Consider the following 113261-nt stretch of genomic DNA (forward strand, 5'->3'; position numbering starts at 1 on the left):
ACCGCCAGCAGGTCCAGTGAGTCCGCGCGCGATGACGAGGCCGTCGCCGTACGGTCCACGTCGGCGACGGCCGGCCAGTCGGCGGCCAACCGGGCGGCGACGCCGGTGGCGCCCCACCGGGTCAGGGTCCGCCAGCATTCGGCGCGCAGGTGGAGAGCGAGCAGCGGAGCGCCGTGGGCGGTGTGGAACTCGGCGGCCCGGCCGGCGATGACCGCCCGGTGCCAGGGGCGTTCCACCTGGTTGACCGCTTCCCGGGCCGCGTCGTATCCCGCGATGGCCGCCGCGAGGTCACCGACGGCCCAGGCCCGCTCCGCGTCGAGCAGATGCGCCAGATGAAGGGTGTTCTCCGGGATCTGAGCCGCCCGTGCCGACATCCAGGCCCGCTGACGGTCGAGTTCGGCGAGCAAGCCGGGTGAGGGGGAGTCTGATCTCCGGAGCCGTTCGGCGCAATCGATGCCGAGCAGCAGCCCGGACAGCACTTTGACGTAGTTGACCTCGGCGTAGTCCTCCACTTTCCGGGCCCCGGCGATGGCGTCGGCGACGAGTGCCAGGTCACCGGTGATCAGGCCGAGGACACCGCGGACGATTTGGTGGAAGCCGACCGCGGTGGGGTTGGGTGCCATCTCCGTCAGGTACGTCGTGTGCCGGAAACTGCTGTCGTCCAGGCCGGATTCCGTCTGTCCGCAGAGGGCGCGCACGATCTGCCGGTACGGCAGCAGCATGGTGGCGATGTGGTCGTTACCGGTCCGGGAGGCGAAGCTGATCGCGTCGTCGATCACCGTGCGGAAACCCTCGATGGTGGGGGTGCAGTCCAGCGCGTTCGGCGCGGTGACGTAGAAGGTGAAGGCCGCGTTGAGCTGCTCTCCGGCCCGGATCAGCCCTTCCCGGGCCAGCCTGGCCTGCCGCAGGCTCTGTTCGAGGGGCTGTACCCAATGGCCGCAGGTCAAGGCGAACAGGAATCGGCACTGTGAGGTGTCGGGTTCCCAGCCGCGGTCCTCGCTGACCGCCAGCACCCGCCCGAGCGCCTGGTTGGCGGCCGCGTGGTCGTCGCGCATCGGGATGATGACGAAGCCGATGTGGGCGAGCGGGCCGACCAGTGCCGCGCTCGGCCCGTGCGCGGCCCACATCCCGGCGGCCCGCCCGACCATCCAGGCCATCACCGGAATCTGCCCGGAGAAGAAAGCGGGAGGGATGGTCCGGTTGAAGATCCGGGCCTGGGCTCGCAGCAGCGGATCGGTGGGTTCGGGCCGGCGCATCTCCTCCTCCACGGTGCTGCCGGCGAGCCATCGGTACAGGCCGTCGATGCCGTCGTCGATCTCGGCGTCGAGCCGTTCGGGTGTGGGCAGGCCGAGTCCGAGCCCGCGCAATGCCGTGAGGCCGAGCGTGACGGCGTCGTGCGGGCGCAGCCGGATGGTGAGGCTGGCGATCTGCAGGCACACCGAGTCGGCGTTGGCCAGCGGTTCGGGCCGGTGCCGCGACAACCACGCGAAGGCATCGTCGGCCTCGTCCAGGCGGCCGAGGGTGTAGAGCACGGCGTGGTGTTCGGCGACCAGATCGGCGAGGGTCTCGGTGTCGGTGGCATCCACCAAGGACTGGGCCGCGCGCAGGTACCGTTCTCGCAGCACCTGGTTGCTGGAGAGCCGGGCCCCGCCGGCCGCTTCCCAATACAACAGGGCGACCCGGGCCCGTTCGGCGCCGTCCTCGAATGCGGCGTCCGCGGCCAGGTACTGCTCGGCGGCGAGTCCGGCCAGGCCGGGCTCCGCCAGAAGCCGCCGGGCGACCGGCAGGTGCAGGGCGGCGGCTCCGCGGGCGAAGGCGGCCTGCTGGATCCGGTCGTGCCGGAAGCGCAGGGTCTCGTCCTCCCGGCTCATCACGAGCAGGCCGTCCTCCAGGGCCGGTTGCAGGTCCGCCTCGACGTCGGTGCCGGGCCGGGCCGCGGCGGCCACGAGGACCCGCAGGCCGACCTCGCCGCCGAGACAGGCCATGATCGTCAGGAGTTCGCCGGTCGTTGCGGGCAGCCGGTCGATGCGGGCGGTGAGCACGTCCAGCACGTCGCCGTCGCGGACGTGACCGCGCAGTTCCGCCGGGTCCCAGTGCCAGCCGTGTTCGTCGCAGAGCAGGATGCCGTCGGTGCGCAGAGCGTTGATCAGTTCGACCGTGTCGAACGGGTTGCCGTGCGCCCGCGTGTCGATCTCCACGGCGAGGCGCTGCGCCTGCTGCGGCTCCAGCCGCAGGATGTCGCCGACGAGCACACACTGGTCGACCGGCCGCAAGTTCTCCAGCCGCAGTTGCCGCGGTGCCAGGGTGGAGTTCTCCCAGCGGGAGAACATCGCCGCCAGCGGGTGGGTCTGGTCGACCTCGGCCTGCCGGTAGGCGCCCACCAACAGGACTCCGCGCAGCCCGGCGTCCAGGAGCAGGGCGTCGATCAGATCGATGGTCGGCGCACCGGCCCATTGCAGGTCGTCGACGACGATGACGACCGGCTGGGCCGGGTGCGCGACGACCCGCAACAGTTCCAGGGCGGTCTGGACAAGGCGGGGCTGGGTCTTGGCCGGGTCGGCGAGGGAGTGTTCCGGCTCCACGTCGAGCAGTGCCTGGAACTGCGGCAACTGGGCGGCGAGGATGCCGGCGTTGACGCCGAGGGCGCGCAGCAGGTCCGCGCGGACGGTGCTGAGCGTCTGTTCGGGTTCGGCGAGCAGGAACCGGGCGATCCCGCCGAGGGCCTGCCACATCGCGTCGGCTCCGGTGTCGCGGCGGTACTGGTCGAACTTCCCGCTGACCAGCCAGCCGCCGCCGACGGTCGCCACCGTACGCAGTTCGTCGATCAGGGCGGTCTTGCCGACCCCGGGCGCGCCGCTGACCAGCACACCGCGGGCCCGGCCGACGAGGCATTCGTCGAACGCCGTGTGCAGGGCCGCGATCTCGGTCTCCCGGCCGACCAGCCGGGACGGCGGGGCGATCCGCTGCGGGAAGTCCCGCTCGCCCAAAGGAAAGGCGGAGAGGTCACCGTCGCGGATGCGGCGCAGGTCGTGCAATACACCGTCGGCGCTCTGGTACCGCTGGTCGGGTTCCTTGGCGAGCAGCCGCATGACGACGTCGGCGAGCACCGCAGGGACCGCGGGTTCGACCTGGTCCGGGCGGGCCGGGACGCGGGCCAGGTGGTCGTGCAGGAGTTCGAGCGGGTCCCGGTCCGCCGAGCCGAACGGTGGCCGGCCGGTGAGCAGCTCGTACATCGTGGTGCCGAGGCCGTAGAGGTCGGCGCGCTGGTCGACCAGCCGCCCGGTCCGGCCGGTCTGTTCCGGCGCCAGGTAGGGCAGGGTGCCGGCGATCTCGTTCTCGTGGACGAAGCCCGGCTGTTCCTGGGCGAATGTGCTGGCGATGTCGAAATCGATCAGGACGGGACGGCCGGACCGGTCGATCAGGATGTTGTCCGGGTTGATGTCCTTGTGGACGACTCCGCGCCGGTGCACCTCGGCGACGATCTCGATGAGCTGGGTCATCAGGGTGATCGCCGGTTCGACGGCGAGCGGCATCGGCCGGGCCCGGAGGGTGACGCCGCCGACGTCCACCATCGCGACGGTGTCCACGCCGACCGGTTCGTCGGTCGTCTGGGACACCCCGGCCACGCCGGCGAGGCGTTCCAGTAGTGCCTTCTCCTGGGCCGCCCGGCGGGCCGCGCCCGGACCGGAGAGCACCTTGCGGATCGTGGTGGTCCGGTCGTCGTTCCACCGGCGTTGCACCGAGGTACGTGCCGTCCGGTACAGCTCGTCGGTGGTCGCTGCCTGCACAGCAGGAGCGTAACCAGGCCGGACCGGCCACGCGGGTGTTCCCGGAGGTAACCGTGATCGGCCCGGCCGCTGTCATTCGCGCCCGCCGATCGCGTCGACCGGAGCGGGCCGCATCGCGAACCGGGTGGCCATCGTGATGGCGCCCCAGGACAGCGCGACGGTGAGCGCCACGATCGCGATCAACCCGAGGATCGAGATGCTGGGTACGGCTGACCTGGTCAGTCCGAGGCTGATGCCGACCAGTGGCGGAATCGTCGCCAGCAGCCCGAACAGCAGTGCCGCGAAGACCACCAGCCGGGCCTCGCCGTTCATCATCGCGCGGACCTGGTCCCGGCTGGCACCGATGAGCTGGAGCATCGCGAACTCGCGGACCCGCGCCGCCGTCGACATCACCAGGGTGTTCACCACCGCGATGGCGATGTAGCCCAGCAGCACGGTCTGGAACAGCAGGTTGAGCGCCCAGTCCCCGGAATTGCCGGACCCGGGCGCGGTCAGGAACGCCTCCCGGTCGCCGACCTCGACCGTGGGATAGCCCTTGACCACTTCCCGCAGCGCCCCGGCCAGGTCCTCCGAGTCGGTGCCGGCCGCGGCTCTGATCAGCACCGCGGTGTCGACCCGGGCGGTGGTGTGCGCGACCACGACGTCGTTGGGCAGAGTGACGTCCCCGAAACCCAGCCCGTTCTCGTAGAGTGCCACCACCCGGGGCCGGGTCACCGTCCCGTCGCCGAGCCGGAGTTCGACGGCCTCGCCCAGCCGGGCCCGCACGGTCTCCGCGGCGACCCGGCTGAGCGCTACCGTCTCGCCCTGCAGTTGCGCGGTGTCGCCGTCGAGCACTCCCAGGTCCATGGTCTCGGACAGCCGGTCCGGGGCGACGCCCTGGGCGTCGAAGACCTGGGTCGCGGTGCTGTCCTCGGACGGGAACGTCACCAGCACCCGCATCCGCGCGACCGGCGTCACCACGGTCACTCCGGGCACGCCCCGCACCGCGTCCACGATCTGCGGGGACACTCCGGCTCCGGACGACGCGGTCAGGACGTGGTCGGCCCGCAGTCCGGCGGCCAGCTGATCGTCGGCCGCCGCCAGTCCGGTGGACGCGCCGAAGACCTGGACCGCGGCCAGGGTCACCCCCATCGCCAGCGGTGTGGTGGCCGTGCTGAGCCGTCGCGAGCCGGCTCGTGAGTTGGCCTGGGCCAGGAAGCCGTGGGCCGTGGAACTCCGGTTCAGGAACGGGCCGGCCAGCCGGATGACCACGGTGAGCAGCACCGGGCCGAGGCATCCGACGGCCACGACGAACAGCAGCACCGCGCTGCCGGCGGTGTCGGCGGCCGAGTCGCCGGGCGACGCCACCTCGCCGAGGGTCAGCAGCAGTCCGAGCGGGATGAGCAGGACGCCGATGGCCAGTCGGACCCGGCCGAGCTTCTTCGGTTCGACGGTGGCGTCGCCGAGTGCCTCCACCGGGCTGACCTTCGCCACCCGGCGGGCCACCAGCCAGCCGCCGAGGCGGGCGCTGAGCATGCACAGCACCAGGGAGATGAGCAGCGGCCACAGCCCCACCTCCATCTCGAAGTCGGCGGGCATCGCGCCGGCGAGGATGAAGACACCGCGCATCAGGAACGCGAGGGCGATGCCGGGGATCGCGCCGACCAGCACCCCGGCCAGCGCCACCAGGGTCATCTCGGCGCCGATCATCCCGTGGATCTGTGCGGGTGTGGCACCGATGGCGCGCAGCAGGGCCAGTTCGCGGCGGCGCTGCTGCACCGACAGGGCGAGGGTGCTGGCCACCACGAACACCACGAACAGCACCATGGTGCCGCCGAACGACGCCGCCGTCTCGACGACCAGGCTGCGGGCGTCACCGACGTCCAGGAACTCGACGTCGCCGCGTTCCGCGCCGGTGTGCGGGACCAGGCCGGGTACCGCGGCCTTGATGCGCCCGGCCAGTTCCACCGGGTCGGCACCGGCGGCGGCGAGCACACCGATGGCGTCCACCCGGTCCGGGCGGCCGGACAGCGCGACGGCCTGCTCGTCGCTGAGGAACACCGCGGACTGCCGGTCCAGCCCACCGCCCGGCGCGGTGGCGATGCCGACCACGCGGTACGCCGCGGGCAGGGAACCGGCCACCAGCTGCACGGTCGCGTCGAGCGGCACGCCGGCACGCTCGGCGAGGCCCGCGTCGAGGACGACCTCGCCCGGTCCGGCCGGTGCCCGGCCCTCCCGCAGCGGGAACGGCCCGAGCACCGTGGCGGACCAGCCGTGCCCGAGCAGCGGGAAGCCGTCCGGGCCGGTCACCGTGTCACCGTCCGGGGTCACCATGCTGACCTCGACGTCGACGTCCGGGACGGCGGCCTGGACACCGGGCACGGCGGCGACCGCGGCCACCCGGTCGGCGGGCAGCGTGACCCGCTCGCTGTACCGGACCTCGGCGGACTCGTCCAGCCAGAAGGACTGTTCGGCGCTGAGGACGACGGCCGCGCCGGAGTAGCGCTCCGGCGTGACACCGGTGCCGAGCCCGGACAGCAGCAGGATCCCGCAAGCGGTGATGACCGCCGAACCGGCGGCGATCGCGACGAAGGAACCGGCGAAGCCGCCCCATCGTCCCTTGATCGTGCTCCATGCCAGGGTCAGGTCCTTGATCGACGGGATCACCAGGCGGACCAGCCGCCGCAGACGGCGGATCACCACTCGCCCAGGTGGGTCATCCGCGCCGCGACCTGCTCCGGGGTGGGTTTCGGCAGCTCACCGGCGAGGCGGCCGTCGGCCAGGAAGACCACCGAGTCGGCGAACGACGCGGCGACCGGGTCGTGGGTGACCATCAGCACCGTCTGTCCCATCGTGTCGACGATGTGCCTCAGCAGTTCCAGAACCTGCTTGCTGGACCGGGAGTCCAGCGCACCGGTCGGTTCGTCGGCGACCACCACGTCGGGGTGGGTGATCAGGGCCCGGGCGACGGCGACCCGCTGCTGCTGACCGCCGGACAACTCGCTGGGCCGCCGTTTGAGATGGTCACCGAGCCCGACCGCGGTGAGCACCTCATGCAGGAAGGCCCGGTCGGTCTTACGGTCGGCCAGGCGCAGCGGCAGCGTGACATTCTCCTCGACGGTCAGCGCGCTCAGCAGGTTGTAGGCCTGGAAGATGAAGCCGATCCGCTGGCGCCGGACCTCGGTGAGCTCGACCTCGGTGAGGCCGGAGAGCTCGATGTCGCCGAGTGAGACCGAGCCCGAGGTCGGCCGGTCCAGACCCGCCGCACAGTTGAGGAAGGTGCTCTTGCCGGAGCCGGACGGTCCCATCACCGCGGTGAAGGTGCCCCGCCGCAGTGCGATGCTGACACCGTCCAATGCGCGCACCGCACTGCCGTTCGGATCGTACACTTTGGACACTTCGGTCAACCGGATCGCGTGGGTCACGAACCATTGTCCATCGATGGGTGACTCGGTGTGACCCGCCCCACCACGGAGTGGCGTCTCTGTTCGCTGGCAGTGAACGCCGGAAGATCGGTGGAGGGTCCGTAGTTGAGCGAGGAGTACTCAACTTCCCGGAGGTAACCAGTGACCAGCAAGCGTCTCCCCGTGCTGTTCCTCGATGACATCGTCCTGCTTCCGGGCATGGTCGTTCCCGTCGTTCTCGACGAGGCCGCCCAGGCCGCCGTCGACGCGGCCCAGTCCGCGGCCGGCGGCGAGCTGCTGATCGCCCCGCGCCTGGAGGGCAGGTACGCCTCGTACGGCGTGGTGGCCGCCCTGGAGCAGGTCGGCAAGATCCGTGGCGGCTCCCCCGCGGCCGTCCTGCGCACCGGCACCCGCGCCCGCATCGGCAGCGGCGTGACCGGACCCGGCGCGGCGCTGTGGGTCGAGGCCGAGCCGGTGGAAACCCAGAAGACCACCGATCAGGTACGCGAACTCGCCGCCGAATACAAGCAACTGGTCGTGACGGTACTGCAGCGGCGTGAGGCGTGGCAGGTCATCGACTCGGTCAGCGCCATCGACGACCCCAGCGACCTGGCCGACACCGCCGGCTGGGCGCCCTACCTGTCCAGCGACCGCAAACGGGAGCTGCTGGAGACCCCGGACGTCGAGACCCGGCTGCGGCAGCTGATCGACTGGACCCGGGACTTCCTGGCCGAGTCCGAGGTCAACGAGACGATCGAGAAGGACGTCCGGGAGAACGTCGAGAAGCGCAACCGCGAGTACCTGCTGCGTGAGCAGTTGAAGGCGATCCGCAAGGAACTCGGCGAGGGCGAGGACGGCGGCACCGACGACTACCGCACCCGGGTCGAGGCCGCCGATCTGCCGGAGGCCGTCCGCGAGGCGGCGCTGCGGGAGGTCGGCAAACTGGAGCGGGCCGGTGACCAGAACCCGGAGGCCGGCTGGATCCGCACCTGGCTGGACACCGTCCTGGACCTGCCGTGGGGTGTGCGCACCACCGACAACACCGACCTGGTCGCGGCCCGCGCGGTGCTGGACGCCGACCACCACGGTCTGGACGAGGTGAAGGAACGCATCGTCGAGTACCTGGGTGTCCGGGCCCGCCGCGAGTCGCGGGGACTGGAGACGGTCGGCGGGCGCGGCTCCGGCGCGGTGGTGCTGCTGGCCGGCCCGCCCGGAGTCGGCAAGACCTCGCTCGGTGAGTCGGTCGCTCGTACGCTGGGCCGTGAGTTCGTCCGGGTCGCCCTCGGCGGAGTGCGCGACGAGGCGGAGATCCGGGGCCACCGGCGCACCTATGTGGGAGCGCTGCCCGGACGGATCGTCCGCGCGATCCGCGAGTCCGGTTCGATGAACCCGGTGGTGCTGCTCGACGAGGTGGACAAGGTCGGCAGCGACTACCGCGGCGACCCGGCGGCGGCCCTGCTGGAGGTCCTGGACCCGGCGCAGAACCACACGTTCCGCGACCACTACCTGGACATCGACCTGGACCTGTCGGACGTGCTGTTCATCGCGACCGCGAACGTCCTGGACACGATCCCGCAGGCGCTGTTCGACCGGATGGAACTGATAGCGATCGACGGTTACACCGAGAACGACAAGGTGGCCATCGCCCGGGACTTCCTGATCCCCCGGCAGCTGGAGCGGGCCGCGCTGACCACCGGCGAGGTGACCGTCACCGAAGAGGCGCTGCGGGAGATCGCCGCGAACTACACCCGAGAGGCGGGGGTACGGTCGTTCGAGCGCCTGTTGGCCAAGGCGTTCCGGAAGGTCTCGCTGCGGGAACTGCCGGCCACCGTCGACACCGTCGATCTCAAGGACCTGATCGGGCGGCCGAGGTTCACTCCCGAGTCCGGCGAACGTACCGCGGTCCCCGGCGTGGCGACCGGTCTCGCGGTGACCGGGATGGGTGGTGACGTGCTCTACATCGAGGCGTCGCTGCTGCCCGGCAACTCCGGTGGGCTGTCGGTCACCGGTCAGCTCGGCGACGTGATGAAGGAGTCGGCGCAGATCGCCCTCTCCTACGTGCGGGCCCACGCCGGCGAACTCGGCATCTCGCCGGAGCAGCTGGACCACCCGATCCACCTGCACGTGCCGGCCGGGGCGGTGCCCAAGGACGGCCCGTCGGCGGGCGTCACGATGACGACCGCGCTGGTGTCGCTGCTGCTGGGCCGCAACGTGCGGGCCGAGGTGGGGATGACCGGCGAGGTGTCGCTGACCGGCCGGGTGCTGCCGATCGGCGGGGTGAAGCAGAAGCTGCTGGCCGCTCAGCGGGCCGGCCTGACCGAGGTCTACCTGCCGGAACGCAACGAGCCCGACCTGGACGAGGTGCCCGCCGACGTATTGAAGGCGCTGACCGTGCACATCGTCTCCGACGTCCGGGAGATCCTGGAGACCGCCCTGGATCCGGTGTCCGCGCTGGCCACGGCCTGATCACACCGCCTGATCACGCAGCCGGGACACCCGCCGCCACGGGTGTCCCGGCTCGATCATGACGCCAGAGCGGCTGACACGAACGGCTGCAGCTTTCCGGCCAGGACCCGGTGACCGTAGTCGTTGGGGTGGGTGCCGTCGCCGCTCATGGTCGCGCCGTCCCACCAGCCGGTCGAGTCGACATAGGTGACCTTGGTGTCGCCGGCGGCCTGGCGGTCGAGTACGGACTGCCGGGTCTCGGCGGCCCAGGAACCCTTGAAGATCCGTAGCGCCAGGATGCGGGCGTTCGGGTTCTTCTCGCGGACGATGCGGAGCAGGTTCGTGTACCCCGTACGGAAATCGGCGCTGTTGACTCCATGGCCTGAGTCGTTGGTGCCGATGTTGACGACGACCACCGCCGGTTGGTAGCGGCCGAAGTTCCAGTCGGCGGCCCCGTCCTGGAAGCCGGTCTTGGTGTACCGGTTCTCCAGTCCGTAACAGCGGATGCCGCGGGTGCTCTGGGCGGCGGTCAGTTCGCGCAGGCAGGCGCCGCTGAGCGCGATCTGGGTGTGCGAGACGCCCAGGTTCTCGCCGATGATCCACGGGTAGGCGCTGAGTGCCATGTTGGTCGCGGTGTAACCGGCGGTGATCGAGTCGCCGACGAACTCGACGCCCTTGGCGGGTTTGGGCAGCTTGTAGGTGTTCGCGCCGGCGTCGAGGGTCAGCCCTTGGAACACAGCGTCACCGGTGTAGCTGCCTGCCACGATCCGGTAGGAGACGAGCAGAGAGTGCTGACCTACGGCCAGCCGTACGGGAGTGAGGTTAACCGTTCCGCTGACGTTGGTGGCCTTGGTGTACGCACCGCCGTCGATGCTGTACCAGAAGTCGATCGTGCCACGCTGTTTGAGCGCGACACTGGTCCCGGTGAACCCGACCCGCAGGTAGGCACCGGCCCACTGCGGGACGTAGGCGCCACTCCACCGTCCCTCGTACTCGATGTTGGTGTCGGTGGGTTCGCCCGCGGCCAGCGCGGGCGCCGGAACCGCCAGCACGCCCAGAGTGAGCAGCACCGCGGTCAGCATGGTCCGGAGTCGCATGACTGCTCCTAGAGGAGGTAGGCGGACAGGGCGATCTTCTGGGTGCGCAGCGCCGTGGCGACGAGCCGGGCGATCTGCTGGGCGCCGTACGCCTCGAAGTGGGTGTGGTCGGCGCAGAAGTACTGGCCGACGAGCCCGGCGTTGTAGTCGCCGTTGTTGGGGCAGAGCTTGACCGCGTTGTAGTGGTTGACGCTGAGTGTCTGCAGGTCGATCAGCGCCGAGCCGGTGGCGGAGGCAGCGGCCTGGGTCTGGGTGACGAAGCCCCGGTTCTTGACCGCGACACTGCCCGAGCAGGTGATCGCGGCGACCGCGGTGAGCAGCACCGGAGTCGCGCCCTTGGCCTTGGCGGTGTTCGCCATGTAGGTCATCAGCGACTGGTAGCGGGCGGTGCCGACGTGCCGGGGGCAGGTGGTGGAGCCGTCGTTGATGCCGAACTGGATGAACAGGTAGTCACCGGCCTTGATGCCGTTGAGCACCTGCTGCCACCGCGCCGAGTAGGCCGTCGAGCTGAGGACGCACTCGCCGTCCGCGCCGATGGTGGAGGTGACGTTGCCCTCGTACAGCCAGGTCTGGATGCTGCGGCCACCGATGGCCAGGTTGTTGACCGTGACGTCGCTGTTGAACAGCGGGTCGAACTGGGCGCCCCAGCCGACCGGGCAGGTGGTGCTGGGGTTGGCCATCGTCGAGTCGCCGGCGAGCCAGACGGTGGTGGCCGCCGCGGCCTCGGCGGCAGCCGCGGGTTTGACACCGCAGCCGGGCAGGGCGGCGACGGCCGGGGCGGCGAGCAGTAGGGGCACGGCCAGAGCGGTCGCGAGGAGCAGGCGAAGCATGCGCATGGGCCCTCCAGGGGGATTCACGGCCGCTTCGCTCCGGGCAAAGGGGGATGGAACGTTTCACGGCCGCCTGTTACCGCGAGATTAAGCATCGATGAACATCGAAGTCAAGGAGGCCTTCCGCGCCACCGGACGGCGACGACCGTAAGGTTGCAGGGTTGGCTGCGGTTTTGTAGAGAGTGGGATTCGTGAGTCAGAGCGTGCTGGCCTCGTCCGGAGGAGTCGGCCTCGAGGCGGCCCGGCGGCGGACGTTTGCGGTGATCTCGCACCCCGACGCCGGCAAGTCGACAATGACCGAGGCGCTGGCCCTGCACGCGCGGGTGATCGGCCAGGCCGGCGCGGTGCACGGCAAGGGCGACCGTAAGGGTGTGGTGTCCGACTGGATGGCCATGGAGCAGCAACGTGGCATCTCGGTCACGTCGGCCGCGCTCCAGTTCTCCTTCGGCGACACCGTGGTCAACCTCCTGGACACCCCCGGCCACGCCGACTTCTCCGAGGACACCTACCGGGTGCTGACCGCGGTCGACAGCGCGGTCATGCTGCTGGACGCCGCCAAGGGTCTGGAACCGCAGACGCTGAAGCTGTTCGAGGTGTGCCGCCAGCGCAGCATCCCGGTGATCACCTTCATCAACAAGTGGGACCGCCCCGGCCACGACGCGCTCGCCCTGATGGACGAGATCGAACAGCGGATCGGGTTGAAGCCCACCCCGCTGACCTGGCCGGTCGGCATCGCCGGGCACTTCAAAGGCGTCGTCGACCGCCGCACCGGGCAGTTCACCCGGATGCAGCGCTCCCCCGGCGGCGCCGACCTGGCGATCGAGGAGGAGATGACCGACGCGGAGGCCGCCGAGCGGTTCGGCGACGAGTGGACCACCGCGAACGAAGAGCTCGAACTGCTGACGATGACCGGCGCGGACCACGACCAGGAGGCGTTCCTGGCCGCCACCAGCACCCCGGTGCTGTTCGGCGCGGCGGTCGCCAACCTCGGTGTCCGGCAACTGCTCGACATCCTGGTGGAGCTGGCCCCGCCGGCCGGCGCCCGCCCGACCGCCGCCGGTGGCGAGCAGCCGGTCGACGCCGGGTTCTCCGGGTTCGTCTTCAAGATCCAGGCGAACATGAACCGGGCCCACCGCGACCAGGTCGCCTTCATGCGGATCTGCTCCGGCCGGTTCGAGCGCGGCATGATCGTCACGCACGCCACCACCGGCAAGCCCTTCACCACCAAGTACGCCCAGCAGATCTTCGGACAGGGCCGCGACACCATCGACGAGGCGTTCCCCGGCGACGTGGTCGGCCTGGTCAACGCGACCGCCCTCGGCATCGGCGACACGCTGTACGCCGACAAGAAGGTCCAGTACCCGCCGCTGCCGTCGTTCCCGCCCGAGCACTTCGCGGTGGTGCGCACCGACGACACCGGGGCCTTCAAACGGTTCCGCCGCGGCATCGAACAGCTCGACGGCGAGGGTGTCGTCCAGGTGCTGCGCTCCGACCAGCGCGGCGACGGCACACCCGTCTTCGCAGCGGTCGGCCCGATGCAGTTCGAGGTGGCCACCTACCGCCTGGAAGCCGAGTTCGGGGTGAAGGTGAAGCTGGAGTTCCTGCCGTACGAGATCGCCGCCGTCACCGACGCGGCCGGCAAGGAGATCCTGCGCACCGAGTCGAACGTCGAGGTGATGACCCGGGTCCGCGACGGCGCCCTGCTCGCGGTCTTCCCGCACCGCTGGCGGTTGCGCACCGTCGCCGGACGCCACCCCGACCTACACCTGGACGCCCCGATCGACATCACCGCGGCGTAGGAACCCCAGCGGTGCCCGGGGCTCGCGCTCAGGGCACCGCCGTGGTCAGTGACCAGCGTTACCAAATCGGCGCGGCCGGAAGAACCCCGGCGCGGGACAACTTGTCGAAGTCGTGGCTCACTCTCGTACCGAAACCCCGCCTCTCTCCCCCGGGGAGCTGCTGCCGCTCGGCCGCCGCTTCCGGATCGTGCTCGTTCTCGGGTTGCTGACCGCGCTCGGCCCGCTCACCATCGACATGTACCTGCCGTCGCTCCCGGCGATCACCGGCGACCTGCAGACCACCGCCGCCGCGGTGCAGCTCACCCTGACCGGCACCCTGGTCGGCCTGGCGTTCGGCCAGCTGCTGGTCGGGCCGTTGTCCGACGCGTTCGGCCGCCGGTGGCCACTGCTCGGCGGCATCGCGGTGCACGTACTCGCCTCGGTGTTCTGTGTCATCGCCCCGAACGTCGCGGTCCTCGGCGCGCTCCGGGTGCTGCAGGGCCTGGGTGCCGCGGCGGCGGCCGTCGTCGCGATGGCGATGGTGCGTGACCTGTTCTCCGACAACGCCGCGGCCCGGCTCTTCTCCCGGCTGATGCTGGTCGTCGGGGTGGCCCCGATCCTCGCGCCGACCATCGGCGGCCTGGTGCTGAACTGGACGTCCTGGCGGGGCGTGTTCGTGGTGCTGACCGTCGTCGCGGTCACCATCATGGGTGTGTCCGCGCTGACGCTGCCGGAGACCCTGCCGGTCGAGCGGCGCCGCAGCGGTGGCGTGCTGGGCACCGCCCGGGACTACGGGCGGCTGCTCACCGACCGGGTGTACGTGGGCCTGATCCTGGTGGCCGGCCTGGCGATGGCGGCGCTGTTCGCGTACGTCAGCGGGTCGTCGTACGTGTTCCAGGACGAGTACGGCATGACCGAGCAGCAGTTCGCGCTGATCTTCGCGGGCGGCGCGGTCGGCCTGATCGGTGCCACCCAGTTCAACGTGCGCCTGCTGCGCCGCTGGAAGCCCCAGCAGATCATGACCGGTGCGCTGGTGGCCGGCCTCGGGTTCGGCCTGGTGCTGCTGGTGCTGGCCGCGACCGGCATCGGTGGCCTGGTCGGCGTCCTGATCCCGCTGTGGCTGGTGCTGGCCATGGTCGGTCTGGTCATGCCGAACGCCCCGGCGCTGGCGCTGTCGCGCCACGGTGAGGCCGCCGGTACCGCCGCCGCCCTGCTCGGCGCGGTCCAGAACGGTGTCGGCGCGCTCGCCGCCCCGCTGGTCGGCCTGTTCGGTGTCGGTTCGGTCGCGATGGCCGCCGTCGTCTTCGGCAGCATGGTGTCCGCGCTGCTGGTCTGCTTCCTGGTGGTCCGCCCGCACCGGCTGGTCACCCACGAGTCGGTGAAGGTGGTGGCCGTCGCGCACTAGCCACCTCGCGTTCAGGTGACCGACATCTCAAAGACGAGGTCGCCGGGTGGTATTCGAGCAGTTCACCGGCCACATGAGGCGAAGTGACGGGGAAAACAAAAGCCGCCGTCCGCGTTTCCGGACGGCGGCTTGTTCACTTCGGTGACATAGCGTCGCCAACCGATGCACAGCGACGTTCTGAACCTTCTCGATGCCCATCTCGCCGAACTGCAGGCACTCCGCGACGACCTCGGCTCGGCCCGCCAGGTCCGTCCGGGCGCCCGCCACGACACCGCGACCGCGACCCTGGAGTCCACCCAGACCTTCGCGTCCTTGTTGACCCGGGTCCTCACCGAACAGTATTGACCCGGGTCACTTCAATGACCGGCGGCCGTTCACCACTCCCAGCACGATCGCGGCCACCAGGGCGATCGCCCCGAGGATCAGCAGCCACTTGACGGCTTTCAGGAACAGGCCCAGCAGGACCAGGATCACCGCGAAGACCACCAGAGTGGCCACCAGGGAACGCATGTCTTTCTCCTTCGGCAGGGTGGCCGGTGGATTCCCCGGACCGGGTCCGCTCAACCCCAGGTGACCGGGAGTTCGGCGTAACCACGCAGGACCAGGCGGTCCCGCAGCACCGGCTCGCCGGCCGGCGCCAGGTGCGGCAGCATGGTCAGCAGCAGCGGGAACGCGACCTGCGCCTCCAACCGGGCCAGCGGCGCGCCGAGACAGTAGTGGGCGCCGCCGCCGAACGACACCGGCTGGATGTTCGGGCGGTCCGGGTCGAAGCGGTGCGGGTCGGGGTACCGGTCCGGGTCGCGGTTGGCCGAGCCGAGCAGCAGCATCAGGTCGGTGCCGGTCGGCAGTTCGAGACCGTCGCCCAGGTCGAGCACCTGGCCGGTGGTGCGGGTGGCCATCTGGACCGGGGAGTCGTACCGCAGGGTCTCCTCGACGAAGGCCACCGCCTGCTCAGGGTCGGCGCGCAGACGGTCCGCGTGGGCGGGGTGGTCGAGCAGGAGCTTGGTACCCGTACCCAAGAGGTTGGTCGTGGTCTCGAATCCGGCGACCAGGAGCAGCACCAGGTTGGCCAGCAGCTCGGCCCCGGTGAGACCGGAATCGGCGGACGCAAGGTCGCTGGTCAGATCCTCCCGCGGTGACTTCTGGCGCTCGGCGATCAGGCCGGTGAAGTAGTCCTCCAGCTCACGCCCGGCGAGGTCGGCCCGCTCCATCTCCTCTTCGGTGCTGATCGGTTCCAGCACCACGGTCAGGTCGGCGGCGTGCCTCCGGAACCAAGTCCGGTCGGCGTCCGGGACGCCCAGCAGCGCGCAGATCACCGCGATCGGCAGTGGATAGGCGAAAGTGGTCACGAAGTCGGCGCGCTCCGGCATCTGTTCGATCAGCTCGGTGGCCTGCTCGGTGATCACGTCCCGCAGCCCGGCGACCCGGCGGGCGGTGAAGGTGGCGGCGGCCGCGCGCCGGATCCGGGTGTGGTCGGGCGGGTTGGTCATCAGCATCGACTCGACGATCGAGGCGACCCCACGGTTGTCGCGCCAGTCCGGCCAGAAGGTGTCGTAGTCGGCGGCGTCGGACACCCGCAGCCCCGGATCGCGCAGCAGCCGGCTGGTCAGCGCGTGCGTGGTGACGAACCACCGTCCGTCGAGCGCCGGAAAAGCCGGGGCGGTGGAGCGAAGGACGTCATAGGCGGGGTACGGGTCCCGGCGTCCCTCGGCCGAGAACAGTGACGTCAGCGCGGTCTCGAAATCCATCAACACTCCTCAGTCCCGGGTTCCATCATGCCCGGTACCCGCCACGTCGAATGGTGATCGGACTGCGTACTGTGTGCCGGATGAAAAGCCCCCTTCGCCCTGGTGACCCGCAGTCGCTGGGTGGCTACGAGCTGTTGGCGCGGCTCGGCGAAGGCGGCATGGGGGCGGTGTTCCTCGGCCGTCGCGGCAACGGCCCTCTGGTCGCTATCAAGATCATTAAGCCGGAGTACGCCCACGAGGAGGAGTTCCGGGGCCGCTTCCGCAGTGAGGTCAAACGGGCCCGGCAGGTACCGCCGTTCTGCACCGCCGCGGTGCTCGACGCCGACCCCGAGCACGAGACGCCGTACCTGGTCGTCGAGTACGTCGACGGCCCGAGCCTCGACGAGGTGGTGGCTAAAGAGGGCCCGCTCACCCACGGCCAGTTGCAGAGCGTCGCGGTCGGGGTGGCCACCGCGCTGACCGCCATCCACGGCGCCGGGGTGATCCACCGCGACCTCAAGCCCCGCAACGTGCTGTTCGCGCTCGGCTCGCCGAAGGTGATCGACTTCGGGATCGCCCGGGCCCTCGAGGTGACCAGCCAGCACACTCATCCCGACCAGATGGTGGGGACGGTCGCCTACATGGCGCCGGAACGCTTCGACGGCATCCACCGGGACATCACCCCGGCCGCCGACGTGTTCGCCTGGGGTGCCGTCATCGCGTACGCGGGCACCGGCCGCACCCCGTTCCGGGCCGACTCACCGGTCGCCACCGCGGCCCGCATCCTCACCCAGCCTCCGGAGCTGACCGGCCTGACCGGCACTCTCGCCGACCTGGTGGCGCTCGCGCTGTCCAAGGACCCCGAGGACCGGCCGACCGCGCACGAGCTGCTCAACCTGCTGCTCGCCCAGAACACCGACCCGAACATGATCAGCCAGCCGCCGGCTCTGGACCCGCGGCTGCGGCAGGCGGCGGAGGCGGCGCAGCTCTCCGGCCGGCACGTCTCCGGCAGCGGCCCCCGGCTGGGCCGGCCGGTTCCGGCACCGAAACCGAAGAACCGAGGCCGCCTGCGTACAGTCATCGCGGTCACCGTCGCGACCACACTGCTGGCGACCGCCGCCGGGCTGTACAGCCGCCGGACCGACGGAGCAGCGGCCCCGGACGCGAGGAGCGCCGCCGACCCGGCCACGGTGGCGCAGGCCGTCATGCCGGTGCCCGGCGCGGTGCGGGGCCCGTGGGTGGTGGACGCCCTGGACCGGCGGGGTCAGTGGAACAGCGAACCGTCCGAGTTCTACACCGGCAGCTGCACGTTCAAGAACGGCATGCTGATCAAGACGGACAGTTACGTGATGATCTGCGGCGGCCCGGCCCAGAGTTTCGCCGGTGACCAGTCGATCTCCGCCAGTGTCACCGTCGGCACTGAACTGTCCTGCGCGGAGGTGCAGTTCCGGGCCGTGCGGGACAGCTCGTACTGGCTCGATCTGTGCCCGCAGCTGATCCGGATCCGGCACGAGGGCGCGGTCCGGACCGAGACGCTGAACTCGCTGAATACGAAGGTCTTCGCTCCGGGCCAGCGCCGGAAGATGGTGCTGAGTCTGCGTGGCGACGTCGCGTCGGTCACGGTCGACGGCGCCGCCGTCCTCGACGCGACACTCACCGATCCGAGTCTGCTGGCCGGCACGGTGGCTTTCGGGGTCGGCCCGATCGACCGCTCGAAGAGCCAGCAAGCCGATGTCAGCGCGGTCATGGCCGATGCCGAGATCCGGCCGATCGAGGACGTCGCCCCGTCCCCGTCCGGTTCGGTGCCACCGTTCACCGACGTCCGCACGGGCAACACCACGTCGATCGTCTTGGTGCACGGGTATTACCCGAAGTCCCGTTCGCTCGTGGTGGAGCCGGTGCTGTTCATGAGCGGCGAGGAGTACTGCAAGCTGTTCTCGCTGAAACCGTCGGACGACGCCCCGTGCGAGCGGGAGTGGGTGACCGAGGACAGCAGCATGACGGTGACCCTGCCGGTGTCCACCAAGGTGAAGCTGACCAGCACGTTCGAAGATCCGGAACGCTGCCTGACCCACCCGGCGATCGTCGGCGACTGCAAGATCTCCGCCACCCTGATGGCCGAGCGGCTCAACGAGGGCCGGCTGGTCGAGCTGGCCACCGTCGACGGCGTCGTGACGTCGGTGGCCGAGGTCTTCATTCCCTGATCAGGATCTCCACGTAGCCGTCGGTGCCGTGCACCCGGATTCGGTCGCCGTCGGCGATCCGGCGGGTGGCGCCGTCCACTCCGACGACGGCGGGCAGGCCGTACTCGCGGGCGATCACCGCGCCGTGTGTCATCTGCCCGCCCACTTCGGTGACCAGGCCCGCGACGGTCACCAGGGCGGGTGTCCAGCTGGGGTCGGTGAAGGGCGTCACCAGGATGTCGCCGGGGGCGAAGTCGGCGTCGGCCATGTCCCGGACCACCCGGGCCCGGCCCTCGACGGTGCCCGCCGAGACCGCGAGACCGATCAGGGCTCCGGCCGGTACGTCGTCGCGACGGTACGAGCCGTTGACCGTCTCGCCGTCGGAGGTCAGCACCCGGGGCGTGCTGAGGGTCTGGAACCACCGGAACTCGTCCTTACGGCTGCGGATCAGCTGCTCGTCGACCTTGCCCACCCGTACGGCGTCGTGGAATTCCTGGAACGTCAGGTAGAAGACGTCCTCCCGGTCCGCCAGCGGGAGCCGGGAGGCCTCCGCCAGCAGCGCGTTCTTGTAGTGCCGGTAGCGGCTCACGATCGCGTATTTCGGGTACTCGCGGTAGCCGATGAAAGTGCGCAGCCGGTCGATCATCTGTTTCGTCTCGGCCGCTTTGGACTCGCCGTCGGGCAGGGCACGCAGGCGTACCAGGATCTCCTCCGCTTTCGCCGCCGCGGTCCGTTCGCCGCGTTCGAATCGGCGTCGGGCCTCGCCCGGCGGGAGATTGCGGACGTTGTCCAGAATGACCGGCAACAGGGTGCCGGGGCGTTCGATCCATCGGGGCCGGGTGATGTCGATCTCGGCGACGCAGCGCATGCCGTAACGGTCGAGATAGGTCCCGATCGCGTCGCGAACCTCGGCCGGCAGGTGGTCCAGGAAATCGTCACCGGCCGTTTCCAGGAAGTCCGCCACTCCGGGGTGCCGGCGGATGACGTCGGCGACGTCGAGCAGTTCCAGGCCCATCTCGGAGGTGATGTTGCCGGGAGCCGACAGGGTGAGGGTGTCGGCGGCGTTCTTCTCCCCCAGCCATTCCGCCAGCCGGTCGTTGAGCCACCAGGTGGCTCCCATTCCCGCCATGATCGCCTGGATGCTCAGCGGGTCGGCGAGCATCCGTTTGTGCTCCTGGAACGCTTCCAGCAGGAAGTCGAACAGGGCCGTTCCGGACCGGCCGGCGATGGCCCGGCGCAGGGCTTCGACGGATTGCTCGCTGCGGGCGATCAGTTCCGCGACGATTCCCGGTTCCGGATCGGGGACCGGGGCCGTCGCCGGGCGGGCCGTCGCCGGTGCTGGCGGGCCGAAGTCGCCGCGTTCCAGAACGGTCTCCAGCGCGTCCCGGATCACCGGATCGCCCTTCCCCATCACGTCGAGCAGCCCGGCCCGGATCGCCGGGTCGGCCAGCCGGGCGGCGACGTCGACGAACAGGCGCCCACCGGCCTGGTGCATCGGGGCCATCGCGGTGAGCTGCCACATCGAGTAGCCGAGCGGCTTCATGGCGTCGGTCATCATCTGCTGGTGGCCGACCGAGACGTACACGTGCCGGTTCTGGTCGCCGGCCACCGGAACCGGGAAGAGCGTGGTGATCGGCCGGCTCTGCACAATCGAGAACTCGTCCCCGGCCAGGCACCATTCGATGTCCTGCGGGCTGCCGAAATGCGCTTCGATCCGCCGTCCGAGTGCCGCCAGCCGCAGCACCTGTTCCTCGGTCAGCAGAGAACTCGTGCCGTCGACCCGGCCGTCGCGAATCGTGTAGGAGTCCGGGTCGGCCAGTCCGGAGACCAGCGCCTCACCGAGCCCGGGAACGGCTTCCACCGCGGTGACCGTGCGATTCCCGGTCACCGGATCGGCGGTGAAGAGCACACCACTGACCTCGGGCACGACCATTTCCTGTACGACGACAGCCATCCGAACCGTGCGGTGATCGATGCCGTGATGATCGCGGTAGGCCACCGCCCGGTCGGTGAACAGCGAGTCCCAGCACCTCTCGACGTGCTGCATCACCGCGTCCGCGCCGACGACGTTCAGGTAGGAGTCCTGCTGTCCGGCGAACGAGGCGGTCGGCAGGTCCTCGGCGGTGGCACTGGAGCGGACCGCATAGGCGCCCGTGCCGACCGCTGCGGTGATCGCCACGACGAGTGCGGCGGAAAGCTCGGTCGCCGCGGTGGTCACCACGAATCCGGGCGGCACCCGCACCCCGTCGATACGTGACAGCTCCCCCAGGTTCGCGCCTTTCCCACCGGCGATCGTGCTCTGGTTCCGGTCGAGGTCACGCAGGTTCACCACGAGCTGAGTCATCACGGATCCCGGTTCTTCGGCGGCTGATACGTCGAGCCTCCCATCCTGGCCGCCGGGAATACCCTCCGGCCACCTCAAGGTTGGTCCGGACGTGCACAAGAAGATCGGCTTCCTCTCTTTCGGCCACTGGCGTGACGTGGCCGGTTCCCAGACGCGCAGCGCGTCCGACGCGCTGCTGCAGACGATCGAGTTGGCGGTGGCGGCCGAAGAGCTGGGCATCGACAGCGCCAACGTGCGCGTGCATCACTTCGAACGCCAACTGGCCGCCCCGTTCCCGCTGCTGGCGGCGATCGGGGCCCGGACCAGCCGGATCGAGATGGGTACCGGCGTGGTCGACATGCGGTACGAGAACCCGCTCTACATGGCCGAGGAGGCCGCCGCCACCGACCTGATCAGCGGTGGCCGCCTGCAGTTGGGCGTGAGCCGGGGATCCCCGGAGACCGCGCTGCGCGGCGCCGAGTCGTTCGGCTACGTCCCCGCCGACGGCGAGACCGTCGCCGATCACGCCCGGCAGAAGATCGAGATCTTCCTGGCCGCCATCGACGGCAAGCCGGTGGCTCGCACCGATCCGGCCCGCACCGGCGGCGTCAGCGGCGGCCTGGCGATCCAGCCGCAGGCTCCCGGCCTGCGGCAGCGCATCTGGTGGGGAGCCGGCACCCGGGTGACCGCCGAGTGGGCCGGCCGGATCGGCATGAACCTGCAGAGTTCGACGCTGCTGACCGAGGACACCGGTGTCCCGTTCGACCAGTTGCAGGCCGAACAGATCGCGTTGTACCGGCAGGCCTTCAAGGACGCCGGCCACGCGTGGGAGCCCCGGGTCTCGGTGTCGCGCAGCGTGCTGCCGATCACCGAGGAGATCGACCGGATCTACTTCGGCCGGGAGGGTGACCAGGACCAGGTGGGCCTCCTCGAGGGTGTCCGCTCCCGGTTCGGCCGCACCTACTCCGGTGACCCGGACCGGATCGCCGACGAGCTGGCCGCCGACGAGGCCGTGCTGGCCGCCGACACCGTGCTCCTGACGGTGCCGAACCAGCTGGGGGTGCAGTACAACACCCGCCTGCTGGAGACCATCGCCAAGCACGTGGCCCCGGCGATCGGCTGGTCTCCGGCGGTCACCCCGCGGTGATCGCTCGAGCCTTCTCGGCGAGTTCGGCCCACAGACTCGGAGCGGCGCCGATGGTCAGCTCCGGGGTGTAGTCGGCGGCCCGGCCACCGAGCGTGACACCGGCCTCGCGGGCGATCAGGGCCCCGGCGGCGATGTCCCACAGGTTCGTGTCGAGGGCGAGGCCGCCGTCGAGACGGCCGGACGCCTGGTAGACGAGGTTCAGCGCGGCCGGGACCCGGCGGATGTCACCGCACAGCGGAAGCAGTTCGCGCAGCACCGTGCCGACCCGGGTCTTGGTCCGGACGTTGGGCTGGAAACTGATGCCGATCAGGGCTTCGGCCAGCGGCGGGCCACTGGACGCGGCGATCGGCTGCCCGTTGAGGAAGGCGCCGCCACCGTCGACGGCGGTGAAGGTCTCGCCGGCGGCCGGGTCGTGGACGACCGCCATCCGGGGCTGGTCGCCGTGGTAGAGCGCGATGCACACCGACCAGGGCCCGGTGCGGCTGATGTAGTTGCGGGTGCCGTCGAGCGGGTCGATGATCCAGGACCAGCCGCTCGTACCGCCGCGTCCGTTTCCCTCCTCGGCCTGCATCTCGTCATCCGGCCAGGCCGCGTGGATGCCGTCGACGATGAGGCGTTCGCTGGCGATGTCGACGTCGGAGACGACGTCGTTGGCGTGCGCTTTGGGTGCGCCCATCTTCAGGGTGTCGCGGCGTTCGAGCTGGAGGCAGCCGGCGCGGATCGCGAGTTCGGCGGCGAGGTCCCGGGCGGCGAGAAGGTCACGAGTCACCACCGGCACGCTATCTCACTACAACGTGCCAACCTTCGGGTACGAACAGTGAGGATCTCGCGCGCCGGAACACGGTGACGCCATGAAGACATCGACTGCAGTCATCGCCGCCGCCGCCGCCGCGGGTATCGCCGTCCTGGTGCCGGCCGGCGCCTCCGCGGCCCCGCAACGGTGCGTCTCCGCCAAGCCCACCCCGGACTTCTACGCCGCCGGGCGGATCTCCACCACCCCGGTCACCGACACCAACCGGCGGTGCACCACGATCGCGGTCTCCGGCATCCGCGACGCCGCCGACCCGTCCGACACCTGCCAGACGTTCCTGGTGGCGCTGACCAACCCAGGGGCGGACCCCACGTACACCGAGCCGGTCCCGGCTTGCGCCGGAGGCCGCACCGTACTCGCGACCGGCATACCGGCGGGCACCGAGTTCCGGGTCATCTATCAGGTCGACTACATCGACCCGGCGCCGCAGGTGGTCCGCTTCAACGTCTGGTACTGACCGGCCGGCCCGGCGCCACGGGGGCGCCGGGCCTTGTTCGGTTCAAGCCCAGCAGGGTGTCACCGGCAGCTGGCGCGGGCCGGTGCCGAGCGCGAACAGGTCGACGGTGTCGGCCAGCGCACTCATGCCCGCGTCGGTGAGGTGCAGGCTGTCGCTGTGGGCGTAGTCGGCCCGCAGCCGGGTGCGGTCGGCCGGATCGCAGACCTTCGCGTCGAAGTCGAAGTACCCGTCGAAGGCGTTCCCGGCCCGGATCCAGTCGTTGACCTGCTGCCGGACCGCCTCTCGCGCCGGATTGTGCGCGGCGAACCCGCCGAACGGCAGGATCGTCGCGCCGTAGACCGTCACCCCGCGTTGGTGTGCCAGATCGGCGAGCCGCTGATAGCCCTCCTGCAACTGCGCCGCCGTGGCGTCACCGGTGATGTCGTTGACACCTTCGAACACGATGACCGACCGGACATTCTCGTGACTGAGCGCGTCGTGCTCGAAACGGTTCAGGGCGCTGAGCCCGCCGCCCGTGGACCCGGTGCTGTCCCGGAGCACCCTGTTGCTCGCGATGCCCGCGTTGACCACGGTGCGTTTCGCCCCGCCGCGGACCGCGTCGAGACGGCGGGCCAGGTAGTCCGGGTACCGCCGGTTCGTCAGCGGCGTCGACGAGTAACCGTCGGTGAGCGAGTCACCGAACGCCACGATCGTGCCACCGGCGACCGGGCCGAGCAGGTCCAGGCCGCTGAGGTAGTACCAGGAACCGCGCCGGCCCGGGAAGTCGGCGCTGGAGTCGTCGTCGGCGTGGTCACCGGGCACCGACACGTAGGTGTTCATGAGCGCGTGCCGGTGCGCCGTCACCACGCCCGGGTTCTCCCGCACGTAGACGCTGATCAGCAGGTTCTGTCCGGCCGTCACGGTCATGACGGCCGGGTCGCTGAACCGTTCCGCACCGGCCGGAACGGTGACCGTGTCCGCGCCGCCGAACGTCAGCCGATGATGACTGCCCGTCTTCGCCACCCCGCCGAGGCTCTGCTCGGCGAGATCGACGTGCCCGACGACGAGCGGCGCGGTGCCGTAGAGGTTCGACACCCGGACCCGCGGTGCGGAGCCCCCGGCGGAGGCGTAGACGACGTGACGGATCGTCACGTCCGAGACGACCCCGGCGTCGGCGGGCATGGCTTCCACGGCCGGTGCCCAGACACCGGCCCGGCTGGGGATGCCGACCTCGTCGACGGCGGCCACCGCGGGCAGCGGCAAGGCGGCACCGGCAGCGAGTGTGATGAGTGTGATGAAAGCGATGGGTGCGCGCATGCTCAACTGCTGTGGATCGAGACGAAGCCGAGGCTCTGGCCGGAGGACCCGAAGACCTCCATCTTGCGCACGACCGCGCCCACCGCCGTGGCGGCCACACTGTTGCCGATGCCGAGCCCGCCGACGGCGATCACCTTGCCGGTGGTCTTCAGCGAGGCCTGCGCGCTGATCAGGCCGGCGCCGGAACGCTGGATGACAGTGGTGTCGACCGGGGCGGAGTACGGGATGGCCGCGTCCACGGTGTTCCAGCCGATGGTGACGTCCAGCGCCCGCGCGGCCGGCTCCTTCTCGGTGTTGTCCTTGACGAGGATCGCTTCCCGCGCCGGATTGGCCTGCCGGATCTGGTTGCCGGTGACCGTCACCTTGCTGCTCTTGGTGTTGATCGCGATACCGGTCGCGTTGACGGTGGCCTTGCTGTTGACGACCCGGTTGCCGACGACGGTCGCCTCGGTCGTACCGATCAGGTTGATGTTGGCGTTCACCGAGTCGATCACCACGTTGCCGGTGATCGTGATGCCGGACGCCTGGGCGCCCAGGGACAGGCCGTCGATCTCGATGCCGTGAAGCTGGGCGCCGATGGTGGTGTTGCCGGAGACCACGACGTTGGTGGCCGATTGGACCCAGATCGCGGACTGACCGATCTCGGTCAGCGTGTTGTCGGCGATCACGGTGCGGTCGCCGCCCTGCCAGACGCAGATGCCGTCGAAATAGTCCGAGTCGCTGCCGAAGCCCGGGTGCACGTAGTCGTAGCGGCGGGCCTCGTCGGTCGACAGCCAGTCCATCGCCACGTGGTTGTCGCTGATCCGCACGTCCCGGCCGTTGGTGGAGATGCCGAACCGGGTGTCCTCGGTGGTGCAGTTGGTGATCACGATGTCGTCGGAGAGACCCGGCGACACGTCGTACACGACGATGCCGTTGAAGCGGGTGCTCTGCACCCGGACGCTCTCCACCACGATGCCGGTGGACCGGACGATGCGGACACCGTCGTACTGCTCGGCCCGCACGGTGTCGATGAAGGTCAGCCCGAAGATCTTCACCCGGGCGCAGTCCTGCAGGCGCAGGATCGCGTACTCACCCTTGACCGACACCGGGCCGCCGGCGAGGGCGATGGTCGCGCCCTGCCCCTCGATGACGACGTCCGCCAGGTTCCGGGCGGTGAGCTGGTTGAACACCCGGAAGGTCCGCCCGGCCGGGAAGTAGACACTCTTCCCGGTGGTGGTGGCGTGGTTCAGCGCGGCCTGCACGGCGGCGGTGTCGTCAGTGGTCCCGTCACCGATCGCCCCGTGGTCGAGGACCGAGGTCCAGCCCTCGCCGGTGTCCGTGGTGGTGCCGGCCGGTGCCGCCTGCGCCTCGCTCGCCCCGGCCGCCAGCCCACCGGCCACCGCGGTCGACGCGATCCCGGCCCGGAGCGCGGCCCGCCTACTGAACATCTCCATCGAATTCCTCCCCGTTGATCTTTCGACAGCGGGACGGAGGCTACCTGTCGCGGCCCCGGGGTGTCCGCCCCGCCCGCGGCGGGTTCAGAACTTGCCGGTGGCCAGTAGCGCTCCGGTGCCGGCCAGCGCGGCGGCCATGCCGGTGAGGACCGGGACGCCCATCGCGTCGGTGACCAGGTAGGCGAACACCGCGGTCCCCACCAGGACGGCGACCGTCACCAGCGCCCGCATCGCGGACCCGCTGACCCGTGTCCGCAGCGCCAGCACGACCGGAACCAGCAGCACGATCGCTCCGGCGGCCGCGATCAGCCCGAACAGGCTTCCGTAGAACGCCCCGGCCGCCGCCGCCTCGGCCACCTGCGCGCCGTCGCCGGCCCGGAAGTCGAGGTGCGGAATCGTCTGCACCGCGGTGATCAGCAGAACGCCGAGAGCGGCGACTGCAGCGATCCATCGTCCGGCCGGGGCCGGGCCGGTGGCCAGCAGCCGCCAGCCGATCAGCGCCACCAGCAGGACCGGCACCGCGATCGCGAGCGTGAACGCGGCCGGGACGACATCGGTCCCGCCCATGGTCACGGCCAGCGCGCCGGTCGCGGTCCCGCCGAGGACACCGGTCACCAGAGCGACGCCGGCCAGCCGCCACACCCGCACGCCACGATCCACGCTGATCAGGGCACTCGCCTCAGTCATGACTGCCTCCAGAACCATTTTTGAGCGGTTGCTCAAACAGCACTGTAGCCAAGTTTGAGCGACCGCTCAAGATGTTGGGCAGCGGGTCGGCGACCGGGAGATCCTGACCGCCGGAGCCGGCATCTTCAGCGAGGTGCGGACCTGGGACGCGGCCACCGGTGAGCCGCTGCTGCGGATCTCCTGCGACGGCTTCGACGTGAGCGCGCTCGCCGTCGGCGACCTGTCCGGCCGGCCGATCCTGGCGACCGCGACCACGAGGTACGCCCGGCTCCAGGTGTGGGACGCGATCACCGGCGAGCAGATCGGCAAGGGACTGGACGTCGGCCGGCGCGTCAACCCGATGACGGCCACCTCGCTGCGGATCACCCGGTGGCGGGACAAGACCGTCGTGCTGGCCGCCGCCAAGGGCTGGCCGCCCTTCCTGTGGATCATCGGCTAGGGGTTCTCTCAGCCGCGCGGTGGCGATGCCGATCGGAGGGATGTGACCCCCGTGCTCGCCACCGCGCGCACCGACTCCGAGCAGTCCGCGGCGGCCGCGGGCCAGGGCTCGTCGCTTCGGCGCAGCCGGTCGGTGTCCTGGCGCCTGGTCGCCGCGGCGGTGCTGGTCGCGGCGCTGATGCCGCTGCTTCCGGAACCGTTGCAGGTGCTGCTGTCGGTCGTCGCCGTGCTCGGCGGGGTGGTCACGATCGGGTACGCCGCCCGGACCGGAGTCCCCGCCGGGCACGTGCCGTTGCGCCACCTGTACCTCGCCGGGCTGCTGATCGTGGCAGGGATGGTGCTGCGGATGGTGCTGATCGGCGCGGACCGGGCACCGCGGTCCGGCTTGTCGCTGACACTCGACGCGATCGTCATCGCCGGTTATCTGCTGGCGGCGTACGCGGCAGCCCGGATCCTGCTGCGGCGCCGCGCCGACCCGGAGGACCCGGCGTGGATCGACGCGGTGCTGGTCGGCGCGACGTTCGCCTGCCTGGCCTGGACCTATCTGGTGGCCCCGGCGATCGAGCGCACCGGGGAACCGACGGTCCAGTTCGCCAACGCCTTCTTCCCGATCGTCGACGTGGTCCTGCTCGCCCTGGTGGCCCAGCTCGGCCTGACCGGCGGGCACCGGGCGCCCGCACTGTGGATGGCCGTCGCCGGCACGGTCAGCCTGTCCGCCGGTGACCTGTGCTACCTGATAGGCAACGGTGGACTGGCCGCCTTACCCGCCGGGCTCGTGGTCACCCTGCACACCGTCGCGCTGCTGCTCCTCGGCGCGGCGACCCTGCACCCGTCCCGGCTGACCCTCGTCACCCCGCAGCAGCGGCTGGTGCGCAAGCTGTCCAAACGGCGGATGCTGACCATCGCCCTGGTGCTGCTGGTCCCGGTCGTCATGGCGACCCTGAATCCCGCCGACGGGCCCCTGGACAAGAACGTCCGCGGCGTCCTGGTGCTGGTCCTGGTCCTGGTGGTGCTGTTCCGGGTCGCGTGGTCCAGCAACTCGCGGGCCCGGGCCGAGGACTCCATCCGCAGACGGGCCACCCACGACCAGCTGACCGACCTGCCCAACCGGGAACTGCTCAGCGACACCATCACCGCCTGGGGGGACCGGGCCGCCGCCGGCCGGCAGGAGATCAGTCTGCTCTTCATCGACCTCGACCGGTTCAAGATGATCAACGACCACTGGGGGCACCGGGTCGGCGACGAGCTGTTGTGCGCCGTGGCGCAGCGACTCAGCACCCACGTACGCAGCTGTGATCTGGTCTGCCGGATCGGTGGGGACGAGTTCGTGATCGCCCTGTCCAGCCCGTCGCACAGCATCCTCGCCGAATCGGTCGCCGGGCGGGTCCTGGACCTGTTCACCCGCCCGTTCGCCCTCACCGTCGGAGACGTGGTGGTTTCGGCGTCGATCGGGGTGGCGAAGGCGACCGGTGGGGCCGAGGCCGTCGAGCTGATCCGGGACGCCGACACCGCGATGTACCAGGCGAAGGAGTCGGGGCGCAACACCTGGGCCCTGTTCGACACCTCGCTGCGCGACCAGTTGCACGACCGGATCACCCTGGAGCAGGCCCTGCGCGGGGCCATGCGGCGTGGCGAGCTGTACGCGACGTACCAGCCGATCATCGACCTGGCCAGCGGTGAGCTGGACGGTTTCGAGACCCTGATGCGCTGGGAGCACCCGGAACTCGGTCACGTTCCGCCGCTGCGGTTCATCCCGGTCGCTGAGGAGACCGGGATGATCGTCGAAGCCGGTGCCTGGCTGCTGCGGGAGGCGGCTGGCCGGCTCGCGGTCTGGCGTGCCGAACGCGGCCCGGACGCCCACCCGTTGCACATGTCGGTGAACGTGTCGGTTCGCCAGCTCCGGGACCGCAAACTGGTGGCCGTGGTCCGCGACGTGCTCGCCTCGACCGGGCTGCCGGCGTCCGCGCTGTGGCTGGAGATCACCGAGTCCGGCGTGATGGAGGACATCGACACCGCCCTGAGTACGCTCAACGAACTGCACGACCTCGGTGTGGTGCTGGCCATCGACGACTTCGGCACCGGTTACTCGTCGCTGAGTTACCTGAACCGGCTCCCGGTCGGCATCGTGAAACTGGACCGGTCGTTCGTCTCCGAGGTCGGCCGGCAGGGCGCGAACGAGCAGATCGTCCGGGCGGTCCTCGCCATGACCAGCGCCCTGGACCTGCGGGTGGTCGCCGAGGGCGTGGAGACCGAGGCCCAGCGCGACTGGCTCCGGGAGCAGGGCTGCGACCTGGCCCAGGGGTGGCTCTTCGGCAAGCCCTTGCGCGCCGAGGAACACCAGGGGCGGGTGACGGCGGTCAGTCGACCGGGATAGCCGTGGCCGGGTTGTCGAGGTTGATGACTCCGGCCGCTTCGGCCTGGCCCTCCGGTACCAGCAGCACCTGGGTCATCCGCACCGACCTGCCGATGTCAGCGGCGGCGACCAGCTTCGCGATGGCCGCCTGTGCGTCGGCGGGCACGTCGATCCGGCCGGGCCCGGCGGAGACGGTCACCGGCCCGTGCGGACCGTCAGGGGTGACGCACATCGCCTGGCCGGAGTATTCGACGTACCAGACGCTCCGGTCGCGGCACCCGCCGGCCACCAGATCGACGAACCAGACGTCCTCCCGTCCGGTGGCCTCCGGCCAGTTGCCGGTCTCCGTGAGGAGGTAGACGTCCACCTTGGACTCGCCGGCCGGCAGCCGGGCCGGCTCGGCCGGCCGGCCGAGCCACACCAGCCCGCCGATGATCAGCGCCACGACGGCCACCACCGACAGGACAGCGGTCTTGATCTGCGATTTCCGGGCCTGGCTGACGTGGTCGGTCATGATGGTTCCTTCGTCCGGGCGGTGCGGGGTTCCGCTTACGCCGATGACGCTACGGTCGCCCGCCCGCCCGGCCATCCGACCGCGGTACCCATCAGGAGTGGTACCCCGGTACCACCGCCACCCCGCGGGCCGGTCCGGACGGGAGCGCCGGGACGCGTTTCACGAACGGGGAGAGGCGGGGGCGGCGGCGGGCGGCCACGTCCTCGACCCAGCCCAGCGACAGGACCGCCACGGCCAGCAGGAGCATCGCGATACTGAAGTCGGCCGCGTACTCCAGGCCCTGGGTGGGGATCTTCCAGAGTTGCAGCGGGTCGAACAACGCGACCGCGATGGTGATGGCGACGTTGTGCCACAGGTAGATGGTCACCGCCCGGTTGTTGACCATCGACACGAACCCGTCCAGCGGGCGGGCGCGGGCCAGCCAGCCCATCGACGGTGACCAGCGCAGCAACAGCAGGACGAAGCCGATCGCGTAGATCGAGTACGCCACCGGAATGCTGGTGAGGTCCATACGCTCGTCGACCGGGTGAGTGTAGGCCCAGCTCAGCGCCCCGCCCACACACGCCGCGCCGAGGGTGAGCACCGCGGCCGGATGCAGCTTGGCCAGGTCACCCTCGCGGTGGGCCATGCCGAGGACCCAGCAGGACGCGTACGCCAGCACGTTCTGCAGCACCCAGCCGGCGGTCTCACCGAAGATGTCCGGGTGGAACGACAGCGCCACCAGACCGGCCAGCGGCAGCAGCACGATCACCAGGTGTGCCCGCCGATAAAGAGCGAGGAGCAACGGCGAGAGCAGGACCAGCCACAGGTACGTCACCAGGTACCACAGCACACCCGCGGCGGAGTACCCGAACTCGCTCGACGGCGGGTCCGCGATCGGCACGATCCACAGCAGCAGCCGTGGCCACGAAGGATGGTCGGGCCAACCGTGGTGCAGCATCAACGGCACCAGGATCAGGCCCATCGCCCACAGTGCGGGCAGCAGCCGCCGGATCCGGTTGCGCACCGCCCCGACGGCGCTGCGGTCGAGCGATTTCACCATCAGCGAGCCGCCGAGCGCGAACATCACTCCCATCGACGGGAAGATCAGTTCCAGGGTGGCGAACGGGAAGGCGTGGAACAACACGACCCGGATGATCGCCAGCGCCCGGAGCGCGTCGAAATATCTGTCCCGGTTCGGTTGCACTGTTCCTCCGTCGGCTGGGCCGTTCCACAAGGTAATTCCTGGTGGAGGCGCTGTCCTACGCCGAACGGCCGTAATCGACCACCCGACCCGGCGATCACGCCCCGCAGTCGGAGGAATACAACGGTTGACGTTATACATCGGCGACCGTACTGTCCTCGACGTGCAGGAACCCACTTATCTGATCCTCGCCGTGCTCGCGGCCCAGCCGTTGCACGGTTACGGGATCGTCCAAGCCGTGACCCGACTCTCCGACGGGGAGGTGAACCTTCGCCCCGGCACCCTCTACGGCGCCCTCGACCGCCTGGACCAGCAGGGGCTGATCGCCGTCGACCGGGAGGAGGCCGTCGACGGCCGGTTGCGCCGCTACTACCGGCTCAGTGACACCGGGGCCGCCGCGCTCGCCGAGCAGTCCCAGCGCCTGCGTCGGCGCGCCGACGCCGCCGACCGCCAGCTCGCCCTCCGCCCGAACATCGCCGGAGGTGCCGCATGACCAGCTCGTTCGCTACGGCGTCGCCGACCGCTCGGGGCAACCGGGCGGTGCTGGCCGCCTATCCGGCCCGGATCCGCCGCAAACACGGCGCCGAACTGATCGACACCATGCTGGAGATGGCCGGCCCCGGTGGCGAGCCGACCCGCGAAGCGAAAGGCCTGTTGATGCTCGACGGCCTCCGCGAACGGTTCCGTCCCCCGGTGCGCCGCCCGATCGCCCTGGTCGCGGCGATCGTCGCGCTGCTGATCGGTGGCGCACTTGGCGCGGCGGCCGGTTCCTGGCTGGGCTCCTTCGGTTACGCCGCCATGCCCGACGCCGCCCTGGCCGCGCGGGTGCTGCCGGCCCCGGCCACCGGCAGCACCGGTGACCTCTATCTGCAGGGCAACAGCGGCTTCGGTGACGCGGTGGACGGTCGGGCGGCCGCCGAGTCGGTGCGGCAGCGGCTGGCGGCCGAGGGCTGGCGGACCGGGCCGCTGCAGACCGGCGACGGCACGGACGGCGTGCTGGCCAACGTCCACTTCTCCGCCGAGACCGATCAGACCATTCTGGACGTGTACGCCTACCCGGACGCCAACGGGACGCCGTACCTGGCACTCAACGGCTGGCCACAGCGCCCCGCCGCCTACCTGCCGCTGACCATCGCCGGCCTGCTGCTCGGCCTGGTCGCCGGCTGGCTGACCGGAGTGGCCCTGGCGCACCGCATCCAGGCGGCGGGCCGGCCGATCGTCAGCACGGTGCTCACGGCTGCCGGGGTGTTCCTGGTGGTCCCGTCGGCCGCCGGTTTCGTCGCCTCGCTGACCAGTTATCTGACGGCGGGCACCGGCCAGCCGAACAGCGGTCACCTGCCGCACTTCTACGGATTCGCCTTCGGGCCGACCACGGAATGGATGCACAGCATGGACATCGGCGCGGGCTGGATCCTCGTCCCGAGCGACTTCGCGATGCTGCCGATCTGGGGTTTCGGCCTGATCGCCATCGCGGCGATCGTCGCCCGCCCGGGCCGGACGGACGACAAAGCCATCGCCACCTGATCGACCAGCCGGCAGCCCGGCGCGGCGGGATCACCGCCGACCCGGGCTGTCCGCGCTACTGAGGCGCCTCGACGGCACGCGTGCTGCGCAGGCTGGTGACGATCGAGACGGCGATCGTCACCACGATGACTCCGAGAGTCAGCGGGATGGGCAGTTTGCCGACCGGCGTCTCGGAGAGGATCAGCTTCACGCCGGCGAAGGCGAGCAGCACGGCCAGCCCGTAGTGCAGGTGCACGAACCGGCGCAGCAGCCCGGCCAGGCAGAAGTAGAGGCTGCGCAGGCCGAGGATGGCGAACGCGTTGGCGGTCCAGACGATGAACGTGCTGGTGGTGATGGCCAGGATCGCGGCGACCGAGTCGACGGCGAAGATCAGGTCGGTGGCCTCGACGGCGATCAGCACGACGAACAGCAGGGTGGCGACGCGCTTGCCGTCGACGCGGGTGAAGAACTTGTCGCCGTGATAGCTGGGGTCGGTCGGAACCACGCGGCGGACCAGCCGTACCACCGGGTTGTTCTCCGGCGGGCTCTGCTCACCGTGCTGGAACGCCATCTTGTAACCGGTCCAGATCAGGAACGCGCCGAAGAGGTAGGCGGTCCAGAAGAAGGCCTCCAGCAGCCCGGCGCCGACGAAGATGAACGCGAACCGGAACACCAGCGCGCCGATGACGCCCCAGAACAGGACCTTGTGCTGGTAGGCCTCCGGGACGGCGAAGGCCGTGAAGATCATCGCGAAGATGAAGACGTTGTCGATCGACAGCGCCTTCTCGATCAGGTAACCGGCGTAGTAGGTGCCGGCCACGTCGCCGCCCTGCCAGGCCCAGAGGACCACACCGAACAGCAGGCCGGCGGCGATCCAGATCCCGGACCAGATCGCGGCCTCACGGAACTTGATGACGTGGTTGTCGCGGTGCAGGAACAGGTCGACGGCGAGCATCGCGGCGACGGCCAGCATCACAGCGGCCCAGCCCCACCAGGGAACGGACACGGGGAATCCTTTCGTCCAGTCTGGACGAAGGTCTCCCCGGGCCACCTAATACGGTGACTGCGACACCGGGAACCGGATGGCCGGTTCCGTACTGACGGCGGCGCGTGGTGCGTCGGGTACTCCCCCTCGAAGCACGTACCACTATTCACGAAGTAGAGTTCGCATGTCAAACCGAGAGGGCGGATCGTGACCGGCTGGACCTTCCTGAGCAACCACGCTCACGTACTGCTGGCGATCTTCCGTGATCCGACCGTGCGGCTGCGGGACGTGGCCGATTCCGTCGGCATCACCGAGCGCGCCGCCCAGGCCATCGTCGCCGACCTGGAAGCCGCCGGATATCTGAGCCACGAGCGTGTCGGCCGCCGCAACCACTACACGGTCAACCCGGACGGCGGGTTCCGGCACCCCGCCGAAGCGGGCCGGCGCATCGGCGACCTGCTCGCCCTGTTCGCCGGTGACACACTTCGACAGCCCGCGCCGGGGCCGCCTCAGGGTGCGTAACCGCGCTGGATGAACGCGATCGTCTCGTGCAGCCCCTGTTCCACCTGCTCGGCGGAGAAGCCACCGCTCTGTAGCAGTGCGGTCAGACCTTGCAGAGCGGCAGCCAGCGGTACGACCATCAGCTCCACTTCTCCGGCCCGAACCTCCCCCCGCCGCTGTCCGTCCTCGATCACCCGGTTGACCAGCCCGGTCATCCGCCGCGTGGCGGTCTTCAGCTCTTCGGCGACGTCGGGGTCATGCTTGCGCGCGTACATCAACTCCAGCAGCGCGGCGTTGCCGGCGGAGAAGGCCATGTACGCCCGGGTCAACCGGTCGAGCCGGGACGCGAAGTCGTCTCCGGCACCGTCGAGTGCCCCGGTCAGCACCGTGTCCAGACGGTCGAAGCCCTCCAGGGCCAGCGCGTCGAGCAGCGCCTGTTTGGTCTTGAAGTGGCGACTGGGCGCGGCCGGGCTGACGCCTGCCTCACGGGCCAGTTCGCGCAGGGACAACTCGGCGGCGCCCCGGTCCCGCAGGGTGTCCTCGGCCAGGGTCAGCAGGGCCGTGCGCAGGTCCCCGTGGTGGTAAGGGCGGGTCTTCATGGCACCCACCCTACCGGCATGTATTCGACGAATACATAGTAAGCATTGACTACATTGTGATCACCGCATACATTGGGAGCCATGACGAAGAGGCTTGACATCGCTGCTCAGCTCGGCGGAAAGGCGACCGGGGCACGGCGCACCCGGGTGGAGTCCTCGCCCCAGTTCTCCGGCGGCCGGTTCCGCAACATCGTGCCCACCGCCACCGGCCTCCCCCTGAGTGCCGTCCCCCGGGTCGCCGCCGCCACCCTGACCGGCGGCCGGGCCCGCCGCCCGCATCAGCCGGTGCCGGTGGTCAGCGCGCCCGCCGCCGACGCGACCGGCCTGCACGTCACCTGGTTCGGCCACTCCACCGCTCTGATCGAGATCGAGGGCCAGCGGGTCCTGCTCGACCCGGTCTGGAGCGAGCGCTGCTCACCGTCCCAGCTGGCCGGCCCCCGGCGACTGCACGAGCCGCCCGTTCCGCTGCGTGACCTGCCCCCGATGGACGCCGTGGTCATTTCGCACGACCACTACGACCACCTCGACATGCCGACAGTCCGGGAGCTGGCCGCCCTCCAGCCCACGATGCTGTTCGTGGTGCCGCTGGGAGTGGGCGCGCATCTGGAGACCTGGGATGTGCCCGAGTCCCGCATCGTCGAGCTGGACTGGAACGAGAGCACCCGGATCGGCGGCCTCGAACTGGTCGCGACTCCGGCCCGGCACTTCTCCGGCCGCCGCGGGGTCAGCCGCGACGACACGCTCTGGGCCAGCTGGGTGATCAAGGGCCCGAGCCGGAGGGTCTTCTACTCCGGCGACACCGGCTACTTCCCGGGCTTCGCCGGGATCGGGGCGGAGCACGGCCCGTTCGACGTCACCCTGGTGCAGGTCGGCGCCTACAACGACGACTGGGCCGACATCCACATGTTCCCCGAGGACGGTGTCGCCACCCACCTCGACGTGCGCGGCGGCCTGATGATCCCGGTGCACTGGGCCACCTTCGACCTGGCGCCGCACCGCTGGGCCGAGCCGCCGGAGCGCACCTGGCGTGAGGCGAAGGCCCGCGACGTCCGGCTGGCCATCCCCCGGCCCGGCGAGCGGGTCGACGTCGACAACCCGCCGGAGATCGACGCCTGGTGGCAGCAGGTGGCGTGAGCCGCTGACAAGGGTGGTGTGAGCCTCAGACGACGCTGCGGGCGCCGACGCCCCGAGTGATCAACCGGGTGCCGGCACCGGCGGCCACGAAGAGGCCACCGAGCAGCAGCCAGCCGGGCAGCCCGAGCCCGATCGCCGTGGAGGCCACCACCAGCGGGGCGAACGCCCGGCCGATCGCCATCCCGGCCTGACTCACCCCCTGGTAGGCACCGGTGTTACGGGGGTCGGCGAGTTCGAAGGCCAGCTCCCAGCCACCGGCCTCGGAGACGATCTCGCCGAACGAGTGTGCCGTCACGGCGGCAACGAGCAGCCCGACGGCGGCCCCGGTGCCCGGATATCCGGCCGCCGCGTAACACAGGCAGGCGACCAGGAGCAACACGGTGCCGTTGCGGACCGCCCGGCCCGCCGACGGCACGTCGACGACCAGCCGGGTGGCCCGGACCTGGAAGAACGTGACCACCAGGGTGTTGAGGACCATCAGCAGCGCGACGGTGACGTGCGGCGCGCTGGTGTGCCCGGCGACCCAGAGCGGCATGCCGACGGTGAGCAGTACGAACTGGATGGTGATCACCGCGTGCAGGGCGACCACGGTCAGGTAGCGGCGGTCCCGGGACGGTGGTGTGCCCGCTTCGGACGCCTCGTCCCGGACCCCCACGGTGACGTCCGGCAGCCGGCGCAGGGCGAACGTCGCGGACAGGGTCAGAGCCGCGGCGGCCAGCACCGCCGTCAGGTAAGCGGTCCGGGTCCCCACGGCCAGTGCCACGGCGGCAGCCCCGGAACCGGCGGCGATGGACACGTTGTCGACCACCCGCAGCCGCGCCCGGACCGCGACCCGGCCGGAACCGGTGAAGACCCGGGCGACCAGGGTGACCCGGGACGTCCGCTGCATCGTCTCCCCGCCGACCGCCACGCACGCGACCAGCACGAACGTGACGGCGTCCCGGGTCAGCGAGTACGCCACCAGCGCACCGGCTTGGGCCAGCACCGCGCCGAGCAGAACCGGCCGGGGACCGAACCGGTCACTGAGGCGACCGGCTGCGTACGAGGTCAGCACTCCCCCGAAACCGGCGACGGTCAGGCCGGCGCCGACGGTGGCCGGGCTGAGCCCGACGACGGTGGTGAAGAACAGCGCGCTGACGCTGAACATCACTCCCTTGGACGTCGACCCGGCCACCGTGGCCCAGGTCAGGGCACGTTCGATCGTTTTCACCGGCACAGTCGACCCGGTCCCACGTACCGCCGCGATCGATGTAGCGTATTGCTTCATGCCCGTGCTCTATCAACTCGTCGGTCACGACCTGGCGGGCGTGCGGTTCGCGATCTCCCCACTCTCCGAGCTGGTCATGTCACTGCGGACCTGGCGTGACCCGGGCCGATATCCGGTGCATCTGCCGTGGATCCGGGCGACGGAGCCGCTCCGCGACCGTCTCGACACCGAGATGCTGCTCGCGCTGATCACCGAATGGCGATGGACACCCGACTTCCTGACCCCGCCGCCGCACTCGCCGCTCACCCGGCTGGAGGACGAACTCGCCGTGATCGCGGCCACGCCCGCCGACACGGTCTGGCGGGAACTGTTGCTGCTCTACGGCACTGAGGAGCGGATCCCCGCGCCGTGGCACCGGGCCGGCGCGCTCGACCGGGCCACCGCGGCGCTCAGCGGATACTGGGATCTCTGCTTCGCGCCGCACTGGCCGCGGATGCGTGCGCTCCTCGAAGGCGACGTCACCCATCGCGGACGGGAGATCGCCCAGCACGGTCTCGCCGCCATGTTCGCCGGGCTGTCCCCACGGGTCCGGTTGATCGGCGACGTGGTGGAGGTGCGGCTGTGGTCGGACCTGAGTTACCGCCGCCGCACCGACGGCGGGCTCACCCTCGTCCCGTCGATGTGGACCCGCGGCGTGTCGGCGCCGGTGTCCCCCGAGAGACCGCCGCACATCCTCTACCTGGCCCGCGGCAGCGGCAGCCTGTGGGAGGCGGAACCGCTGCCGGCGCCCGGTGCGCTGGCCGGACTGCTCGGCGCCCACCGGGCCGGACTGCTCGCCCGGTTGGGCACCCCGGCGTCCTCGACCGAACTCGCGACCCGGCTCGGTGTCACCCCCACCGCCGTCAACCAGCACCTGCGCGCACTGCGAGCGGCCGGGTTGCTGGTCAGCACCAGGCACGGCCGTTCGATGCTCTACCGCCGCACCGACCTGGCCGACCGGCTGCTCGCGGCATCATTTAAGGATATTTAAAGTTACCTATCTTGTACGTCCACGGACGTGCTGATTCGCTTGACGCATCCCCCACCAGTGAAGAGGTACTCCCGTGCAACGACGCACCCTGTTCACCGCCGCCCTGTCCACAGCCGCCGTCGGCGCCCTCGGTATCGCCGGCATCGGCACCGCCTCCGCCGCGACCCTCGATCCGGCCCTCCCGCCCGGCGGCAACTTCAACCTGTCGGTCTGGTCGCTCCAGCTGCCCGTCGGATCGCCCGGCAGCCCGGAGACCATCTCGGCGGCGCGACTCAAAGCCGGTTACACGAATCCGTCGTTCTTCTGGACCGACAAGAACGACGGCTCGATGACGTTCTGGGCACCGGAGAAGGGCGTCACCACCCCGAACTCGAACTACGCCCGCTCGGAACTGCGCGAGATGAACCCGGACGGCAGTGCCGCGAACTGGGCCCTGACCGGCAATCACACCCTCAGCGCCCAGCTGCGGATCGTCTCGGTGACCAAGAACGTGGCGGTCGGCCAGGTGAAACTGGGCACCGGCGGCACGTCGACGAAACCCCTGGCGGAGCTCTACTACCGCCCGAACGGCGACATCTACCTCGGCACCCAGAACTCCCCGGACGCCAGCGGCCAGACCTTGCACAAGGTCGGCAGTGTCCCGCTCGGCACGAAGTGGACCTACGTCCTCAACGTCAACGGCACCAAGATCAACCTCACCGTCGACGGTACGCGTACCACGTACTCGATCCCGTCGGCCTTCCATCCGTACCGCCAGTATTTCAAAGCCGGCTCCTACAACCAGTCGTCGTCGGAGAGCACCACCAACGGCGCCAAGGTGAAGTTCTACAGCCTCACCGTGAACCACGGCTGACCAGCACCACGGCGACGAACACCGCCACCGTCGCGGCAGCCGTCAGGGCGGTGGCCGGGCCCAACCGATCGGCCACCGCACCCGCCACGGTGGCCCCGGCGGCGATCGCGCTCACCCCGGCCGCGGCGATCAGCGTGAACGCCTCGACGGCATGACCGGGCGGCGCGGTCCGGGCGGCCAGACTGAACTTGAGCACACCGGTCGGCCCGAGTCCGAGCCCGAAGGCGAACAACGCGACGGCGAACACCACCGGCGTGGTCATCAGAGCGGCCACGCCGGTGGTGATCGCGCACATCAAGATCAACCCGGCCAGCCGTAGCTCAGGACGGTCACCCTGCATCCGGGTTCCCCACGCCAGGGCTCCGATCAGGCTGCCGACCGAGATCGCCGCGTACATCAGGCCGGCCCGATCGGTGAACAACGCCGCCGCCGACACCTGCACCATGCCGATGAGCAGCCCGGCGGCGGCCCCGGCGAGCAGCGCGGTCCGCACTCCCCGGCTGGTCAGTGCCCCGGTCAACCCCTTCTTGCGATCTCCGGTACGCCAGGTCAAGGACGCGCGGCTGGTGGCCAGCAGCACGGCCCCACCGGTGAACAGCACCCCGCACAGCAGGATCGCCGTGGCCGGCCCGATGACCGGCAGAGCCACCGTCAGCAGCAGCGGGCCGGCCAGCACCGGCGCCTCGAACATCACCGACGAGCAGGTCATCGCCGCGGGCAGCAGCCCCGGCGGCACCAGCGTGGGCCACAGCGCCCGCAGACTCGCGTTGACCTGCGGCTCGCAGGAACCGCCCAGGAAGGCGCACACCAATACCGCACCGAGCACCCCGGAACGGGCGGCCAGCACCAGGCCGGCGATCGCGACCGCCTGCACGGCGACGGCCGTGAGCAGCACCCGGGTCTGCCCCAGCCGGTCGATCAACCGGCCCTGCACGACCATGCCGAGAGCGGTGCCCGCGCCGAGCAGACCGACGGCCAGGCCCGCCGTGGCGAAGCCGCCCTCGGAGCGCTGCACGAGCAGCAGCACGGCCAGGCCGAGCATGCCGATCGGCAGGGAGGCGAGAACAGCGCCGGCGGCCGGGCGGGCGACCCCGGGCCGGCGGAGAACGGAGAGAAAGGCACCCGAGGACATCCGGTGTCACTCCTCGACAAGCGAAGGTCACCGGTGGCCGGGCGGGCACCGCGCACGGGCCCGAAGGCACACAGTGGCGCACTGCCCACCTAACCTCGCAACGGCCCCGAGCGCAACCCGGCCCGGCCGGTCAGAAGTCGGTCTTCGTCAACAGTGCCCAGCGGCGGTCGTCGCCCGCCTCACACGAGTCGAGGATCAGTTGGTCGCCCTCGGTCTCCGAGGCCACGGCGATGCACAGCCCCGACGCGACGTTGCGCAACCAGAAGTACCGCAGGCCGCCCGAAGTGCCCTTGGGTTCGAGCCGGAACTCCTGGTTGTCCTCTTCGTAGCAGACCATCTCAGTCAGCTTGGAGCCGGATTCGACGGAGCCCACGCCGAGCGGGTCCAGGCACAGGTCGTCGTCGATGTTCTGGATCCAGTAGAGGTGGTAGCCGTCCGCGTCGAAGCGGGGCACGAAGCGCCACTCCTGGTTGTCGGGCTCGGTGGGACGGCACGCGAACTGGTTCACCGGCAGGTCGGGCCGGCCCTTGTCGTACCACTCCAGGTCGAAGCAGTGACCGACGGCCAGGTTCCGCACGAAGTACGGCTGGGACTGCACGGCCGCGCCGTCGGCCACCCTGGCCAGGGGCAGGCCGGTCTGTCCGGAGGCTTTCGCGGCGGTGCTGCTCTCCGGCGTACCCGAAGGCGCCGGGGTCTGCTCGGAGGGTTTGGCACCTCCGGAACCGGTGCTCGGACGACGGCTGGCACCGGCGGCAGCGGCACTGGGCGCGGGTTTGCGGGACGACTGCGCGACGGGCGCCGCGGCACTGGAGTTCATCGACTGCGGCAGGGTCTCGGCCGCCACGGTCTCGGGCTTACCGGTCAGCGCCCAGGCCGTCGCCGCCGCACCGATCAGCACAGCCGTCGCACCCGCCAGTGCCGCGGTGAGGATCCGGCCACGGCGCGGACGCTCGGGTGCCGAGACCTCCGGCACGTCGGCCGGGGCCGATGGACCAGCCGGAACAGCCAGGGCCGCGGGAACGATCGGCGCGGCGACCGGGGCGCCCGGCCGGATCAGCATGTCGAGCAGTGCGGTGGCGGTCGGGCGGTCCGCCGGGTTCTTGGCCAGCGACCGGGCCACGATGTCGCGCAGCGATTCCGGCACCCCGCTGAGGTCCGGTTCCCTGGTCAGGATCCCGGCGACGACTCCGGTGGGCGTGTCGGCGTGGAACGGCGTGCGGCCGGTCGCGGCGTACGTGACGACGGCACCCCAGGCGAAACGTCAGCGGCCGGGCCGACGGCCTCGCTCTTCATCTCGAAGCGTTCCGGGGCCATGTACGAGACGGTGCCGACGACCTGACCCGACCGGGTGTGGTCGGTGGTCGCCTCGAACGCCCGCGCGATCCCGAAGTCGATCACCTTCGGGGAGCCGAGCGCGAACAGCACGTTGGACGGCTTGAGATCACGGTGGATCACACCGGCGCCGTGGATCGCGGTGAGAGCGGTGGCTGTCCCGATCGCCACACTGTGCAGATCACCGCCGGACAGCGGCCCGCGGTCGGCGACCACCCGGGTCAGGCTGGGGCCGTCCACGTACTCGACCACCAAATACGGCGGCGAGTGGTCCGGGTCCGCGTCGATGACAGCGGCGGTGCTGAACGACGGCACCCGGCGGGCGCTCTCGACCTCACTGCGGAACCGGGCCCGGAACTCGGCCTGATCGGCGTACTCCGGGCGGATGACCTTGACCGCGACCTGTCGACCGTCCGGCATCCGGCCCAGGAAGACACTTCCCATTCCGCCTTCGCCCAAGCGGCCGATCAGTTCGTAGGTACCCAGCCGGACTGGATCGGTCGGGCGCAACGGCAGGGTCACGGGTGCCGATCCTCTGTAGACGAAACGCGGTACATGGGCGGCGAGCGTACCGGACCCGCAACGGCCGCGCGCACCCGGAAAATGAGCAGGATTCCTAACATTTTCCGCCGCTCGCCACAGCGTTCTAAGATCCACGGCCGCTCTGCCGACCACCGGCGGTGGGTACGGCGCTCTGATGACCTTGCTGCCCGCCCCGCCCGGCGCCGGCATCCGTGACGTGTTGCTCATCGCAGCGCTGGCGGTGGTGTTCGGGATCGCGGTGATGCCGCTGCCGTGGGGGGCGGATATCCGACACCGCCCGGCTGTCCGCGGGGCCGCGGCAATGGGCGCTCACCGGGCTCCACGACATCGCGGGCGGCTACGGCATGAACCCGATCGTGCTGCTCGCCGCGGCTGACAAGGCGATGTACACCGCCGAAGAGCCCCGCCGTCCCCTCTCCACCGCCGTCTGACTACCGCTCTGCGGCACAATGGCCTCGGGACGAGCCGCTGGCCGAGGGAGTTCGGGATGGTCGACGATGCGCTGCGGTTCGACGCTCTCGGGCCGGTTCACGCGTATCGGGGCGACGAACCGATCGATGTCGGGCCGCGCAATCAGCAGGCGGTCCTCGGGCTTCTGCTGGCCCGGGCCGGGCGGCCGGTGTCCGTCACCGAGATCGCCGGGGCGCTGTGGGGTGGTGACCCGCCGGAGAACGGTGAGGACATCGTGCTGCGCTACATCGGTGCGCTGCGCCGCATCCTCGACCCGGACCGGACCGCACTGATCGCGTTCACCGGCGGCGGCTACGTGCTGAACGCCGCGCAGAGGACGTCCCCACCAGCCCCGCCGGCGCCGAAAGCACCAGAACCTGCGCAGACCAGACCGATGCAGATGCCTGAACCCGCGCAGACCAGACCTGTCCAAGCGCCGGTGGCCGCGCGCACCAAAGCGGAACTGGCCAAAACCATGATCGAGATGGCCCCGGCCCCGCCGGAAAAACCGGCTCCCTCGGAAAGACCGGCCCAGGAAAAGCTCGCCAGGACCAGGATCATGACGCCGGAACCGGATCACCCGGTGCCCGTGGACCCGTGGGACGGCCACGATCTGTTCCCGCCGGACCCGCTGGCCATGGGTTAGCGGCGCGGCCGCCGGCCGCGGGGTCGTAACCGGCGGCACCGGCTGTGCCGGTCGTGGGTGCGGGCGGAGAACACCCGCCAGGCGAGCCACATCCGGAAGCGGGGTGTGCACCCGGCCGGGTCGGCGGCGCCGGGCCTCCGGCACACCGCGATCAGCATGCGGTCCCGCTCGACAGGATCCGTCTGCCGCGGGTGACGGTCAGGGCGTGCTCGACGGTCCGGAACATCGGGAACGCGGTGGCCAGCCGCATGGTCCGCAGCACCGCCCGCAGGAACGGTGACGCCCCGGCGAGCACCAGTTCCCCGCGCCGCCGTTGCACCGTGTTCCGCCCCCGGACCAGGGCGCCGACCCCGATCGAGTCGACGGTTCCGGCCGAAGTGAGGTCGACGACGACGGTGAGCCGGGCGGACGCGGCCGCTTCCAGCACGGACCACAGTTCGACGGCCACGTCGAGGTCGACGTCGCCGCTGACGGTCACGACGGCGGCGGTCGCTTCGAGGCGCACCACGACCCGGTCGGTGCCGGTGTGCCGCTGCCGGGCGGCGGGCCGGGTGACCAGGTCCGCCGCGCAGGTGGGGCAGTGGTGCGGCCCGCGGGCGAACGCCGTCCCACTCCAGCCGCTGGACTCCATCGCCACATAGACGACCTCGGTGTCGTGCATCCCGCAGCCACCGGACGTCGTGCTGGTACCGCACCCGTCACAAATCAGTTGTACGCCCGCGCCCGTCCCGGCCGAAACAGCAGTCATCCGCCCGCTCCTCACTGTCACCATGAGCTTCGCCGACCGATTTGACTGTGACTCCGCAAGCATGTGACAGACACGTGACAGTCCGGCGAGATCGGGAACTGTCGCACGACTGTCACGGGACCGCCCGCAGACCGTCGCACTCCCCCGACAGAGTCCTCCCCGAGCTGAACACTCCGCGTCCGGCGTGGCGGGTTTGCACCGACCTTCCACGCCGGGCGCATCTCAGCACCAGCCGCCACCCATCGACAGCTGCGGATGAGACCGTCTCTAGATCCGCAGTCGCAGGTAGGCGCGGTCGTCGAAACTGGTCTGGCCGGCGAGGACACCCTTGGTTCCGGCGAGTTCGCGTACGCACCAGGGGTCTCGTTCGAGCAGGTCGGCCAACACCGACTCGCTCTCCGCGAGCGTCCGGCCGATGACGGGATAGCCGTCGCTGGCCATCACCAGTTCGGTCACGTCCTCCGGAACGGACCGGACCACGATCATTTCCGCTGGTACGGGCCGGGTATACCAGTATGTCCCCCACCCGGGAACGGGTGGGGGACATGGACCGCGTCAGGTCTTACTGGGTGAGGGTGTCCGTGCCGGCACCGCCGACCAGCTTGTCCTTGCCGAAGCCGCCGTACAAGGTGTCGTTGCCGGCGTTGCCGTACAGGGTGTCGTTGCCCTGGCCGCCGCCCAGGTAGTCGTTGCCCGGGCCGCCGTACATGGTGTCGGCACCGTCCGTCTCGTCGCCGTCGAGCCAGCCGCCGATCAGGAAGTCATTGCCTGCCTCGCCGTAGACCTTGTCCTTGCCGGGGCCGCCCTGCACGTCGTCGTTGCCGAGGCCGGCGCGGATGGTGTCGTTACCGGAACCGCCCTGCAGGTTGTCGATGCCGTCGTGACCGTAGATCCGGTCGTTGCCGGAGCCGCCGAAGACGGTGTCGTCGCCGATGTCGCCCTGGAGCCAGTCGTTGCCGGCCTCACCGTTGACGAAGTCGGCGCCGGCCTCGCCGTCGAGCGTGTCCGCTCCGGCGCCGCCGTAGAGATCGTCGTTGCCGGTGCCGCCGAACATTCTGTCCGTGCCCGAGCCGCCGCGCAGGACGTCGTTACCGGCGCCGCCCGAGGCCACCAGGTACACCCCGGTCTTGTCGGTGAGCTTGTCGTTCTTGTCGCCGAGCGCGACGCTGATTTCGGTCGCCTTCCGCGCGGTGGTGCACTTGACCTTCGTCTTGTCGCCGGCGACCGGCTTGCAGCCCTTGCCGGCTTTGATCGCGACCTTGTCGTCCAGGGTGAACGTACGGCCGGAGACCGTGATGACCAGTGAGTTCACCTGGCCGGCAGCCGCGGTGAACTGGACGATGGTCTTGTTCGTCCCCAGGACCTCGGCCTTGGCCGCGGTGGCGGCCTGTGCCGGAGAGGCGAAGAGGGTGGTGGCAGCGGCCGCGATTCCGATCGCGGCCAGCTTCCGACGGTTGAGTTCGAACATAGGAGCCCCCCGGTTCTTGCTGGTGTAGCAAAATCCTATGAGGATCGATGGGCCGTGGAACTCCCGGATTCGTGTCACGTGCAGCGTGCCGGGGCCGGGTGCGGAGTGCACCCGGCCCCGGCACGCGGTGGTGTCAGCTCTTGGTGGGCTTGGGGGTGGCGGTGGTGGCGGCCGGGGTCGCGGTGGCGGTCGGCTTCGGAGTAGCGGTGGCGGTCGGCTTCGGGGCCGGGGCCGTGAGGTCGGGGCAGGTCGCGCTCGGCTCCGCACTGGCGGACAGTCCCAGGTTGCCGAGTGCCTTGACCGACGCCTTGGTGATGTTGCGGACGCTGGTCTCGGGCTTGAAGCCCTGGATGGCGCTGGTGTACTTGCCGTCCGGCGCCGGGTAGAGCACCAGCCGCTTGCCGTCGATGTAGGCACAGGCAGACTCGCCGGTACCCCAGCCCATGATGTGGTGCCCACGGTAGGTCTCGTAGAACCCGGGCTTCTTGGCCATGTCGACGGCCGGAGCCGCCGCCAGCGCCGTACCTGCGGCGGCCAGCGCACCGGCCGCGGCGGCCAGGACGACAACCGTCCGCTTGGCGGTGCCACCAGAACGCCGCGGTTCCTGTTTCCTGAAGATCTTCATTGAAATCATCACCCAACACGCCATTCATCGACGTTCGAAAGAGTATTCCCGGATAGCGCCATCGACGCATCGCCGAAGTGCGTCACCACAGTATCCCGACATCACCCCGGGAAACGTTCCGCAACACGGCACCCGCCGGATTCAAGATGCCAGGAATATCCTTCAGTTCATCACATCGTTAATCCTTTAGGCGACACTTAACGCTTTCTTTCCTACGGCTGGTGGACACGATTATGCGGCTCGCCACCAGTCTGCTTACATGGGTCAGAACATGACAAATTCGCCGCGCAGAGAAGGATTTCAATGGCTGATGTGAAACGTCGCGACGTTCTGCGCTACGGCGCTGCCGGAGCCACCACCGCTGCGACCGCGCTGGTCGGAGCGCAAGCCCTGGCCAGCCCGGACACCCCGGCTACCAAGTCCAACAAGCCGGCCGCTCCATACGCCAGGGGGGTCCCCCGCAAGGGCGAGCCACGGGACTTCGACGAGTTCTACAAGGGTAAACGGATTCAGGGCCGGTACAACATGGGTGCCCTGTCCACCCTCGGCAGTGTGACCAGTCTGGGTGGCGCTCTCACCACCACACTCGGGATCGCCGGGCAGAACGAGCTGTACATCAACGACCGGGCGCTCGCGCTCACCGCCATCCCCACCATGTTCTTCCCCACCGACGGCCGGCGGCCGTACGTGGGAATCGGTTTGATCAGCGCGATCAATCACTATGACCCGGTCGAACTCGAACTGGACCCGAACTGTCTCCGGAAACTGGTCAAGAAGGTCGTCGACGTTCTGGGGGATCTCGAACTCAGCAGCGGGGCCGCGCAGGAGCACACGCACTGAGTCCGTCTGTCAACGACTGTGAAAGGCACCTTATCCATGGCCGTCCGTAAGAGCATCGCCGCGATGACGAGCCCGGAGAGGACCGCGTTCGCCAACGCTCTCCGGCAGCTCAAGACCACGTCCGTGAACGGGCGTAACTACAACTGGTACATCGACCAGCACATCACGTACTTCGCCCGTACCGGCGACAACATCAGTCACGCGCATCAGTCGCCGTCCTTCTTCCCGTGGCACCGCGAGTACCTGCGACTGCTGGAACTTGACCTGCAGACGGTCACCGGCGACTCGAACATGTTCCTGCCCTACTGGGACTGGACGTTGTCGGCCTCGCCGTTCACCGCCGACTTCTGCGGCGCGATCACCAACGGCAGCGTCAATTCCGGCAACTTCAGCCCGAACTGGGGCTGGCCGATGTACCGGAGCAGCATCAACACCAACTTCCTGCAGCGCCGTCTCGGGCAGGGCGCCAGCCGCCCCACCGCGGGCAACGTCAACAACGTGCAGAACTTCACCGTGTACGACCAGTCGCCGTGGAACGGCGGGGTCTCCAACAGCTACCGAAACCGCAACGAGATCGAGTTGCACAACCGGGTGCACAACTACGTCGGCGGGCACATGGGCACCCGGGAGGCCCCCAACGACCCGGTGTTCTGGCTGCACCACTGCAACATCGACCGCCTGTGGTGGCTCTGGCAGCAGAACCGCGGCGTCGACACCTACCAGCCGCGGACCGGAACCACCTCGGGCGTCATCGACAACACCGAGGCGATGCAGCCGTTCGGCGCGGGCCGCACCCCGTCGGCGGTCCGGGACATCGCCGTGCTGGGTTACAGCTACCTCTGACCCAACCGGACTCCGCGAGAGGCGGCCGCCGTACGGCGGCCGCCTCTCGCGGTGATCGCTGATCGTCGATATGGTGCGGGGCGTGAGACTTCGCATCGCGGCCGCTGCCGGCGCCCTCCTGATGGCCCTCTCCCCCGCCACCGCCGCCCGCGCCGCCGACGATCCGCTGCTGGACCAGCTGACCGGCGTACCCGGCCTGACCGTCGTCTCGGAGACCCAGGGCACCGGCTACCGGTTCTTCGTGCTCACCTTCCGGCAGCCCGCCGACCACCGCCACCCCGGTCAGGGCACCTTCGAGCAGCGGGTCACCCTGTTGCACCGGTCGCAGACCCAGCCGATGGTGCTGTCCACCAACGGTTACGGCCTGGCCGCCAGCCCGCGCCCGACGCAGACCGAGCCGACCGCGCTGCTCGGTGCCAACCAGGTGTCGGTCGAGCACCGCTTCTTCACCCCGTCCCGGCCCGCGCCCGCCGACTGGTCCGACCTGAACATCTGGCAGGAGGCCACCGACGAGCACCGGATCGTCAGCGCGGTCAAGAGCCTCTACCCGACCCGCTGGATCCAGACCGGCGGCAGCAAGGGCGGCATGACGTCGGTCTACCACCGGCGGTTCTACCCGGACGACGTCGACGGCGTGGTCGCCTACGTGGCTCCCGACGACAAGATCAACCCCGAGGATCGGGCGTACGACCGGTTCTTCGCCACCGTCGGCACCCCGCAGTGCCGGGCCGATCTCGACGAGGTCCAGCGGCAGGCCCTGCTCCGGCGCGACCGGCTGGTTCCCCGGGTGGAGGCCGCCGCGGCCGAGAACGGCTGGACGTTCTCCCGGACGATCGGCACCGCGGACCGCTCGTTCGAGATGACGGTCCTGGACACGGTGTGGGCGTTCTGGCAGTACAGCCTGCTGGCCGACTGCGCCGGCGTGCCGAAGTCAACAGCGACGGACGACGAGTTGTACGACTGGATCGACTCGGTGGCCGGGTGGAGCTTCTACACCGACCAGTCCCTGGAGTACTACTGGCCGTACTACTACCAGGCGGCCTCCCAGCTGGGCTGGCCGAGCCTGAAGTTCGAGCACCTGCGCAAGCTGCGCGCGTACCCCGGCCTGTACACCGCGAACGCGTCCCTGCCGAAGGAACTGCGCCGGCCGCACAACCCGTTGCCGATGATCGACGTGGACCTCTGGGTGCGTACCCAATCGTCTCGAATGTTGTTCATCTACGGCGAGAACGATCCGTGGGGCGCCGAGCGATTCACCCCCAGCAAGCGTGACTCGGCCCTGTTCGTGGCCCCCGGCGCCAACCACGGCGCGAACATCGCCCGGCTGACCCCCGCCGACAACGCCGCGGCCACCGCGTTGCTGCGCCGCTGGGCCGGGGTGACTCCGGCCCTGGCCTCGAACGCCGTCGACCTGCCCCTGGACGACCAGTTGGGGGACCGCCGGCGCCTGAGCTGACCGGCCGCCCGGTGTTCCGCGTGCGATGCCCGATAACATCGCCGCGGAACACCGGAACCGGAAAACGGAGATATCGTGGCATCGGATGACATCTCGCGCCGTGAGGCGGAGCAGCTGCTCAAGCTCGACGGCGAGGCCCGGGTCGCCCGGACCTTCGAGGCGATCGCCGACAAAGGCGCCCTGTGGGTGTGGGGCGACGAGGGCGACATCCTGTTCACCGAGGACGGCCGCCGGCGCAACCTGCTCCCGATCTGGCCGTACGCCACCGTCGCCCGCCTCGAGAACGAAGGCGACGTGGACGGCGAACACGCCATCCGGATCAGCGTCGACGTCTTCCTGAAAGAGTGGTTCCCCCAACTCGACGAGGACGACGCCGACATCGCGATCTTCCCGTCCGAGGAGGTCAACGCGGCCGTGCTCACCCTCGCCGAGTTCCGCGCCCGGGTGAAACCGGCCCGCCGCTGACCCCGCGGAGGGCTCAGAGCGTGATGACGATGCCGACGATCGGCTTACGTTTGACCCGGAACACCGTGGCGAACCAGTTCCCCACCCGGGACGTCAGGTAACGGCGGGCGATGAGGTCCCGGGCCGCCCGGCTCTCCTGCTCATCGAGGATCCGGGCCGTGCCGGGAACCGCCGTCGCCCCGTCCGGGACCTTGCCCCGGATGTCGCAGACGGTGACGGCAACCTGCGGATTGTTGCGGATCCGCCGAACCTTCCACGCGTCCGCTTCGGAGATGACGGTCACGGTGTCCCCCTCGACGACATGCCAGACCGGCGTCGAGATGGCCGTGCCGTCCTTGCGATAGGTGGTCAGGCTGATCTGTTTGGTCCCGGCGAACGCCGCCCCAGCACTCATGCCCACGAACCCTATCGGTCCCCTTCCCCACCCCACCGCGAGCACCCGTCCCGGCCGAACCGCATGAACCACCCGGCGGAGTCTGGCTGATGTTCACGGCCTTGGTCGGCGGTGCCGGGGCTGATGGGCGCACGGTACGGTCTGCGGACCCGAAGTGTGGAGGCGTGGCGTGGGCAGGCGGCAAGGACCGGTCGTGGTCGAGGAGCCGGCCGGTGCCGAGCCGACCGTGATGGCGTGGCGCGACGGCGAGCGGGAACTGTGGTGGTCGCGGGCTGCGGCGCTGGAGCACGGACTCGAACGCGACGACTGGGTCACCGCGGTGCGCGGTGCGGTCAACCTCTCGGACCTGGCGCCGGAGCAGGTGCCGTGGCTGTTCGCGAAGGGGCCGGAGACGGTGGCGCGGGCTCTGCTGGGCAAGTCGGCGTATCTCCGGCATCACCAGCGAGCCGATCTGGGCCGGGTGGCGGCGGCCCGGTTCGAACTGGACGCGACGGCGTACGTGCTGGCCGAGGCGGCGGAGAACCCGGACCGGCTGGGTCTGCTGGTGTTGCCGTTTCGGGGGCCGGAGGTGGCGGCGCTGGTCGCGGGCTGGCTGCGGCATCTGGGTTCGGCGCGACTGTGGGCGCGGCTGTGGCTGGACCGGCATCCGGAGTGTGCGGTTCGGGCGCTGGTTCCGGTGGCGGCGGGCAAGCCGGGCCGGGCGCGGCAGAACGCGGAGGCGGCCCTGCGGTTCCTGTCGGCGGCCGGTCACGGTCCGATCATGACCAGAAGCGGAGAACAAGCCCTGCTCCCGGCCGGTAAGAACCGGATGGTCCTGGAGCAGCTGCCGGAGATCCGGACGGTCACGGGCGGGATCATGCCGGAGGATCACGTCGCCCGGCTGGTCACCGCGCTGACCAGGTCGAGTCTGGATGACCCGCCGGAGCCGGCTCCGGGTGACGCGGACCGGCCGGTGCCGCTGGTGGTGGAGTCGTCGGCGGCGGCCCAGCCGGCGGTGCGCGCGCCGGAGAAGGAGCTGGCCGAGCTGATCGCAAGTGCCGACCGGGCGAGTCTGGCCGGGTTCGGGCGGGCGATGCTGGACCAGTGGGTGACCGCCGGGATGGCACCCGCGGAGTCCTGGGTGCTGCTCGCGCAGGCGCACCTGGGCGACGACGCCACGATGGATGTCCTGGCGCCGCTGGTGCGGTCGTGGCCGGCGAAGAGCCGGCATGCCCGCGCGGTCGACGGCTTCGCCGTGCTGGCCACGGTCGGGTCGGAGGTGGCGCTGCGGCATCTGCTGGCGATCGAGGCGAACATGTCGGGCGGGCCGACCAACGAGCGGGCCACCGTCTACCTGACGCAGGCCGCGGCGGCGCGTGGGCTGTCGGTGACGGGGCTCGCGGACCGGCTGGCGATCACGCACGGTCTGGAGACCGGGGTGAGGGTCGACTACGGGTCGCGGTCGTTCCGGGTGCACGCCGACGAGCATCTGGTCGCCCATGTGGTGAACGCCGACGGGCGGATGCTGGCCCGCCCGCCGAAACCGGGCGTGAAGGATGTCAAGCCCGCGGCATACCAGCAGTTTCTGCAGTTCAAGAAGGATCTGCGGGCGACCGCCGTGGCGCAGGCCGGGCGGCTGGAACGGGACATGGTCCACCGGCGGCTGCGGCCGGCACGGGACCTGCCGGGCGTACTGCTGCCACATCCGGTCCTGGGCCCGATCGCACGGCGGCTGTTGTGGGGTGAGTTCGACGGCCGGCGCCTGGTCCGGGCACTGCGGATCGCTGAGGACGGCAGTTTCGCCGACCTGCACGACGACTCCGCCGACGTCAGCGCGGACGCGCGGCTGGGTATCGTGCACCCGGCCGACCTGGGCGCGGATCTGGACAGGTGGGCGCAGATCTTCGCCGACTACGAGATCGTGGCACCGTTTCCGCAGCTCGGCCGGGCGATGGTGGCGCTCACCGAGGAGCAGCGGGCGGCGACCGGGCTGCCGGGGTCCGGCACGCTGAACGCCGAGCGGCTTCTCGCTCTGATGCGCAACCGCTGGCACGGCGACGGATTCCACATCAACAGCCGGGTGCACAACAGGCTCGCCCGGAAGTTGCCCGGCGGGCTGACCCTGCTGGCCGAGCTGTCGCCGGGCATGCCGGCCTCCGCCTACCTGACGACCGGCGAGCACGCGATCACCGAGATCTGGGTGGACGAGGCGTGGTCGGACCACTGGCACCCGTTCCGTCGTACGGCGATCGGCGAAGTTGATCCTGTTGCTTTGTCGGAGGCGCTGGTCGAGCTGTATGCGGCACGGGTCTGACGGTCACCAGGTGCGGATGCCGGGCAGGGCCGCGTTCAGCAGGTGGCGCAGTTCGGCCAGGCGCAGCAGCCGTCCGGCGGCCAGGTAGCCGAGGCCGCCGGCCAGCGCCGCGACCAGGCCGGTGATCAGCGCGCCGGTCCACGCCGACGCGTCCACCACCGGCCGCAACCCCCAGAACGCCAGCCCGGCGCAGGCCACGGCGACGACAACGGCGGCAAAGACCCTGGCGTGGGTACGGATGAGCCGCTTCCCGTCAATGTAGCCCAACCGGCGGCGGAGCACGATCGCGGTCAGGTTCAGTCCGGTGAGGTAGGCGGCGGCGTACGCGACCGGGATACCGATCACGATGTCCCCGGCCGGCAGCAGCCATCCGGCGATGGCGCAGCCCAGTACTCCGACGGCGGCGACGACGGCCGTGATCACCGCGGCCGTCCGGGTGTCCTGCAGTGCGTAGAGGCCCCGCTGCAGGATCATGTAGCTGGTGAACGGGACCAGTGTCAGACCGTAGGCGGCCAGCACCAGCCCGAGGACCCGTACCGTCGCCGGATCGCTGTTGCCGTGGTCGAAGAGAACGATCGCGATCTGCGGGCCGAGCAGCATGAACGCCGCCGCGATCGGGGCCATCACGACGAGCGCGGTCCGCACCGCCCGGGACAGTCCGGTGACCACCCGGTTGTGCTCGTCCCGGGCCGCGTACTGACTCAGCCGGGGCAGCATCGCCGTCATGATCGAGACGGCGACGACCGCGAACGGCACCTGGAAGATCGCGTTCGCGTACTGGAACGCGGTGATGCCACCGAACCCGCTCCAGGACGCCGCCCGGGTCGCCGCCGCCACCAGGATCTGCTGGGTGACGACCGCCAGCAGCACCCACAGTCCGAGCTTGCCGATCTGCCGGATCCCGATGCCCCGCGGATCCAGGTGCAGCCGGATCGGGAACCCGGACCGGCGCAGCGACCACACGACCAGGGTCATCTGCGCGAACACCCCGGCTGTGGTGCCCAGCGAGAGCAGCAGCAGATGGCCGTCGCCGAGCGTGGTGCTGGTGCTGCCGCCGACCGCCGCGTAGGTGAGACCGACTGCGATCACGATCACGCTGTTCACCAGCGGCGCCCACGCCGGGGCTCCGAACAGCCCGCGGATCTGCAGCACCGCCGCGGCGGTCGCGCTGATCCCGTAGAACAGGATCTGCGGAAAGAAGTAGCGACTGAAAACGATCGCCAGATCCCGCTGTTCCGCGGTGAAGCCGGGCGCGTACAGGTCGATCAGCAGCGGCGCCGCCACGATCGCGACCACTGTCATCACGCTCAGCACGTAGACGATCAGCGACAGCAGCCGCTGCGTGTACAGCACCCCGCCGTCGGCCTCGTTGATCGTCGCCCGGGTCAGCAGCGGCACCACGATGCTGGCCATGGTCCCGCCGACGACCAGCTCGTACACCTGGTTCGGCAACGTGTTGGCCACGTTGTAGGTGTCCAGCAGCCGGGTGCCGAGCCCCAGAGCGGCGGCGAGCACGATGATACGAACGAACCCGGCCACCCGTGAGGCGAGCGTCGCGAGGGCCAGATTCCGCCCCGCCGACCTGATCGAAGATCCTTCAGTCACGGTCACTGTCTACCGGTTCCCCGTGATCGCCTGCTCAGGGGCCCCACGGCAGGCGGTCGTCGAGCTCGTCCTCCCAGTACCGCTTCAGCACGACAGGCACGTCGTCGTGCAGCGCCGCCCGGACGAGCGCCAGCTCGCCGGCGGTCAGCGCCAGGGCGGGGAACGCCCGGCCGAGCGCGGCGGCGAACGCCGAACCGCGCCGGGCCAACGCCGGCGCGACCGCGACGTAGGCGGCGATGTACGGCGTGACCAGGTCCCGCTGACCCGGCGACCACAGCCCGGCGGCGAGGGCCCGGAAGCGGCGTACCGAGACGTCCGGGACCTCGGTCATCGCCGCCCAGGCCGCCGCTTTCGCCTCCGCGGTGGGGCGGGCGGCCAGCGCGGTGGCGGTACCGAGGTCACCCGCGTCGGTACCGTCGCGCAGCCGTTCGGCTTCGATCTGCGGTGCGGCGAGGCCGCCGAGTTCGGCCAGCCGGTGTACGACGGCCCAGCGGAGTTCCGGGTCGAGTGCCAGCCCCTGGTCGGTGGCGTCGGCGTCCAGCCACCGCCGCAGCAGCCCCTGGTCGCTCGTGGTCCGGGCGAGTCCACGGGCCAGCACGACCGCACGCTGCTCGTCCGGCTCGTCCTCGGCCGTACACGCCGCGGCGATCACCTCCAGCGCGGCGGTTGTCTCCGCGGGCGGCAGCACGCGGCGTACGAGGTGGTTCAAAGTCCGGTCGAGGGCGGCGGACACCAGCGTGGGCGAGGGCTCGCGCGGTAGTTGCAGCGCCAGCAGTAGCAGGTGGGCGGCCGGCGTCGCCCCGTCGAGCAGCACGTCCCACAGCACCGCCCGTACCAACGGGTCGGCCAGTGCGCTCAGCTCGCGCGCGAGGGTGTCGTGGGAGAACGGGTCGAGTTCGACGCGGGCGAAGGTATCGCCGTGCGCGTTGGGTACGACGACCAGCCCGGCCCACTGCGGTAGTTCGACGGGCTCGTCCGCGAGGTCGACCAGCTGGGAGCCGGCCGGTTCCAGCGACGGGGAGTAGGCGGTGACGGTGAACCGGTGTGGCCGCACCCCGGTCCGGGTCAGCACCGGCACGTCACCGTGGCGGGTGACCCTGATCGTGTCGTGTCCCGTCTGCCGCAGCCACACCTGAGCCCAGCCGCGCACGTCACGCGGGGAGGCCGCGTCGAGTGCCGACAGCAGGTCCTCGAGGGTGGCGTTGGCGAACCGGTGCCGGCTGAGGTGCGCGTTCACCCCGGCCAGGAAGTCGGTCTCGCCCAGCCAGGTCACCAGTTGCCGCAGGACGGCGTTCCCCTTGCCGTAGGAGATGGCGTCGAAGATCGTCATGCCGGTGGCGACGTCGGGCACGTCCTCGGTGGCCGGGGCGACCGGATGCGTGGACCGGCGCCGGTCGGCGAGGTAGGCGCCGGGTTTGTGAGCCGCCTCGAACGACACGCGGGTACCGGGGTAACCGGCGACCGTCTCGGCCACTTCGTAACCCATGTAGTCGGCGAAGGACTCGTTGAGCCACGCGTCCTCCCACCACACCGGCGACACCAGGTCGGCGAACCACATGTGCGACATCTCGTGCGCGATCACCATCGCGCGATACCGCCGGTCGTCGTCGGTGACCCGATCGCGCGGCAACATGGACTCGTTGAAGGTGACGCAGCCCGGGCACTCCATCGCGCCCCAGTTGAGGTCGGGAACGAAGACCTGGTCGTAGGAGTCGAACGGGAACGGCTCGGTGAAGATCTCGCCGTAGTGGTCGAAGCAGACCTCGGTCACGCGCCGCAGTTCGGCGACGTCACGGTCCAGGGCGGCGGCCAGCGAACGCCGGGTGTGCCAGCCCATCGGCAGGCCGCGGTACTCCCATCGCACCGAGTGGTACGGACCCGCCACGACGACGAACTGGTCGCAGGGGATCGGCGGGGTGGCGGCGAACCCGAACCGTCCCCCACCCGCCGCGGTGAGCCGCCCGTTCGACAACACCGTCCACGCCGGGTCCGCGGTCACGGTCAGCGTGATCGGCCCCTTGAGGTCGAGCTGGTCGAAGCAGGCGAACAGACGCTGGGTGATGTCCAGGCCGAGATATCCACCGACGTAACGTTCCCCGTCGACCGGGTCGACGAAGGAGTGCAGCCCCTCACCGTCGGTGACGTACTGCAGCCGCGCGTCCACGACCACCTCGTGCACGCCCGGTTTCAGGTCGTCGAGCACGATCCGGCGGCCGTCGTACACCGGCGTGACGGGCGATCCGTCGAGCGTGACCTGCAGAGACTCGGCCCGGTACAGCTCCAGGAACGTGTCGCCGCCCTCGGTGTGGAACCGCACCACGACCCGGCTCCGGAAGTCGTCGCGGCCGGTGACGTCGAGCGCGAGGTCGTAGGAGACGTCCGAGAGCATGGCAGCCCGGGCACGGGCCTCGTCCAAGGTCAGCGACATCCGGTCAGCCTATGCGCAGCGGTTGGCGGCGAGGATCACAGCTCGGGCCGGACCGGAAATACCCGGCGGTTCGGGTGGGTTGCGGCGCGTATGAGGACGGCGACGGTGGTGGTCGTGGGTGGCGGGCAGTCGGGACTCTCGGCCGGCTACCACCTGCGGCGGCGTGGGTTCGGCAGTGCGCTTCAAAACCCTTCCGGCGGGCGTACGTTCGTCGTGCTCGACGCCGCGGCCGGAGCCGGTGGGGCGTGGCGTGACCGGTGGGAGTCGCTGCGGATGGCGACCGTGAACGGCATCTTCGACCTGCCGGGTTTCCCGAAACCACCGATCGATCCGGGCGAACCGAGCCGGACCGCCGTACCCCGCTATTTCGCCTCGTTCGAGGCGCAGGCCGATCTGCCGATCGTGCGGCCGGTGCGGGTCGGCTCGGTGCGGCCGGGACCGGACGGTGGGCTGATCGTGGAGACCGACCGGGGTCCGTGGGCCGCCGAGGCGATCATCAACGCCACCGGGACCTGGGACAACCCGGTCCGGCCCTGGTACCCGGGGGTGGAGACGTTCACCGGGACGCAACTGCACACCCGGGAGTACGTGTCGGCCGACCGGTTCGCCGGCCGGCGGGTGGCCGTCGTCGGCGGTGGGATCTCCGCGGTCCAGTTGATCGAGGAGATCTCACGGGTGGCGAAGACGTTCTGGTACACCAGGCGTGAGCCGGTCTTCCGGGACGCCTTCGAACCGGAAGTGGCCGGCCGGGACACCATCACGAAGGTGACCGCGGACGTCGAAGCCGGTCGCCCGACCGGCAGTGTGGTCTCCTACACCGGGCTGATCTGGACGCCGTACGCGCTGGCCGCCCGGCAGCGCGGCGCCCTGGACCGCCGGCCGGTGTTCACCGCGATCGAGCCGTACGGGGTGCGGGAGGCGGACGGTTCGTTCACCTCGGTCGACGCCATCCTGTGGGCGACCGGTTTCAAGGCGGCCCTGTCCCACCTGGACCCGCTGCACCTGCGTAACGACCAGGGCGGCATCCGCCTGATCGGCACCCGGGCCGCCGCCGACCCTCGCGTGCACCTGATCGGTTTCGGTCCGTCTCAGTCGACGGTGGGCGCCAACCGGGCCGGTCGCGAGGCCGTCAACGCACTGGTCAAGCACCTCGACCAATCGATGCTGATGAAATAGGGTCGGATTCCCCCGAATCCCCCGAGGTGCTCCATGAAACGATTCATCCCCGCCGCGCTGGCACTCGCGCTCGTCGCCACCGTGCTGCCCGGCCAGCCCGCGACCGCCGCCGCGCCGACCGTCACCGCCACGTCCACCACCGTCCTGACCACCAGCGGACGGACCGCCCTCACCTACACCGGCTACATGAACGGCGAGTCGTTCCAGCAGGACGGCATCGTCACCTACAGCGGCTGGCAGTACGCCGCCTTCTGGGACCAGAGCGGCTACGTGAACCTGTCCCGCCGCCAGGTGCCGTCCGGGGCCTGGTCGAACCTGCGGCTGACCGACTACGTCACCGCTTCGACGGACTCGCACAACACCATCAGCATCGGCATCGCCCCGTCCGACGGCACCATCCACCTGGCGTTCGACACGCACTCGTCGCAGTTGCGCTACCGCCGGTCGGTCGCCGGTCTCGCCACCGCGCCGACCTGGTCGACAAGCGGTTTCGGGGCGGTGCAGACGAAACTGACGAGCACCGCGATGGACGTCGTCACCTACCCGCAGTTCTTCGCCCACCCGGACGGCACCCTCCAGCTCGCCATCCGCACCGGTTACAGCGGCACCGGCGACGAGGTGCTGTACGAGTACACACCCGGCACCTGGACGTCTGTCGGCGAGTTCATCGACGGCACCACCGCCGGGAACAACGCCTACCTGTTCGGCATCGAGTACGACAACTACGACCCGGCCACGCCGTTACTGCACGTCACGTGGACGGTGCGGGAGACCTCGAACGCCAGCACCAACCACGACCTCTACTACGCGTACAGCAAGGACAAGGGCCGCACCTGGCGCAACAGTGCCGGAACCGTGGTCGCCACCTCCGGCAGCAGTCCCCTCGCGGCGAACGCGAGCACTCTGAAGGTGTGGGGCATCGGCCAGAACCGTGGCCTGATCAACCAGGAATCCCAGGTCGTCGACGCGGCAGGCATCGTGCACGTGCTCGCCTCCCACCTGCCCGCGTCGGCCGCCGACAACAGCGACTTCACCGCCGCCCGTGAGACGGCAGTCCTCGTGCACTACTGGCGGGACAAGGCGAGCAAGGTCTGGCACCAGGACTACACGCCGTTCCTGGAGCGCTCGGCCCGCGGCGACATCGCCGTCGACAGCGGTGACAACCTGTATGTGGTCAGCGGTGACTCCAGCACCCGCAAGCTGCACATCCAGACCGCGTCGAAGGCGTCCGGCTGGACCGATTGGACCATCCGCTACACCTCGGCGGCGATCTACTACTCCGACCCGCTGATCGATCACCAGCGTCTCAAGTCGCTCGGCACGCTGAGCTTCTTCGCGCCCCGGTACGGCGGCAGTCAGATCGACGTGCAGGACTGGAAGGTGAGCGCCTGACCGCGACTGCCGCCGGGTTCGTGCAAAACTCCTGGTTGCCGTCGTACCGCCGAAAGGACACTTCATGCTCTCTCGCCTCGTGGAACTGGACTGGGTAGCCACCCGGATCGGCGACATCAGCCTGCGCCGCCGGATGGAACCCACCACCGAGACCGAGGTGTACGAGGTCAAGCTCGGCGACGAGTACCTGATGTCCAGCCTGTTCACGGTCGCCGAGGAAGAGCTGTCCCGGCTCACGCTGGCGGCCCTGTCGTACCAGCCGCTGGATGTCGTGGTGGGTGGTCTGGGTCTGGGTTACACCGCCCGGACCGCCCTCACCGACGACCGGGTCCGGTCCCTGATCGTGGTCGAGGCGCTCGCCCCGGTGATCGGCTGGCACCGTCGTGAGCTGCTGCCGCACGCCGCCGCGCTCACCACCGACCCGCGCACCACCCTGTTGGAGGGCGACTTCTTCGCCCTGGTCCGCGACGGTTCGGGTTTCGACCCGGCCGTCGGGGGCCGCCGTTTCGACGCGATCCTGCTCGACGTCGACCACTCCCCCGTGAACGTCCTGAACCCCGCCCACGCCGACCTCTACACCGCCGACGGGCTGCGCCGCCTGGCGAACCTGCTGCACCCGGGCGGCGCTTTCGGCCTGTGGTCCGACGACGCCCCCGACGACACCTTCCTGACCTTGCTGAACGAGGTCTTCGCCACCGCGACCGCCGAGGTGGTGACCTTTCCCAACCCGCTGACCAGGGGAACGTCCGCCAACACCGTCTACGTCGCCACCACCGCCGCCTAGCGGGCCGAGGTTACCCAGCGGTCGATGATCGTGGACAGCACGGGCATGGGGACGGCGCCGGCTCCGAGGACCTGGTCGTGGAAAGCGGCCGGACGGTAGCGGCTGCCCAGGGCGGTGCGGGCGGTCTCACGCAGGCGCAGGATCTCGCGGGCGCCGACGCTGTACGCGAGGGCCTGACCGGGCCAGGCGATGTAACGGTCGGCCTCCTGTCGTACGTCGCGCTCGGAGAGCACGGTGCTGTCCCGCAGGAAGTCACCGGCTTGTTGCCGGGACCAGCCGAAAGCGTGCAGGCCGGTGTCGGTGACCAGACGCGCGGCGCGCAGGGCGGCCATGCTGACCCGGCCGAGGCGGGCCAGCGGCGACGAGTACAGGCCGAGGTCGTCGGCGAGTTGTTCGGCGTAGAGGGCCCAGCCTTCGACGTAGGCACCGAGCCGGGTGTCGACGTACCGCCGGAAGTCCGGTAGTGATTCCCGTCCTTGCGCGGCGACCGCCTGAAAGTGGTGGCCGGGCACCGCCTCGTGGTAGGTGAGCGCCTCCAGGGCGAACCGGCTGCGCTGTTCCGGCTCGGCGGTCAGGATGAACACCGTTCCGGGCTGACTGCCGTCGACGGCCGGCGGGCGGTAGTAGCCGGCCGGTGCCGAGTCCGCGTCCTCGGGCGGCACCGCTTCGACGTGGCAGGGAGCGTCGGCGGCGAGAGCGGTGATCTCGGGGGTGAGTGCCTCGGCCCGTTTCAGGGCGCCGGCGACCGTCTGCAGGATCTCGTCGGCGCTGGCGCACCGCAGTGCCGGGTCGTCACGCAGGCGGGCCCGGACGGCGGCCGGTTCGCTGCTGCCGAAGGCTTCCCGGCCGAGTGACGACCACTGCGTCTCCAGGTCGGCGAGTAGTTCCAGGCCCAGGTCGTGGACTTCGCGCGGGGTCATCGGCAGGGTGGTGTGCGCGGCGACGGCGGCCCGGTAGCCGGCTTCTCCGCCGCGCACCTCGGAGATGCCGACGTGCTCGTCGTCGCGGGCGACCTCGGAAAGTTCACCGGTGTAGCAGTCGGCCAGGCTGCGCATCGCGGCCCGCACGTCGGCCGGGCCGGGCCGCAGCAGGTAGCCCTCCAGCTGGGCGGCGGCCTGCGCCAGGCCCGCGCGGGTGCTCGGACGGCCTCGTGCCGAGGCGTCGCGGTAGCGGTCGGCCAGGCCGTCGAAGAAGGCGGCGGCACCGGGAAGCCGCTGTTCACCGCCGGCCGTGAAGTACGACGACTGTGGTGACACGATGACCATCGCCGACGCGTTGGCCTCCCACAGGCAGTGTTCGGCCTCGTCGGCGGCGGTGTCGGCCATCCACCGCAGCACGGCCCGGTCGATGTCGTCACCGCTCGCGGAAGCGGCCGACCGGGCCGTCGCACGGAAGTGGCGTGCGGCGTCCCGGTCGGCCGAGGGGTGCGGGTCGGGCAGCAGCGCGTCGTAGGCGGTGAGGCCGACGAGGCTGGCGCCCAGCGGATCGTGACGGTTCAGGCGTTCGAAGAATTCAACACCGAGTTCGCGTACGTTCACCGCGACATGATGTCAGACCATGGCACCGTCGAGCTGGGTACGCAGCTTGGCGAGCGCCTTGGCCAGCAGTCGCGACACGTGCATCTGGGAGATCCCGATCTGGTCGGCGATCTGGCTCTGGGTCAGGTTGCCGTAGAAGCGCAGGCTGACGATCTTCTGCTCGCGCTCGTCCAGGGTGGCCAGCGCGGGGCCGATGGCGATGCGCAGTTCGGCCAGCTCGAAGCCGGTGTCCTCACCGCCGAGGGTCTCGCCGAGTTCGGTGCCGCCTTCGGTGACCGGGGTGGCGAGGCTCGTCGAGTTGTAGGCCCGCGCGCCTTCGAGGCCTTCCAGGACCTCGTCCTCGCTGATGTTCAGGTAGTCGGCGATGTCGGTGACGGTCGGCGAACGGCCGAGGGTGTGGCTGAGCGTGCTGTTGGCGCCGGTGATCGCGAGGCGCAGCTCCTGCAGGCGGCGCGGCACCCGCACCGACCAGGTCTTGTCCCGGAAGTGGCGCTTGAGCTCGCCGACGATCGTCGGGATCGCGAACCCGGCGAAGTCGACACCGCGGTCGGCCTCGAACCGGTCGACCGCCTTGATCAGGCCGAGGAGGGCGACCTGGTGGAGGTCGTCGCGGGGCTCACCGCGGTTGGCGTAGCGGTTGGCGAGGTGCCGGGCGAGCGGCATCCACGCTTCGATGGCCTGGTCCCGCAGCCGGGGCCGGGAGGGGTGGCCGGCCGGGAGGGCCGCCATCGTGTTGATCAGCTCGCTGGCCGGCTCGGCGCTGGTGGCGGACTCGCGTCGAACAGCGGTGTCGGTCATGACGGTCATGCGTGTGCTCCCTATGGCAAACCGGGCCGGGCTGGGCTGGAACGCACCCCCGTTTCCCACCCCGATCAGGGCCTAAACACATTTGCCCAAGAGCAATCACCTCTTTCTGGATCTGTCAGCCGATCCGGTGACGCAGCCAGTCGCCGAGCGCCTCCAGGGCGGGCATCGCGATACCGTGTCCGACCGGGTCACGGCGAGTGGTGGCGACCGCTGCGGACTCGTCGCGGACGTAGGTCCAGGTGCGGTCGAGCAGTTCGCGCGGGATGACGGTGTCGTGGTCGCCCTGGGCGACGAAGACCGGGACACCGGCGAGCCGGTCCGAGGTGGTGGGCACGCCGGCGTCGAACGGCAGGGTGCCGTAGAGGACGGCGGCTCCGGCCCAGCGCTGCGGGTCGTCGAGCAGCAGCCCGCCGGCGAACGCTGCTCCCCCGCTGAAGCCGATCAGCACGACCGGCCGCCCGTCGGGGGCCGCGGTGTCGAGCCAGCGGCGGAACCAATCGAGGTTCGCGCGCAGCGACTCGGGCACCGGGCGGCCGATGCCCCGGTTGGCGAACCAGGCGTAGCCGCCGCCCTCGGCGATCGGGGCGCGCACCGCCGCATAGGCCAGGCCCTCCGGCAGGTGCCCGGCGAGATCGAGGATCTCCTGCTCATGGGACCCGCGCCCGTGCAGCAGGACGACAAGCGGCGCCTGCGGGTCGGTGGATCCGGCGGTGGCCACGACGGGGTTGGTCATGGTCGAACAGTATGCCGAAATAGTTGAAGCGTCAACCTTTTCCGGGGCCGCCCACAGTTGTCGATCATGAAGCTGTTAGGTTAGGCAAGCCTTATCGGTCAAGTTTGGAGTTCACAGCATGCGTGCATCCCGGTTCCTGGCGGGAATCGTCGCCGCGACCACCGCCCTGGCGCTCACCGCCTGCGGGTCGTCCGACAGCGAGGAGACCCCGGCCGCCACCGGCAGCGCCGCCGCGGCTTCCTTCCCGATCAGTGTCGAGCACGCCTTCGGCACCACCACCATCGCGAAGAAGCCCGAACGGGTGGCCACCGTCAACTGGGCCAACCACGAGGTTCCGCTGGCCCTGGGCATCGTCCCGGTCGGCTACGCCAAGGCCAACTTCGGTGACGAGGACGGCGACGGCCTGCTCCCGTGGGATGCCGCGAAGCTCAAGGAACTGGGCGTGCCGACGCCGACGCTGTTCGACGAGACCGACGGCATCGACTTCGAGGGCGTCGCCGACACCAAGCCGGACGTCATCCTGGCCGCCTACTCGGGTCTGACCCAGCAGGACTACGACACGCTCAGCAAGATCGCGCCGGTCGTGGCGTACCCGAAGAAGCCGTGGGCGACCTCATGGCGCGACAGCATCAAGCTGGAGAGCAAGGCCCTGGGCCTGGCCACCGAGGGCGACGCGCTGATCACCAAGATCGAAGGGCAGATGAAGGCCGAAGCGGCCCGCTACCCGAAGCTGGCCGGCAAGTCGGTGATGTTCCTGACCCACATCGACCCGACCGACCTCAGCAAGATCAGCTTCTACACCACGAACGACACCCGGGCCCAGTTCTTCACCGACCTCGGCATGAAGCACCCGGAGAGCATCGCGAAGGCCTCGGCCACCACCGAGGAGTTCAGCCTCACCCAGAGCGCCGAGCAGGTCCAGAACCTCAGCGACGTCGACATCATCGTGACCTACGGTGACGCCGAGGGCACCACCCTCGCGACCCTGCAGAAGGACCCGCTGCTGTCCAAGGTTCCGGCCATCGCCCGTGGCTCGTTCGTGTCGCTGCCCGGCAGCACCCCGGTCGCCACCGCCGCCAACCCGACGCCGCTCGCCGTCTCCTTCGTGCTGAAGGACTACGTCGACCTGCTCGGCGCCGCCGCCGACAAGATCTGATGTCACCAGCTGAAGGGCCGGACGTCGCGACACTGCGGCGCCCGGCCCGGGTGCGTCTGGGCTGGCTGCTGGTCGTACTCGCCGCCCTGGTCCTCGTGATGCTGGCGTCGGTGGCCTTCGGGTCCCGCATCGTCGGCTGGTCCGACATCGTCGCCGCGGTCGGCGGCACCGACGAGACCCTCGACCAGGCGGCGGTGATCAAACGCATCCCGCGTACGTTGCTCGCCGCTCTCGTCGGAGCGGCCCTCGGCCTGTCCGGCGCCGTGATGCAGGGCGTCACCCGCAACCCGCTCGCCGACCCCGGCATCCTCGGCGTGAACATGGGCGCCATGCTCGCCATCGCGGTCGGCATGGCGACGATCGGGCTGTACACGGCCACCCAGTACATCTGGGCCGCCATCGCCGGCGCCGCGATCTCCGCCCTGTTCGTCTACTCGGTCGGTTCGCTCGGCCGGGGCGGCGCCACCCCGCTCAAGATCGCGCTCGCCGGTGCGGCCACTTCCGCCGCCCTGACCTCGCTGGTCACCGCGGTGGTGCTCCCCCGCGGTGACATCGCCGAGAACTTCCAGTCCTGGCAGGTCGGCGGGGTCGGCGGCGCGACCTGGGAGAACATCGCCCAGGTGCTGCCGTTCCTGCTCGGCGGCCTGGCCATCTGCCTGCTCAGCGCCCGCTCGCTGAACTCCCTGGCTCTCGGCGACGAACTCGCCGCCGGCCTCGGCGAACGGGTCGCCCTGGTCCGGGGGGTGGCCGCGCTCGGTGCGGTGGTCCTGGCCGGCGGCGCCACCGCCATCGCCGGCCCGATCGCCTTCGTCGGCCTGATAGTCCCGCACATGTGCCGCCTGCTGGTCGGGCTGGACCACCGCTGGCTACTGCCGTTCTCGGCCCTGACCGGCGGTGTGCTGCTGACCGCCGCCGACGTGCTCGGCCGGGTGGTGAACCGCCCCGACGAGATCGAGGCCGGCATCATCACCGCCCTGATCGGCGCCCCCTTCTTCATCTACATCGTCCGCCGCCAGAAAGTACGCGAGCTATGACCACCACGACGCTCGACGCCGTCACCCGCGGCCGGGTCCGGCGCGGCCGGCGGCGCCGGGCGGTACTCGGCGGCCTCACCGTGACCGTCGTCGCGCTCTTCGCCGTCTCCCTGATGGTCGGGCAGACCTTCTACACCCCCGGCGAGGTCTTCCGGGTGACCCTCGGCGAGACCGTCCCCGGTGCGTCCTTCACCGTCGGTGAACTGCGGCTGCCGCGCGCGGTCCTGGCCCTGGTCACCGGCCTGTGCTTCGGGATCGGCGGGGTGACCTTCCAGACCATGCTGCGCAACCCCCTGGCCAGCCCGGACATCATCGGCATCAGCTCCGCGGCCGGCGCCGCGGCGGCGTTCGCCATCATCGTGCTCAACCTCGGTGAGGCGGGCGTCGCCACGTTCGCCATCGTCGCCGCGCTCGCCGTCGCCGTGATCATCTACGTGCTGTCGTTCAAGGACGGGGTGGCCGGCACCCGGCTCGTGCTGATCGGCATCGGCATCGCCGCCATGCTCAACAGCGCCACCTCCTACATCCTCAACCAGGCCGGACAGTGGGACCTGCAAGCCGCCACCCGGTGGCTCAACGGCAGCCTCAACGGCTCCACCTGGGACGAGACCATGCCGGTGCTAATCGCGCTGGCGGTGTTCGGTCCGATGCTGCTCGCGCAGGCCCGCAACCTGACGATGCTGCAGCTCGGCGACGACACCGCCGCCGCCCTCGGGACCCGGCTGGAACGTACCCGGCTGATCGCCATCGTCGCCGCCGTCGGCCTGATCGCGTTCGCCACCTCGGCCACCGGCCCGATCGCGTTCGTCGCGTTCCTGGCCGGCCCGATCGCCGCCCGGATGGTCGGCCCCGGCGGTTCGCTGCTGGTCCCGTCGGCCGTGGTCGGCTCGCTGCTGGTGCTGCTCGCCGACTTCCTCGGCCAGTTCGCCTTCGACACCCGGTTCCCGGTCGGCGTGGTCACCGGCGTGCTCGGTGCCCCGTACCTCATCTTCCTGCTAGTGCGCACCAACCGCGCGGGAGGCTCCCTGTGACCACCGAACACTCGCTGAAGGTCGAAGAACTGACCGTCGGGTACGCCGACCGCGTGGTCATCGACTCGCTCGACCTGCTCCTGCCGCCCGGCAAGATCACCGCCATCGTCGGCGCCAACGCCTGCGGCAAGTCGACCCTGCTGCGGTCCATGTCACGGCTGCTCGCCCCGCGCGCCGGTCACGTCCTGCTGGACGGCCGGGAAGTCCACAAGATGCCGGCCAAACAACTGGCCCGCACCCTCGGCCTGCTCCCCCAGTCGCCGATCGCCCCGGAGGGCATCACCGTCGCCGACCTGGTCGGCCGGGGCCGCAACCCGCACCAGCGGATCCTGTCCCGCTGGAGCAAGGACGACGACACGGCGGTGGCCGCCGCCCTGGACGCCACCCACACCGCCTCCCTGGCCGACCGTTCGGTGGACGAACTCTCCGGCGGCCAGCGCCAGCGGGTCTGGATCGCGATGGCCCTGGCCCAGCAGACCGACGTGCTGCTGCTCGACGAGCCCACCACATTCCTCGACGTCAGCCACCAGATCGAAGTCCTCGACCTGCTGACCGACCTGAACCGTGACCGCGGCACCACCGTCGTGATGGTGCTGCACGACCTGAACCTGGCGGCCCGCTACGCGGACCACCTGATCGCCCTGGCCGACGGCGGTCTGCACGCCGCCGGAGATCCCGCCGAGGTGTTGACCGAGGATTGTGTACGGGCGGTGTTCGGCCTCGACAGCACCGTCATCACCGACCCGGTGTCCGGCAAGCCCTTGATGCTCCCGATCGGCCGCCACCACGTGCAGACCCCGACCAACCGGTGATCCTATGACCACCGGCGGGCGGACAGGCGGGGCAGCAGGGCCGGGACGCGGCGCATGTGCTGGGCGTAGTCGGGGCGGTGGGTCAGGGAGCGGCGGTCCATCATCGGGATGCTGACGAAGACGAACAGCAGGACCATGCCGATCGGGCCGATCACCGTCCACCACCATGACGGGGCGGCGGCCAGGCCGAACAGCCACAGGCCCCACCAGAACAGGATCTCGCCCAGGTAGTTGGGGTGCCGGGAGAGCCGCCACAGGCCCTGGTCGATGATCCGGCCCCGGTTCTGCGGGTCGCCGGCGAAACGGTGCAACTGCCGGTCGGCGGTCGTCTCGATCGTGACGGCGGCGACGGTCACCGCGACGGCCAGCAGGTCCAGTGGGCCCCAGGCCCGGCCGCCGGCGGTGACGGCCGGCCAGACCGCGAGCAGCCCGCCGAACACCACAAGTGTCGGGACCAGCTGGATGCCGACCAGGTTGACCAGCCACCACGGGGCTCCGGCGGGACGTTCCTCCCGCAGTTGCGCGTAACGCCAGTCCTCGTGGTGCAGGCCCTGCCAGGACCGGGCCCAGTTGGCGGTCAGCCGGATCGACCAGGCCAGGACCAGCAGCAGCACCACGCCCGGGCGGGCGCCGGGCGCGCCGAGCCACAGCACCCAGGCGGCGACGATCACGGCGGGGGCGACGCTCCAGTACGGGTCGTAGAGGCTCGCGTTCGCCGCCGCCGTGCTCGCCGCGAACACCAGTAGTGTGGCGGCGATGTCGGCGTAGAAGGTGGCCGGCAGCGGATGCCGGGCGGGTTGTACGGCCACCACGAGCCAGGCGATCAGCCCGGCCGCCGTGTAGAGCAGGGTCACGACGGCGAACCCGAGTGGTCTCGGCCCGTTCGACATGATCCGAGACTAGGCCTGGACGGCCTCCCGCTTGAGGATCGACGCCCGTCGCTTCTCGCGGATCGCGTACACCGCTGCCAGGCACATGCCGATCCCGATGCCGCAGGCTGCTCCGAGCAGCGGCGACTGGGTGAACAGCTCGCCGCCGCACCGGCCCAGACCGATCACATACGCCGCCCAGCCGATGCTCGCCAGCACGCTGACCGCGGCGAACCGGACCATCGGGAACGCCACCGAGCCGGACACCAGGGCGGTGGCGGTCCGCCCGTACGGCATGAATCTCGCGGCCAGGATCGCGACCGCGCCGTGCCGTAGCAACGCCGCCTCGGCCTTCTGTTTGGCGACCGCGAGTTTGCCGCCGCCGGCGACCCTCGCTCCGGCTTTGCGGCCGATCAGATAGGTCACCCGGTCACCGGCCATCCCGCCGACGGCCACGGCCACGGCCAGCGCGGCGAGGTTGGGGTGGCCGACTGCCGACAGCGCCCCCAGGCTGATCACGACGGCCTCGGACGGCACGACCGGGAGGAACCCGTCGACGGCCACGATCAGGACGACGATCACGTAGAGCCACGGCGAGGAGAGCAGTGGCATCAGGTGGTCAATCATGGCCCGACCGTATTTGACCGGCACCACCCCGGTCGATGGTGCCAGCTCGCCACTGTGGGGTAGGGCTGGCACCACCTAGCGCCGGGTCAAGAGGACGGTCAGTACCGGAAGCGTGACACCAGTGTCTGGAGCTGCCCAGCCGTCGCGGTCAGCTCCTGTGCGGCCTGCCGGGTCTCGTTGACCGAGGTGGTGGTGCGCCTGGTCGCGGCGGACACCCCGGTGATCGTGGTGGCGATGTCGCCGGCACCACTGGCCGCCTCGGTGAGCGTACGGTTCATCTCCTGGGTGGTGGCGGTCTGCTCCTCCACCGCCGAGGCGATGGTCAGCTGGAGCCCGTTGATCCGCTCGATGATCTCGGAGATCTCGCCGATCGCCAGGACCGCGCCGCTGGTGTCGGCCTGGATGGTCTGCACCCGGCGGGAGATGTCCTCGGTGGCCTTGGCGGTCTCCTGGGCCAGGTCCTTGACCTCGCCGGCGACGACCGCGAACCCCTTGCCGAGCTCACCGGCGCGGGCGGCCTCGATGGTGGCGTTCAGAGCGAGCAGGTTGGTCTGCTCGGCGATCGCGGTGATCACCTTGACGACCGTGGCGATCTCCGCCGACGAGTCGCCGAGGCGGCCGACCATCGCGTTGGTCTGCGCGGCGACCTGCACGGCCTGGGCCGCGACCTGGGTGGCCTCCGCGGTGGAGACGCTGATGTCACGGATGGCCGAACCCATCTCCTGCGAACCCGCCGACACGATCTGCAGGTTGTTGGAGACCACGTCGGCCGCAGCGGACACCACTCCGGCCTGGTTGGAGGCTTCGGTGGCGGCGGCGTCGACCGCACCGGAGACCGAGGTCAGCTGCCCGGCCGCACCCTGCAGGGTTCCGGCGTTGCCGGCGAGCTGCACGATGTCGACGCGCAGGCGGCCGACCGCCTTGTCGAGGGCGGTCGCCATCCGGCCGATCTCGTCGGTGCTGGTCACCCCGGAGCTGCGGGTGAGGTCGCCTTCGGCGAGGCCTTCGGCCACATGCGAGACCGCGCCGACGGTACGCCGGACCCGGGCCGCCGTCTGGAAACCGATCAGCAGGCTGAGCCCGATACCACCGGCGAGCAGACCACCGATCAGGTACATGGCTTCCCGCGCCGACGTCTGGGAGTCCTCGATCCGCTGCTCGATCAGGGCCTCCACCCGCTGCTGGAGTGCGGTCTGGTCCTGGGTGAGCGCGTTGTGCAGGGTGTTGAACTCCTCGAAGGCGGTGCCCAGTTCAGTCGGGCTGAAGCCGCTGCGGTCCACCGCCATGAACTTCAGGAACTTCGCCCAGTCCTGCTGCGCGGCGGCGACCGCCGGGTCACCGGGCAGGGCGGTGGCGAGCGTCTGCAGAGCTGCTTGGATGTCCTTCTTGTTCTGCTCCATACCCGCCAGGACCGCGTCCGCGATGGACGGGTAGAGCTGGCTGCTGGATGTGCCGCCGATGTACGACTCGAGGCTACGGCCGAAGGAGCCGACCGACTTGTCGATCAGCGTGGTCCGGCGCAGCTCCTGTTCCGCATGGTCGTTCAAACCGACGATGGTGGACATCGCCACACCGCCGACGAGCAGGCCGGCAGCGGACGCCACCACTGCCGCCGACCCGATCTTGGTGCGCAATGACCGGTCGTCGAAGAACCCGCCGATACCCATTCCTTCTCCTCTTACTTGCCGTGGCTGTGGGATCGGCACCCCCGGACCCGAGTTGAGGAACAGTGACCGGGTCGCGTACGCGGAAGCGGGCGGGTGTCGGATTTTGACCATCGGGCGTCGGCTCCGTACCGCCCGGCGAGCAGTGCGGGGACCTAGCGTCTACCAGCGTGTCCACTGATCGAATACTTGCCCGGCTCGGGATTCCGGGCGGCCGCGGGGCGCGGGAACGGCTCCGGGCCGCGCTGGTGACGAGTGCGCCGAGGTCGCTGCCGCCGGACGTGCTGACGATGCTCGACGAACTGCTGACGGCGGAGTCCGCGGGACGGACGGTGACCGACGCCGCCACGCTGCCCACCGTCGACGGGCGGGACCGGATCGTGCTGTGGCGCGGTGACATCACCGCGCTGCGGGTGGACGCGATCGTCAACGCCGCCAACAGCGCCCTGCTGGGCTGTTTCCAGCCGGAGCACCGGTGCGTCGACAACGTCGTCCACACCGCGGCGGGGCCCCGGCTGCGCGACGAATGCCACACGCTGATGACGGAGCAGGGCTTTCCGGAACCCACCGGCAGCGCCAAGATCACCTCCGGCTATCACTTGCCGGCCCGGTACGTGCTGCACACGGTCGGCCCGATCGTGCGCGGACCGGTCACACCGGGGCACGAGGCGGCGCTTGCTTCCGCGTACCGCAGCTGTCTGGATCTCGCGGCGACCCGCGGTGACATCCGCGGTATCGCCTTCTGCTCGATCAGCACCGGGCTCTTCGGTTTCCCGCCGGAACCGGCCGCCCGGATCGCGGTGGCGACCGTCACCGGCTGGCTGGCCGCGCACCCGGGCCGCCTGGACCGGGTCGTCTTCGACGTGTGGACCGCTGACGATCACGCCTGCTACCAGAAAGAACTGACCCATGAGTGACGCACGTTTCCGCCGCTGGCTGGATGAGGCCGACCGGATCGTGATCGGCGCCGGAGCCGGGCTGTCCGCGGCGGCCGGTTTCGACTACACCGACACCCGGCGGTTCGCCGAACTGTTCCCGGCCCTGCACCGGCTCGGGTTGCGGGCCCGCTACCAGCTGATCGGCGCGCACCTGCCGGGCCCGCTGATGTGGGGCTACTGGGCCACGCACGTCGCCGACATACGGTTCGGCCCGGAGCCGTCGCCGGTCTATCAGCGGCTGCGGGAGCTGGTCGGCGACCGCGAGCACTTCGTGCTGTCCAGCAACGTGGACGGGCTGTTCGAACGCAACGGCTTCGATCCGGACCGGGTGTTCACGCCGCAGGGCGACTACGCGTTCTACCAGTGCGAGACGCCGTGCAGCCGGGAGGTGTGGGCGAGCCGGCCGATCGTGGAGGCGGCGCTGAGCGCCTACGACCCCGCCTCCGGCGAGATCACCGACCCGGCGATGATCCCGGCCTGCCCGCGATGCGGCGGCGAGGTGTTCCTCAACGTGCGCAAAGGCCCGGAGTACGTGGGGGACCGCTACCTGCCGGCCGGCCACCGGTTCCAGCAGTGGCTGTCGGCGACCCCGCCGGACGCCCGGCTGCTGGTGCTGGACGTCGGCACCGGCTTCAACACTCCCGGGGTGGTGCGGCAGCCGATGGAACAGATCGCGCTGGCCTTCCCGAACGCCCGTCTGGCCCGGATCAACGTGGAACATCCGCAGGTGCCGGAGGTACTGGCCGGGCGTGCGATCGGCATGGCCCGGGACGCCGCCTATGCCTTCCGGTAGAGCCGGATCTCCCTCTCCGGCCGGAGGCCGCGACTCAAGTTCAACTACGCGCCGGCGCCGCTGATGTGGGCACGGTGGGAGGCCGATACCGCCGCGCGGAAACAATGGCGGCGGACCCGGACCGACGACGTGCTGGTGGCCCGCCCCGGCCGGCTGCTCGCCAACCCGAGACGCGAGGCCCGCGACACCACCCACCTGCTGCGGATGCTGCTCCAGCACGACGACAACCGTTCGGTGCGGCTGCTGCGCCACCTGGGCGTGTGTATTCCACACGGTTTCGGCAGTGCGGAACACACCCCGGACCGGTGACATCGACGACTACCCCGCGACGCTCGCCCACCGGAGAGTCGAAGGCATGCTGACGACACTTCTCGCCGTCGTTCTGGCGGCCACCCAGCTCACCCTGCCACAGCCGACCGGCCCGCTCCGGGTCGGCACCGCCACCGCGCATCTGGTCGACACCTCCCGCCCCGACCCGTGGGTGGCGGCCGAGCGGCACCGCGAGCTGATGGTGCAGGTGTGGTACCCGGCCAGGTCGGTTCGCGGCCATCAGCGCGCCGACTGGGTCTCCCCCGGCGTCGCCGCCATCGTCAACCCACCGGACAGCGGGTTCACGCTGCCGGTGACACACGGATACGTGGGGGCGCCGCCCGCGCCCGGCCGCCATCCGGTGCTGCTCTACTCCCCCGGGTTCGGTGTCGAGCGCACCGCGAGCACCGCCCTGGTCGAGGACCTGGCCGGCCACGGCTACGTGGTCGTCACGATCGACCACCCGCACGACGCCGGGTTCGTCGAGTTTCCGGACGGCCGGATCGCCCTGCGCGACATTCCCACGCCCACGTCCCCCGAGCAGGAGGAGCAACTTCTTGACAAGGTCCTTGACGTACGGGTGACCGACACCCGATTCGTGCTCAGCCGCCTGCGGGAACTGCCGGCCGCCACCGCGATGGACCTGTCCCGGATCGGCATGTTCGGGCACTCGATGGGCGGCGCGACGGCGGCCGCCACGATGCTGGTGGACCGGCGGATCCGGGCCGGGCTCAACCTGGACGGCTCGTTCACCGGGCCGGTGATCGAAGCCGGTCTGAACCGGCCGTTCCTGATGCTGGGTTCCGACACGCACGGCGACGAGCAGGACGAGACGTGGACCCGTACCTGGGCGAAGTTGCGCGGCCCCCGCTACTGGCTGGAGCTGACCGGTTCGGCACATCTGTCGTTCAGCGACTACCAGGTGCTGTTCCACCAGATCGGCCTGCCCGCCGACCAGATCGAACAGACGGTCGGCAGCATCGACGGCGACCGCTCGGTGGCGATCCAGCGGGCGTACGTCCGCGCCTTCTTCGACCGTCACCTGCGAGGCCGTCCCGGCACCCTCCTGAACGGACCGTCGCCCCGCTATCCGGAGATCAGCTTCCCGGCAGCAGCAGGGTGAACACCCGGTGCAGCCGGGCCCGGCCGGGGGCGTCGGCGGCCAGGATCTCGACCAGCGCGAGGATCGTCGCGCCGGTCCGGGGGGCCGGTTCCCAGGGGGGCTGCCGGGCGGCGGTGAAGGCGTGCACGGCGTCCTCGATCGGCCGGTCGCCGTCCAGGTGCTCGGCGCAGTAGGCGAGGCCTTCGCACTCGCGGGCCTCGAAACCGCTGCCGGTCGCGTCCAGCAGCCGGTTGAACCACGCGCGGGACTCGGCCGGCCGGTTCGCGCGGCGGTGAGCGAGACCGCCGACGGCCAGCGCGAGCAGCGACTGGTTCGGGTCGCGGTAGCGTTCGGCCAGGGCGGCGGCCTGGGCGGCCTGGTCCCACCGGTCCTGCCGGAGCAGGGCCAGGCAGATCGTGGTCCGGGCGCGCGGCAGGGTCGCCGAGTCGTTCACCGGCAGGGCCATCGCGACCGCGCGCCGGGCGTGGTCGAGGGCGGCCGGCCAGTCCTGCCGGGCGAGCGCCAGGTCGGCCAGTGCCTCGTAGTAGGCGGCGTGCGAGGCCGACGCCCGCTCCACGAGGTGGTCGGCGGCGAGCAGGTCGCCGGTCTCGGAGTGCAGGCGGGCCAGCCGGAGCGCGGCCGGCATCCACTGGCCGGGCCAGGGTTCGGCGAGTTCGGCCGCCCGGGTCATGGTGTGCAGCGCCTCCCGGAACCGGCCTTGCAGGCGCAGGCAGCGGGCCATTCCGTCCAGGGCGGTGGCGACGAGCCGCTGGTCGGCGTGCGGGTGGTCGCGGACGTGTTCGAAACCGATCAGTGCCTCGCCGTCGTCGTCGCGGGCCAGGGCGAGCCAGGCGAGGTTCAGCCGGATCCGGACCCGGGTCTGATCGCCGGCCAGGTGCAGGGCCTGCTGGTAGTGCTCCCAGGCCGGTTCGAACTCGCCGCGCTCCTGACTCAGCCGGGCCAGGACGTTGTGGTTCTCCACCTGATCGGCCGGTGCGATCTCCTCGGCCAGCCGCTCGCGGGCGGCCCGGAACGACGCACTCGGAAGCGGGCCGTCGTCCAGTTCCCCGATCCGCTGGAACGCCCGGATCGGATCCCCGGCCCGCAGCCAGGCACGGACCTCGGCGAGCGCGGCCGACGGGTCACCGGCGTCCCGCAGCAGTTGCGCCGCGCGGGCCGACACCTGGGCCGGGGCCTGCCGCAGTACCCGTTCGGCCTCGGGTTCCGGCACGAAGTAGAGGTCGGTGCCGGGGACCTGGTGGATCGCGTGCGGGCTCAGTTCGTCGAGTCGTTTCCGGATCGCCTCCTGCCCGAACCGGCTGCCGCCGATGAGAGCCGGCCCGGCCGGGACACCGAGGGCCGCGACCGCCCGGTACAGGTCGTACTGGTCCGGGTTCAGTCCGGTCACGAACTGGTCCAGCAGCAGGCCGGGGATGTCGGCCGGGTCCTGCCGCGCCCAGGTGTGGATCAGGGCGGCCAGGTCGGCCGCGGTGATGCCCGAGGTGGCCACGACGGCGTCGAAGAGCTGCACCAGCCGGGGTACGCCCTGAAAGTAGCCGCAGAGCCGTTCCTGGGTGCGATGGTCCAGTGCGGTGAACCGCCCGGCGGCGCCTTCCGCGGATCGGCGGGCGAAGTCCTTGAAGTAGCCGACCGGCAGGCCGTCGGCTTCGATGACGTACCGCGGATCGAGCCACCACAGCCCGGCCCTCGGTTGCGGAAGCACGTCGGTGACCAGCACGATCTTGTGCCCCCGGCGGTCGGCGAACGCCTCCTCCAGGGCCAGATCCCGCAGTCGCCCGTCGGCGTCCAGCAGATGCTGGGCGGAGTCGATGACGATCACCGATCTGCGGGTACGCCCGTCGAAGGTCCCGTCGCCGTCCAGGATCCGGCCGGTGGCCGTGGCCCCGTCGTGGATCACCACCCGGGTCCGCAGCAGCCGGAACGGTTCCAGGACCCGGGTGACGAGTTCGGTCTTGCCGACCCCGGCCGGCCCGGTCACCACGATCACCCGCGCGTCCCGGCTCCACAGTGCCCGGCGCAGCGCGGTGCGTGTCCGGGTCCGGTCCAGGAACGGACGGGCCGCCCGGTGCTGTCCCTCGGCGATCCGGTTCCGGAAGCCGGGCCAGGTCCGGACGGCGAGGAGCAACGCGATAGCGGTGACCGAGAGTCCACCTATCCGTCTCATCGCGTCATGATGCTCCTGTCACACCCGATCTCGGGAGATGGCGTGCGTAATCATCGATGGTGCGGGGCACAGGATCCGGGTGGATCGGATCCCTGTCTCCTCGCCGCCGCCAACCGCCCGTTCCCTGCGACAGTGGACGCTCACCAGTACCACCGAGTTGCGGGCGCTCCGGGCGTCGCTCCATCGTGAACTGACCGCAGATCCGGCGTTCACCCAGCACGATCCGGACGACGTGATCGACCGGATCGTGCTGGTCGCCACCGAACTGGCGACCAATGCGATCCGGCACGGTCTGCCACCGACCGAGATCCGGCTGCTGTACGACGCGGGCCGGCTCATCCTCGACGTCGCCGATCACGACCTGACGTCGGCGCCGGAGCCGGCCGGTGGCCGCCCACTGGGCGAGGGTGGCCGCGGGCTGCTGCTGGCCCGCTCGTTCTCGCTGGATGTGGGCTGGTACGCGACGCCGGACACCAAGCACATCTGGGCGTCATTCCCCCTCGAGAGGTGATCGCAACAATTTGCTGGTAGACAAACAAGGTGCCGGACGACTACTTCTCCATCAGCCTCGCACCGGTCCAGGCCGGTCCCGGCGGTCTGCGGACCCGCCGGGTCCTGCTGGCCGGCGAGTTCGACATCGACACCCGCGACGAGTTGACCACCAGCCTGCTCGGCGTCGTCGAGGCCGGTGACGGCGACCGGATCGTCGTCGACCTGACCGGGGTCCGGTTCATCGACTCCGAGGCGCTCGGCGGGATCATCGACGGTTATCAGGCCGCCGACCGGGCCGGTCTCGAATTCCGGATCGCCAACCCGGCCGGCATCGTGAAACGCCTCTTCGAGGTCATCGGCCTCGACCACCTGCTGGAACCGGCCGTGGGGTGAGCCCGCCGACGTGCACCCGGTCACGGCCGGACTCCTTGGCGGCATACAGGGCCATGTCGGCGGTGTGGATGAGTTCCCGGATGTCGTGGGCGGTGGTGGACGCGGTGACACCGGCGCTCACCGTGACCGCGGCGGCACCGCTGTCACCGGCTTTGACCGCCCGGCGCACCTCGTCGACCCGGGCGGTCGCCTCGTCGATGCCACAGTCGGCCAGGACGATGGCGAACTCCTCGCCGCCGTACCGGGCCACCAGGTCACCGGGGCGGGCCACCACGGACAGCCGCTGCGCCACCTGACGGAGCACGTCGTCGCCGGTGGTGTGCCCGTACCGATCATTGATCTGTTTGAAGTGGTCGATGTCGACCAGGGCGAAGCTGAGCGGGCGCCCGGACGCCAGCATGCCGGACAGCGTGGTCATCAGGTGGCGGCGGTTGTGCAGGCCGGTGAGGTGGTCCCGGTTGGCCTGTTCGGCCAGGTCGCTGCGGAGCCGTTCGATGGTGGCGAGCTGGGTGTGCAGCTGGGCGTTGGCGTGTTCCAGGGCGCGGCGCCGGTCGTTGTCCTCGGTGACGTCCCGGGCCACCAGGACCCAGGCGGTGTCGCTGCTGCGGCGGCCGGTGACCGCGCTGATCTGGACGCTGAGGTCGATACCCGTACCGCCGATGTCGTTGATCGTGAATTCGCTGTGCCCGCCTGCGGGAAACTCGCCGAACACGGCGGGGAGACGGTCGGCGGCGCCGAGGTGTTCGACCAGGCTGCGGGCGGCCGGGTTGTGGTCCAGTACGCGGCGCTGGCCGTCGACCACGATGACCAGGTCGGACATGATCCGGAACAGATCGTGGTGGGAGACCGGGGCGGCGGACGGTGACGAGTCGTGGCGGACCATCCAGTACATGACCGGTGCGCCGACCGCCAGGCCGATGGCGGTGAGGTCGACGAGCCGGCCGCCGGACAGGATGCCGACCAGGTTGACCAGGACGGACGGCAGGGTGGTCAGGACGGCCAGCAGGTAGCCGCGTTTGCGGCCGGCGCCGCGGATGAAGACCCGGAAGACCCGGACGCCGGAGATGGTGAGCAGGGCGTAGCAGTAGAGGGCGTGGACCCAGAAGAGCGGACCGAAGACCGCGGCGTACGCCCCACCGACGCTTGTCGCTTTCAAGTGGTCGATGAACAGGTGATGCCACGGGTTGGTGGCCAGGGCGATCGTGCAGAGCAGCGGTTCGGCGGCCAGGATCAGGGCGGTCCGCGGCCGGAGTCGCCAGAACCGGTCGGCGAGCGCCCGCGACGTCACCCACCAGCCGCCGACCAGCAGGAACACGCCCGCGTAGGTGAGCGAGATCGACCACAGCGCGACGGTCGGATCGCGCCAGAACAGCGTGACCATCGACATCGCCGACCACCACACCGAACCGGCCGCGAGCACCGCGATGGAGAGGTAGCCGGTCGCCTCGTGGCGCCGGAGCCACGCCGACACCGAGACGATCGCCGAGATCACGACGGCCGCCCCGAAGATCGCCGCAATGGAGAGAACCGCCGTCATGACATCTCCATCGGCGTGCCGGTGACCGTCACGCGGAAAGTTGCTGAAAGCCGGTGTAGGTCACATCGGCGGCCAGTTCGGGGATCCGGTCGGCGGGCACCGGCCGGGAGAACAGGAAGCCCTGTCCGCGCTGGGAGCCGAGATTGATCAGTTCCCGGGCCTGCATCTCCTCCTCGATGCCTTCCGCGACGGTGGTCAGCCGCAGGATCTGGGCGAGCCGGACGATGGCCTCGGCGATCGCCGAACCCTCGGCGGTGCCGTCGAGCTGAGCCACGAAGCTGCGGTCGATCTTCAGGATGTCGACCGGCAGCCTGGTGAGGTACTGCAGTGACGAGTAGCCGGTGCCGAAGTCGTCGATGGCGATCCGGACCCCGGCGGCCCGGATGGTGCGCAGGGCGGCGATCTCGACCGCTTCGTTGACCATCGCCGATTCGGTCACCTCGACGACCAGGTTGATCGCCGGCAGGCCGGTGCGGTCGAGGGCGCCCAGCACGTCCCGGGCCAGGCTGGGTTCCTGCAACTGACGTGGTGAGACGTTCACCGTCACGGTCAGGTCGATCCCGGCGGCCCGCCACGCGACGGCCTGCCGGCAGGCCTGTTCCAGCACCCACTGGCCGATCGCCACGATGTCGCCGGAGCGTTCGGCGACCGGGATGAACCGGCCGGGTGACACGTCGCCGTGCAGTGGCGAATGCCAGCGCAGCAACGCCTCCACGGCCACCACCCGCCGGGTCGCCAGCTCGACGATCGGCTGGTAGAGCACGGTGAACTCGTCGCGCTGCAGCGCGCCTTCGAGGGCTTCGGCTAGGGCCGCGTCGGCGGCGCGACGGTCGTTCATGCTGGCCTCGTAGACGACGAACGTCGCGGTGCCGGCGCGTTTGGCGTGGGTGAGGGCGATCTCGGCGTTGCGCAGGATGGTCTTGGCCGGTTCGTCGGTGCGGGCCACCGCCACGCCGATGGCGCCGTCCGGGAACGCCGCGAGGATCCGCTGGGCCACGGTGGTGGCCTCGCTGACGACGGCGGCGTCGCTGACCAGCACGCCGAACGTGTTCTCGCTGAGCCGGGCGACGAGGTCGTCGGCGCGGACCGAGGAGCGCAGGGCGTCCGGCACCGCCGCGCCGGGTGGGATGGCGATCGCCAGGACCGCGCAGTTCTCCCGGGCGCGGACCAGTGCGGCCAGGGCCTCCCGCAGGGCGGCCCGGCTGGCCAGCCCGGTCTCGAAGTCGCGGCTGGCCCGGGCCTGGGTGGACGACAACTCCAGCCACTGCCGGACGGCGACGGCGGCGATCATCACGCCGGTCGCCACGATCAGGCCGCTCCACCGGAGGAAGCCGGCGGTCGACACGATCACGCCGAGCAGCAGGGCGACCCCGGACACCAGTGCTCCCAGCGGCAGGAACGCCACCCAGCGGGGCGGGCCGGTGCGCCGGGCCCGGTCGGTGACACTGCCGATGCCGGAGCTGGTCATCAGGGGCGAGAGGGTGAGCAGTACGTGGGTGGTGACCAGCATGATCCCGCCGCCCGGCCCGGCCGCGTGGTCGGCCACCGCGGGCAGGCCGGTCACCCAGGCGGTGTCGGTGACGATCGCCAGGGCCATGCCACCGAGCAGTACCGAGATCGGGTCCCGCCAATGGGTGATGACGCCGCGCAGCAGCATCGCGGCGATCGCCATGGCCAGCATCAGGCCGGCGAGCGGCATGCCGGCCAGGATGATCCAGGCCTTGTCGGGGCTGCCGCTCCACAGCGCCGGGTCCAGCCCCACACACCAGATGATCATGACGGCGGCGGCGCCGACGGCCACCATCTCCGCGACGAACGCCTGCCGGTGCGGGCCGCTCAGCCGGGTCAGCGGGCCGAGCACCGTGGAGAAGCCGAGCAGGGCCATCCCGGCGGCGTGCGCGGACGCCGCGACCCACCACACCCAACTCGGGCCGCCGAACGCCCAGGCCAGGAAGAGGAGCGCGTTGAGGACACCGAGCCCGCGGGCGACCGCGGCGACCCGGCAGGACAGGCTGTGGAGCCCGAGCCGGGCCACCCGCAACAGGTAGAACACGCCCAGCGCGTCGATGACGGCCAGGGAACCGCCGAGCACCATCGGGTACCAGCCGGGCCGGATCCAGCCGAGCCCCTGAGCGGCCAGGAGCACCAGCAGGAGCAGGAGTACGGCACGAGGCAGCGCCGTCGCACCCGTACCCCTGACACGTCTCATGTCCGCACTGTCGGTCCGATCAGCGCGGAACTGAGTGAAGTCACTCAACCGGGCGCGACGCCCGTCACATTTGCACTAATTCCAAAGATTGCACAGATTACGGCGATAGTTTTTGAGTCAGAAGATCAATCAGGAAAAGAGAGAAAGCCGTTTTCTTGTCTCCGCAATCGCTCGTCTCCGCCTCTGATCCGACCACCGTCGTCGCCGCCGGCCTGGTGCTCTGCGCGGTCCTCGCCGCCCTGCTGCGCCGCAAGGTCAAACCGGCCGTCGAGCTGACCTGCCGGGCCCTGTTCTCCCGGTTGCAGCCGCACCTTCCGGCGCCACTGCGCCGCCTGGCGCACCGGTGCCGCGAGAAGGTGGAGGCGGCCACCGCCCGGTCGGTGCTGGTGACCGGGGTGGCCGCGGGGATCGCGCTGGCGGCGGCACAGACGCTGGACCTGGCCGGCCCGGTGCTCGCCGCGATCTCGGCGACGCTGTCGGTGCAGATGAGTTCGCACGCGTCGTTGCGGGAGGGTTCGAAACGGCTGATCGGCACGCTCGCCGGCATCGCCGTCACGCTCGCCGTGTGGGGCGCGTTCGGGGTGACGCCGTGGTCGATCGCGGCGATCGCCGCCCTGGGCCTGGCCGCCGGCAAACTGCTGCGGCTCGGGGACAGTTCGGCCACCGTGCCGCTGACGTCGATGGGCATCCTGGTCGGCGGCACGATGATCACCGAGACGTTCGTGTGGGAGCGGGTCGAGGCCACCGTGCTCGGCATCGTGGTCGGCGTGATCCTGTCGCCGCTGGTCGGCGGGGTATCCCCGATCGAGCAGGCCCGGATCAAGCTGGCCCACCTGTCCGGTGAGATCGGCCGCCTGCTCGGCGCGCTCGGCGCCGGGGTGCGCGACGGTTACAGCCGGGAGCAGGCCGAACAGTGGCTGGCCCGGTCCCGGGAACTCGACGAGGACCTGGCCGGCGCGGTGACCGCCGTGGACGAGCTGACCGGGCACGCCCGCTGGTCGCTGACCACCCCGATGACCCGGGTGAACCCGATGGACCAGACCCTGCGCGCCCTGGAGCACGGGGTGCAGCAGGTCAACTCGGTGGCCCGGTCGATGTTCGACGCCGTGGCGGCACCGGGCTCGCCGTCCGTACCCGCGCCGATCGGTCAGGTCCTGACCGCCGCGGCGGACGCCTTCGCGGCGCACTCCGAGCTGGTCGCGGTGCGCGGCGCGGCCGCCGGACCGGATGCCGGCGGCCTGCACGACCTGCTGAACTCGCTGCGTGCGGCCCGGCAGCGGACGATGCGGGCGGTGCGCACCGAGGTCGAGGACACCGGCGTGCTGGTGCTCACCGGCTCGATCATCACCGACATCGACCGGATGGCCGGATCACTCGAACGGTCCGCGCCGGCCCTCACCGTCGGGGTGCGCGAGCCGGGCCCCGGCCTGCCCGCGGTCTCCGAGGTGCTGCCCGCCGTGCGCCTGGTCTGGGAGAAGGCCCTCACCAGGCGGTGACACCCTGGTTGCTCGGCTGGAAGGTGCCGACCTTCAGAGCCTTCATGGTGATGTTGCTCTTCTCCGGCGCCGGCCGACAGCAGGGCTCAGCCGGGCTCGGACTCGTGCCCGGCCGGGAGGGTCCGCAGTAGACCGTCATAGGCCCGCAAGGCAGTGATCTCACCGGTCACGACCCGGTGGATGGTCCGGGTGATCGGCATCGCCAGCCCGTGCCGGTCGGCCAGCTGAACCGCCGCGTGCACGGTCTTGACCCCCTCGGCGACCTGCCCCATCTCGCCGAGGATGTCGGCCAGGCTCCGGCCCCGGCCGAGTTGCTCGCCGACGTGCCGGTTGCGGCTGTGCGGGCTGATGCACGTCGCCACCAGGTCACCCATCCCGGCCAGCCCGGCCAGGGTGGCCGGTTCGCCGCCCATCGCGACCGCGAGGGTGGTCAGCTCGGCGAGACCGCGGGAGATCACCCCGGCCCGGGTGTTGTCGCCGACACCCAGGCCCTGGGCGATCCCGGTGGCGATCGCCACCACGTTCTTCAGCGCGCCGCCGACCTCGCAGCCGATCACGTCGTGGTTGGTGTAGACGCGCAGCAGACCCCGCCGGAAGATCCGCTGGATCTCGGTGGCGACGGTCAGGTCCTCGGTGGCGATCACGGTAGCCGCCGCCATCCCCGCCATGATCTCCTTGGCCAGGTTGGGGCCGGTGAGCGCGGCGGCGGGGTGGCCCGGCAGCACCTCTTTGATCACTTCGGTCATCCGCAGCAGGGAGTCCCGTTCCAGGCCCTTGCTGAGGCTCACCACCGGGATCCACGGGTGCAGGTTCGGCCGGGCCAGCTCCAGGGTGTCGCGGAAGGCCCCGGTCGGCACGCCGACGACGAGCAGTTCGGCGTGGGCCGCCGCCTCGGCGAGGTCGGCGGTGGCGCGCAGCCGCTCCGGGAGCGGGAATCCCGCCAGGTAGCGGTCGTTGCTGTGCTTGGCGTTGATCTCGTCCGCGGTGGCCTCGTTCCGCGCCCAGATCAGCGATTCATGATCGCGGCGGGTGAGGACCGAGGCGACTGTCGTTCCCCACGAGCCGGAGCCGAGCACAGTGATCCGCATGAAACCTGACCTTAATCCTTCACGATGCCCTTCGCACCGGCCTGCCGGTCGATGGCGTCCTGGTGGACGGTCAGACCGGCGCCGAGTTCGAGCAGTTGGTCGCGGGTCAGCGGGACATCGGCCTGAATGGTGGCGTAGACGTCGTCGGACACCGAGATGATCAGCTGGGTGGTGGGGCCGATCGAGTGCAGGATCGCCTTCTTCCCGGCGACGGTGACCGTGTCACCGGTCAGCTCACCCCGGTAGAACTTGTTCTCCAGGAAGATGGCGATCTTGCCGGTGAAGATCTCCGGGTCGTAGAGCGGATCCACCGACGGGTCGACGTCGGGGCCGGGGTTGCGGGCCGCGTCCGGGGCGATGGTCAGGCCGCCGTAGTAGTCCTTCTGGACGAAGAAACCCTCCGGCACCTTGGCGATGGTGAAGTTCTTCGGCTGCTCGCCGCGGTAGTCGACGAGTCTGATGGTCTCGGCGGTGGCACCGATCGCGGGCCGGGCCTCGGTGGCACCGTCCCGGACAGCGGGAGTCGTGCCGAGCACGGCCACCGCGGCGGCCAGGGCGGCGATCCCGAAGGCGGACCCGGCGGCCACCCGGGCGGTGCGCCGGCGGCGGACCGCCCGGTGGCCACGGGCCACGTCGGCGGCGATGGTGTCGTCGGAGGCGGCCGGGACCGGGCCGGCGAAACGGGCGAGGCGTTCGTTCAGGTCGTTCATCGGGTTGCTCCTTGCGGGATCAGTGGGGTGGCGGACGGGCTGAGGGAGGCGCGGAGCTTGTCGAGGGCGCGGGCGGTCTGGCTCTTGACCGTTCCGGCCGAGCAGCCGAGTGCCACGGCGGTGTCCGCGACGTCCATGTCGTGGACGAACCGGAACACCACGGCGGCCCGCATCCGGGGCGGCAGTTCCTTGAGCGCGCGGGCGAGTTCCGGGTCGGCGTCGGCACCGGTGGCCACACCGGGGCCTTCGGGGACTTCGGCGACCGGCCGTTCGAAGCGGCGCCAGATGCGGCGGCGCTCGTCCATCAGGGCGTTGAACAAGGCCCGTTTGATGTACGCGTTCGGGCTCTCCGCCTGCTGGAACGCCCTCCACGAGACGAACAGTTTGGTCAGCGCGGTCTGCACCAGATCCTCGGCCAGGTGGTTGTCGCCCGCGGTCAGCAGCCGGGCGGTGTGCAGCATGTGGCCCCGTTTCTCGGCCACGAAGCCGGCGAACTGCCGATCGCGCTCGGTTCTCTCCGAGCTCCTGTCTGTTTTCACGTTCTCCCAGACCGTGGTCGGACCCGATGAGGTTGCACGGTTTCCCGTTATTGACAGATGTCTTTCTCGAAGCCGAGCATTGGGAGCGCTCCCATCCCCTGCTTCTCGCGGAGAGTGCCTGTGCACACCTCATGGAAAGCGATCGCGAGCACCGTCCTGCTCGCGGCCGCCACCGCCGTCGTCCCCTCCTCCCCCGCCACCGCCGTCACCACCTCCCGGGTGGACGTCGACGTCCGGGCCGGTCTCGCCACCGTCGGTGACGTCGCCGTCGGCGTCAACCACGCCATCTGGGACTCCCAGCTCGGCACCCCCGCCGTCGCCGACCTGCTCGGTGACGCCGGAGTGACCATGCTGCGCTATCCGGGCGGCTCGTACGCCGACATCTACCACTGGCGCGACCACACCGCACCCGGCGGTTACGTGGCCCCGAACACCGACTTCGACACGTTCATGGCCGGAGCCCGGCGAACCGGCGCCGAGCCGATGATCATCGCGAACTACGGCACCGGCACCGCCCAAGAGGCCGCCGACTGGGTGCGCTACGCCAACATCACCAAGGACTACGACGTCGAGCACTGGACCATCGGGAACGAGAACTACGGCAACGGTCACTACGGTTCCGCCTGGGAAGCCGACGACCACGCCGACAAGAGCCCCCGGGAGTACGCGACCACGCTCATCGCGTACGCCGATGCCATGAAAGCCGTTGATCCGGACATCAAGATCGGTGCCGTCCTGACGATGCCCGGCAACTGGCCGGACAACATCGTCGGCGCCGGTGACCAGGGCAGCTGGAACCAGGAGGTGCTCACCCGCGCCGGTTCGGTGATCGACTTCGTGGACGTGCACTGGTACCCCGGCGGCGCCACCCCGGCCGAAACGCTCACCAAACCGGCCCAGATCACCGACGCGGTGCACCTGCTGCGGGGACAGCTTCGTGATTTCGCCGGTGACACCACCGGCCGGATCGGCATCAGCATGACCGAGACCAACGTCGAGGTCGGCCGCAACACCCAGCCCGGCGCGCTGTTCCTCGCCGACGTCTACAGCGGCCTGCTCGCCCAGGGTGTCTTCACCGTCCACTGGTGGAACACGCACAACGGACTCGGCACCGTCTCCGAGGTCGCCGGGCACACCGACTACGGCGACTACGGGCTGCTGTCCAGCGGCAACTGCAACGCCGACAGCACGGTCTGCCAGCCGCCGCTGAACACGCCGTTCGCGCCCTACCACGCGTTGTCCCTGGTCGGCGACCTGGCTCGGCCCGGCGCTCGTTTCATCGCCGCGGGCAGCGACAACGACAAGATCACCGCCCATGCCGTACGCCGGGCCAACGGTGATGTGGCCCTCCTGCTGATCAACAAGGACCCGGATGCCGCCCAGTCGGTGTCGCTGAACTACCACGGGTTCACGCCCGCCGCGGGCACACCGACCGTGTCCACGTACACCAACGGCGCCGAGACCATCGTGACCGGCGCGACCGGCAGTGCGACGACGCAGACGCTGGCCCCGTACTCCATCAGTCTGTTGACCTTGCACCCGAACCAGGTGACCACCACGCCGCCCGCACCCCGCAAACCGACCGCGACCGTCACCGACCGCGGAGCGACCATCTCATGGCCGGCCGGTGCGGCCGGTCTGAAGTACGAGGTGTACCGCCAGAACGGCGGCGCCGCGGAACTGCTCGGCGAGACCACCGCCACCACCCTGACCGTCGGCAACCTGCAGCCCGGCCACCGCTACACGGTCAACGTGGTCGCCCGCGACACCGCCGGCCGCCTCTCCGCCCCGTCGCCGCCGCTGACGTTCACCACCGCCACCCCGGCCGCCGCCGGTTGCACGGTGAAGTTCCGGGACGTCAACGACTGGGGCAACGGCTACGTCGGCCAGGTGGACATCACCAACAACACGACGGCAGCCGTCGGCAACTGGACCCTGACATTCGACTGGCCGACCGGCTGGCAGACCCTGAGCAGCGGCTGGAACGCCACCTGGACCCAGACCGCCCGCACCGTCCGGGTGGTCGGCGACGGCTCCCTGGCCGCGGGAGCGACCACGAGCACCGGTTTCGTCGGCAACTACAGCGGCCCCAACGTCCTGCCCACCGTCTTCACCCTCAACGGAACCGTCTGCACCAGCGCGTAGATGATCCGGACCCGGCGTGCTCGCCTCGCCGGGTCCGGCCGTTCTCCCGGCGTCACCAACGGCGAACGGAACGCCAATCGTCCGCCGACTTCTTCAAGTCCTTCTCCGACTGCCGGGTCGCCCGGCTCTGGCCGCGCTCCCGGAAACCCTGGTACACCCGGTAGCCGACGAACACCGGCAGGAACAGGACACCGTAGAAGAAGAGGTACTCACCTTCCTGGAACCGAAACACCAGATAGAACGCATAGGCGCCGGCCGCCAGTGCCCCGGCACCACTGAGGATCCGGTACTCGACCGAACTCGTCCCGAAACCGGTGATCGCCATGAGCAGGAGAACAAGAGCACTCAAGGCGAGCGCGCAGACATAGAACAACAGCAGGTACACCGGCGGATTCCCCCGTGACGTCGATCGATGAGGCGAGCGGGATCTTAACGATGCCGCGCGCACGGCATCATTGCGGTGCCCCGCGCACCGAACTCAGGAGTCCGCCTTGCCGTTGAACCTTCGGCCGTCCGCCCGCGCGATCATCCTCGACGAGGCCGATCGGATCCTGTTGTGCCGATTCGTCGTCCCGCACCCGGCGGTCCCCGACGGGGCACCGGCCGTCTGGGCCGCTCCGGGAGGCGGCGTGGAAGCCGGCGAGGACGTGCTGGCCGCACTGCACCGTGAACTGCGCGAGGAGACCGGCTTGGTCACCGGCATCGACCCGCCACACGTCTGGCGTCAGGTGATCGTCGGCGCCGGTCACGCACGCGGCTTCGACGGCCTGGTCAACGACTACTTCCTCGTCCGCGCCACCCATTTCGAACCACACGGCGAGTTCACCGACAACCACCTGCGCACCGCTGAGAACCTCGCCGCTTTTCACTGGTGGCGGCTCGCCGAAATCGCCGACTACCCCGGCCCCGACCTGTTCTCACCCCGCGACCTCGTCACCCCACTGACCGACCTACTCACGTCCGGCACACCCGCGACCCCGGTCACACTCGGCTTGTGAGACCCCTCACCATCCCGGTCAGGGCTGGCTCAGCCGGGCGCCACGGTCGCCTGCCACTCAGCACGCGTCAGTGCGTACCGGACCTTGCCCTGTTCACCGGTGGCCACATGGCGGAGCCCGGCCTTCTCCATCACCCGTCGCGAAGCCGTGTTGGCCGCCATCGTCTCAGCGAACACGCGCTGCACGCCCGCCTCGGTGAATCCCTTCGCGATGAGCGCCCGAGACCCTTCGGTCGCGTAGCCCTTTCCCCACGTTCGGCGGGAAAAGCGATATCCCAGCTCGATCCCCTCCCGGCTGATCGCTCCGGGCCGGAAGTGAAACCATCCAAGAAAGGCTGAGGTCGTCGAGTCGGTCGCCGCCCAGAAGCCGAAGTCGTCGCCCCGTTCGTAGTACGCGAGCATGGTCGGCAACACCACGTCGCGTACCTGCTCGGACGGCATCGGCTCACCACCGGTGAAGTACCGCATGACCTCGGGATCACTGTTCAACTCGACCAGGTTGCCCAGGTCGTCCGCAGTGAGGCGACGCAGCGTCAGGCGGCTGGTGGTGAGGTGGATCGACATACCCCCATGGTGCAATGGATTGCCCTGCTCACCGGGAGGGACGGTCGTAATCGTGACCCGCCGGTTGCGGCTTCCTGAAATCGGTGGCGCGGACCGGTGGCGCCATGGGCACCGCCGTCGCGGTCGGCCGTGCCGAACCGGTACTCCGTGGTCACGCCCGCCCAGCACACCCCGCAGGTGACAGCCAGAGTCCGTTTGAGCCCCAGCCGGTGACGGGACGGGACAGCTTCCGTCGTGAGACAACGGCAACGAGCAATGTCCTTGACTTCGCTATGATCCCGCGATCATCACTCGCAAGGGACCACGGATGAGGCGTACGTTCGCGTGCCGGCCGTCGCAGCCGTTCTCGCTTCCGGCTGCTCGTCGCCGCCGCCACCGGCTGCCGCAGGCACAGCGAGCGTCACACCGGCACCGTCTCCGGCGGTCGATGTGGAAGCCTTGGTCACGGTGGCAATGGTTCCGGGCGACGGCCTGACGACTCTCGGCGGCCCGGCCGAACCGGATCGGCCCGATGGGCTCGGCGCCGGATGGGTGTCCTTCATCTGCCACACCCGAGATCAAGCTACCCGCGTACCCGGACGTGGTTGGTTTCGCGCATTGCGCCACGGTGAAGAAGGCGCCGGACCGCAAGGCGGAGAAGCGCTGCTACACCTACCTCGCCAAGGACAATGTGCTGACGAAGGTGGAACTGCGAGACGGAGGTTCCGGAGGACGGGAGGACACGCTGCGCGGCATCGCCGCGGTAGCTGCGCAGCGGCTGCTCGAGATGGCCTGACCACCCGCACCTTCCGAAGAGCGTTCGGCTTTCCAGATCGCATGATCGAGCATCCACGGTGTCACCGGCATGCCGAGCCGGAGCGTGAGTTCCCACGCGGCCCTGACCAGGATGTCGCGCGCCCCACCAGGATCCGCGCGTACCGGAGCACGGCTTCCGCCTTCGGGATGCCGCTCCTCGTCGAGGTGAGCTGGCCGTTGGTGACGGCCCGCAACGCTTCCGGTGTGGGATATCGAGTCAGCAGCAGAGGCAACGGCAACCGGTCCGGAGGCGGTGGTGCGGCAGCGACCACCACTTCGAATGACATGCGGTGCAGATTGCCGGAACGCCGCCCGGAGCGACATCGACCGACAGGATCAACCGGCGCTGGCCGGTCAACGAATTCCGCCACGCAAGCTTCGGCGAGACCGGCGTTGCGGTGGGTGGCTTGTAAGCTCGGCCGATGGCTCGGACAGACATCGCTTCCCGGGTGATCGGGGCTCCGCTCGACCGCGTCTACGCGGCGCTCGTCGACCCTTCGGCGCTGGCGGTCTGGTTGCCGCCGGCCGGGATGAGCGGACGGTTCGAGCGGTTCGACGCGCGGCCGGGTGGGTCCTACCGGCTGGTGCTGACCTACGCCGACGCCTCGGCCGCGCCGGGTAAGACCACCGCGGACACCGACGTCGTCGAGGCCCGGTTCGTCGACATCGTCACCGGCTCACGGGTCGTGCAGGCCGTCGACTTCGTCTCCGACGACCCGGCCCAGGCCGGCACCATGACGATGACCTGGGAGGTCACGGCGGTGGAACACGGCACCCGGGTGGAGTTCCGGGCCGACGACGTTCCGGCCGGTATCTCCGCAGCCGACCACGCCACCGGCATGAACTCCTCCCTGGCCCAACTCGCCGAGCACCTCGAAACGGCCGGCTTGCGCTAGCGTTTCCGGAATGCATTTACCGTTCTCACTGCATGGCCGGGCCGGCGAGGTCAGCATCACTGTCGACGCGACGCGGGACCCGGGCGAGCTCGGGGCGTCCCCGGGAGCGCTGGGCCTGGCTCATTGTCAGGCGACCGTCGAGTACGCGGGGCGCGGGTATTCGAGCATGCTGGGCTGGATTCAGCTCGTCCGGTCGACGGACAACGGCAGCGGTGGGAAAGAGTTCGAGATGGACCCGCTCATGTTCGTCGGCGCGGTTCCGCATCCATTCGCGTTCTTCGGTGTCGCGCCGACGCTGTTCGACGCCCCGGCGCGGCGTAGCCGGGCCGACCTCGACTGGCTGGCGCACAGTTTCCTCTGCCACCTCACGGAGATCGACGAGGAGATCCGGACCGTCGAGGCAATCACCGGGTTCAGCTGGGGATTCGGCATCGCGGGCGGTGCGGCGACCGTCGAGCCCGCGCGCGCCCTTCAGCCCGCCGACTGGAACGGGCATCGGAAACTGCTCCACGCGCAGCACCCCGGCTGGCGGTTCCGCGACGGATTCCCGGCCCGCCCCTGACAGCACTGGGGGCGGGCAGCCCGCCCGCCCCGAGGCGTCACGCCATCACCAGCATGAGGTCAGTCCTCGCCCTCGTCGTCTTCGAAGACCTCGTCCATGATCTCGCCGGCCACGTAACCGGCGGCCAGACCGCCGACCACGCCCATCGCGACGCCGCCCATGCCCGAACCGCCGCCGTGCCCGTGACCGTGGCCGTGGCTCTGCTGGTAGTGACCGTGGTGGCTGTAGGCGGGCTGCCCGTAACCCAGGCCGTGACCAGGGGCCTGCGGGGCGCTCTGCCGGTGCTCGACCGCCTGCCGGACCCAGCCGTCGACGACCGATGTCCAGTCGGTGGTCTCGGCGTCGTTGTGGGACACCGTGTAACGGCCGAAGTTGTCGTGGCCGCCGCTGAACAGGCCGCCGCGCTTGTCGAACTCCAGGATCACGTCGACCTGCCGCGGGCTGGTCACGAAGGTCAGCTCGACCTCGTTGATCACGTGCGCGTACTGCTGGGCCGGGAAGAACTCGATCTCCTGGTAGAACGGCAGGGCCTGGTGGACGCCGGCGATCTGCCCGTACTCCAGGTCGGCTGACTTGAAGACGAAACCGATCTGGGCGAACGCGTCCAGGATCTTCTGCTGCACGGGCAGCGGGTGGATCTGGATCGGGTCGAGGTCGCCCTTGTCCAGCGCGCGGGCGATCGACACCTCGGTGCGCACGCCCATCACCATGCCGCGCAGGGGCTGCCCGTACACCGCGGTGATCGGCGTCTCCCACGGCAGGATCAGCTGGAACGGCAGCGACAGGTGCTGCCCGGAGCCCAGTCGCATCGGCCCGCTCACGGTCAGCCGGTGGAACTCGCCGACCGCCTGCTGGTCGCCGCCGCCGTGCTCGACCTCCATCCGGGTGACCAGGCCGAGGGTGATGTGCTCGATGGCGGCGTCGCTGCTGCCGCCGACGAGGTTGACCTGCCCGGTGACCGATGCGCCCGGTTGCGCGCCGGGTTGGGACAGCACCGTGTCGACACTCGGGCCACCCACCCCGAAGGCACCCAGCATCTTCTTGAAAACCACGTGATCTCCGATCAAAGCCCCAAACCACAATTAACGGTACGGAAATTAACCGACCGTCCTGAGTGGTCGCTGAAAGTTCTGCCAGGGCCGATCAGTCGCCCTTTGACGAAGCCACGCGCACCCGGACGCGGGTGATGGCCCGGCCGGTGATCTCGACGACCTCGGCGGTGTGCCCGTCGACGCGGACGCTCTCGCCGGTGGTGGTGGGGATGTGGCCGAGGTGGGCCAGGACCAGGCCGGCGACCGTGGTGTAGTCGCCCGCGTCCAGTTCCTCGGCTTCGATCTCGACGCCGATGTCCGGCAGGTCGTGGATCGGGAAGGTGCCGGGCAGCAGCATCGCGCCGTCCTCCTCGCGGACCACCGACTGCACGTCCCGGTCGGTCTCGTCGTAGATCTCGCCGACCACCTCCTCGACCAGGTCCTCCATCGTCACGATGCCGTCGATGGCACCGCGCTCGTCGACGACCATCGCGAACTGCTGGCGCTGCACCCGCAGTTGCCGCAGCGCGTCGGACACCTTGAGCGTCTCCGGCAGGAACAGCGGCGTGAACATGTGGTCGCGGACCACGCCACCGGCGGTCACCAGGTCCCGCAGGTGCACCACGCCCAACACGTCGTCCAGTCCCATCGGGCCGGTCACCGGAGCCCGCGAGTGACCGCCCTTGACCAGCCGGGCCAGACCTTCCGCAGCGGGGAGGCCGGCGGGGAGAACGAGCACGTCACGGCGGGGTACCAGGATCTCGCGCAGGATCCGGTCGGCGATCTCGAAGGCGCCAGAGATGATCTCCCGTTGCTCGGCGGTGAAGTCCTGCTGGTTGGCGACCATGTCGCGGATCTCCTCGGTGGAGACCTCCTCCCGGCCCGCGTTCGGGTCGCCGCCGGCCAGCCGGACCACCCCGTCGGTGGACTTGCCCAGCAGCCAGATCACCGGCCGGGACATGGTGGCCAGCACGTCCAGTGGACGGGCCACCAGCATCGCCCAGCCCTCGGCGCGCTGCATGGCGATCCGTTTCGGGGCCAGTTCGCCGACGACGAGTGTGAAGAACGTCAGGACCAGCGTGATCAGGAAGATCGACACCGGTTCGGCGGCGCTGCCGAGGAAGCCGAGCGGCTCGACCAGCGGTGCCGCGAGAGCGACCGCTGCGGCGGCCGAGGCGAGGAATCCCGCCAGGGTGATACCGATCTGAATGGTGGCCAGGAACCGGTTCGGGTCCCGCGCCAACTTGGCCAGGGTCCTACCGGTGCGGGATTGCCGCTCCAGACGCTGCAACTGGCTCTCCCGCAGTGAGATGAGCGCCATCTCACTGCCCGAGAACGCCGCGTTGAGCAGCACCAGCACCACTACCAGGACAACTTGCCAGCCATATCCGCCCACGGCGGACATCAACTCCATTCATTACTCGAAGCAATTTGGTCCCGGAACTGTATCCGAACGCTTTTGAACCGGCGACCTTTGTATTCGTACACAATGATTCCGCCGTTGATCTCCTGGCTTTTTCCTGGCGATTTCCTGGCCTGGCCCTGGCACAGAACTCGCCGTTTTCGAAGCCGACTCTCAGCGAGTGACGTGCGGCTCGTCGCCGTCTCGCCGGAGGGCTCCGGCTCCTATAGTCGTCAGCGGGCAGGCGGCGAAGGGATGAGGATGCAGGTGCTTCTGGTCGAGGACGACGACTCGATCGCGGTGCCGTTGGTGGAGGGCCTGGCGCGCTACGGCATCGTCGCACGTCACGTCGGCACCGGCGCCGAGGCGCTGGCCGCCCCACCGGTCGACCTGGTGTTGCTCGACCTCGGGCTGCCCGACATCGACGGCGTCGACGTGTGCTGGGAGCTCAACCGGACCCGCAACGTGCCGGTGATCATGCTCACCTCGCGGCGCGGGGAGGCCGAGCTGGTCCGCGGGCTGGAGGGCGGCGCCGACGACTACCTGGCGAAACCGTTCAGTCTGCGGGAGCTGGTGGCCCGGATCCGGGCCGTCGACCGGCGTTCCCGGGCGGCGGCGGTCCAGCGCGCCCCGGTGGGGGTGGCGGCCGAGCCCGACGTCCGCACCATCGGCGGCCTGGTCATCGACCGCACCACCCGCGAGGTCAGCGTCGGCGGGACCCCGGTGCCGCTGGCCCCTAAGGAGTACGACCTGCTGGCCATGCTCGCCGCCCGGCCCGGCGCGGTGGTGCTGCGGCAGCGACTGCTCGAGCAGGTGTGGGCGACCGCCGAGGGCCGCGGCAAGACGCTCGACTTCCACATCGCGGCGTTGCGGAAGAAGCTGGGCGATCCGGCCTGGATCGAGACCCGCCGCGGAGTGGGTTTCCGGCTGGTCGCGCTCGGCTGACAGATGATCCGTCGCCTGCTCCTCAGCCACCTCAGCCTGGTGCTGATGGTCCTGGCCGCGCTCGCGGTCCCGCTCGGTTACCTCTTCCAGAGCAGCGAACAGCAGCAGGCACTCCGGCAGCTGGAGCGTGAGGCCGAGGTGCTGGCCGCCTACATCGACGCGGAACTGGACGAGGCCGACGCGGACGGCGCCGAGCAGATCGCGCACGCGTCGGCCGAGCGGTGGCGCGGCCAGGTCGAACTGTTCGACGACACCGGCCGCAGTGTCTTCAGCACGGCCGCGCCCGCAGCCGGGGTCTCACTGATGTCCGCGCAGGTTCCGGTCAACCCCGGCAAACCCTCCCTGGGTACGGTACGGGTGAGCGTCCCCTCCAGCACTCTCCTCGACCAGGTCCAGCAGTTCTGGGCGCTGCTCGCTGGTGCGTCGGTGGTGGTGCTGGCGGTGAGTGTGGCCGTCGCGTACGCGCTGGCCGCCTGGATCAGCAAACCGGTGCGCCTGCTCGAACACGCCACCCGGCAACTCGCCGACGACACCGGCCCGGCCGTCGTCCCCGGTGCGGCCGGGCCACCGGAGCTGCGCCGGCTCGCGGCGACGTTCAACCGGACCGCGGCCCGTCTGCACAGCGTCCTGGAGGCTCGCGGTTCCTTCGTGGAACACGCATCACACCAGCTCAAGAGCCCGCTCGCCGCGTTACGGCTGCGCCTGGAGAACCTGGAACCCGACGTCGCCCCGGCCGGAGCCGCCAACCTGGAAGCGGCTCTCGGCGAGACCGAGCGTCTCGACAAACTCGTCAACACGCTGCTCGACCTGACTCTGATCGAACGCCGTGAGGAGACCCCGGAGCCGGTCGACCTGGCCGCCGAGGCCGTCGAGCGCGCCGAGATCTGGCAGCCCCTGGCGGCGGAGCGGGGCGTGACCGTGCTGGCGCGTACCGCCGATCCGGTCTGGGTCTCGGTGGTCTCCGGCAGTGTCGAGCAGATCCTCGACAACCTGATCTCCAACGCCCTCAACGTGGCCCCGCCCGGCAGCGAGATCACCCTGACCGCTCTAGCCACCGGCGACCGAATCGAACTGCACGTCGTCGACGCCGGCCCCGGCCTGCCACCCGGCCAGCGCGAACAGGCCCTCGAACCGTTCTGGCGGGCCCCCGGCGCACCGAAGGGCGGCAGCGGCCTGGGCTTGGCCCTGGTCCGCAAACTGGCCGAAGCCGACGGCGGCACAGTGCGGCTGGACCCGGCCACCCCGACCGGCATCGACGCGGTCGTCACCCTGCCCCCGCCGCCTTAGGTGTTCGCCCCGCGAGCGGTCACCGGCCAGCGGTCGACCACCTCGCCGCCGTCGACCACGATCAGTTCGTCGGCCAGGTTGACCGTGGCGCACACGTGGTTCGGGACGACCGCGAGACGAACGCCCAGTTTCGGCACGACATGGCCCGCCGGCAGCACCACCGTGGCGTGATGTTCGGACAGGGCGGTGATCCGGGCGTCCGGGTAAGCCGGCAGGCGGCCGCCGCCGGTCGCCCACGCCTGCTGGTCTGCGCCGAGGACCTTGCTGCCCGCGTCCAGGATGAACCGCTGCCCGGAACGGCTCACCACGGTCGCCGTCACGGTCAGCGCCACCTGCTCCCAGCCGCACGTGCCCAGCTCCACCTGCTGGGCGTCGCCGAAGACGTAGACACCGGGGCGGATCTCGGTCAGCGTGTCACCGGACAGCGCGGCCGTCGGGGTCGAACCGCCGCTGCGCACCGACGCGTCCAGGCCCCGGGCGGTGAGGGTCGCCGCGGCCTCGGACAGCGCTGCCGACTCCGCGTCCACGGCCGGGCGTTGACGGTCCGGACCGTAGGAGTGCCCGGGGAACGTGAAGACACCCCGTACCAGCGATCCGGCCTTGTCCGCGGCGACCGCGACCGCACCGGCCTGGGCCGGGAGCACCCCGCTGCGGTGATGTCCGCTGTCCACTTCGACCAGCACCTCCAGGCCCGGCACCGCCCGGCCCAGCGCTTCCGCGCTCTCCGCCGAGTCCACCCCGACCCGCACCCCGGCCTGCTCGGTCAGTGCGCGCAGCCGGGCGGCCCGCTCGGGCGACGGCCAGATCGGGTAGGCGATGAAGAGGTCAGTCACCCCGCCGGCGGCGAAGATCTCCGCCTCGCTAACGGTCGCGACGGTCAAGCCCACCGCGCCCAGCGCGAGTTGGCGGCGGGCGATCTCCGGGGACTTGTGGGTCTTGGCGTGCGGGCGCAGTGCGAGACCACGGGCGGTGGCGTGGTCCGCCATGGCCCGCAGGTTGGCGTCGAGCACGGTGACGTCGACGGTCACGAAGGGCGTTGACAACAAGAAGAGCTCCCGATCGTCGTACGGGTTCAGCCGACCCCTCAGCCTGCCGCATCGCACCTCACGTCTTGAACGGGAGTAGCGTGAATGTCAGAGCCGGTGCACATGGCTGACAGCGGCACCGAACCGGCTGTCCGGGGGCAGCGGGCGCAACAGACCCTGCTCGACGCCGAGGTCCGGGCCAGTCGCCGGGAGATCCCGGGCTACTTCCGGCAGCGTCCGCACGCCGACGCCGCGACCCTGACCGAAGAGGACTTCCTGGCCCTGGCCGACCGGGACGTGGTGCTGTCCGCCGTGGTGATCGCCGCACGGCGTGTCGCCGACGCCTGCTGTCTGCAGGTTCCCGGTCCCAGGCCGCCACCGCGCCGGGACCGGGACACACCCTCGTCATCGACCTGCGGGAACTGGATTTCCTCGCCGTCTCCGGTGCCTGGGCGCTGCTCGACGTCACCGCGCTGTGCCGGCCCGGGGTGTGGAGTGCCGTCTGGTGGCCGGGCTCCAGCACGAGGCTAGCGCGGTGCTCGGCCGGCTCGATGTCGCGCCGCCGCTGTGGTGGAGCCAGGAAGAGTGACGGTGCGCCGGGCGGGCACCCGCCAGGACCGTTGACGGTGCGCCGGGCGGGCGCCCGCCAGTGCCCGCCCGGCGGGTCGGTCAGCCGGCCCAGACGTAGGACCGGGCGGTCACTGCCGTCAGCGACGCGAAGTTGCTGTTCACGGTGGCCAGTTCGCGCGCGCTCGGGTAGGCGTTGGTGCAGCTCACCGGGGCGCTGCTGCCGGACATCAGGTCGCTGCAGAGGCCGGTCCGGTTGTCCGGGAGGCCGAGCAGGTGGCCGAGTTCGTGGGCGGCGATCCGCGGCGGGTGGTAGCCCTGGTTGACGGCCTGCCGGCCCATGTACCAGTAGCCGTTGCCGAGTGACTGGGTGTAGGCGCGGGGCCAGCCGTTGTCGGCGTACACCCGGATGTTGGGGGTGCGCCCGGAGGGCACCGGTTCCAGGCGCACGTTTGTCGCCCGGCTGTTCCAGATCGCCGCGCCCTGGTCGGCGACGGCCTTGAACTCCTGAGCCTGGCTGGTGTCGTAGTAGAGGACTCGCGGTGCCGCGGCGGCCGGGGCGGCGGTGGCCACCTGGACGCCGCCGAGCGTGAGCACAGCGAGGACGGCCGCCGCGATTCTGCGGATCAGCATGGTTCCTCCCGGGGAACGGGGGTACGGATAACCTCCTTTGTATCGATGTACATAGATGGATGCGGCATATCGGTTCCGCCCTCTTCCGAACGTGATGACGCCTGAAACTTCTACCTGATGGCGTAACTTCCGGAGCCACCCCTTCCCCGAGGAGTCCCCGGTGACCAGAAAACGCATCCTCCTGGCCGCGCTGATCGTCCCCACCACCGCCTACGCCGAAGTCGATGATGGGCTGGGCCTCGGGCGTCAGCCGGATCATCGACGTCGTCGAAAAGTCCGGCACCGCGATCCTGAAAGCCAGCTCGCTCGGTGTCACCGGCTGCTCCCGCTACGGCAAAAAGACACTCGGCGCCGGGCCGAACATCACCTACTGGTCCGACGTCAACGACCGCACCTACTACGCCTCCCGCAGCGAGTGGCGCACCCCGATCCCCTTTCCCCCTCGACACCGGCCGGCTGCACCGCGACCGCTACAACAGGTCAGTGCCGGTCACCGGCTCCACAAGCTGGACGGTGACCATCGCGATCACCACACCCCAGCAGTCACCATCACGTGGAGCGCCACCGTCACCACCAGCGGCTCCACCCTGACGGTCCGCCCCAACGGCAGCGGCAACACGTTCGGGTTCAACACCATGACAACGGCAACAGCACCGCCCGCCCTCAAATCACCTCCTGCACCACGACCTGAGCCCTCCGATTCAAGACCAGACCCGGGTTCGTACGATCGGCGGCATGACGTTCACGATCACCCGCAGTGCACTGATCATCGTGGACCTCATGCCGCGGCTCGTGGCCCAGAATTTCGGTCCGCACCGAGGCGTGGACGTGGTCGCCCGGGCCACCCGCCTGGCGGCCGCGTGGCGCCAGGCATGCGGAACAGTGGTGCTGGTGCGGGTGGACCGGCCCGGTGTCGCCGAACAGCCGCCCGGCAGCGACTTCGTGCCGGAACTCCAGCCGCAGCCGGGCGACGTGGTCGTGGTGAAACGCACGATCGGAGCCTTCTACGGGACCGGCCTGGCCGACCGGTTGCACGAGCGCGCCGTCGACACCGTGGTCCTGGCAGGCCTGGCCACCACCATGGGCGTCGAATCCACCGCACGGGCGGCAGCCGACCACGGTTTCCAGGTGCTGTTCGCCGCCGACGCGATGAGTGGCCTCACCGCGACCGAACACGATCACGCTTTGACCGTGGTTCTCCCCCGCTTCGGCGAGGTCCTGACCACCGACGCCCTGCTGTCCCGGATGCCCTGACCGATGGTCAGCCGACGGCCGGCCAGAAGCGGGCCAGGTATTCCTCCTCGACGTCGATCTCGTCGATGGCCCGGCGGCAGGCCGCGCTGTTTCACTCCTGTTCGGCGAACCGGGCCAGCACGCCGGTGTGGGCCTGCTCGGCCGCGGCACCGTTCCGGCGGGCAAGCCGGACGTGATAGCGGCCCTCCCGGCTGAGCGAGAAGTCGGTGTCCTTACCGCCGGCGGTGTTCTGGTCGAGGCGGAGTGTCTCCTCGGGGCCGGGGCAGTCCATGGCGACGGTGACGGCGGCGTCCCACCTTCCGCGGCCGTCGTCCGGTTCCGGGCCGGGCTCGCCGTCCCATTCCTGGAACGTCACCAGAGCGGTGATCCGGTCGTAGGGCGTTTTGATCAGGATGCCGGTCCCGTCCGTGCTCACCCAACCGTCGATCTCGCCCGGCACGAGACCGCCGGTGTACCCGCGACCGGCGATCACGAAAACGTGATGGTCGAGGTACGTGGTGGTGGTGACCGTGGTCATGAACTCGCTCACCGTTGACGAATACCGGCTGCGCCGGTTCCGGACGGGTGGAATCGGCGGATACGTTGAGATGATGCGAGTCGCGGCGTGTCAGACGGAGGAGATCTTCGGAGACGTGGGGGCGGCGGTGCGGGTCGTTCATGACTTCGCCGGGTGCACCGAGGCTGCTGGGTCTGATCTTCTGCTGTTTCCGGAGTGCTTTCTGCAGGGCTATCTGGTCACCGAGGAGCATGTGCGTGGGCAGGCTCTCGCGGTCGGGTCGCCGGAGTGTGACGAGGTGCTGGCGCGGCTGGCCGGGATCCGGCCGATGCTGGTGTTCGGGATGATCGAGCGGGACGGTGGCGCCTTCTACAACACCGCCCTGGTGGTGGCGGGTGGGCGGGTGCTGGGCCGGTACCGCAAGATGTTCCTGACCGCCGGCGAGACCGTTTTCACCGCGGGCCGTGACTACCCGGTGTTCGACTGCGGCACAATCTGATCAGAACCGAGCGGGTTCGGGAGACCGGGATGTGGCTGGTCTCCGCCGACGTCACCGGCGAGCGCGACGGGACACGGCTCGGGCTGGGACCGACGTGCGTGATCGACCCGGCCGGGCGGGCCGTCGCTCAGGTGCCGGCCGGCACGACGGGGGTCGCCGCCGCTGAGGTGTAATACCAGGGCATCGTTGGACGGTCGGCGGCGTCGTACCGTCGTGGGTGTGGACAACCGTGTTGAAGTGCGTGAGTTCCTGACCACGCGCCGGGCAAAGATCACTCCGGAGCGGGCCGGGCTTCCGGTGGTGGGGGCCCGTCGGGTGCCGGGGCTGCGGCGCGGTGAGGTGGCGGCGCTGGCCGGAGTCAGTGTCGAGTACTACGCGAAGCTGGAGCGTGGCTCGCTCGCCGGAGTGTCGCCGAGTGTGCTCGACGCGATCGCCGGGGCGCTGCGGCTCGACGACGCCGAGCGGGCTCATCTGCTGCGGCTGGCTCAGCAGGCGAACGGCAGTGACGCCTTGGTCCGGCCGGCGCGCAGACCGAAGGCGTGGACCGTACGGCCGAGTCTGCAATGGTCCTTGGACGCGATCACCACGCCGGCCATCATCGTCAACCTGCGGCAGGATCTGGTGGCGGCGAACCTGCTGGGCCGGGCCATGTACGCCGACGTCTACGCCGATCCGTCCGGCACGCCGAACTTCGGGCGGTTCACGTTCCTGGACAGCGCGGCCCGCCGGTTCCACCCGGACTGGAACCTGGCGGCCGACATGCTCGTCGCGAATCTGCGTACCGCCGCCGGTAAGGATCCGCACGACAAGTGCCTGCAGGAACTCGTCGGTGAACTGTCGACGCGCAGTGAGGACTTCCGCCGCCGGTGGGGTGCCCACAACGTGCGCTCGCACTCGTCGGGGGTGAAACATTTCCGGCATCACGTGGTCGGTGATCTGGAGGTCAACTACGAGACCATGGATCTGCGCGCCGAACCCGACCTGAACCTGACCATCTATGCCGCCGAGCCGGATTCACCGACCGCGAACGCCCTGCAACTGCTGGCGTCGTGGTCGGCGCAGGGGTGTATTGACAGTACGTCCCCCAGCAAGAACTCCCGGACGAGCCACCCCCTGTGATCTCGTAGAGGGGCACCACTCGAAAGACACACCGGAGGACACCATTCTCACCGTCAACGCCATCGCCGCCCCTTCGGCCACCGAACCGCTCGTGCGCACCACGATCGAACGGCGTGACCTGGGCCCGCGCGATGTCCTCATCGAGATCACCTATGCCGGCATCTGCCACTCCGACATCCACACCGTGCGCGGCGAGTGGGGCAAGGTGCCGTACCCGCTGACCGTCGGCCACGAGATCGTCGGACACGTCACCGAGGTCGGTGCCGAGGTCACCCTGCACACGGTCGGTGACCGGGTCGGTGTCGGCTGCATGGTCAACTCGTGCCGGGAGTGCGAGAACTGTCTCGCCGGCCACCAGCAGTACTGCGCGAAGGGCAACACCGGGACGTACGCGGCGGTCGACCGGGACGGCACCGTCACCCAGGGTGGCTACTCGACCCACATCGTGGTCGTCGAGGACTTCGTGCTGCGGGTGCCGGAGTCGATCCCGCACGAGGCGGCCGCTCCGCTGCTGTGCGCGGGCATCACCACGTACTCCCCGCTGTCGCATTGGAAAGCCGGCCCCGGCAAGAAGGTCGCCGTCGTCGGCCTCGGTGGCCTCGGCCACATGGGCGTCAAGATCGCGGTGGCGATGGGCGCCGAGGTGACCGTGCTGTCGCAGACGCTGAGCAAGAAGGACGAGGGGCTCGGCTTCGGCGCCCAGCACTACTACGCCACCGGCGACCCGGCCACGTTCGAGACGCTGAAGAACAGCTTCGACCTGATCATCAACACGGTCAGCGCGCCGATCGACATGGGCGCCTACCTGAGCCTGCTGCGGCTCGACGGCACGTTCGTCAGCGTCGGCGCGCCGCCGGAGCCGCTTCCGATCCAGGTGTTCACGCTGTTCAACAACCGTCGGTCGTTCGCCGGTTCCAGCATCGGCGGCATCGCCGAGACCCAGGAGATGCTCGACTTCTGCGCCGAGCGCGGCATCGCCCCGCAGGTCGAGGTGATCAGCGCCGACGAGGTGAACGAGGCCTACGAGCGAGTCCTCAAGTCCGACGTCCGCTACCGGTTCGTGATCGACATCGCTTCACTGCGATAAACCATTTGCGGGTACGGGGTCAGGTGGCCCCGTACCCGCGCTCGCTCGATTATTTGATCTTGGCGGCCCGCTCCTCCGCCTTGGCGATCAGGTCGCGGACCAGCTGCTCCGAGCCGTCCATGTTCTCCCAGCCCAGATCGGCCACCACGACGACCGCGTCGTTCACCGTCGACAGCGCCGCATAGTGGGCGACCGTCGCCGGATCCTCGTCGCCGTAGCTGACCTTCTGCTCGATCCTCACCAGCATCGAGTCGGCGTCGGAATCGACGATCGTCCACTTGTGCTGGTCCTTGCCGAGTCCGCCGGGGCACTTCTCCAGAGCGGCACCGATCTCGGTGAACTGCGCGGCCGCCCCACCGGCCTGGTGCCTACCCACGAACTGCACCACCGTCGACGGCGTGCTCGCCTGCTCGGCCCCCGGAACGGTGTACCGCATCGCCACCACGTCGGTCCGGGTGCTGTCACTCGGATAGGGGGTGGCGCCACAGGGCCGCAACGGCCGCACATGTGGGAACACGCCCTGTTCCAGTGACTGGGCCTCGGCACCGCGCGTGTCAGCGGATTGCAGCAGGGCCTCAGCGGGAATCCCGCTGACCGCGGCCGCAGTCGATGCCGATACTGCGACGGGCGACGGAACGGAGCTGCCCGAAGTCACCGTGCCGGACGCGCATCCGGCCAGGGAGACGGCTAGCAGACCGGCACCTGCGGCGAAACGCATCGATGTTGTCCTCATCATCTTTTACTGCCCGGATTCCTTCCGAAAACACCTCGCCGGACTCAGCGGCCCACGTCGTACGAGTGCCGGGCCTGTTCCACCTCGCCCAGGTGGGCGTCGGCCCAGTTGGACAGGTGGGCGAAGAGCGGGCCGAGGCTGGCGCCCAGGTCGGTGATCTCATACTCCACCCGGGGCGGGACTTCGGCGTGGTAGGTGCGGGAGACCAGCCCGTCGCGTTCGAGCTGGCGCAGCCGCTGGGTGAGCACCTTCGGCGTGATGCCGGCCAGCCGGCGTTCCAGCTCCACGAACCGCTGACGGCCGAACTCGTGCAAGGCCCACAGGATCGGCGTCGTCCACCGGCTGAACACGATGTCGACAACCGGCGCGACCGGGCACGCCAGCTCGGGATCGACCGACTTCTGCACGTGTCCCCCGTCACAAACCCATTACTATCCTCTAGGTACCTACTATCTCCACGCTACTAGCGTTCCCGTCAGCCGCTCGAACGACGCGGCGGAACGGGAGACAACGACATGTACGTCGTGACAGGCGCCACCGGTAACGTCGGCCGTACCCTCGTGTCGATCCTCGCGGCCGCCGGGGCCGAGGTGACCGCGGTGTCCCGGGGCCGGCACCCGGTCGCGGTGCCGGACGGGGTTCGCCATCACCGCGCCGACCTGACGGACCCGGCGAGCCTGCGGGATCCGCTCACCGGTGCCGACGGGATGTTCCTGCTGGTGGAGGGTGCCGGGGCGCACCTCGACATGGCCGAGATCCTGCGGGTCGCCACCGAGTCCGGAGTGAAACGTGTCGTCCTGCAGTCCTCGCAGGCGGTCGGCACCCGGCCGGAGTCGGCATCACACGCACCGTTGCACGCCATCGAGGAGCTGGTCCGCCGCTCCGGTCTCGGCTGGACGATCCTGCGGCCCGGCGGTTTCGCCTCCAACGCCTTCGCATGGGCCGAATCGGTCCGGACCACCCGGACGGTGGCCGCGCCGTTCGGTGAGGTCGGCCTGCCCGTGGTCGACCCGGACGACATCGCCGCGGTCGCCGCCGCCGCTCTGCGGCACGGTTTCCACGACGGCCGCACCTATGTGCTGACCGGCCCGGCGCTCAGCACACCCCGGCAGCGGGCCGCGGACCTCGCTAAGGCCCTCGGCGAACCGATCGCTTTCGTCGAGCAGACACCCGATCAGTCCCGCCAGCAGATGTTGCGGTTCATGCCCGCCCCGGTGGTCGAGGGCACCCTGTCCATCCTCGGCACCCCGACCGACCAGGAGCAGCGGATCAGCCCCGACGTGGCGGCAGTGCTGGGCCGGGAGCCCCAGCCGTTCGCCGCATGGGCGGCACGCAACATCGCCGCCTTCCGCTAGACAGCGTTCGCGAGGGCCGTTTCAGTGTGGTGAGTTCGGGTTCGATTCGCACCTCAGGTCACCACGCGAGGCCGGGCTGGCCTGACGCATCTCGGGGAGGGGCTGGGCGCTGCGGGCGACGTGCCCGATCCGGGAGGTCAGTCGGCGCAGCGCTCCGGTGCTGCCGATGCGGGCGCCCAGCCGGAGGGCACGCACTCCGGCGGCGGACCGGGGGTAGAACAGTGCGGGTGTGCCCGGCGGCAGCTTCTGCGCGTCGTCGACGAGCGGCCGCATCCACTGCTCGTACCGGGCGAACGCCGGTCCGTCCTGGGTCAGGTAGGCGGCCAGGACGTAGCCGCCGACCATGGCCAGCGAGGTCCCGCCGCCACCGAGCGGAGTCACGCACCAGGCCGAGTCTCCGGTGACGACGACCCGGCCCGCCGACCAGGACGGCATGACGATCTGCGTGAGGTAGTCGACGTAGACGTCACTGGAGGTGCTGAACCCGTCCACGACCCGCCCGGCCTGCCATCCGGCGTCGTGGAAGGTGTCGCGCAGGGCCTCCCGGGCCTGGTCGAGCGGCAGTTCGGCGAGGTTGCGGACGCTGTCGAGGAAGGCCAGGGTCGCACGGACCGTGCCGACTCCGTCGGGGCGCAGGGTGATCTGCCGGCCGCCCTCGGTCGAGTACCACCGCCACCAGCGGTCGTCGCCGTCGATCCGGGGGATGGTTCCGTAAGCCATGTTGACGCCCAGTTCGCGGCGGGTGACAGCGGATCCGAAGACGAGTTCGCGGGTCCGGGAGCGGACCCCCTCGGCGATGATCAGGACGTCGTAACGCTCGGTGGCACCCGCGGCGAACGTCACGTCGACCGCGGTGCCGTCGTCGTGCACCGCCCGGACATGGTCGCCGTAACGCACGGCGACGGTGTCCGGCAGCGCGTCGAGGATGATCCGGGCCAGGTCACCCCGGAGGATCTCCAGCTCCGCCGTGGGCCCGTCGGCGTCCTCCACCGGGAACCGCGCGACGGCCCGGCCGGCACCGTCGAGGATCGCGGTGCCCTCCTCGGTCGTGCCACGGCTGCGGACCGCTTCCTCGAGGCCCATCCGGCTCAGCACCTCGCGTGCCGTGCCCCGGATGTCGAGGTTCTGCCCGCCGTCGCGGAAGGCGTCGAAGCGTTCGACGACGGTGACGTCCCAACCGGCTCGGGCGAGCCAGAAGGCGGTGCTGAGTCCGGCGATACCGGCCCCGGAGATGAGCGCTCGGGAAGTTGTCATGGCAAAACTTCTACCATGAAACCGTTTGATCATCAAACTATTAGACCGTGATACGGTTCCGGCCGTGGAAGACGCGGAGAGTGGGCGGCGGGAACGCCTCCAACAAGCGTTTCGGGGGCATGGCACCGCCTACGCCGAACTCGGCCGGTTCTTCGGCGCGCGGATGGGCCTGCACACCACCGACGCCGGAGCCCTGGTGGAGATCCTGTCGGCGCAGGACCGCGGCGCACCGCTGACCCAGGCCGCCCTCAGCCAGCGGGTCGGCCTCACCCCCGGCGCGACGTCCTCACTGCTCAACCGTCTCGAAAAGGCCGGTCACGTGGCCCGGTCCCGGGACAGTGCGGACCGCCGGGTCGTCACTCTCCGGGCGACCGACGGCGTCGACACGATGGTGGACGACTTCTTCGCGCCGCTCCTCGCCCGGATCGACGCGATGATGGCGAACCACTCACCGGAGGCCCTGGCCCACGCCGAGCGTTTCCTCACCGACTACGTGGCGACCATGAACGGTTACCTAGCCGACCTCGCCGCCCGGTGAACGCCGCCCGGTGACCCGCGCCCGGGCGGCTCGGGTGAACTGGTCGTCCCAGCGGCGCGGAAACGGGAGCATCAGGTGCTTCGAACGCCACCGGGCGGTCTGGCGGACCGCGTTGAAACCGGCGGCGGTGACGATGCGGGCGGCAGAGAAGAACAACGGCCAGGCGGGGTACGGGTCGACGTGCTCGACGTCGGCGGGCAGATCGGCGGGCCGGACCGGGGCGGCCAGGACCAGCCGGGGCTGGAGTCGTTCGGCTTCGGCGCACTCCCTGGCGTACGACAGCAGCTCGTGAATCTCGCTCGCCGGGCCGGAATGCAGGACCAGCCAGGAATCGGGGGCCAGGTCGGGGAGCGCCGGAGCCGGCGGGTCGGTCAGGGTCAGCGGGGCGGTCTCGCCGGTCAGGTGGGCGCGATGGGCGGGTTCGAGGTCTTCGAGCAGCCACGTCCGGTCGAAACGGATCGGGGTTTGCGGGAGCAGCGGGCGGTAGGCGTCCCAGCGCAGCAGCCGGGCCAGGTGGACCGTGTTGGTGCCGGGCGGAACCGACCCGGCGGTCAGTTCACCGGTCAGGCCGCCCGGGAAGGCGTCCACCACCAGCAGCGACGGCTTCAGCTCGTGCAGCACCGTTGCCGGGTCGCCGTGCAGCAGGCGGTGCGGGCCCAGTACCCGCGGGTCGGCGGCGAACGGCGAGGTGGTGAGCAGGGTCGCGGGTTCGCCGGCGTGGACGGTGTGCAGGTAGGCACGGATGCGGGTGAGGTGGCCGAGACCGCCACCCTGGGCGTAACAGACGATCACCGCGCGGCCGTCAGGACCTTCAGGTAACCCTCGGTCTCGGCTTCGACGGTGAACCGTTCCCGGACCCGGCGGGCCGCCGCCGCACCCAGTACCGCCAGCTCCTCGCCGGTGGCCTGGGCGGCCCGGTGCACGGCGGCCCGGCAGGCGTGCGGGTCACCGGCCGGGAAACGGAAGCCGATGTCGTCGTCGACCAGGTCTGCGAGTCCACCGGCGTCCGAGGTGAGCAGGGGGACGCCGAGAGCGGCGGCTTCCAGGGCCACATTGGGCAGCCCGTCGTAGAACGACGGCAGGGCGACGAGATCACAGGCCGCGTAGACGCCGAGGAGCTGATACCGATCTTGAAAAGGCAGGATGTGGTACGTGATCTCGGGGTGCGCGGCCAGCCACACCTCGACACTCGGCTCCAGCTCCCCGGCCAGGACCAGGTGGAAACGCTCCAGGTTCCGGCCGAGTGACAGCGCGTCCAGCAGCAACTGGACGCCTTTCTTGCTTTTGAGCTGCCCGATCACCCCGATGGTCCGGCGGCCCTCGGCGACGTTCCCGGTGCGCCAAAGTTGAGCTTTCCGCCGCTCCGACGGCAGCAACGCCCATTCTCCGGTGTCGATCCCATTGGCGACCCAGGTGACCGGGGTGGACGGCGCGACCCGGGACACCAGAGGCGCGGTCCCGGAGGCCACCACACAAACGTGCGCGGACGCCCGTAAGGCTTCCAGGACCACACTCTGCCTGCGCAGCGAGAACATTCCGGTGTCGAAATCGTTGCCCCGCAACAGGGTGACCAACGGCAGTTCGGCCCAGGCGGCATAAACGGGTGCCGACAGCATCGGATAGGTGCCGCCGAACGCGACCACATGCGTGTAGGCGCCCATCGACGGTGCGAGCACCGTCCACAACTGCCGTAACGCGTGTTCCGGGTCGTCACCGAGCGGCACCACCCGAACCCCGTCGAGCTGCCGCGACGACGATCGGCGGCTGAGATGAACCACGTCCACCTCGACACCCGCCGACCGCAGTCCCCGGACGATCCGGTCGCACGAGTTGGCCATTCCACCGGGGCTGGGCGGGAAATTCTCCGTCACCCAGAGCAACCGCATCAGCTGTCCACCAAGGCGTCGTCGCCGTCGTCGCGATAGTCCTGGTTCGCACCGGCGGCCGGGTCGAAAGCGGCCCGGTCATAGGAGTCGAAAGTCGTGTACCAGATCGGGTCGGAATAGTTCTGGCTGGACGCCTGCCGAAACCTGCGGCGCCGGAAAGCGGAAGCCGAAGCCGGATGTGCGAACTGATTACGGGCCGCCGCGCACTCCGGGCACAACCCGCCGTCGGCCACGTGATCAGCGCAGAGGGCACGCCCACAGGACGGGCACCCGGCGACCGCCATCTGCCCGCATTTGCCCAGCGTGAAGAACCCGGTGGTGACAGCGCACGGCGTCATGACAGTCCTCGCAGGGTCCAGCGGAACGGTTCGGTGGCGACGGTGAGAATCCGGTCGAGTTGTTCCGGACCGTTCTGCGGCAGCCGGTCGAACTTGGCCGACGCCAGAATCGAACGCCGTTCCCCGTCCCGGATCGTGACGGCCATCCAGCGGGGTGGCGGTGTGGACGGCCGCATTCCCCGGACCGCGGGCGCCAGCTTCCGGCGTACTCTGATCATCTGCAGATTCTTGAATTTGCTCTTGGTCTTCGTCTTGTTGCGGAAGTTGCGTTTGGTGATCCGCCGATGCCGTTCCCGGTCGACGACCAGGATCTCCAGCGTGCTGCCGTCCCGCAAATCGGCACGCAACCGCAGCCACGGATCCACACTCCACGTCTCGGCGACCGATTTGACCGGCGGCCGGACCGGCAGATGACGCGGCGGGTGACTCTTTCCGGGTGCTCTCACACCACGCAGATCGGCGACGACCGACAACATGCCCTTCGGGCCGAGATCGGAGCAGATCTCCACGATCAACGGCACGAGCACATCGAGAGTACGGGGTGGAAGCGCCCATTTCGCCCGGCGCACCGCCTCGCCATGCCGTCCGAGACTCGCCGTCAGAGCGAGCCAGACGGCCGCCGGCTGGGTGGCCGCGAAAGCACGCTCGTGAATGAGGGCCTGGTGCAACCCAGGGAACTCCGCGATGGCGGCCTTCTGCTTGCGCCAGAACATGATCGGGACGCTATCAGCGGGCGGCCATCCGGTCGTATACGCCGGACAGCCGATCCCTCGCGTGTTTCCAGGTGAATCCGTTCTGCACGTGTTCGCGGGACCGTTCCCCCATTTCCCGGCACATGTCCGGGTACTCCAGCAGCACCCGGATCGCCCGCGCCAACTCGGCCGGGCGATCCGGCGGGACCAGGCGGCCGTACTCCCCCAGCACCTCGCGGATCACCGGTAGATCCGAGGCCACCACGGCGGTCCCGGCCGCCATCGACTCCCACACCTTGATCGGGCTGCAGCCCTGCTCCAGGTTGCGGGATGTGGCGGTCAGCGGGGCGACCGACAGTTCGGCGTGCGCGAGCCAGGCGGCGACCTCGTCATGCGGCAGCATGTGCTGCCAGTGGATTCTCTCCCGCAAGTCCAGTCGCTCGGCCAGGCGAAGCAGTGGACGGCACCGCGCCGGCGACACCGACGAGCAGATCACCAGCGACAGATCGGTCACGTCGGCCAGCCGGGCGAACGCGCGCAACAGCACGTCCAGGCCCTGCCACGGCTGGACCGCACCGACGTAGATCAGGTAGCGGCCGGGGGCGGCGGCGGGGCGCGGCAGGCCGGCCGGCACCGGGTCCGCACCGTTCGGGACCAGGAACACGCGGTCCGGTGCGACGCCGCGGGCGGTCACCGCCTGCTCGATGACGGACGACGGGACGACCACCGCGTCCGCCGCGGTCAGACAGTGTTCCTCAAGTTCACGGACCTTGCCGAGGGTGGCCGGGGCGGCTTGGGGCCAGGCGTACGGCAGCTCGATCGACGGCAGTCCGTTGGCCTCGTAGACCAGGCGCGCCCCGGTGCCGAGCGCGGGCAGGGCACTCCACGGATCGCGGACGTGACAGAGTTCCAGAGTGTCGTGATGTGGTGCGAGCTGCTCGGACACCCAGGCCGAGAACGCCTGTGCCCGGTCCAGGAGGTTCGGGACGACCTCGGTGAAACGTACGATCTCGACGTCGCCCTCCCGCTGGTAAGCGGGTAGCCCGCCGCCACCGAGCACACACAGCAGCCCGCCCCGGTGACGTTCGAACAGTTCCGCGGCCATGTGCCGGATGTGCACGGCCGAGCCCTTGGCCGACGGGAACCGGTCGAACGCGATGTAGGCGGCCCGATGCCCGCCCTGGTCAGCCATGTCGCCGCTCCCGGTGCCAGGCGATCTGCTGTTGCAGACCCTCGTCCAGGCCGGTGCTCGCGGTCCAGCCGAGCAGGGCGGTGGCGCGGTCCGTCCCGGCCCAGGTGCGGTTCACGTCGCCGGGCGCCGGATCCTTGGTCACGGTCGGTGGCGCGGTGCCGAGCAGCACGGTGATCCGGTCGAGGGCGTCCCGGATCGTGGTGGTCGCCGGAGTGCCGACGTTGAGGATCGTGCCGCTGGGCAGCGGCGTCTCGGCGGCCCGGATCGTCGCGTCGACCACATCGCCCACGAAGGTGAACGACCGGCTCTGCCCGCCGTCGCCGTAGAGCGGAGCCGGAATCCCGTCGAGCCCTGCCTCGATGAACCGGTGGAACGCCATGTCCGGGCGCTGCCGGGGCCCGTAGACCGAGAAGTAACGCAGGATCACCCCGTTACCGGCGGCCAGGACGAGTTGCTCGGCCTCGGCTTTCGACTGCGCGTAGGGGCTGCGCGGATCGACCGGGTCGTCCTCGGTGCAGGGCCGGGTGGCGTCCCCGTAGACCGACGAACTGGACGCGAACACGAACCGGGTCCCCGCGCGGGCCTCCAGCAGCCGCCGGGTCGCCACCACGTTGTCCCGGTGAGCCTCGGCCGCACCCGGCCCCCACGAACTGCGCACGCCAGGCCGCCCCGCCAGGTGCAGGATCACGTCGGTGTCCACGAGCGGCGCCAGATCGGCTTCCGTCAGGTCGACGCCGTCTTTCACGTCGACCCCGGTCACGTCGTGGCCCGCCCGGACGAGAGCGTCGACGAGATGACTGCCGATGAAGCCCGCAGCTCCGGTGACCAGTACCCGCACAGCCGGACAATAGCCGACCACCGCGGCCGGCCGGTTCCGGACGTCAGCCGCGATTACGTGGATGATTCTTCGCGGCCCGCTCGTTGCCGTGCCGGTAGTTGCCGGTCAGCCGGGCCATCAGCTCCTGCGGATCCTCCTGGTCCACGTCGACCAGGAACCGGGCCGCCTTGGCCCCTCGCAACACCCCGGCCGGGCGGCCGTGATGCAGCATCTCGATGTCGCCGCTCTTACGCACGCGGTAGGTGAATCCGTCCGGGGTATTGGTCATCTCCGGATCCTCGCGTGACGGGCCCTGCGGACGCCATCGAATTCTGCTGGCAGGATGGCGTACGTGCGAGCCGTGGTCTTCGATGACATCCGTTCCCAGCCCGAGGTCCGGGAGGTCGCCGAGCCGATCGCCCCCGACGACGGGGTGGTGGTCCGGGTGATGGCCACCGGCATGTGCCGCAGTGACTGGCACGCCTGGGCGGGTCACGACGAGATCGCGCTGCCGCATGTGCCCGGCCACGAACTGGCCGGGGTGATCTCGTCGGTGGGCGCCGCGGTGACCCGCTGGCAGCCCGGCGACCGGGTGACCGTGCCGTTCGTCTGCGGGTGCGGCCGCTGTTCCTGGTGTCTCAGCGGGCAGGCCCAGGTCTGCCCCGACCAGCAGCAGCCCGGGTTCACCCACTGGGGTTCGTTCGCCGAGTCGGTGGCCCTGCACGCCGCCGACACCAACCTGGTCGCCCTCCCGCCGTCGGTCGACTACGCGGCGGCGGCTGCTCTGGGCTGCCGGTTCGCGACGGCGTACCGCGCCTTGGCCGGCCGGGCCCGGGTCCTCGACGGCGAGTGGGTGACGGTGATCGGCGCCGGCGGGGTGGGCCTGAGCGCGGTGATGATCGCCCGTGCGCTCGGTGCCCGGGTGATCGCGGTGGACCGCAATCCGCAGGCTCTGGCCGTCGCCGCCACTCTGGGCGTGACCCACACGCTGCTCACCGATCTCGTCGACGTCCCGGCGACCGTCGCCGACTTCACCGGCGGCGGCAGTCACGTCTCGGTCGACGCGGTCGGCAGCGAGCAGACGTGCGCCGACGCGATCCTCAGCCTGCGCCGCCGCGGCCGTCACGTACAGATCGGACTGCTGCCCCCGATCGACGGCCAACCGCGGGTCCCGATGGCCCGGGTGATCGGCTGGGAACTGGACGTTCTCGGCAGCCACGGCATGGCCGCCGCCGACTATCCGGAGATGATGGCCCTGATCGAACAGGGCCGTCTGGAGCCCCAGCACCTGATCGAACGCACCATCGGCCTCGCCGAGGCGGCCGCTCTGCTGCCCGGGTTCGACAACGCCACGGTCGCCGGCATGACCATGATCGACCCGGCCCGCTGATCCACCTTCGAACACCGGCTCCAGGTGTCGGATGTTTCACAGCCCGATGTCGTATCGTCGGGCGGTGCCCGATTCCGTGACGAGCCGCAGCAGCGCGGCCACCAGACAGCCGCGCCAGAGTCCCGGCCAGCCACTCAAGACGAAAGCCGAGAAGCGAGCCGAGGCCAAGGCCAACAAGGCGCGCGCCCGGGCGCTGGCGAAACGCCGCCAGATGCTGACCGTGGCCGGCGCCGCCGCCGCGGTGATCGCCGTGGTCGTCGGTCTGGTCCTGTGGGTCGGCAACACGTCCCCGACCGACACGGTCAACACGAGCGCGAGTGCCGCGGCCACCACCGCCGCCGACACCGCCTCGGAGACGGCCGCGTTCCCGCCGCTGCCGGACGGCGCCGACCCTGCTCTGGGCACGAAGCCGGCCGCGACCGCGGGCAAGGGCACTCTGACCGAACTCAAGGCGACGACCCTGATCGAGGGCAAGGGCGCGGCGGTCCAGTCCGGCCAGACGATCAACGTGAACTACGTCGGCGTCACCTACCAGGGCGGCGAGGAGTTCGACTCGTCCTGGAAGCGTTCGGAGCCGTTCAGCTTCCAGGTCGGTACCGGCGGCGTCATCAAGGGCTGGGACCAGGGTCTGCTCGGCGCGAAGGTGGGCAGCCGGGTCCAGCTCGACATCCCCGCCGACCTGGCCTACGGCGAGAACCCGACCGGCGGCCAGCCGGCCGGCGCCCTCCGCTTCGTCGTCGACGTCCTGTCCGCTGCCTGATCGTCTTCGTAGGTCACTCCGGCATCTGCCGGGGTGACCTACGACTGGTCGTTCATTCTGCGCAGAACATCCGTCAGTTCCTCAACTGACGGATGCGCGCTGAACACCCGCTCCGGCGACGGGAAATCGTCGGGGAAGAACGGCATCCGGAGATCCTCGACGTATACCGCGAACAGGAAGTCGACGATTCCGCCCGGAAATTCCAGCCATTCCTCGCGACTCGAGTTGTTGATCGTCAGGGACCAGTGCGCGGGAGAATCCGCCGGGACCATCACCCAGGAGATCACGTCGCCGTCCTCCGTCCGGGCCACCGGCAGGAGAATATCCGGATCATGCGGCAGCACCCGGCCGCTGGCGATCTGAGCCGACAGACGCTCCCGGTACGCCCCGGAGAACGACACCAACCGGATCGGCGGGAACTTCGATTTCGGCTGGAGCACGTGCAGGAAGTCGTCAAAGACCCCCGGCCCGTAGCCATCAACGAGCAGGCGATAGTCGGGAGGAAGAGCGCCACCGACGCGCCGCTCCAGTTCGCCCCACTCCGGAAACCCCGATACCGGAACCGGCGGCTTCACCACGGCACGAAGCCGCTCGAACTTGTCCGTCACCAGTCCTCATCCCCGAAGCCGAACATGCCAGCCGGGTTGTTCAACTCGAACTCCTTGACCACGAGCGGGTTCGGCCCATTCCCATAAGCGCTGATTCGCAATGCTCGCGGGGTGTCCGACTTCCCTACATAGACCGGCTCGATGGAATATTGCACGACCTGCCCGCCGTCCACCGCATCATAGACGGTCTGCTCGATCCCATCGCGCATGATCGGCGAGTTGACCGGGTCCTGCGTAAGGGCGACGAGGTTCTTCTTGTTCCTCTTCCCACCGAGTCGATCAGCAAGAAGATGCCCTCTCGCAAGATTGAGCAGGGTCCCCATGCCCTTGGGCAGCCCTTCGATCTTCAAACCGCCCGGGGACTGGCCCTTGTGGAGCATGTCCTTCGTGACTGTCGCCCAGACTCCGGTGGGCCGGTCGTACTTGTCCAGGGCTCCGTATCGGACCTGACCGCCGAAGTCGTAGGAGTCTTGAGTCAGGCAGTTGTGGACCAGGACCGGCTCGGTGCCGGCGAGGACGTAGTACGTGTGGATGACGTCGACCGTGAGGTCGAGCATTCGTTTGGCACCGGTGAAGGTGCGGACCGCGGTGACGTGGACGGTGGCGCCGTCGGCGGTGA

Annotated in this window: 109 protein-coding genes and 2 pseudogenes (2 of these 111 cut by a window edge); 52 read left to right on the plus strand and 59 right to left on the minus strand. The window is 70.1% G+C overall.

Going from position 1 to position 113261, the window contains the following annotated elements; translation table 11 throughout:
- From BLU81_RS14050 to BLU81_RS14060, 3 genes are all read right to left on the minus strand, one after another.
- Positions 1-3788: the 5' portion of a diguanylate cyclase gene (locus BLU81_RS14050; RefSeq protein WP_092544943.1), read on the minus strand. 1039 nt of this gene lie to the left of the window's left edge; the window shows 3788 of its 4827 coding nt (coding positions 1-3788); it begins with the start codon at positions 3786-3788; the stop codon falls past the left edge of the window.
- 72 nt (positions 3789-3860) lie between these two features.
- Positions 3861-6470, minus strand: a complete 2610-nt coding sequence (locus BLU81_RS14055; RefSeq protein ID WP_092544945.1) for an ABC transporter permease — start codon at positions 6468-6470, stop codon at positions 3861-3863.
- Positions 6464-7165: an ABC transporter ATP-binding protein gene (locus BLU81_RS14060; RefSeq protein WP_231954511.1), complete on the minus strand. Its 702-nt coding sequence runs from the start codon at positions 7163-7165 to the stop codon at positions 6464-6466. The genes BLU81_RS14055 and BLU81_RS14060 overlap by 7 nt, the downstream gene beginning before the upstream one ends.
- A 225-nt stretch (positions 7166-7390) precedes the next feature.
- On the opposite strand from BLU81_RS14060, the gene lon reads away from it, so the two are divergent.
- Positions 7391-9637 carry an endopeptidase La gene (gene lon, locus BLU81_RS14065; protein ID WP_197686421.1) on the plus strand — a complete coding sequence of 749 codons (2247 nt, stop codon included), beginning with the start codon at positions 7391-7393 and terminating at the stop codon, positions 9635-9637.
- Between the two features lie 56 nt (positions 9638-9693).
- Here lon and BLU81_RS14070 read toward each other — a convergent pair whose 3' ends face one another.
- Both BLU81_RS14070 and BLU81_RS14075 read right to left on the minus strand, forming a co-directional pair.
- Complete coding sequence (locus BLU81_RS14070) at positions 9694-10713, minus strand: SGNH/GDSL hydrolase family protein (protein WP_092544947.1); 1020 nt, start codon at positions 10711-10713, stop codon at positions 9694-9696.
- 8 nt (positions 10714-10721) lie between these two features.
- A complete protein-coding gene (locus BLU81_RS14075; RefSeq protein ID WP_092544949.1) occupies positions 10722-11549 on the minus strand; it encodes an SGNH/GDSL hydrolase family protein in 828 nt (275 codons plus the stop codon).
- 185 nt (positions 11550-11734) lie between these two features.
- Between BLU81_RS14075 and BLU81_RS14080 the strand changes: the two genes are divergently transcribed.
- From BLU81_RS14080 to BLU81_RS14090, 3 genes are all read left to right on the plus strand, one after another.
- Positions 11735-13342 (plus strand): peptide chain release factor 3, encoded by a 1608-nt coding sequence (locus BLU81_RS14080; RefSeq protein WP_092557060.1) that lies wholly within the window; start codon positions 11735-11737, stop codon positions 13340-13342.
- 112 nt (positions 13343-13454) lie between these two features.
- Entirely contained in the window at positions 13455-14726 is a 1272-nt protein-coding gene (locus BLU81_RS14085; RefSeq protein ID WP_172890547.1) for a multidrug effflux MFS transporter, read from the plus strand.
- A 162-nt stretch (positions 14727-14888) separates the two neighbouring features.
- Positions 14889-15071: a hypothetical protein gene (locus tag BLU81_RS14090; RefSeq protein WP_092544951.1), complete on the plus strand. Its 183-nt coding sequence runs from the start codon at positions 14889-14891 to the stop codon at positions 15069-15071.
- 6 nt (positions 15072-15077) lie between these two features.
- Here BLU81_RS14090 and BLU81_RS49195 read toward each other — a convergent pair whose 3' ends face one another.
- Both BLU81_RS49195 and BLU81_RS14095 read right to left on the minus strand, forming a co-directional pair.
- On the minus strand, positions 15078-15236 hold the full coding sequence (locus tag BLU81_RS49195; protein ID WP_172890548.1) for a hypothetical protein: 159 nt from the start codon (positions 15234-15236) through the stop codon (positions 15078-15080).
- Between the two features lie 50 nt (positions 15237-15286).
- Entirely contained in the window at positions 15287-16474 is a 1188-nt protein-coding gene (locus BLU81_RS14095; RefSeq protein ID WP_092544953.1) for a cytochrome P450, read from the minus strand.
- A gap of 80 nt (positions 16475-16554) precedes the next feature.
- Between BLU81_RS14095 and BLU81_RS14100 the strand changes: the two genes are divergently transcribed.
- Positions 16555-18657, plus strand: coding sequence for a serine/threonine protein kinase (locus BLU81_RS14100; protein WP_092544955.1), 2103 nt, complete (start codon positions 16555-16557; stop codon positions 18655-18657).
- On the opposite strand, the gene rph is transcribed toward BLU81_RS14100, so the two are convergent.
- A complete protein-coding gene (gene rph / locus BLU81_RS14105) occupies positions 18647-20980 on the minus strand; it encodes a rifamycin-inactivating phosphotransferase (protein WP_092544957.1) in 2334 nt (777 codons plus the stop codon). The genes BLU81_RS14100 and rph overlap by 11 nt on opposite strands.
- Positions 20981-21071: 91 nt before the next feature.
- On the opposite strand from rph, the gene BLU81_RS14110 reads away from it, so the two are divergent.
- The gene (locus BLU81_RS14110; RefSeq protein ID WP_092544959.1) at positions 21072-22106 is read left to right on the plus strand and encodes an LLM class flavin-dependent oxidoreductase; all 1035 of its coding nucleotides are present in this window, start codon (positions 21072-21074) and stop codon (positions 22104-22106) included.
- On the opposite strand, the gene BLU81_RS14115 is transcribed toward BLU81_RS14110, so the two are convergent.
- Positions 22093-22875 carry an inositol monophosphatase family protein gene (locus BLU81_RS14115; RefSeq protein ID WP_157751556.1) on the minus strand — a complete coding sequence of 261 codons (783 nt, stop codon included), beginning with the start codon at positions 22873-22875 and terminating at the stop codon, positions 22093-22095. The genes BLU81_RS14110 and BLU81_RS14115 overlap by 14 nt on opposite strands.
- An 82-nt stretch (positions 22876-22957) precedes the next feature.
- Between BLU81_RS14115 and BLU81_RS14120 the strand changes: the two genes are divergently transcribed.
- Positions 22958-23374, plus strand: coding sequence for a hypothetical protein (locus BLU81_RS14120; RefSeq protein WP_092544964.1), 417 nt, complete (start codon positions 22958-22960; stop codon positions 23372-23374).
- A 42-nt stretch (positions 23375-23416) separates the two neighbouring features.
- Here the strand turns inward: BLU81_RS14120 and BLU81_RS14125 are convergent, their stop codons facing one another.
- The 3 genes from BLU81_RS14125 to BLU81_RS14135 all read right to left on the minus strand — a co-directional run bounded on the left by BLU81_RS14125 (position 23417) and on the right by BLU81_RS14135 (position 26793).
- Positions 23417-24670, minus strand: a complete 1254-nt coding sequence (locus BLU81_RS14125; RefSeq protein ID WP_092544966.1) for an SGNH/GDSL hydrolase family protein — start codon at positions 24668-24670, stop codon at positions 23417-23419.
- Positions 24671-24672: 2 nt separating this feature from the next.
- Positions 24673-26106, minus strand: coding sequence for a right-handed parallel beta-helix repeat-containing protein (locus tag BLU81_RS14130; protein WP_092544970.1), 1434 nt, complete (start codon positions 26104-26106; stop codon positions 24673-24675).
- A gap of 84 nt (positions 26107-26190) precedes the next feature.
- Positions 26191-26793 (minus strand): hypothetical protein, encoded by a 603-nt coding sequence (locus BLU81_RS14135; RefSeq protein WP_157751558.1) that lies wholly within the window; start codon positions 26791-26793, stop codon positions 26191-26193.
- A 133-nt stretch (positions 26794-26926) separates the two neighbouring features.
- On the opposite strand from BLU81_RS14135, the gene BLU81_RS14140 reads away from it, so the two are divergent.
- Positions 26927-27232, plus strand: a complete 306-nt coding sequence (locus tag BLU81_RS14140) for a hypothetical protein (RefSeq protein ID WP_092544974.1) — start codon at positions 26927-26929, stop codon at positions 27230-27232.
- 42 nt (positions 27233-27274) lie between these two features.
- Positions 27275-29605 carry a putative bifunctional diguanylate cyclase/phosphodiesterase gene (locus BLU81_RS14145; protein WP_231954512.1) on the plus strand — a complete coding sequence of 777 codons (2331 nt, stop codon included), beginning with the start codon at positions 27275-27277 and terminating at the stop codon, positions 29603-29605.
- On the opposite strand, the gene BLU81_RS14150 is transcribed toward BLU81_RS14145, so the two are convergent.
- Positions 29589-30098: a hypothetical protein gene (locus BLU81_RS14150; protein WP_157751560.1), complete on the minus strand. Its 510-nt coding sequence runs from the start codon at positions 30096-30098 to the stop codon at positions 29589-29591. The two genes, BLU81_RS14145 and BLU81_RS14150, sit on opposite strands and share 17 nt — an antisense overlap.
- Before the next feature lie 91 nt (positions 30099-30189).
- Positions 30190-31284 (minus strand): acyltransferase family protein, encoded by a 1095-nt coding sequence (locus BLU81_RS14155; protein WP_157751562.1) that lies wholly within the window; start codon positions 31282-31284, stop codon positions 30190-30192.
- Positions 31285-31444: 160 nt separating this feature from the next.
- On the opposite strand from BLU81_RS14155, the gene BLU81_RS14160 reads away from it, so the two are divergent.
- On the plus strand, positions 31445-31774 hold the full coding sequence (locus BLU81_RS14160) for a PadR family transcriptional regulator (protein WP_092544980.1): 330 nt from the start codon (positions 31445-31447) through the stop codon (positions 31772-31774).
- Positions 31771-32805 (plus strand): hypothetical protein, encoded by a 1035-nt coding sequence (locus tag BLU81_RS14165; protein WP_092544982.1) that lies wholly within the window; start codon positions 31771-31773, stop codon positions 32803-32805. The genes BLU81_RS14160 and BLU81_RS14165 overlap by 4 nt, the downstream gene beginning before the upstream one ends.
- A gap of 55 nt (positions 32806-32860) precedes the next feature.
- Here BLU81_RS14165 and BLU81_RS14170 read toward each other — a convergent pair whose 3' ends face one another.
- Positions 32861-33790, minus strand: coding sequence for a TerC family protein (locus BLU81_RS14170; protein ID WP_092544984.1), 930 nt, complete (start codon positions 33788-33790; stop codon positions 32861-32863).
- A gap of 186 nt (positions 33791-33976) precedes the next feature.
- Between BLU81_RS14170 and BLU81_RS14175 the strand changes: the two genes are divergently transcribed.
- The gene (locus BLU81_RS14175; RefSeq protein ID WP_231954513.1) at positions 33977-34291 is read left to right on the plus strand and encodes a helix-turn-helix transcriptional regulator; all 315 of its coding nucleotides are present in this window, start codon (positions 33977-33979) and stop codon (positions 34289-34291) included.
- Here BLU81_RS14175 and BLU81_RS14180 read toward each other — a convergent pair.
- Entirely contained in the window at positions 34279-34869 is a 591-nt protein-coding gene (locus BLU81_RS14180; RefSeq protein WP_092544990.1) for a TetR/AcrR family transcriptional regulator, read from the minus strand. The genes BLU81_RS14175 and BLU81_RS14180 overlap by 13 nt on opposite strands.
- Positions 34870-34950: 81 nt before the next feature.
- Between BLU81_RS14180 and BLU81_RS14185 the strand changes: the two genes are divergently transcribed.
- On the plus strand, positions 34951-36003 hold the full coding sequence (locus BLU81_RS14185) for an MBL fold metallo-hydrolase (protein ID WP_092544992.1): 1053 nt from the start codon (positions 34951-34953) through the stop codon (positions 36001-36003).
- 25 nt (positions 36004-36028) lie between these two features.
- On the opposite strand, the gene BLU81_RS14190 is transcribed toward BLU81_RS14185, so the two are convergent.
- A complete protein-coding gene (locus BLU81_RS14190; protein ID WP_231954514.1) occupies positions 36029-37213 on the minus strand; it encodes an MFS transporter in 1185 nt (394 codons plus the stop codon).
- 55 nt (positions 37214-37268) lie between these two features.
- On the opposite strand from BLU81_RS14190, the gene BLU81_RS14195 reads away from it, so the two are divergent.
- Positions 37269-38240 (plus strand): ArsR/SmtB family transcription factor, encoded by a 972-nt coding sequence (locus BLU81_RS14195; protein ID WP_092544996.1) that lies wholly within the window; start codon positions 37269-37271, stop codon positions 38238-38240.
- A 73-nt stretch (positions 38241-38313) separates the two neighbouring features.
- The gene (locus BLU81_RS14200; RefSeq protein ID WP_092544998.1) at positions 38314-39093 is read left to right on the plus strand and encodes a polysaccharide lyase family 7 protein; all 780 of its coding nucleotides are present in this window, start codon (positions 38314-38316) and stop codon (positions 39091-39093) included.
- Here the strand turns inward: BLU81_RS14200 and BLU81_RS14205 are convergent.
- The 3 genes from BLU81_RS14205 to BLU81_RS14210 form a co-directional block, all read right to left on the minus strand.
- Positions 39074-40225 (minus strand): MFS transporter, encoded by a 1152-nt coding sequence (locus BLU81_RS14205; RefSeq protein ID WP_092545000.1) that lies wholly within the window; start codon positions 40223-40225, stop codon positions 39074-39076. The genes BLU81_RS14200 and BLU81_RS14205 overlap by 20 nt on opposite strands.
- A 130-nt stretch (positions 40226-40355) precedes the next feature.
- Complete coding sequence (locus tag BLU81_RS50635; RefSeq protein WP_307833772.1) at positions 40356-41369, minus strand: RICIN domain-containing protein; 1014 nt, start codon at positions 41367-41369, stop codon at positions 40356-40358.
- Positions 41370-41392: 23 nt separating this feature from the next.
- Positions 41393-42079, minus strand: coding sequence for a serine/threonine-protein kinase (locus BLU81_RS14210; protein WP_307833773.1), 687 nt, complete (start codon positions 42077-42079; stop codon positions 41393-41395).
- Positions 42080-42587: 508 nt separating this feature from the next.
- Between BLU81_RS14210 and BLU81_RS14215 the strand changes: the two genes are divergently transcribed.
- On the plus strand, positions 42588-43196 hold the full coding sequence (locus BLU81_RS14215) for an AfsR/SARP family transcriptional regulator (protein ID WP_092545002.1): 609 nt from the start codon (positions 42588-42590) through the stop codon (positions 43194-43196).
- Between the two features lie 151 nt (positions 43197-43347).
- Here BLU81_RS14215 and BLU81_RS14220 read toward each other — a convergent pair whose 3' ends face one another.
- The 4 genes from BLU81_RS14220 to BLU81_RS14235 all read right to left on the minus strand — a co-directional run bounded on the left by BLU81_RS14220 (position 43348) and on the right by BLU81_RS14235 (position 46037).
- Positions 43348-43944, minus strand: a complete 597-nt coding sequence (locus BLU81_RS14220) for an STAS domain-containing protein (protein WP_157751564.1) — start codon at positions 43942-43944, stop codon at positions 43348-43350.
- A gap of 267 nt (positions 43945-44211) precedes the next feature.
- Complete coding sequence (locus BLU81_RS14225) at positions 44212-44424, minus strand: hypothetical protein (protein ID WP_231954516.1); 213 nt, start codon at positions 44422-44424, stop codon at positions 44212-44214.
- Positions 44425-44506: 82 nt separating this feature from the next.
- Positions 44507-45412, minus strand: a complete 906-nt coding sequence (locus tag BLU81_RS14230) for a calcium-binding protein (RefSeq protein ID WP_092545006.1) — start codon at positions 45410-45412, stop codon at positions 44507-44509.
- 133 nt (positions 45413-45545) lie between these two features.
- On the minus strand, positions 45546-46037 hold the full coding sequence (locus BLU81_RS14235) for a tyrosinase family oxidase copper chaperone (protein WP_092545007.1): 492 nt from the start codon (positions 46035-46037) through the stop codon (positions 45546-45548).
- Positions 46038-46340: 303 nt separating this feature from the next.
- Here BLU81_RS14235 and BLU81_RS14240 point away from each other — a divergent pair, with 303 nt between their 5' ends.
- The 4 genes from BLU81_RS14240 (at position 46341) to BLU81_RS14255 (ending at position 49641) form a co-directional block, all read left to right on the plus strand.
- On the plus strand, positions 46341-46877 hold the full coding sequence (locus BLU81_RS14240) for a tyrosinase family oxidase copper chaperone (protein WP_092545008.1): 537 nt from the start codon (positions 46341-46343) through the stop codon (positions 46875-46877).
- A 36-nt stretch (positions 46878-46913) separates the two neighbouring features.
- On the plus strand, positions 46914-47720 hold the full coding sequence (locus BLU81_RS14245) for a tyrosinase family protein (protein ID WP_092545009.1): 807 nt from the start codon (positions 46914-46916) through the stop codon (positions 47718-47720).
- A gap of 82 nt (positions 47721-47802) precedes the next feature.
- The gene (locus tag BLU81_RS14250; protein ID WP_231954518.1) at positions 47803-49176 is read left to right on the plus strand and encodes a S28 family serine protease; all 1374 of its coding nucleotides are present in this window, start codon (positions 47803-47805) and stop codon (positions 49174-49176) included.
- Between the two features lie 75 nt (positions 49177-49251).
- Entirely contained in the window at positions 49252-49641 is a 390-nt protein-coding gene (locus BLU81_RS14255) for a DUF2750 domain-containing protein (RefSeq protein ID WP_157751566.1), read from the plus strand.
- A gap of 13 nt (positions 49642-49654) precedes the next feature.
- Here BLU81_RS14255 and BLU81_RS14260 read toward each other — a convergent pair whose 3' ends face one another.
- Complete coding sequence (locus BLU81_RS14260; RefSeq protein WP_092545012.1) at positions 49655-50035, minus strand: PPOX class F420-dependent oxidoreductase; 381 nt, start codon at positions 50033-50035, stop codon at positions 49655-49657.
- Between the two features lie 193 nt (positions 50036-50228).
- On the opposite strand from BLU81_RS14260, the gene BLU81_RS14265 reads away from it, so the two are divergent.
- Entirely contained in the window at positions 50229-52328 is a 2100-nt protein-coding gene (locus BLU81_RS14265) for a DUF4132 domain-containing protein (RefSeq protein ID WP_092545013.1), read from the plus strand.
- 3 nt (positions 52329-52331) lie between these two features.
- Here BLU81_RS14265 and murJ read toward each other — a convergent pair whose 3' ends face one another.
- Positions 52332-53894: a murein biosynthesis integral membrane protein MurJ gene (gene murJ / locus BLU81_RS14270; protein ID WP_092557066.1), complete on the minus strand. Its 1563-nt coding sequence runs from the start codon at positions 53892-53894 to the stop codon at positions 52332-52334.
- 73 nt (positions 53895-53967) lie between these two features.
- Complete coding sequence (pepN, locus tag BLU81_RS14275) at positions 53968-56361, minus strand: aminopeptidase N (RefSeq protein ID WP_092545015.1); 2394 nt, start codon at positions 56359-56361, stop codon at positions 53968-53970.
- Between the two features lie 90 nt (positions 56362-56451).
- On the opposite strand from pepN, the gene BLU81_RS14280 reads away from it, so the two are divergent.
- From BLU81_RS14280 to BLU81_RS14290, 3 genes are all read left to right on the plus strand, one after another.
- Entirely contained in the window at positions 56452-57537 is a 1086-nt protein-coding gene (locus tag BLU81_RS14280; RefSeq protein ID WP_092545017.1) for an NAD(P)-binding domain-containing protein, read from the plus strand.
- A gap of 33 nt (positions 57538-57570) precedes the next feature.
- Complete coding sequence (locus BLU81_RS14285; protein ID WP_092545019.1) at positions 57571-58929, plus strand: BNR repeat-containing protein; 1359 nt, start codon at positions 57571-57573, stop codon at positions 58927-58929.
- Positions 58930-58993: 64 nt separating this feature from the next.
- Positions 58994-59713, plus strand: a complete 720-nt coding sequence (locus tag BLU81_RS14290; RefSeq protein ID WP_092545021.1) for a polyamine aminopropyltransferase — start codon at positions 58994-58996, stop codon at positions 59711-59713.
- Here BLU81_RS14290 and BLU81_RS14295 read toward each other — a convergent pair.
- The 3 genes from BLU81_RS14295 to BLU81_RS14305 form a co-directional block, all read right to left on the minus strand.
- Positions 59710-61251, minus strand: a complete 1542-nt coding sequence (locus tag BLU81_RS14295; RefSeq protein WP_092545023.1) for a DUF885 domain-containing protein — start codon at positions 61249-61251, stop codon at positions 59710-59712. The two genes, BLU81_RS14290 and BLU81_RS14295, sit on opposite strands and share 4 nt — an antisense overlap.
- Before the next feature lie 12 nt (positions 61252-61263).
- Positions 61264-62058 carry an RNA polymerase sigma factor SigF gene (locus tag BLU81_RS14300; protein WP_092545025.1) on the minus strand — a complete coding sequence of 265 codons (795 nt, stop codon included), beginning with the start codon at positions 62056-62058 and terminating at the stop codon, positions 61264-61266.
- Between the two features lie 115 nt (positions 62059-62173).
- On the minus strand, positions 62174-62791 hold the full coding sequence (locus BLU81_RS14305) for an alpha/beta hydrolase (protein WP_092545027.1): 618 nt from the start codon (positions 62789-62791) through the stop codon (positions 62174-62176).
- Positions 62792-62909: 118 nt separating this feature from the next.
- On the opposite strand from BLU81_RS14305, the gene BLU81_RS14310 reads away from it, so the two are divergent.
- Genes BLU81_RS14310 through BLU81_RS14325 form a run of 4 tightly spaced genes read left to right on the plus strand, consistent with a single transcriptional unit; the run spans position 62910 to position 66824 of the window.
- Entirely contained in the window at positions 62910-63947 is a 1038-nt protein-coding gene (locus tag BLU81_RS14310; RefSeq protein ID WP_092545029.1) for an iron-siderophore ABC transporter substrate-binding protein, read from the plus strand.
- Positions 63947-64981, plus strand: coding sequence for a FecCD family ABC transporter permease (locus tag BLU81_RS14315; RefSeq protein WP_092545031.1), 1035 nt, complete (start codon positions 63947-63949; stop codon positions 64979-64981). The genes BLU81_RS14310 and BLU81_RS14315 overlap by 1 nt, the downstream gene beginning before the upstream one ends.
- Positions 64978-66012, plus strand: coding sequence for a FecCD family ABC transporter permease (locus tag BLU81_RS14320; RefSeq protein WP_092545033.1), 1035 nt, complete (start codon positions 64978-64980; stop codon positions 66010-66012). The genes BLU81_RS14315 and BLU81_RS14320 overlap by 4 nt, the downstream gene beginning before the upstream one ends.
- Positions 66009-66824, plus strand: coding sequence for an ABC transporter ATP-binding protein (locus BLU81_RS14325; RefSeq protein ID WP_092545035.1), 816 nt, complete (start codon positions 66009-66011; stop codon positions 66822-66824). The genes BLU81_RS14320 and BLU81_RS14325 overlap by 4 nt, the downstream gene beginning before the upstream one ends.
- 2 nt (positions 66825-66826) lie before the next feature.
- On the opposite strand, the gene BLU81_RS14330 is transcribed toward BLU81_RS14325, so the two are convergent.
- The 3 genes from BLU81_RS14330 to BLU81_RS14340 form a co-directional block, all read right to left on the minus strand.
- Positions 66827-67714 carry a DUF1295 domain-containing protein gene (locus BLU81_RS14330; RefSeq protein ID WP_092545037.1) on the minus strand — a complete coding sequence of 296 codons (888 nt, stop codon included), beginning with the start codon at positions 67712-67714 and terminating at the stop codon, positions 66827-66829.
- A 9-nt stretch (positions 67715-67723) separates the two neighbouring features.
- Positions 67724-68320 (minus strand): DedA family protein, encoded by a 597-nt coding sequence (locus BLU81_RS14335; protein WP_157751568.1) that lies wholly within the window; start codon positions 68318-68320, stop codon positions 67724-67726.
- A gap of 98 nt (positions 68321-68418) precedes the next feature.
- The gene (locus BLU81_RS14340) at positions 68419-69987 is read right to left on the minus strand and encodes a methyl-accepting chemotaxis protein (protein WP_092545040.1); all 1569 of its coding nucleotides are present in this window, start codon (positions 69985-69987) and stop codon (positions 68419-68421) included.
- Between the two features lie 167 nt (positions 69988-70154).
- Between BLU81_RS14340 and BLU81_RS14345 the strand changes: the two genes are divergently transcribed.
- From BLU81_RS14345 to BLU81_RS14360, 4 genes are all read left to right on the plus strand, one after another.
- A complete protein-coding gene (locus tag BLU81_RS14345; protein WP_092545042.1) occupies positions 70155-70901 on the plus strand; it encodes a protein-ADP-ribose hydrolase in 747 nt (248 codons plus the stop codon).
- Positions 70894-71715, plus strand: a complete 822-nt coding sequence (locus BLU81_RS14350; protein WP_092545044.1) for an SIR2 family NAD-dependent protein deacylase — start codon at positions 70894-70896, stop codon at positions 71713-71715. Before BLU81_RS14345 ends, BLU81_RS14350 begins: the two co-directional genes overlap by 8 nt.
- A 63-nt stretch (positions 71716-71778) precedes the next feature.
- Positions 71779-72024, plus strand: a complete 246-nt coding sequence (locus BLU81_RS14355; RefSeq protein ID WP_092545046.1) for a hypothetical protein — start codon at positions 71779-71781, stop codon at positions 72022-72024.
- Positions 71999-73147, plus strand: a complete 1149-nt coding sequence (locus tag BLU81_RS14360) for an alpha/beta hydrolase family protein (protein ID WP_231954521.1) — start codon at positions 71999-72001, stop codon at positions 73145-73147. Before BLU81_RS14355 ends, BLU81_RS14360 begins: the two co-directional genes overlap by 26 nt.
- Here BLU81_RS14360 and BLU81_RS14365 read toward each other — a convergent pair.
- Positions 73122-75311 (minus strand): hypothetical protein, encoded by a 2190-nt coding sequence (locus BLU81_RS14365; protein ID WP_157751569.1) that lies wholly within the window; start codon positions 75309-75311, stop codon positions 73122-73124. The genes BLU81_RS14360 and BLU81_RS14365 overlap by 26 nt on opposite strands.
- 79 nt (positions 75312-75390) lie before the next feature.
- Between BLU81_RS14365 and BLU81_RS14370 the strand changes: the two genes are divergently transcribed.
- Positions 75391-75822 (plus strand): ATP-binding protein, encoded by a 432-nt coding sequence (locus tag BLU81_RS14370; protein WP_092545050.1) that lies wholly within the window; start codon positions 75391-75393, stop codon positions 75820-75822.
- Between the two features lie 29 nt (positions 75823-75851).
- A complete protein-coding gene (locus BLU81_RS14375; protein ID WP_092545052.1) occupies positions 75852-76196 on the plus strand; it encodes an STAS domain-containing protein in 345 nt (114 codons plus the stop codon).
- On the opposite strand, the gene BLU81_RS14380 is transcribed toward BLU81_RS14375, so the two are convergent.
- Together BLU81_RS14380 and BLU81_RS14385 are read right to left on the minus strand one after the other, a co-directional pair.
- Positions 76156-77733 carry a GGDEF domain-containing protein gene (locus tag BLU81_RS14380; RefSeq protein WP_092545054.1) on the minus strand — a complete coding sequence of 526 codons (1578 nt, stop codon included), beginning with the start codon at positions 77731-77733 and terminating at the stop codon, positions 76156-76158. The genes BLU81_RS14375 and BLU81_RS14380 overlap by 41 nt on opposite strands.
- A 28-nt stretch (positions 77734-77761) precedes the next feature.
- Positions 77762-79942 (minus strand): putative bifunctional diguanylate cyclase/phosphodiesterase, encoded by a 2181-nt coding sequence (locus tag BLU81_RS14385; protein WP_157751570.1) that lies wholly within the window; start codon positions 79940-79942, stop codon positions 77762-77764.
- 155 nt (positions 79943-80097) lie between these two features.
- Between BLU81_RS14385 and BLU81_RS14390 the strand changes: the two genes are divergently transcribed.
- Positions 80098-81438: an FUSC family protein gene (locus tag BLU81_RS14390; RefSeq protein WP_092545058.1), complete on the plus strand. Its 1341-nt coding sequence runs from the start codon at positions 80098-80100 to the stop codon at positions 81436-81438.
- Positions 81439-81524: 86 nt separating this feature from the next.
- Here BLU81_RS14390 and BLU81_RS14395 read toward each other — a convergent pair whose 3' ends face one another.
- Genes BLU81_RS14395 through BLU81_RS14405 form a run of 3 tightly spaced genes read right to left on the minus strand, consistent with a single transcriptional unit; the run spans position 81525 to position 83775 of the window.
- Positions 81525-82526 carry an NAD(P)H-dependent glycerol-3-phosphate dehydrogenase gene (locus BLU81_RS14395; RefSeq protein ID WP_092545060.1) on the minus strand — a complete coding sequence of 334 codons (1002 nt, stop codon included), beginning with the start codon at positions 82524-82526 and terminating at the stop codon, positions 81525-81527.
- Between the two features lie 11 nt (positions 82527-82537).
- Entirely contained in the window at positions 82538-83236 is a 699-nt protein-coding gene (locus BLU81_RS14400) for a hypothetical protein (protein WP_092545062.1), read from the minus strand.
- Positions 83233-83775, minus strand: a complete 543-nt coding sequence (locus tag BLU81_RS14405; protein ID WP_092545064.1) for a SigE family RNA polymerase sigma factor — start codon at positions 83773-83775, stop codon at positions 83233-83235. The genes BLU81_RS14400 and BLU81_RS14405 overlap by 4 nt, the downstream gene beginning before the upstream one ends.
- 57 nt (positions 83776-83832) lie before the next feature.
- On the opposite strand from BLU81_RS14405, the gene BLU81_RS14410 reads away from it, so the two are divergent.
- The gene (locus BLU81_RS14410) at positions 83833-85920 is read left to right on the plus strand and encodes a cellulose binding domain-containing protein (RefSeq protein WP_092545066.1); all 2088 of its coding nucleotides are present in this window, start codon (positions 83833-83835) and stop codon (positions 85918-85920) included.
- Positions 85921-85972: 52 nt separating this feature from the next.
- On the opposite strand, the gene BLU81_RS14415 is transcribed toward BLU81_RS14410, so the two are convergent.
- On the minus strand, positions 85973-86305 hold the full coding sequence (locus tag BLU81_RS14415) for a hypothetical protein (RefSeq protein WP_092545068.1): 333 nt from the start codon (positions 86303-86305) through the stop codon (positions 85973-85975).
- A 106-nt stretch (positions 86306-86411) separates the two neighbouring features.
- Between BLU81_RS14415 and BLU81_RS14420 the strand changes: the two genes are divergently transcribed.
- Positions 86412-86918, plus strand: a complete 507-nt coding sequence (locus BLU81_RS14420) for an NUDIX hydrolase (protein WP_092545070.1) — start codon at positions 86412-86414, stop codon at positions 86916-86918.
- 29 nt (positions 86919-86947) lie between these two features.
- Here BLU81_RS14420 and BLU81_RS14425 read toward each other — a convergent pair whose 3' ends face one another.
- Positions 86948-87481: a GNAT family N-acetyltransferase gene (locus tag BLU81_RS14425; RefSeq protein WP_092545072.1), complete on the minus strand. Its 534-nt coding sequence runs from the start codon at positions 87479-87481 to the stop codon at positions 86948-86950.
- A gap of 511 nt (positions 87482-87992) precedes the next feature.
- Here BLU81_RS14425 and BLU81_RS48255 point away from each other — a divergent pair.
- Positions 87993-88256, plus strand: coding sequence for a hypothetical protein (locus tag BLU81_RS48255; protein ID WP_157751571.1), 264 nt, complete (start codon positions 87993-87995; stop codon positions 88254-88256).
- A gap of 61 nt (positions 88257-88317) precedes the next feature.
- Here the strand turns inward: BLU81_RS48255 and BLU81_RS48260 are convergent, their stop codons facing one another.
- On the minus strand, positions 88318-88563 hold the full coding sequence (locus BLU81_RS48260; RefSeq protein ID WP_157751572.1) for a hypothetical protein: 246 nt from the start codon (positions 88561-88563) through the stop codon (positions 88318-88320).
- 135 nt (positions 88564-88698) lie between these two features.
- On the opposite strand from BLU81_RS48260, the gene BLU81_RS14430 reads away from it, so the two are divergent.
- A complete protein-coding gene (locus BLU81_RS14430) occupies positions 88699-89172 on the plus strand; it encodes an SRPBCC domain-containing protein (RefSeq protein ID WP_092545074.1) in 474 nt (157 codons plus the stop codon).
- A gap of 10 nt (positions 89173-89182) precedes the next feature.
- Positions 89183-89734, plus strand: a complete 552-nt coding sequence (locus tag BLU81_RS14435) for a hypothetical protein (RefSeq protein WP_092545076.1) — start codon at positions 89183-89185, stop codon at positions 89732-89734.
- A gap of 59 nt (positions 89735-89793) precedes the next feature.
- On the opposite strand, the gene BLU81_RS14440 is transcribed toward BLU81_RS14435, so the two are convergent.
- Positions 89794-90786, minus strand: a complete 993-nt coding sequence (locus tag BLU81_RS14440) for a sporulation protein (protein ID WP_092545078.1) — start codon at positions 90784-90786, stop codon at positions 89794-89796.
- Positions 90787-90877: 91 nt separating this feature from the next.
- Positions 90878-92170 (minus strand): hemolysin family protein, encoded by a 1293-nt coding sequence (locus BLU81_RS14445; RefSeq protein ID WP_092557070.1) that lies wholly within the window; start codon positions 92168-92170, stop codon positions 90878-90880.
- Positions 92171-92428: 258 nt separating this feature from the next.
- On the opposite strand from BLU81_RS14445, the gene BLU81_RS14450 reads away from it, so the two are divergent.
- Both BLU81_RS14450 and BLU81_RS14455 read left to right on the plus strand, forming a co-directional pair.
- Positions 92429-93112 (plus strand): response regulator transcription factor, encoded by a 684-nt coding sequence (locus BLU81_RS14450; protein ID WP_197686227.1) that lies wholly within the window; start codon positions 92429-92431, stop codon positions 93110-93112.
- A gap of 3 nt (positions 93113-93115) precedes the next feature.
- On the plus strand, positions 93116-94399 hold the full coding sequence (locus BLU81_RS14455; protein ID WP_092545083.1) for a sensor histidine kinase: 1284 nt from the start codon (positions 93116-93118) through the stop codon (positions 94397-94399).
- Here the strand turns inward: BLU81_RS14455 and BLU81_RS14460 are convergent.
- Positions 94396-95445, minus strand: coding sequence for an alanine racemase (locus tag BLU81_RS14460; protein ID WP_231954523.1), 1050 nt, complete (start codon positions 95443-95445; stop codon positions 94396-94398). The two genes, BLU81_RS14455 and BLU81_RS14460, sit on opposite strands and share 4 nt — an antisense overlap.
- Before the next feature lie 84 nt (positions 95446-95529).
- Here BLU81_RS14460 and BLU81_RS14465 point away from each other — a divergent pair, with 84 nt between their 5' ends.
- Entirely contained in the window at positions 95530-95955 is a 426-nt protein-coding gene (locus tag BLU81_RS14465) for a hypothetical protein (protein ID WP_157751573.1), read from the plus strand.
- 138 nt (positions 95956-96093) lie between these two features.
- Here the strand turns inward: BLU81_RS14465 and BLU81_RS14470 are convergent, their stop codons facing one another.
- Positions 96094-96624 (minus strand): snapalysin family zinc-dependent metalloprotease, encoded by a 531-nt coding sequence (locus BLU81_RS14470; protein ID WP_092545087.1) that lies wholly within the window; start codon positions 96622-96624, stop codon positions 96094-96096.
- Between the two features lie 227 nt (positions 96625-96851).
- Here BLU81_RS14470 and BLU81_RS52065 point away from each other — a divergent pair.
- Both BLU81_RS52065 and BLU81_RS14475 read left to right on the plus strand, forming a co-directional pair.
- A pseudogene (locus tag BLU81_RS52065) lies at positions 96852-96968 on the plus strand (glucuronyl esterase domain-containing protein); the annotation flags it as partial.
- Between the two features lie 391 nt (positions 96969-97359).
- A complete protein-coding gene (locus tag BLU81_RS14475) occupies positions 97360-97878 on the plus strand; it encodes an isochorismatase family protein (protein WP_092545089.1) in 519 nt (172 codons plus the stop codon).
- A 91-nt stretch (positions 97879-97969) separates the two neighbouring features.
- On the opposite strand, the gene BLU81_RS14480 is transcribed toward BLU81_RS14475, so the two are convergent.
- Positions 97970-98395, minus strand: coding sequence for a hypothetical protein (locus BLU81_RS14480; RefSeq protein WP_092545091.1), 426 nt, complete (start codon positions 98393-98395; stop codon positions 97970-97972).
- Between the two features lie 73 nt (positions 98396-98468).
- On the opposite strand from BLU81_RS14480, the pseudogene BLU81_RS14485 reads away from it, so the two are divergent.
- The 3 genes and pseudogenes from BLU81_RS14485 (at position 98469) to BLU81_RS14495 (ending at position 101079) form a co-directional block, all read left to right on the plus strand.
- Positions 98469-99046: pseudogene (locus BLU81_RS14485) on the plus strand (carbon-nitrogen hydrolase family protein).
- 46 nt (positions 99047-99092) lie between these two features.
- A complete protein-coding gene (locus BLU81_RS14490) occupies positions 99093-99992 on the plus strand; it encodes a helix-turn-helix transcriptional regulator (RefSeq protein WP_092557074.1) in 900 nt (299 codons plus the stop codon).
- Between the two features lie 43 nt (positions 99993-100035).
- Positions 100036-101079 carry an NAD(P)-dependent alcohol dehydrogenase gene (locus BLU81_RS14495; protein ID WP_092557076.1) on the plus strand — a complete coding sequence of 348 codons (1044 nt, stop codon included), beginning with the start codon at positions 100036-100038 and terminating at the stop codon, positions 101077-101079.
- A 49-nt stretch (positions 101080-101128) separates the two neighbouring features.
- Here the strand turns inward: BLU81_RS14495 and BLU81_RS14500 are convergent, their stop codons facing one another.
- Both BLU81_RS14500 and BLU81_RS14505 read right to left on the minus strand, forming a co-directional pair.
- Positions 101129-101797 (minus strand): hypothetical protein, encoded by a 669-nt coding sequence (locus tag BLU81_RS14500; RefSeq protein WP_092545093.1) that lies wholly within the window; start codon positions 101795-101797, stop codon positions 101129-101131.
- Between the two features lie 59 nt (positions 101798-101856).
- Positions 101857-102219, minus strand: a complete 363-nt coding sequence (locus tag BLU81_RS14505; RefSeq protein ID WP_092545094.1) for a winged helix-turn-helix transcriptional regulator — start codon at positions 102217-102219, stop codon at positions 101857-101859.
- 108 nt (positions 102220-102327) lie between these two features.
- Here BLU81_RS14505 and BLU81_RS14510 point away from each other — a divergent pair, with 108 nt between their 5' ends.
- Positions 102328-103167 (plus strand): SDR family oxidoreductase, encoded by an 840-nt coding sequence (locus tag BLU81_RS14510; protein WP_092545096.1) that lies wholly within the window; start codon positions 102328-102330, stop codon positions 103165-103167.
- A gap of 21 nt (positions 103168-103188) precedes the next feature.
- Here BLU81_RS14510 and BLU81_RS14515 read toward each other — a convergent pair whose 3' ends face one another.
- Positions 103189-104421: an FAD-dependent oxidoreductase gene (locus BLU81_RS14515; RefSeq protein ID WP_092545098.1), complete on the minus strand. Its 1233-nt coding sequence runs from the start codon at positions 104419-104421 to the stop codon at positions 103189-103191.
- A 64-nt stretch (positions 104422-104485) separates the two neighbouring features.
- On the opposite strand from BLU81_RS14515, the gene BLU81_RS14520 reads away from it, so the two are divergent.
- Positions 104486-104959 (plus strand): MarR family winged helix-turn-helix transcriptional regulator, encoded by a 474-nt coding sequence (locus BLU81_RS14520; protein WP_197686228.1) that lies wholly within the window; start codon positions 104486-104488, stop codon positions 104957-104959.
- On the opposite strand, the gene BLU81_RS14525 is transcribed toward BLU81_RS14520, so the two are convergent.
- The 7 genes from BLU81_RS14525 to BLU81_RS14555 are packed head-to-tail and all read right to left on the minus strand — an operon-like array spanning position 104936 to position 110173.
- Entirely contained in the window at positions 104936-105751 is an 816-nt protein-coding gene (locus tag BLU81_RS14525) for a hypothetical protein (RefSeq protein ID WP_092545100.1), read from the minus strand. The two genes, BLU81_RS14520 and BLU81_RS14525, sit on opposite strands and share 24 nt — an antisense overlap.
- Positions 105748-106845: a glycosyltransferase family 4 protein gene (locus BLU81_RS14530; protein WP_092545102.1), complete on the minus strand. Its 1098-nt coding sequence runs from the start codon at positions 106843-106845 to the stop codon at positions 105748-105750. Before BLU81_RS14530 ends, BLU81_RS14525 begins: the two co-directional genes overlap by 4 nt.
- The gene (locus BLU81_RS14535) at positions 106845-107183 is read right to left on the minus strand and encodes a hypothetical protein (RefSeq protein WP_092545104.1); all 339 of its coding nucleotides are present in this window, start codon (positions 107181-107183) and stop codon (positions 106845-106847) included. The genes BLU81_RS14530 and BLU81_RS14535 overlap by 1 nt, the downstream gene beginning before the upstream one ends.
- Positions 107180-107896, minus strand: a complete 717-nt coding sequence (locus BLU81_RS14540; protein WP_092545106.1) for a hypothetical protein — start codon at positions 107894-107896, stop codon at positions 107180-107182. The genes BLU81_RS14535 and BLU81_RS14540 overlap by 4 nt, the downstream gene beginning before the upstream one ends.
- Positions 107897-107909: 13 nt before the next feature.
- Entirely contained in the window at positions 107910-109067 is a 1158-nt protein-coding gene (locus BLU81_RS14545) for a glycosyltransferase (protein ID WP_092545108.1), read from the minus strand.
- Positions 109060-109905 carry an NAD-dependent epimerase/dehydratase family protein gene (locus BLU81_RS14550; RefSeq protein ID WP_092545110.1) on the minus strand — a complete coding sequence of 282 codons (846 nt, stop codon included), beginning with the start codon at positions 109903-109905 and terminating at the stop codon, positions 109060-109062. Before BLU81_RS14550 ends, BLU81_RS14545 begins: the two co-directional genes overlap by 8 nt.
- Positions 109906-109948: 43 nt before the next feature.
- On the minus strand, positions 109949-110173 hold the full coding sequence (locus BLU81_RS14555; protein ID WP_092545112.1) for a hypothetical protein: 225 nt from the start codon (positions 110171-110173) through the stop codon (positions 109949-109951).
- A 54-nt stretch (positions 110174-110227) separates the two neighbouring features.
- On the opposite strand from BLU81_RS14555, the gene BLU81_RS14560 reads away from it, so the two are divergent.
- Together BLU81_RS14560 and BLU81_RS14565 are read left to right on the plus strand one after the other, a co-directional pair.
- Positions 110228-111274 carry a zinc-dependent alcohol dehydrogenase family protein gene (locus BLU81_RS14560; RefSeq protein WP_197686229.1) on the plus strand — a complete coding sequence of 349 codons (1047 nt, stop codon included), beginning with the start codon at positions 110228-110230 and terminating at the stop codon, positions 111272-111274.
- A 64-nt stretch (positions 111275-111338) separates the two neighbouring features.
- A complete protein-coding gene (locus tag BLU81_RS14565) occupies positions 111339-112034 on the plus strand; it encodes an FKBP-type peptidyl-prolyl cis-trans isomerase (protein ID WP_231954525.1) in 696 nt (231 codons plus the stop codon).
- A 38-nt stretch (positions 112035-112072) separates the two neighbouring features.
- Here BLU81_RS14565 and BLU81_RS14570 read toward each other — a convergent pair whose 3' ends face one another.
- Positions 112073-112642, minus strand: a complete 570-nt coding sequence (locus BLU81_RS14570; protein WP_092545114.1) for a hypothetical protein — start codon at positions 112640-112642, stop codon at positions 112073-112075.
- A protein-coding gene (locus BLU81_RS14575) for a LamG-like jellyroll fold domain-containing protein (protein WP_172890550.1) crosses the window boundary here: on the minus strand, positions 112639-113261 show its 3' end. Its footprint extends 10441 nt past the window's final position; the window shows 623 of its 11064 coding nt (coding positions 10442-11064); its start codon lies off the right edge, out of view — the gene reads right to left on this strand; the stop codon is at positions 112639-112641. Before BLU81_RS14575 ends, BLU81_RS14570 begins: the two co-directional genes overlap by 4 nt.

The sequence above is a fragment of the Actinoplanes derwentensis genome (genome assembly GCF_900104725.1).
GTDB lineage: Bacteria > Actinomycetota > Actinomycetes > Mycobacteriales > Micromonosporaceae > Actinoplanes > Actinoplanes derwentensis.

Excerpts from the sequence above, each read along its gene's own strand:
- BLU81_RS14535 (WP_092545104.1), bottom strand. The coding sequence starts at position 107,183 with ATGACGCCGTGCGCTGTCACCACCGGGTTCTTCACGCTGGGCAAATGC.
- pepN (WP_092545015.1), bottom strand. The coding sequence starts at position 56,361 with ATGTCGCTGACCTTGGACGAGGCCCGTGCCCGGGCTGCCATGCTCTCG.
- BLU81_RS49195 (WP_172890548.1), bottom strand. The coding sequence starts at position 15,236 with ATGCGTTCCCTGGTGGCCACTCTGGTGGTCTTCGCGGTGATCCTGGTC.
- BLU81_RS14330 (WP_092545037.1), bottom strand. The coding sequence starts at position 67,714 with ATGTCGAACGGGCCGAGACCACTCGGGTTCGCCGTCGTGACCCTGCTC.
- BLU81_RS14305 (WP_092545027.1), bottom strand. The coding sequence starts at position 62,791 with ATGACCAACCCCGTCGTGGCCACCGCCGGATCCACCGACCCGCAGGCG.
- BLU81_RS14220 (WP_157751564.1), bottom strand. The coding sequence starts at position 43,944 with ATGACTGCTGTTTCGGCCGGGACGGGCGCGGGCGTACAACTGATTTGT.
- BLU81_RS14285 (WP_092545019.1), top strand. The coding sequence starts at position 57,571 with ATGAAACGATTCATCCCCGCCGCGCTGGCACTCGCGCTCGTCGCCACC.
- BLU81_RS14310 (WP_092545029.1), top strand. The coding sequence starts at position 62,910 with ATGCGTGCATCCCGGTTCCTGGCGGGAATCGTCGCCGCGACCACCGCC.
- BLU81_RS14545 (WP_092545108.1), bottom strand. The coding sequence starts at position 109,067 with ATGGCTGACCAGGGCGGGCATCGGGCCGCCTACATCGCGTTCGACCGG.
- BLU81_RS14180 (WP_092544990.1), bottom strand. The coding sequence starts at position 34,869 with ATGAAGACCCGCCCTTACCACCACGGGGACCTGCGCACGGCCCTGCTG.
- BLU81_RS14400 (WP_092545062.1), bottom strand. The coding sequence starts at position 83,236 with ATGAACGACCTGAACGAACGCCTCGCCCGTTTCGCCGGCCCGGTCCCG.
- BLU81_RS14480 (WP_092545091.1), bottom strand. The coding sequence starts at position 98,395 with ATGACCACGGTCACCACCACCACGTACCTCGACCATCACGTTTTCGTG.
- BLU81_RS14095 (WP_092544953.1), bottom strand. The coding sequence starts at position 16,474 with ATGGATTTCGAGACCGCGCTGACGTCACTGTTCTCGGCCGAGGGACGC.
- BLU81_RS14500 (WP_092545093.1), bottom strand. The coding sequence starts at position 101,797 with ATGCGTTTCGCCGCAGGTGCCGGTCTGCTAGCCGTCTCCCTGGCCGGA.
- BLU81_RS14350 (WP_092545044.1), top strand. The coding sequence starts at position 70,894 with ATGAGTGACGCACGTTTCCGCCGCTGGCTGGATGAGGCCGACCGGATC.
- BLU81_RS14230 (WP_092545006.1), bottom strand. The coding sequence starts at position 45,412 with ATGTTCGAACTCAACCGTCGGAAGCTGGCCGCGATCGGAATCGCGGCC.
- BLU81_RS14380 (WP_092545054.1), bottom strand. The coding sequence starts at position 77,733 with ATGACGGCGGTTCTCTCCATTGCGGCGATCTTCGGGGCGGCCGTCGTG.
- BLU81_RS14090 (WP_092544951.1), top strand. The coding sequence starts at position 14,889 with ATGCACAGCGACGTTCTGAACCTTCTCGATGCCCATCTCGCCGAACTG.
- BLU81_RS14515 (WP_092545098.1), bottom strand. The coding sequence starts at position 104,421 with ATGACAACTTCCCGAGCGCTCATCTCCGGGGCCGGTATCGCCGGACTC.
- BLU81_RS14425 (WP_092545072.1), bottom strand. The coding sequence starts at position 87,481 with ATGTCGATCCACCTCACCACCAGCCGCCTGACGCTGCGTCGCCTCACT.
- BLU81_RS14450 (WP_197686227.1), top strand. The coding sequence starts at position 92,429 with ATGCAGGTGCTTCTGGTCGAGGACGACGACTCGATCGCGGTGCCGTTG.
- BLU81_RS14215 (WP_092545002.1), top strand. The coding sequence starts at position 42,588 with ATGGTCGACGATGCGCTGCGGTTCGACGCTCTCGGGCCGGTTCACGCG.
- BLU81_RS14245 (WP_092545009.1), top strand. The coding sequence starts at position 46,914 with ATGGCCGTCCGTAAGAGCATCGCCGCGATGACGAGCCCGGAGAGGACC.
- BLU81_RS14205 (WP_092545000.1), bottom strand. The coding sequence starts at position 40,225 with ATGTCCTCGGGTGCCTTTCTCTCCGTTCTCCGCCGGCCCGGGGTCGCC.
- BLU81_RS14340 (WP_092545040.1), bottom strand. The coding sequence starts at position 69,987 with ATGGGTATCGGCGGGTTCTTCGACGACCGGTCATTGCGCACCAAGATC.
- BLU81_RS14235 (WP_092545007.1), bottom strand. The coding sequence starts at position 46,037 with ATGAAGATCTTCAGGAAACAGGAACCGCGGCGTTCTGGTGGCACCGCC.
- BLU81_RS14260 (WP_092545012.1), bottom strand. The coding sequence starts at position 50,035 with ATGAGTGCTGGGGCGGCGTTCGCCGGGACCAAACAGATCAGCCTGACC.
- BLU81_RS14130 (WP_092544970.1), bottom strand. The coding sequence starts at position 26,106 with ATGGAGATGTTCAGTAGGCGGGCCGCGCTCCGGGCCGGGATCGCGTCG.
- BLU81_RS14150 (WP_157751560.1), bottom strand. The coding sequence starts at position 30,098 with ATGACCGACCACGTCAGCCAGGCCCGGAAATCGCAGATCAAGACCGCT.
- BLU81_RS14365 (WP_157751569.1), bottom strand. The coding sequence starts at position 75,311 with ATGAGACGGATAGGTGGACTCTCGGTCACCGCTATCGCGTTGCTCCTC.
- BLU81_RS14385 (WP_157751570.1), bottom strand. The coding sequence starts at position 79,942 with ATGAGACGTGTCAGGGGTACGGGTGCGACGGCGCTGCCTCGTGCCGTA.
- BLU81_RS14540 (WP_092545106.1), bottom strand. The coding sequence starts at position 107,896 with ATGTTCTGGCGCAAGCAGAAGGCCGCCATCGCGGAGTTCCCTGGGTTG.
- BLU81_RS14320 (WP_092545033.1), top strand. The coding sequence starts at position 64,978 with ATGACCACCACGACGCTCGACGCCGTCACCCGCGGCCGGGTCCGGCGC.
- BLU81_RS14455 (WP_092545083.1), top strand. The coding sequence starts at position 93,116 with ATGATCCGTCGCCTGCTCCTCAGCCACCTCAGCCTGGTGCTGATGGTC.
- BLU81_RS14530 (WP_092545102.1), bottom strand. The coding sequence starts at position 106,845 with ATGCGGTTGCTCTGGGTGACGGAGAATTTCCCGCCCAGCCCCGGTGGA.
- BLU81_RS48260 (WP_157751572.1), bottom strand. The coding sequence starts at position 88,563 with ATGTCATTCGAAGTGGTGGTCGCTGCCGCACCACCGCCTCCGGACCGG.
- BLU81_RS14135 (WP_157751558.1), bottom strand. The coding sequence starts at position 26,793 with ATGACTGAGGCGAGTGCCCTGATCAGCGTGGATCGTGGCGTGCGGGTG.
- BLU81_RS14410 (WP_092545066.1), top strand. The coding sequence starts at position 83,833 with ATGTCTTTCTCGAAGCCGAGCATTGGGAGCGCTCCCATCCCCTGCTTC.
- BLU81_RS14430 (WP_092545074.1), top strand. The coding sequence starts at position 88,699 with ATGGCTCGGACAGACATCGCTTCCCGGGTGATCGGGGCTCCGCTCGAC.
- BLU81_RS14100 (WP_092544955.1), top strand. The coding sequence starts at position 16,555 with ATGAAAAGCCCCCTTCGCCCTGGTGACCCGCAGTCGCTGGGTGGCTAC.
- BLU81_RS14075 (WP_092544949.1), bottom strand. The coding sequence starts at position 11,549 with ATGCGCATGCTTCGCCTGCTCCTCGCGACCGCTCTGGCCGTGCCCCTA.
- rph (WP_092544957.1), bottom strand. The coding sequence starts at position 20,980 with ATGACTCAGCTCGTGGTGAACCTGCGTGACCTCGACCGGAACCAGAGC.
- BLU81_RS14120 (WP_092544964.1), top strand. The coding sequence starts at position 22,958 with ATGAAGACATCGACTGCAGTCATCGCCGCCGCCGCCGCCGCGGGTATC.
- BLU81_RS14510 (WP_092545096.1), top strand. The coding sequence starts at position 102,328 with ATGTACGTCGTGACAGGCGCCACCGGTAACGTCGGCCGTACCCTCGTG.
- BLU81_RS14195 (WP_092544996.1), top strand. The coding sequence starts at position 37,269 with ATGCCCGTGCTCTATCAACTCGTCGGTCACGACCTGGCGGGCGTGCGG.
- BLU81_RS14240 (WP_092545008.1), top strand. The coding sequence starts at position 46,341 with ATGGCTGATGTGAAACGTCGCGACGTTCTGCGCTACGGCGCTGCCGGA.
- BLU81_RS14070 (WP_092544947.1), bottom strand. The coding sequence starts at position 10,713 with ATGCGACTCCGGACCATGCTGACCGCGGTGCTGCTCACTCTGGGCGTG.
- BLU81_RS14395 (WP_092545060.1), bottom strand. The coding sequence starts at position 82,526 with ATGCGGATCACTGTGCTCGGCTCCGGCTCGTGGGGAACGACAGTCGCC.
- BLU81_RS14185 (WP_092544992.1), top strand. The coding sequence starts at position 34,951 with ATGACGAAGAGGCTTGACATCGCTGCTCAGCTCGGCGGAAAGGCGACC.
- BLU81_RS14465 (WP_157751573.1), top strand. The coding sequence starts at position 95,530 with ATGTCAGAGCCGGTGCACATGGCTGACAGCGGCACCGAACCGGCTGTC.
- BLU81_RS14280 (WP_092545017.1), top strand. The coding sequence starts at position 56,452 with ATGAGGACGGCGACGGTGGTGGTCGTGGGTGGCGGGCAGTCGGGACTC.
- BLU81_RS14435 (WP_092545076.1), top strand. The coding sequence starts at position 89,183 with ATGCATTTACCGTTCTCACTGCATGGCCGGGCCGGCGAGGTCAGCATC.
- BLU81_RS14445 (WP_092557070.1), bottom strand. The coding sequence starts at position 92,170 with ATGTCCGCCGTGGGCGGATATGGCTGGCAAGTTGTCCTGGTAGTGGTG.
- BLU81_RS14560 (WP_197686229.1), top strand. The coding sequence starts at position 110,228 with ATGGCGTACGTGCGAGCCGTGGTCTTCGATGACATCCGTTCCCAGCCC.
- BLU81_RS14165 (WP_092544982.1), top strand. The coding sequence starts at position 31,771 with ATGACCAGCTCGTTCGCTACGGCGTCGCCGACCGCTCGGGGCAACCGG.
- BLU81_RS14555 (WP_092545112.1), bottom strand. The coding sequence starts at position 110,173 with ATGACCAATACCCCGGACGGATTCACCTACCGCGTGCGTAAGAGCGGC.
- BLU81_RS14290 (WP_092545021.1), top strand. The coding sequence starts at position 58,994 with ATGCTCTCTCGCCTCGTGGAACTGGACTGGGTAGCCACCCGGATCGGC.
- BLU81_RS14470 (WP_092545087.1), bottom strand. The coding sequence starts at position 96,624 with ATGCTGATCCGCAGAATCGCGGCGGCCGTCCTCGCTGTGCTCACGCTC.
- BLU81_RS14355 (WP_092545046.1), top strand. The coding sequence starts at position 71,779 with ATGTGGGCACGGTGGGAGGCCGATACCGCCGCGCGGAAACAATGGCGG.
- BLU81_RS48255 (WP_157751571.1), top strand. The coding sequence starts at position 87,993 with ATGGGCTCGGCGCCGGATGGGTGTCCTTCATCTGCCACACCCGAGATC.
- lon (WP_197686421.1), top strand. The coding sequence starts at position 7,391 with ATGGTCGTTCCCGTCGTTCTCGACGAGGCCGCCCAGGCCGCCGTCGAC.
- BLU81_RS14475 (WP_092545089.1), top strand. The coding sequence starts at position 97,360 with ATGACGTTCACGATCACCCGCAGTGCACTGATCATCGTGGACCTCATG.
- BLU81_RS14300 (WP_092545025.1), bottom strand. The coding sequence starts at position 62,058 with ATGACCGTCATGACCGACACCGCTGTTCGACGCGAGTCCGCCACCAGC.
- BLU81_RS14335 (WP_157751568.1), bottom strand. The coding sequence starts at position 68,320 with ATGATTGACCACCTGATGCCACTGCTCTCCTCGCCGTGGCTCTACGTG.
- BLU81_RS14125 (WP_092544966.1), bottom strand. The coding sequence starts at position 24,670 with ATGCGCGCACCCATCGCTTTCATCACACTCATCACACTCGCTGCCGGT.
- BLU81_RS14315 (WP_092545031.1), top strand. The coding sequence starts at position 63,947 with ATGTCACCAGCTGAAGGGCCGGACGTCGCGACACTGCGGCGCCCGGCC.